The following is a 115,343-nucleotide window of genomic DNA, read 5'->3' on the forward strand; positions in this document are numbered from 1 at the left end:
CGCCGCGATGGGAGTAAAAGCCGTCATCCTCGGCAGCGAGAATGGCCTTGACGAACAGCTCAGGTGTCTGTTCGATACCGATCGGGTTACGGCGCTTTTCACCGAACTCGCCGATTAGCTTGAGATCCCGCGAATACACGCGCAGCGGCGTCTGCAGGCGAATATCGCGCAGGCTTTCGACAGAGGGCAGGCCGGGTTTCAGGTACAGGTAGATGCTGGCAAAGGCCATGGCTGTGGCGGCCGCCCCTGCCAGGGCAAGCCATAACAGCGATAGCAGGCGATTGCGGGCTTTTTCGGACATGTAACAATGCTTCTGGTTTACGTCTGAATCAGATCGGGTGAATAATTATACGAATATTGTGCGCTGATACCTATGCAATTGGCGGTTGCAGCTGTAATTTAAAGTGCTATAACATCAAATCTTCATAACCCACGGAAAAGATAAGAAAAATGGGGATGCTCCCTTTTCTCAATAAGGGCCCGAAGGCCATGTTGGGGCTAGATATTAGCTCCACTGCGGTCAAGTTACTGGAGCTAAGTCGCAACGGTGACAAATACCGGGTCGAATGTTACGCCGTCGAGCCCCTGCCTCCCAATGCGGTAGTCGACAAAAACATCAATGACGTGGGTGCGACCGCGGAAGCAATCCGCAAAGTGGTGCGCCGTTCGAAGACTCGCCTGCGCCAGGCCGCGGTAGCGGTGTCCGGCTCTGCCGTGATCACCAAGACCCTGGAAATGGCTGCGGATCTCAATGAGGACGCGCTCGAGGCGCAGATTGCCCTCGAGGCCGACCAGTACATCCCCTATCCGCTGGATGAGGTCAACCTCGACTTTGAGGTGCAGGGCCCATCGGACAAGGGTGAAGGTCAGGTGGAAGTCCTGCTGGCCGCCTGTCGCAGCGAGAACATCGAGCAGCGAGTTTCCGCTCTTGCAGAAGCCGAGCTTCAGGCCGCTGTGGTGGATGTGGAAGCGTACGCCATCGAGCGCTCTTACACGCTGATGGAGCGGCAGTTCCCGCCCCAGGAGCAGCTGGTGGTGGCCGTGATCGATATCGGCGCCACTATGACCGCGCTCTCCGTGATGGTGGATGGCAAGACCGTCTACACCCGCGAGCAGCTGTTCGGCGGTCGCCAGTTGACCGATGAAATCCAGCGTCGCTATGGCCTCTCCGCCGAGGAGGCGGGTCTGGCCAAGCGTCAGGGCGGCAGTGGCCTGCCAGACGACTATTACCCCGAGGTCCTGGAGCCGTTCCGTGACGCGGTGGTCCAGCAAGTGACCCGCTCCCTGCAGTTCTTCTACTCCTCTACTTCCTACAGTGATGTCGACTACATCCTGCTCGGTGGCGGCGTGGCTGCCATGGAGGGGCTGGCGGACCTGGTGGGGGAGAAACTGGGTAAGCCGACCATGGTGGCAAACCCCTTCCAGGACATGACCGTGGCTTCCCGGGTCAATCGCCAGGCGCTTGCCAATGAGGCCCCCTCGCTGATGATCGCGGCGGGGCTAGCGATGCGCGAGAAGGAGTACTGAGAATGGCCAAGATTAACTTATTGCCTTGGCGCCAGGAGTTCCGCGCACAGAAACAGAAAGAGTTTCAGCAGGTCGCAGCGCTGGTGGTGATTGCCACCGGCGTCGCCGTGTTTCTGTGGATGAAGACGGTCGACGGCCAGATTGCCAACCAGAACGAGCGCAATCGCATTTTGCAGACCGAGATCACCGCCCTGGAAAAGCAGGTGCGCGAGATCCAGGATCTGAAAAAGCGCCGTCAGCAGCTGATTGATCGGATGCGCGTGATTCAGGAGCTTCAGGGCAACCGTCCGCTCGCTGTGCGCTACTTCGACGAAATGGTGACTGCGGCCCCTGAAGGCTTGTGGCTGACCGGTCTCAAGCGTGCCGGCAAGACGGTCGAGATCACCGGTGTAGCCGAGTCCAACAACCGGGTCTCCTCTTTTATGCGCAATCTGGACCAGTCCGAATGGTATGAGTCCCCGAACCTCACCGGCGTCACCGCGAAGCCTGAGTTTGGCGAGCAGGCCAGTGCCTTCCAGATGACCGTCACGGTCAGTGGGCGCAAGAAGCAAGAAGACGAAGAACAACAAGAACTAGCGACAAGCGCTAATTAAAGGGTCCGTGCCATGGCGTTGGAGGATACGCTCAAAAAGCTGAATGAGCTCGATATCAACGATATCGACTTTTCACGCGTGGGTGTCTGGCCGCTGGCCGGACGCATTGCACTGCTGCTGATCATCTCGCTGGCGCTGGTCGGCGGTGGTTATTACTTCATGATCAGCGACCGCTACCAGCAGCTGGAGTTTGCAGCCAACAAAGAGAGGGAGCTCTTCACCAAGTTTGAGAAGAAATCCTTCGAGGCTGCCAACCTGGATGCTTACCGGGAGCAGCTGGCGGAAATGGAGGAGACTTTCGGTGCGTTGCTGAAGCAGCTGCCAAAGGATACCGAAGTGCCGGGCCTGCTCGAGGATATCGACGAGTTCGGGCGCGGTAGCGGCCTGACGATCCAGAAGATCGCCCTCGAAGAAGAGCAGGTTGGCGAGTTCTACGTCGAGCTGCCAATCCGGATCGAAGTACAGGGTGGCTATCACGAGTTCGGTGCCTTCGTCAGTGGGATCGCCGGTATGCCCCGAATCGTCACGTTGCACGACTTCAATATCGACACAAGCAAAGACGGCGGTGCGCTGCTGAACATGGTCATCAATGCCAAGACCTACCGCTACAAAGAGCAGGGGGAAGAGGGATGATCAGACTGTTTGCTCTTGCGCTCACCGCCGCAGCCGTAGCCGGCTGCAGCCTCGATACGAGCCATAGTGATCTGCGCCAGAAGATGGCGGCGGTCAAGGCCAAGCCGAAGGGACAGATCGAACCGATTCCCACGTTCACGCCCTACAGCCCTTACGTTTACAGTGCTGCTGCCGAACGCAGCCCGTTCACCCGTCCTGTTCTGGACGCCGAACAGCGCCTGGTCGGCCGGCGCCTGGACGTGGCCCCGGAGACGGATCGCCGCAAGGAGCTGCTGGAACGTTTCAATTTTGACGCGCTGTCCATGGTGGGCACGCTGTCGCGCAGCGGCCAGATCTGGGCGCTGGTTGACGATGGTGAGGGGGGGATTCACCGGATTACTGTCGGCAACTACCTTGGCAAGAACCACGGCCGCGTGGTGAGTGCCTCTGCTTCGCAGGTTGATGTACTGGAAATCGTACCGGATGGCACCGGTGGCTGGATTGAGCGGCCTCGGGCGCTGACTTTGGAAGAGAAGGACAACCAATAATGATGAACAAGCAACTCGCCAAAGTATTGGCCGCCGGGAAGGTGTTGTTGCTGGCTCTGGCATTGATGCCCACAGTATCACTGGCTCAGGTCAATCAGCTCAACGATATTCAGTTTTCTGAACTGCCCGGTAACCGCGTTCAGCTACGCCTGAGCTTCAGGGATGTGCCGCCGGAGCCCACCGGCTACACCATTGAGCAGCCCGCCCGCATCGTCATGGACTTTGCCGGGGTTGAGAGTTCGCTGCCACAGAAAAAATATTCACTGGGAATCGGCGGTGCCCGCAGCGCCGTGATTGTTTCCAGCGAGGATCGCACCCGCCTGATCGTTAACCTGGACCAGCTGCCGGTATACACCAGTGAGCGCCAGGGCAACCAGATTGTGATGGAGATCGGCGCCGACTCTGCGACCACGGCATCGGTCGCCGCCGCTCCGGTGCAGCAACAGCAGCCCGAAGCGATGAGCCTGGGTGGGCAGACCCGCTTCCAGGCAGCGGACAACGTCGCCATCAGCAATATCGATTTCCGCCGCGGTGAGGCCGGTGAAGGCAAGGTGATCGTCAGCCTGAGCGATCCGGCCGTGAACATCGATGTGGAGCGCACCAAGGGCCGTATTCTGCTTACCTTCCTGGGAGCTGACCTGCCGGAATCCCTGCGCCAGCGTCTGGATGTGACTGATTTCGCCACGCCGGTGAAGTCCATCACTGTCGACTACGACGGCCGCAATACTGTGATTGCAGTCGATCCGGCTACCGGTGATTACGACTACCTGGCCTATCAGGCTGACAACCAGTACGTGCTGAGTGTGAAGCCGCTGACCGTCGCTGAAGTGCGTGAGAAGCGCCAGGAGTTCCAGTTCAGCGGTGAGAAGCTGTCCCTGAACTTCCAGGACATTGAAGTACGTTCGGTTTTGCAGCTGATTGCTGACTTTACCGACCTGAACCTGGTCGCCAGTGACACAGTACAGGGCCGCATTACTCTGCGTCTCGACGGTGTGCCCTGGGATCAGGCGCTGGAACTGATCCTGAAAGCCAAGGGCCTGGATAAGCGTCAGGATGGCAATGTCATCATGGTTGCCCCGGCGGCTGAGATCGCCGAGCGCGAACGCCAGGAGCTGGAAGCACGCAAGCAGCTCGAGGAGCTGGCACCGCTGCGCACCGAGTACATCCAGGTGCGCTACGCGGATGCGCGTGAGCTATTTAGTCTGTTCGCGGGCCGCCAGGGTGGCGGTGGTGGCGGCATGGGCCAGGGTAACTTTGCTGGTGGCCGTGACGACGACAGCGAGCAGCGCAGTATCCTGTCCCGCCGCGGTAGTGCGATTGTCGACGAACGCACCAACACCATCATCCTCACCGACACTGAAGAGAAGATCGCCCAGTTCCGCTCCCTGATCGCGGCGATCGATATCCCCGTGCGCCAGGTGATGATCGAAGCGCGTATCGTCAATGCGAATACCGATTTCATGCGCGAACTTGGTGTGCGCTGGGAATACTCGGAAAATCACAACATCGATGACGACAAGATCGGTATCGGTGGCGGCCGTCAAGCGACCGACTTCCGCGATGGCGATGGTGCAATCCCCGATGTGAGCGCGCCGCAGTCCATCCACGATCCGTTGCTGGTGGATCTCGGCGTGGCAAACCCGGCCGGCAGTATCGCCTATGCGATCCTGAAAGATAACTTCTTCCTCGGTCTGGAGCTGTCCGCACTGGAAGATGTGGGTAAGGCCGAAATCGTGTCCCAGCCGAAGGTAGTGACCGGAGACAAGCAGGAAGCCAATATCGAGTCTGGTGTGGAAATCCCATACCTTGAGGCAACCTCTTCCGGTGCTGCCTCGGTGACCTTCCGCGAGGCGGTGCTGCAGCTGAATGTGACTCCCCAGATCACACCGGATAACAACATCATCATGGATCTGGATATCAACCAGGACAGCGTGGGCGAACTGTTCACCGACCTGGTAACCGGTTCCCAGATTCCATCGATCAATATCAACTCGCTGCAGACCAAGGTGCTGGTCGCCAACGGTGAAACCATCGTGTTGGGTGGCATCTTCGAGAGTCAGGCCATCGAGGGTGAAACCAAGGTGCCGCTGCTGGGTGATATCCCTTACCTGGGTAACCTTTTCAAGCAGACCGTACGCAGCGACGACCGCCGTGAACTGCTGATCTTCATCACTCCGCGGATCATGGAAGACGATTACATCTACTCCAAGTGATCAGTCGCTCCATCTTTCTGGTCGGCCCCATGGGGGCCGGCAAGTCCACTATCGGCAAACTCCTGGCAGCCCAATTGCGGCTGCCTTTTGCCGATTCAGACAAGGTGCTGGAAGAAAAGACCGGCGCTGATATCCCCTGGATTTTCGACGTCGAAGGCGAGGCCGGTTTTCGCCGCCGCGAAAGCGACGTGCTGAGCCAGCTCTGCGCGGGCCCAGTCCAGGTGATCGCGACCGGTGGCGGTATTGTGTTGAAGGAGGAAAACCGGCTGCTGCTGCGCAAGCACGGGCTGGTGGTCTACCTGCAGGCCAGTATCGACCAGCTGCTCGAGCGGACTTCCAAAAACAGTAATCGCCCGCTGCTACAGGTGCCGGACCCGAGGGCGCGTATTGTGGAATTGGTCAACGAGCGCGATCCTCTCTATCGGGAAGTGGCAGATCTCGTCTGTGAGACCGACCACTGTACCCCCAAGCAAGCGGCAACGCGAGTTGCCGAGCGCCTGACTGAGACTGACACCGCCGGTTGAACCGCTTTCCGGCATCGATCCCTGGGTCGCTGTGCAAAGCCTTGGTGTCCGGTACCCCGCCCAATTCTGTTAGTAATGGAGAATGTCATGCATCGCCTCACAGTGGAGCTGGGAGAGCGCAGCTACCCGATCCTGATTGGTCAGGGGCTCCTTTCAAACTCGAACAACCTGGCACCCTATATCCGGGGTCGACAGGTCATGGTGGTGAGCAACGAGACGGTAGCCCCGCTCTACCTGCAGAAACTCATGGAGGGGCTTGATGGTTGCGATCTGGATCAGGTCGATCACATCGAGCTACCGGACGGTGAAGCCTTCAAAAACCTCGATACGCTCAACCGGATTTTCGACGCCCTGTTGGAGTGTCGCCACAATCGGAGCACCACCCTCATCGCCCTGGGCGGCGGCGTCGTAGGGGATATGACGGGTTTCGCGGCAGCCAGTTACCAGCGCGGAGTGGACTTTATCCAGATTCCCACCACGTTGCTGTCGCAAGTGGACTCTTCGGTTGGCGGCAAGACCGGTGTGAATCATCCGCTGGGGAAAAACATGATCGGTGCTTTCTACCAGCCACGACTGGTTCTGGCCGATATGGACACGTTGTCGACGCTACCGGCACGGGAATTCAGTGCGGGCGTGGCCGAAGTCATCAAGTACGGCCTGATCTGTGATGAGGGGTTCTTCTCCTGGCTCGAGGCCAACATCGAGCGGTTGATGGCCCGGGATCGCGATGCGCTTGCCTACGCCGTCGAGCGTTCCTGTCAAGACAAGGCGGCGGTGGTGGCCGCCGATGAGCGAGAGGGCGGTCAGCGGGCAATCCTGAATTTCGGCCATACGTTCGGCCACGCAATTGAGTCGGTACAGGGTTACGGACAATGGCTCCACGGCGAGGCGGTGGCAGCGGGCATGGTGATGGCGGCCGAGCTGTCGCGCTTGCGCGGCGATATCACCGGTGAGCTGGTCGAGCGTGTCCGCACGCTGTTGGTTCGGGCCAACTTGCCGGTGCGGGCCCCAGAGGGAATGACTAGCGGACAGTTCCTGACGGCGATGGCGGTCGACAAGAAGGTGATCGATGGTCGCTTGCGCCTGGTTTTGCTGGCCGGCCTCGGTCGGGCCCTAATCGTCTCCGACTGCAGTCCCGAGGAGATTGAAAAATCCCTCAGGCTCTGCGGTGCAGCGTGATCGCCCAATCGCTATTTGATCGTTGCTGAGGACTATTTGACAGAGAGGGTCGCAAAAAGAAGATAAGTCGGTTTTTTGGGGTCAATCCAGAAGAATAGACTGCCGATTCTTGCAATTCCAGGTGGGCGCCAGTAATATTGCGCGCCCCCCGGGGAAAACCGGGTTGAGAAGCCAGAATAAAACCAGAATAAGAAAAGCCCCTTTGCGGGCTTTTTTTGTCAGTGAGGCAGGTTCGCGCGCAGCGCGACCGGCCCCGCGATGGGACAAGGGCCGCCGCAGAAAGCAAAAACAAACGGCGTGCGGCCAGGCGATAACACCTTCAATGTGGTGCGAACCCTTCTCCCTGTGCCCGGGGCCGACAAAACAACGATGAGGAATTTTATGGGTAGCGGTCTGTATCGGTTGGATGAGTTCAAGGACAACTGTGGTTTTGGCCTGATCGCACACTTGAAAGGGCAGGTGAGCCACAAGTTGGTCAAGACAGCGATTGAGTCGCTGACCTGTATGACTCACCGCGGTGGTATTGCAGCCGACGGCAAGACCGGCGATGGCTGCGGCCTGCTGCTGCAGAAGCCGGATACTTTCCTCCGCGCCGAGGCCCGCGAACAGCTGGGCGTCGAACTGACTGACCAATACGCCGTCGGCGCCATCATGCTGCCGCTCGACGAAAATGAGGCCCAGGCAGGCCGCGACATCCTCACCCGGGAGCTGGAGGCACAGGGGATGCGTGTGGCCGGCTGGCGGACTGTGCCGACCAACCCTGACTGCCTCGGCCCCATCGCCCGGGAATCTCTCCCGCGATTCGAACACCTGCTGATCAATGACGCCGAAGAAGCGCTGGGCGAAGCCAAGTTCAATGCCCGCCTATTCGTGGCCCGTCGCAAGGCCGAGCAACAGCTTGCAGAGGGCGTTTACATCGCCAGCCTGTCCGCTCAGGTCGTGTCTTACAAAGGCCTGATGATGCCGGCAGATCTGCCGAAATTTTTCCCGGAGCTGGCCGACCCGCGCCTGGAGACGGCGATCTGTGTCTTTCACCAGCGCTTCTCCACCAACACCATGCCGCGCTGGCCACTGGCGCAACCATTCCGCCTACTGGCCCACAACGGCGAGATCAATACCATCACCGGTAACCGCAACTGGTCGGTGGCGCGCACGCCGAAGTTCTCCAGCCCGCTGTTGCCAGAACTGGCCGAGCTGGCGCCACTGGTCAACCGCGAGGGCTCTGACTCCTCCAGTCTCGACAATATGCTGGAGATGCTGATTGCCGGTGGTATGGAGCTGCACCGCGCGGTACGGATGCTGGTCCCGCCGGCGTGGCAGAACGTCGAGAGCATGGATCCGGATCTGCGCGGCTTCTATGAATATATCTCCATGCATATGGAGCCCTGGGATGGCCCTGCCGGGCTGGTAATGACCGATGGCCGCTACGCCGTCTGTACCCTGGACCGCAACGGCCTGCGCCCGTCCCGCTGGGTCATCACCAAGGATGACATCATCACGGTCGCATCCGAGATCGGTGTCTATGACTACAAGCCCGAGGATGTCGTGGCAAAGGGCCGCCTTGGGCCCGGTCAGATGCTGTCGGTGGATACCCGCGAGGGCAAGCTCTACCACACCGCCGATATCGACAACATGCTCAAAGCGCGCCAGCCCTATAAGCGCTGGTTGAAAGACAAGGCCCGCCGCATTCGCTCCACACTGGTCACCGCACCGGTGGACAACAATTTTTCCTACGAGCAGTTCAAGGTCTACCAGAAGCTGTTCAGCTCCTCACTGGAGGAGCGGGACTCGGTAGTGCGTCCCATGGCCGAAGCCGGTCAGGAGGCCGTCGGCTCGATGGGCGACGATACCCCCATGGCGGTACTGTCGCGCCACAACCGTTCTATCTACGATTATTTCCGCCAGCAGTTTGCCCAGGTCACTAACCCGCCCATCGATCCGTTGCGGGAAACCGTGGTCATGTCCCTGGAAACGTGCCTGGGGCGTGAGAAGTCGGTCTTTGAGGAAACGCCGGAGCACGCCGACCGGGTGATCCTGTCCTCGCCGGTGCTTTCACATATGAAGTACACGGCGCTGCTGGAGCTCGATCGCCCCGGTTTCGAGTCCAGAATTTTCGACCTCAATTACGATCCGGCCCAGCTCGACCTGGAGTCGGCGATCCGCAAGCTGTGTGCCGATGTGGAGGCGGCGGTCCGGGCCGGAACCGTGCTCGTCGTGCTGTCTGACCGCGATATTCAGCCAGATCGGTTGCCCATCGATGCGCTGCTGGCGACCGGTGCCGTGCACCACCACCTGGTGCACGCCGGTCTGCGCTGCGACTCCAACGTGATCGTCGATACTGCCAGTGCCCGCGATGCGCACCAGCTTGCGTGTCTGGTCGGTGTGGGTGCTACCGCAGTGCACCCCTACTTTTCCTACAGCATCATCAACCACCTGATCGAGACCGGTGAGTTGCTGCTGGATGCGGCCGAGGCGCAGAAGAACTATCGCAACGGCATCATCAAGGGCCTGCTGAAGATCCTGTCCAAAATGGGCATTTCCACCGTGGCCTCGTACCGCGGCGCATTGCTGTTTGAGCTGGTGGGGCTCTCCCGCGGGGTGGTGGATCTCTGTTTCCCCGGTGCGCCGACCCGCATCGAGGGTGCCGGTTTCGCCGACCTGCAAGTGGATATGGAGAAGCGTGCACAGATCGCCTGGAAACCGCGCAAGGCGGTTTCCGCCGGCGGTTTGCACAAATATGTACACGGTCAGGAATACCACGCTTTCAACCCGGACGTGGTGATGACCCTGCAACAGGCAGTGCGCACCGGCGACTATGCCATCTGGCGTGATTACGCGGAGCTGGTCAACCAGCGTCCGGTAGCGACCCTGCGCGACCTGCTCGGCTTCCGCGACGAGCTGGAGCCGATCTCCGTAGACGAAGTCGAGCCGGCAGAACATATCCTGCGCCGCTTCGATTCTGCCGCTATGTCCCTTGGCGCCCTGTCTCCGGAGGCGCACGAGTCGCTGGCCCAGGCCATGAACCGCCTCGGCGGCCGCTCCAACAGCGGTGAAGGTGGCGAGGATCCGGCCCGCTTCGGCACTGACAAAGTCTCCAAGATCAAGCAGGTCGCCTCCGGCCGCTTCGGGGTTACGCCGCACTATCTGGTCAATGCGGAAGTGCTGCAGATCAAAGTGGCGCAGGGTGCCAAGCCCGGCGAGGGCGGTCAGTTGCCCGGCGGCAAGGTCAATGAACTGATCGCGCGTCTGCGCTACTCGGTACCCGGCGTGACCCTGATTTCACCGCCGCCGCACCACGATATCTATTCCATCGAGGACCTGGCCCAGCTGATCTTCGACTTGAAACAGGTCAACCCGGATGCGTTGGTTTCGGTGAAGCTGGTATCGCGCCCTGGTGTCGGCACCATCGCCGCCGGTGTGGCCAAGGCCTATGCAGACCTGATCACCATCTCCGGCTACGACGGCGGCACTGCTGCGAGCCCGATCACCTCGATCCGCTATGCGGGATCCCCCTGGGAGCTGGGACTGGCGGAGACCCACCAGACCCTGCGTGCCAACGACCTGCGCGACAAGGTGCGGGTGCAGACCGACGGCGGACTGAAGTCCGGCCTGGATGTGGTCAAGGCCGCGATCCTGGGTGCCGAGAGCTTCGGCTTTGGCACGGCTCCCATGGTGGCCCTCGGTTGCAAATACCTGCGCATCTGTCACCTGAACAACTGCGCCACCGGTGTCGCCACCCAGAACAAGGATCTGCGGGACGACCACTACATCGGCACCGCGGAAATGGCGATGAACTTCTTCCGCTTCGTCGCCGAGGAAACCCGAGAGTGGATGGCACGTCTTGGCGTGCGCACGCTGGAGGAGCTGGTCGGCCGTGTGGACCTGCTGCAGGTGCTTGAAGGACAGACCGACAAACAGAAAAAACTGGACCTGTCGCCACTGCTGCACACCGACGCACTGCTGGCAGAAAAGCCGCAGACCTGCCAGCAGCCGAAGAACACCCCCTGGGACAAGGGCGAGCTGGCGGAGCGCATGGTGGCGGATATGCTGCCGGCGATCGAAAGCCGCTCCGGTGGTGAGTACCAGTACTCGGTCACCAATTGCGATCGCTCGATTGGCGCCCGCCTGTCCGGTGAGATCGCCAAGCGCCATGGTAACCAGGGCATGGTGGATGCCCCGGTGAAAGTGCGCCTGACCGGCGTTGCCGGCCAGTCCTTCGGCGTGTGGAACGCCGGCGGTCTGGAGATGTACCTGGACGGTGATGCCAACGACTATGTGGGCAAGGGGATGGCCGGCGGCAAGCTGGTAATCCGTCCGCCTGCGGGCAGCAGTTTTGCCTCGCAGGATACCAGCATTGTCGGCAACACCTGCCTGTATGGCGCCACCGGCGGCAAGTTGTTCGCTGCTGGCCGCGCGGGTGAGCGTTTTGCAGTGCGCAACTCGGGAGCCTTCGCCGTGGTGGAGGGTGCTGGCGACCACTGCTGTGAATACATGACCGGCGGGATGGTCGCTGTGCTCGGCAAAACCGGCTTTAACTTCGGTGCCGGTATGACCGGTGGTTTTGCCTATGTGCTCGACCTGGAGCGGGACTTCTTCGACAAGTGCAACCATGAACTGATCGAGCTGCGCCGCATCAGCAGCGAGACCCTCGAACCCCACCAGAGCCATCTGCGCGAGGTGATCGAGGAGTATGTCGCTGAAACCGGAAGCGAGTGGGGGGCGGAGCTACTCGATAACTTCGACGATTACCTCAGCCGCTTCTGGCTGGTGAAACCGAAGGCGGCGAGTCTCGCCGGCCTGCTATCCGATGTGCGCAAGCGTGGCGAGTAAGGGGTAACGACAATGACTCAGCGACTGAACAATGACTTCCAGTTTGTCGATGTGGGCCGGATCGATCCCGCCAAGAAAGACATCATCACGCGCACCAATGAGTTCGTGGAGATCTACCACCCGTTCAGCGAGCGGCAGGTGGCGAGTCAGGCACACCGCTGCCTGGATTGCGGCAACCCCTATTGCGAGTGGAAGTGTCCGGTACACAACTATATTCCCAACTGGCTGCGCCTGATTGCCGACGGCAACATCATGGAGGCGGCGGAACTCTGCCACCAGACCAACACCCTGCCGGAAGTCTGTGGCCGAGTCTGTCCACAGGACCGCCTCTGCGAGGGCGCCTGTACCCTGAATGACGGCTTCGGTGCGGTAACCATCGGCAACGCGGAGAAATACATCACCGACACGGCCTTCGCGCTGGGTTGGCGCCCGGACCTGAGCCACGTCAAAAAGACCGACAAGCGCGTCGCCGTAATCGGCGCCGGCCCAGCCGGGCTCGGGTGTGCCGATGTACTGATCCGCAACGGGGTACAGCCGGTGGTATTCGACAAGTATCCGGAGATTGGCGGCCTGCTGACGTTCGGCATTCCCGAATTCAAGCTGGAAAAGCGCGTGCTGCAGCAGCGTCGTGAAATTTTCACCGACATGGGTATCGAGTTCTGCCTCAATACCGAGGTGGGCAAGGACATCAGTTTCGAAGAGTTGCTGCGGGACTACGACGCGGTGTTCATGGGGATGGGGACTTACAGTTACATGAAAGGCGGTTTCCCCGGCGAGGATCTGCCTGGCGTTCACGATGCCCTGCCGTTCCTCGTCGCCAATGTGAACCGCAATATGGGCTGGGAGAAAAACCCGGAAGAGTTTATCTCCGTGGATGGCAAGCGCGTGGTGGTACTGGGTGGTGGTGATACCGCCATGGACTGCAACCGTACCTCCATCCGCCAGGGCGCCCGCAGTGTCACCTGTGCCTACCGCCGCGACGAAGAAAACATGCCCGGTTCCCGCCGTGAAGTGGCCAATGCCAAGGAAGAGGGGGTGCGCTTCCTGTTCAACCGCCAGCCGGTCGAGATCGTGGGCGATGGCAAGGTTGAGGGTGTGAAAGTAGTGACCACCGAGCTGGGCGAAGCGGACGAGAATGGACGTCGGCGCCCGCAGGTAGTAGCCGGTTCCGAGGAAATCATCCCCGCCGATATCGTACTGGTGGCCTTCGGCTTCCGCCCGAATCCCGCTGACTGGTTTACCGATCATGATATCCAGGTGGCAGACTGGGGCGGCGTGGTGGCCGCAGAAGAGCAGCGCTACAAATTCCAGACCAGTAACGAAAAAGTCTTTGCCGGTGGCGACATGGTGCGAGGTTCCGACCTGGTGGTGACCGCCATCTGGGAAGGTCGTCAGGCCGCGGAAGGTATTCTCGACTACCTGGATGTCTGACCCGTTAGCTGGCGAATCAGAAAGGGGGCTATGCCCCCTTTTTTGATGTCCGTTCGCTAGCGGCGATGCTCGGGCCTTCCATGCGCGTGGGCGGACGCTACAGGGGCTTGGCGAAAAGAAGTCGGCAATTGGTGTGTGGCAAAGGGTCGGGGAGACACCTCAATCATGGCCGTTGGGGGCTCGGTCGAGTCGCTGGACATGAATTGCAGTGTGTCGGTTTCAGGTTTTTGTACTAGATATCAGGTGATAGTGGCTCGTTGTAGGCGGGCCAATCGACCAAATTTGCGACGTTGATGGTATCTCGTGTTCAGTCCTGTTTTCCCCCGCGGCTCCCCGCTACAATAGCCGCCTTTTTAACCAGCCCGTGGTAATCATGTCCGACGCCAAGCCCTCTGAACTGAAGAATGACCGTTTCCTGCGCGCCCTGATGCGCCAGCCTGTGGACCGCACCCCGGTGTGGATGATGCGTCAGGCGGGGCGCTATTTACCAGAGTACCGGGCCACCCGGGCTCAGGCCGGCAGCTTTATGGACCTGTGCCGCAACACCGAACTGGCTTGTGAGGTGACCCTGCAGCCGCTCGAGCGCTACCCGCTGGATGCTGCCATTCTGTTTTCGGATATTCTCACCATCCCCGATGCGATGGGCCTGGGCCTCTATTTCGAGGAGGGCGAGGGCCCCAAATTCCACAAGCCCGTGCGCACCGAAGCGGACATCCAACGGCTCGAGGTCGTTAACAGCGAATCCGATTTGGACTACGTGATGAACGCGGTGCGGACCATCCGCGGTGAATTGCACGGGCGCGTGCCGCTGATCGGGTTCTCCGGCAGTCCCTGGACGCTCGCGACCTACATGGTGGAAGGTGGCTCAAGTCGGGATTTCGCCCGCTGTAAGGAAATGCTCTACAGCCGGCCAGAGCTGATGCACCAACTGCTCTCGGTGCTGGCAGATTCCGTCACCGACTACCTGAATGCGCAGATCCGCGCTGGAGCCCAGGCGGTGCAGATCTTTGATACCTGGGGCGGCGCCCTGAGCCACGGTGCCTACCGGGAGTTCTCTCTCCAGTATATGGAGCGAATAGTCGCCGGCCTGATCAAAGAGGCAGACGGTAGACCGGTGCCCAGCATTCTCTTCACCAAAGGGGGCGGCCAGTGGCTCGAGTCCATGGCAGAAAGCGGCGCCTCGGCGCTGGGCCTGGACTGGACCACCGACATCGGCGCGGCCCGTGCCCGTGTGGGGGACCGTGTGGCGCTGCAGGGCAATCTGGATCCGGCCGTGCTCTACGCAACACCCGAGCGTATCCGGGAAGAGGTGGCTGCTATTCTCGCAGCCTTTGGCCAGGGAACCGGACACATATTCAATCTGGGCCACGGCATCACGCCGAAAGTCGATCCCGAGCATGCGCGGGCAATGATCGAAGCCGTGGTAGAGCTGTCACCGAAATACCACCTTTGAAGGCGTTACTGTGCGGTTTGGCCGGGGCGCATGAAGAAATTGTGATGCGCGTCACAAGATTGGTGTGCGCGGGGTATTAGACTTTATGTCCCCGGCTTCCCTGGTCGTGATATAAATGCCTGTTCCGCCCTGGCCCCCAGCCGGTGGCGCAGGCAGATTAATAAATAAGCAACAACAAAGCATTTCCCAGTCGTGGCGATAGAACAAGCGAAAGTCTATGTAGAAGACCTGCAGCGCGGCATGTTTGTGTCGCGCCTCGATCGTCCGTGGACGCGCACCCCGTTTGCGTTACAGGGCTTCTATATCCGCGACCTCGAAGAAATTCGCCAGCTGCAGAAATACTGCCGCTACGTTTATGTGGATGTGGTCAAGACCGTCGGCGATGCGGGCGTCAAGTTGCGCCGCATGACCCGTTCCACTGCGGCTGCGGAAAAACCCCGGGGCGTGCGCTCCGAGCGCGGCCCTGTGGCCCCGGCCCTGATTCCCTGTCGCCCCGTACAAGTACAGCGCGACGCATACCCCGAACCATTACCTGCGCGTAAAGAGGCCGCCAAAGCCGACAAGCTCTACCGGGAGATTAGCGAGGGCATGGCCAGTGTCATGTCCCAGGCTGGTAAGCGGGCAGAGTTACCGTTGAAGAAAATGCAGGGGGCAATGGAGCAGCTGGTGGACAGCATGCTCCGCAGCCCGGATGCATCTGCCTGGTTGGCCCGGCTTCAGGAAAAAGATGACCATACCTACCGCCACTCCATCCGTGCGAGTATCTGGTCGGTACTTTTTGGTCGCCATATCGGGTTGCGGCGCCAGGACCTGATCCGTCTGGGGCTCGCAACGCTGTTGAAGGATGTGGGTAAACTGCTGCTGGATGATGACATCCTGCAGACCGTTGATCGCAGTCCTCGCCAGGAGCTCGAGTACCGGAAGTTCGTTGGCTACAGTGTCGACCTGTTGTCCCGCGAGCCGCAGCTGGACCCTGAAGTGGTCAAGATTGTGCAGTGTCACCGCGAGCGGCACGACGGCAGTGGCTATCCGGCTGGCCTCCGGGGTGACAAAATTCCGGTGCTGGCGCGCATGTGCGGTGTCGTTACCTTTTACGACGAGGCTACCAATCCCCGCGGTGCCAGTTTCCCGGTAGCTCCATCCCGCGCCGTGGCGGAGCTGTATGACCTGCGTGGCGTCTGCTATCAGGAGCAGCTGGTGGTGGAGTTTATCCAGGCCATTGGTCTCTACCCGACCGGTACCCAGGTGGAGCTTTCCACCGGCGAGGTCGCGGTAGTGCTGGAGCAGACCTATCGCCGTCGACTGAAACCGAAGGTGATGGTGGTGCTCGATCGGGACAAGCAGCTGCTGCCGCAGCCGCGTGTGCTCGACCTGGCTGCAGACGATGACCGCAAGGAGCGGCTGGTGGAGCGGGGCAAGCTCACCCCCGGAGACAAGATTTCCATTGTGAAGGATCTGGAGCCGAGCCGTTTTCCCCAGGTCGATGTGGCCTCCGTACGCGATGCCTACCTGTTCAGTCGCAACCGCCTGCCGGCGTTCCTGTCGCGGGTGATTGGACGCTAGGCCGTCCAGCCTCTCACGTAAACCTTTCTCGGCTGGCGACTCCGTTATCGTGCGGAGCCGCCGTAACCCAGTCCTCAGTTGGTGTCCTTCTGCAGGTCTCCCAGATGTTCACCCATTTTCACCGGGCTCTCGGCACCCAGTGAGTCCAGCCATTTCATCCGGTCGGCGCCGAACAGCAGGATCACGGTGGAGCCCAGTTTGAAGCGGCCCATCTCCTCCCCCTTATTCAGTGCAATCGGCTTGCTGTCGCCGTAGTGGGTGGTGCGGATTCGCCGTTTGTGCGGGGTCACCAGACCAGCCCAGACCGTCTCGATACTGGCCACAATCATCGCGCCGACCAGCACCATGGCCATGGGACCGGCGGGAGTATCGAAGAGGCATACGACCCGCTCATTTCGGGCAAACAGGCGCGGAACCTCTTCGGTGGTGACCTGGTTGACGGAAAACAGCTGGCCGGGGACATGCACCATACTGCGCAAAACGCCGTCCACCGGCATATGGACGCGGTGGTAGTCCCTCGGTGAGAGATAAACCGTGGCAAAAGTTCCGCCGGTAAACTGGGCGGCCACCTGCGGGTCTCCCCCCACCAGTTCCAGCAAGCTGTAATCATGGCCCTTGGCCTGGAAAATACGGCCGTTGTGGATCTCACCCAGCTGGCTGACGTGGCCATCTGCCGGGCACGCCAGGGCCTGTTCTCCGTCGACGATCGGGCGTGCACCGTCTTTGAGTGCCCGGGTGAAGAAATCATTGAAGTTCGCGTAGGCGGTGTAATCCGGTTCCTGCGCCTCATCCATGTCCACGCCGTACTTGTCCACGAACCAGCCGGTGAAGCGATCCTTGATCCAGGTGTTGCGTGTCTCTGCCAGCCAGCCAGCCGCACGGGAGAGCGTGTGCTGCGGGGTGAGATATTGCAGTGCGGCAAATAACTTTGGATTCATAAAAAACTCAAAAAATTACTGTTCAGTGGGGGTGTCGGGCAGGTTGCCCCATTCGCTCCAGGAGCCCGGGTAGGCGCGGATATCAAATCCCAGGGACTTGCCCACCAGCCAGGTAAATCCTGAACGGTGATGGCTCTGGCAATGGGTCACGATGCGATGTTGGTCGTCGAGTCCCAGTCGGGCGAGAAAATCGCGGGCGTCTTCGCGGATGCGCAGATCACGCTGCGGGTCCATCAGCTGGGTCCACTCGCAATTCACGGCACCCGGAATATGGCCACCTTTCATCGCCAGCACTTTCTCGCCCCGGTACTCCTGCGGCGAACGTGCATCCCAGACCTGGAAGGTGGCATCGCCCAATTGCTGCTGGATGTCTTCCGCTTCCATGATGGGTTGGCGATGAATTTCGATCTCGATATCGCTGGGCTGAATGGCCGGCAATTCGGTAGTGAGCGGCAGGCCGGCGGCTCGCCAGGCATGCATACCGCCATTCAGGTAGCTGTAGTTATGGTAACCGATTACTTCGAGTGTCCACAGGAAGCGCCCTGCCCAGCCGCCGCCCTCGTCATCAAAGGCAACGACATGCTGTTCCGGGCGCAGGCCGATGCTGCGAAACAGTTCGGTCAGCCGCTCCAGGGAAGGCAGTTTCCCCGGGGCCGGTGGGGTGCCCGCCATCAGCGCCTGGAACGGCAGATGAATAGCGCCGGGAATATGCCCGCTTTGGTAGTTGGCGGGCGCGCTGAGATCCACCAGCAGCAGATCCTCGCGCTCCAGTTGGGCGGCCAGGGCTTCCGGTTCGATAATCAAGGGCAGTGATTTTGACAAGAGACTCTCCCTGTTCCGGTTAGTCGGTGGTCACTTACTCTTCCTGCAGGCTATTGCGCAGGTGAAGGAAGCTGTTCATGCGCCGCTCGCTGATGTCGCCACGTGCCAGCGCCTCATTGATGGCGCAGCCTGGCTCACCCTGGTGGCGGCAATCGCGGAAACGGCAGTGACCGATAAACGGGCGGAATTCCACGAAGCCTTCCAGCAGAGCCTGTTCGCTCATGTGCCAGAGGCCGAATTCGCGGATGCCGGGCGAGTCTATCAGATCGCCACCGCTGGGCAGGTGAAAGAGTTCCGCCGCGGTAGTGGTGTGTGTGCCTTTCTGGGTCGCTTCGGACAGGGCACCGGTGCGAGCACCCGCCTCCGGCAGCAGCGCATTGATGAGAGAGGATTTGCCCACACCGGACTGGCCAACAAAAACGCTGGTGCCCTTGGCCAGCGTCGCCAGCAGTGGCTCGAGCCCCTCGCCGGTTTTGGTCGAAAGTTTCAGCACCGGGTAGCCAAGCGCGGGGTAGGGTTCCAATAGATCTTGCAGTTGCTCACGATTGCTGTCGTCGATCAGGTCGATCTTGTTCAGCAGCAGCAGGGGCGCGATGCCGGTGCTCTCTGCGGCGACCAGATAGCGGTCGATCGCATTGGCGAAAGGCTCGGGCCTCGGTGCGATGACGATCACGATACGATCGATGTTGGCCGCGACGGTCTTCAGGTCGCCGTAGCGGTCTGGCCGCTGCAGCTCCGAAGTGCGCTCCAGGCGGGCACCGACGACACCGAGGCCACCGGTGCGCTCGCTGATGGCAGATCGCCAGGCAACCCGATCGCCGGTGACCAGCGTCTCGATATTGGCGCGCACGTGACAGCGCTGGCGCAGGGAGGGCTCCGCCAGGCTCTCCACCAGTACCTGGGTGCCATAGTTGGCAATCACCAGCCCGGTCTGCTCGGGGCCCAGGTCGGCTTCTTCCAGTGCCTGTTCAGCACCTTCGGCTTTCTTGCGCGCACGGGCCTCCCGCTCTTCCTGGATCTTGGCGATTCGCCACTGCTGGCGACGATTGAGTTTGCGCTTGCTCATCGGCGGGTATGTTGCACTGTGCCGGCTCCCGTAAAGTTCGCGCGGATTATAGCTTGAGGGGCGCCCAGGGGCGTCGTTTTTCACGCGGCGGCATCCCTGTCATGCCGAAAGGTCCAGTGCCCTTTGCTTCGCCGGACCTTTGCGCTACCGTTCTCCGCAGCAAACAGGAGGCCGCCCGTGGATCAAAACAATCTTATCTGGATCGATCTGGAAATGACCGGGCTGGACCCGGAGAGAGAGCGCATCATCGAGATCGCCACCATCATTACCGATTCCCGCCTCAATATCCTCGCTGAAGGGCCGGCCATGGCTATTCACCAGAGCGATGCGCTGCTGGCGGCGATGGATGACTGGAACACTGAGCAGCACGGCAGCTCCGGTCTGGTGAAGCGGGTCCGGGAATCGCACATTACCGAGAGGGAGGCTGAGCGGGAAACCCTCGAGTTTCTCGGTCAATGGGTGCAGGAAGGGGCTTCCCCCATGTGCGGCAATTCTATCGGCCAGGATCGCCGTTTTCTCGTGAAGTACATGCCGCAGTTGGAGAGCTACTTCCATTACCGTAACCTGGATGTGAGTTCGGTGAAGGAACTCGCCCGCCGGTGGCGCCCGGACGTGCTGGAAGGTGTGAAAAAGCACAGCAGCCACCTGGCCATGGATGATATCCGCGATAGCATCAATGAGCTCAAACACTATCGCGAGCACTTCTTTCGGCTGTAATACCAGCTGTAATAACAGGCTTTAGCGTTCCGTCTGTGTCCTGCGGATTTTGCGTCGGCGTCGGCGTCCACTACGCAGTCGCTCCAGGGCCCAGCGGACATGCTCGGCTACCAGCGGGGTCGAATCCTCCAGGGCAGATTCCAATGCCGCGATCGCTTCGGCGCTCGCCTCACCGTTGCCCAGGGCTACCGCCAGGTTGCGTCGCCAGCGCTCGTAACCGATGCGACGAATGGCGGAACCCGCCGTTCGCTCGAGGAACTCCTCTTCACTCCACTGGAACAGCGTCAGCAGATCGCCGTCGGCAAGGCCGTGCCGGGGGTGAAAGTCTGATTCTGCCGTGGGGTGGGCGAAACGGTTCCAGGGGCAGATGATCTGGCAGTCGTCGCAGCCGAACACCCGGTTGCCCATGGGCTCGCGGAATTCCTCGGGTATCGGCCCCTTGTTCTCGATGGTGAGGTAGGAAATACAGCGGCGGGCGTCCAGCTGGTAAGGGCCTGCGAATGCGTCAGTGGGGCAGATTTTCAGGCAGGCGCTGCAGTCACCGCACTGGTTGGGTTCATCGCTCTCGTCGATGGGGAGTGGCAGGGAAGTGAACAGTTCGCCGAGGAAGAACCATGAGCCCGCGCCACTGTTGATCACCATGCAGTTTTTGCCGATCCAGCCCAGTCCGGCTTTCTGTGCCAGGGCGCGCTCCATGACCGGCGCGCTGTCGGTGAACGCCCGCCCGGACGTCTCGATCTCGCGCTCCTCACAGAAGTGGCGAATCCGCTCGCCGAGCTGAGCGAGTCGCTTGCGGATCAACTTGTGGTAGTCGCGGCCCGTGGCATAGCGCGAGACATAGGCCTTGGAGGAGTCCTTGAGCACTCGCACGGGTTCCGTATCCGGCGGCAGATAGTCGAGGCGCGCGCTGATGACCCTGAGTGTTCCCGGCTCGAGGTGCTCGGGGCGCCAGCGCTTGTCGCCATGGGCTGCCATCCAGTCCATATCGCCGTGGTGCCCGGCGTCCAGCCAGGCGCGCAGGTGCTCGGCATCCTGCGTCAGCTGGCAGTCGGTAATGCCGATCTGTTGAAAGCCGAGCTCGCGCCCCCAGAGTTTGATGAGGTCAGCCAGCTCGGCGAGGACCGCCCGATTCATGGACTCTCTCGCTGTGGGGAACAATTCGCGCGCCCGTAACGGTATACTTTGCCGCGCATTCTGGCCCGGAATCGGGCCGGCGTCGGCTATTTTGCCACAGATTAAAAATTGACCACACCGCGGGAGCTGCATGGATACGCCTCAACCCCTGTACAGCGCTGAATCGGTCCGGGAACTGGATCGGCGCGTAATCGCTGCACTGGATATCCCCTCGATTGCCCTGATGAAGCGCGCCGGTCGCCGCGCATTTGCCCAGCTGATGCTTCGCTGGCCCGACCTGCGTCGACTGCAGGTGTACTGTGGCGGCGGCAACAACGGCGGCGATGGTTATGTGGTGGCGGCGCTGGCGGCGCAGAAGCAGATCCCTGTCGCGGCCTATGCCTGTGTGCCGCCCGAAAAGCTATCCGGCGATGCGCGGACGGCCTATGAGTATGCTGTGCGGGAAGGCGTACACGTTGTCCAGTCGCTGACAGAGCTGGATGCGGAGGACGGAGACACGGTGATCGTCGACGCGCTCCTCGGCACCGGGTTCAGCGGTGAGCTGCGCGAGCCGGTTGGCCATGCGGTAGAGCGCATCAATCGCAGTGTCGCGCCGGTGCTGGCGGTGGATGTCCCCTCAGGGCTGAACGCCGACACCGGCCACGGCGATCGGGCCGTGCAGGCGGATGTGACCGTCACCTTCATCGGCCGCAAGCTGGGGCTTTTCTGCGGGCGCGGGCCGGCGTTGTGCGGCGAGGTGATATTTGAGGATCTCGGCGCTCCTGCCGAGGTCTATCGGAGTCTCGACCCGCTGGCCTGGCGCTATACCGGCGAAAGTGTGCCGCGCCTGGCCCCGCGTCGTGCCGATGCCTACAAGAATCAGTTTGGCCATGTGCTCGTGGTCGGCGGGGACACCGGCTTTGGTGGTGCGGCGCTGATGGCTGCGGAATCCACCGCCCGTGCCGGCGCAGGCCTGGTTTCACTGGCGACCCGGCCGGAACACCTGGCGGCGGCGCTGACCCGCTGCCCCGAGGTCATGGCGCATCCGGTGATCTCCGGTCAGGAACTGGAGCCGTTGCTGGAGATCCCTGATGTGATTGCTGTCGGACCCGGACTCGGGCGAGCGCCCTGGGGTGAGCAGCTGCTTGCGCGCGCAGGCCGGGCTGAGGTGCCGCTGGTCGTGGACGCTGACGCACTGAATATCCTCGCCGGTGGCCGCGTACTGGCCGGTGTACGCCGTGATGACTGGGTGCTGACTCCCCATGTCGGTGAAGCCGCGCGTTTGCTGGGCTGGGATACGGCCGAGGTGCTTGCCGATCCGCTCGCAGCAGTGCGCGAGGTTCAGGCCAAGTTCAGTGGGGTAGTTGTACTTAAGGGGGCGGGAACCCTGATCGCTCACGACGGTGGCGTCGACCTGATCAATGGCGGTAATCCCGGTATGGCATCGGGGGGCATGGGAGACCTGCTGACGGGAATCATCGCGGCGTTGATCGGCCAGCGCATGCCCCTGGTTGATGCAGTGCGGCTGGCGGTTTGGTTGCACGGCGCAGCCGGCGATCACGCCGCAGCCGAAGGACAGCGTGGACTCCTGGCAACAGACCTGCTGCCATTCGTGCGGCGGTTAGTGGATTGAACGGCCACTATGGCAGTGGCCGGGTGGTTGTGTCGTGATGGTCCAGTGAAAGGGGGGGACAATGGAGCGAAGGCTGGAGCGGGATCTGCCGGACGAGGAAACAACCGTCGCTGCGGGTATCGGCCTGGGCCGGGCCTGTCTCGCCAACGGCTTGTCTGCCGGTATCACCGTGTACCTGTTCGGTGAGCTGGGCGCGGGTAAAACGACCTTTTCCCGTGGCGTATTACGGGCTTTCGGCCACGAGGGAGCGGTCAAGAGTCCTACCTATACCCTGGTGGAACCCTACGAAATGGGGGATTGGCGCGTTTACCATTTCGACCTCTACCGCCTCGGTGACCCCGAGGAACTCGAATTTATGGGAGTGAGGGATTACTTCGCCCCCGGCTGCCTGAGCCTGGTGGAGTGGCCTCAGCGCGGTGTCGGCATCCTGCCGGAGCCGGATCTCGAGGTTTCACTCGAGGTTTCGGGTGCCGGGCGGAAGATCAGGATTGGTGCACACTCACCCAATGGTGAAAGAGTGCTCGCGGCCGCGGAAAAATTGCTGTAAATACAGTAAAAAGACCGCTGTGTATTGATGGATTGACCCGATAAAGGCAATAACCGACGGGACAGGAAGGATGAAGCGAATCCCGCTGCGACTGTTCGCCCTCGTGGTGGCGCTGGTACTGACGGCGCCGGTGCTGGCGACCGAAATCGAAGGTGTGCGGCTCTGGCGAGCCCCCGACCACACCCGTCTGGTGTTCGACCTCAGTGAACCGGCCGAACACAAGCTGTTCACTCTGGCCGAACCCCATCGCGTCGTAATCGATATCAGCGATGCGCAGCTGGCGGCAGCACTTGCAGGGCTGGAGCTCGAGAACACACCCATCGCAGCGGTGCGGCACGCGCGGCAGAATCAGCGCGACCTGCGTGTTGTGCTCGACCTGAAACAGCAGACCAACCCGCGCAGCTTTGCCCTGCGCCGTCACGGTGATCTGCCCGACCGCCTGGTAATCGACCTGCATGACAAAGTGGTGCAGGAGGAAAAGACCCTGCTGCAGGTCAGCCGGGAGCGCGACGTGGTGATCGCCATCGACGCCGGCCACGGCGGTGAGGATCCCGGTGCGCTCGGCCCCGGCGGGTTGCGAGAGAAAGATGTGGTGCTGGCCATCAGCCGTCAGCTGCACAAAGCGATCGATGCCCGGCCGGGCTTCAAGGCGAAACTGGTACGCACCGGTGACTACTACATTCCGCTGCGCGATCGGGTCAACAAGGGGCGCCAGTTGCGGGCTGATCTGTTCGTCTCGATTCACGCCGATGCCTTTACCCGGAAGGACGCCCGCGGTGCCGGTGTCTATGCCGTTTCTTCCCGGGGTGCCACCAGTGAAACGGCGCGTTTCCTGGCCCAGCGGGAAAACGAGTCGGACCTGATTGGCGGTGCCGGTAGCCTGAACCTGGGGGACAAGGATGACACTCTGGCCGGTGTGCTGCTGGATCTCTCGATGACCGCCACTATGAATGCCAGCCTCGATATTGGAGCCAGCGTCCTGCAGCAACTGGGTGGCGTCACGCACTTGCACAAGAAGCGGGTTGAACAGGCCAACTTTGCCGTATTGCGCTCACCGGACGTGCCTTCGATCCTTGTGGAGACCGGCTTTATCACCAACCCGCAGGAAGCACGGCGCCTGCGTGACCCCTCGTTCCAGCGCCGGCTGGCACAAAAACTCAGCGACGGTATAGTGGCCCATTTTACGACGCGCCCGCCGGCGGGCAGCTGGCTGGCGGCCAACCAGGATCGACTGGACCGCCGCCATACCATCGCCCGTGGTGACACCCTTTCCGGGATTGCCGCGCGATACAATGTGTCGGTTGCCTCTCTGAAGAAGCTGAATGGCATCGATTCGGCGGTGATCCGGGTTGGGCAGACCCTCAGCATTCCGTCGAGCTGAGTGCGACCCGCCACAGAAATTTTCCTGCAGGGGCCCGCGTAGCGGGCCGATGTTGTTTTATGCACGACAAGATTGCGCAGCTCTCACCGCGCCTCGCCAACCAGATCGCCGCCGGTGAGGTGGTGGAGCGACCGGCCTCCGTCATTAAGGAGTTGCTGGAAAACAGTCTCGATGCCGGCGCCAGCCGCCTCGATGTCGAGATCGAAAACGGCGGTATCAAGCGCATCAAGGTGCGCGACAACGGTCGCGGTATCGGTCAGGAGGATCTGCCGATGGCGTTGGCCCGCCACGCCACTTCCAAGATCCATGCCCTGGAGGATCTGGAGGCGGTGGCCACCCTCGGCTTCCGCGGCGAGGCCCTGGCCAGTATCTCCTCGGTTGCGCGCCTCGCCATGACCAGCAGTCGTGACGATTCCGGCAAGGGCTGGCAGGTGAGTGCCGAGGGGCGCGACATGCAGGCCCAGCTGGTGCCGGCGGCCCATCCCCGCGGGACCACGGTGGATGTGCGGGATCTGTTCTTCAATACCCCGGCCCGGCGCAAGTTCCTGCGCACTGAGAAAACCGAATTCAACCGCGTCGATGACACCATCAAGCGCCTGGCGCTGTCCCGTTTCGATGTCTCCATTACCCTGCGCCACAATGGCAAGGGTATCCACAACCTGCGTGCCGGCAGCGGGCGGGTGGAAATGGAACGGCGCGTATCCCAGGTGTGCGGGCCCGCGTTTATGCAGAACGCCTTGCATATCGATGTGGAGCGCAGCGGCCTGCGGCTGTGGGGGTGGGTCGCGGAGCCCGCTTTCTCCCGTTCCCAGGCAGACCTGCAGTTCTTCTATGTGAATGGCCGCGCGATTCGCGACAAAGTGGTAAGCCATGCGGTGCGTCGCGCCTTTGCCGATGTGCTCTATCACGGTCGCCATCCCGCGTTTGTTCTGTATCTGGAACTGGATCCGGCGTCGGTGGACGTCAACGTTCACCCGACCAAGCACGAGGTTCGCTTCCGTGACAGCCGCCTGGTGCACGACTTCCTTTTCGGCAGCCTGCACCGGGCACTGGCGTCCGTTCGCCCTGGCGACCGCGGGGCGGAGGAGGGGGCCGCCGAGCCGGCACAGAACCGTCTGGAACCGGTGGCGGGAGTGGCGGCAGGAGAATTTGGTGGCCAGCAGCGGATGCCCCTGTCCTCGGGCCCGTCGGTTGGCGACCTTCAGCAGCAGATGCAGGGCTATTCCACCCTGCATCAGCCCTATCAGGGTGATTCTGGTGTGGCCGAGCCTGCGCCGTCCCCGGGTGCATCGGGTCTGACGGCATCACCCGGTGCCCGGCCGTGGAGCGGCCCGACGCCGGCAGCTGCTGGTGCTCTGGCACCGGAGAGCGACGAGGAAGCGCCGCCACTGGGTTACGCACTGGCGCAGTTGCATGGGATCTATATCCTCGCCCAGAACCAGCACGGTCTGATCGTCGTGGATATGCACGCGGCCCATGAGCGGATCGTTTATGAGCGGATGAAGGCCGCCCACGCCAGCGGCGGTATCCAGGCGCAGCCACTGCTGGTGCCGGTCAGCCTGGCGGTGAGCCAGCGCGAAGCCGACTGCTTCGAGGAGCGCGCAGAAGTGTTTACCTCTCTGGGCTTCGTGTTGCAGCGGGCGGGTCCGGAGACCCTGCTGGTGCGGCAGGTGCCCACCATGCTGCATGGAGCCGAAGTGGAGCAGCTGGTACGGGACGTATTGTCTGACCTGTTGGCTGAGGGCGGCAGCGATCGTATCGGCGGGCGCATCAACGAGATCCTCTCCACCATGGCCTGCCACGGTTCCGTGCGTGCCAACCGCAAGCTGACCGTGCCGGAAATGAATGCCCTGCTGCGGGACATGGAGCGCACCGAGCGCAGCGGGCAGTGCAACCACGGTCGCCCGACCTGGACGCAGGTTAAACTGGCAGACATGGACAAGTGGTTTTTGCGCGGCCAGTGACGTGCCGCTCCGGGACACTCCATTTTGACCGGTAAATTGGAGAGTAAGTTGGAGGCTGAGTTGGCGAACAAGCCGCGCGCAATATTTCTCATGGGCCCCACCGCCTCCGGTAAGACGGACCTGGCCATGGCGTTGGCGAACCGGCTGCCGGTAGAGCTGATCAGTGTCGACTCAGCGCTGGTCTACCGGGGCCTGGATATCGGTTCTGCCAAGCCGAGCCCTGAGGAGTTGACGCGCTACCCCCATCACTTGATCGATATCTGCGACCCCTCTGAATCCTACTCCGCCGGCCGCTTCCGCCGGGACGCGCTGCAGGCGATGGCCGATATTGTCGCTGCCGGACGCATTCCGCTTCTGGTGGGTGGCACCATGCTCTATTTCCGCGCCCTGCTCGAGGGTATGGCGAGCCTTCCTGAAGCCAATGCGGAGATCCGCGCAGAGATCGAGGCGCGGGCCGAGCGGGAGGGCTGGCCGGCCCTGCACCGCGAGCTAGCAGCGGTGGATCCGGAGCTCGCGGCAGAGCTGCACCCCAACCACTCCGTACGCATCGAGCGGGGCCTGGAAGTCTATCGTCTGACAGGTAAGCCGCTTTCGGCACTCCGCCGGGAACAAGCGCGGGATTCTGTGGCCGAACATTACGAGTTGAGACAACTGGCGCTGTTGCCGCGGGACAGGGCGTTACTCCATGAGCGGATTGCCCTGCGCTTTCGCCTCATGCTGGAGCGGGGCTTTGTCGACGAAGTGAAAAAGCTGCGTGACAGGGGGGACCTGCACGAGGACCTGCCCGCAATCCGTGCGGTGGGTTACCGCCAGGTCTGGCAGTATCTGGATGGCCGCATCAGCTATGACGAAATGGTGGAGGCGGGGATCGCCGCCACTCGCCAGCTGGCCAAGCGCCAGCTGACCTGGTTGCGGCGCTGGCCGGACCTGGCGCAAATCTATACTCAGGATGCTGAGGGGCGGGTGCGCAAAAATGACGAAATGTTAACGGAAGCCTTGAAATTTCTCACATGAGCAGCCATAACGTGGATGGGTCATCCTATTGGCGGCCCGTTCAGTCAGTTTGTTTCACAGAGCCTGCCTATTTTGGGCTCTATTACCGATACGCGTATTCAACCGTAACCGTTCTTTAGCTCGCGGGTTTCGCGGGTGCGATTATGGGATGCATACTGCTTCCAGCTTTTGACAAGGAGAAAAAAGATGTCAAAAGGGCACAGCTTACAAGACCCTTACCTCAATGTTCTGCGCAAAGAGCGCATCCCGGTTTCCATCTATCTGGTGAACGGTATCAAGCTTCAGGGGCAAATCGAATCCTTCGACCAGTTTGTCGTTCTGTTGAAAAACACCGTCAGCCAGATGGTTTACAAGCATGCTATTTCCACTGTGGTCCCATCCCGCGCGGTACGGGTACCGTTGCTGAATCCCGCCGCCCAGCCGGGTGGTGAAGGCCAAAGCGAGGGTGGTGAACGGGATACCTTCGGTTGAATCGACCCCGTATCTGGACAGTACGCGGCGCCGGTAGCGTCGCGTTGCCATCCGCAGCGCCCCGGCTTGCCGGGGCGCCTGCCGTTTGGACGCGGGCAAACCGCGGCCTGCAAGCCCGGTGAGTCGCCGTGAGCGGCGCAGTGCGCCTGATAACATTTCCCTGCCCTGTGCGAAAAATTTGCTCCCTTAAGAGAGTTACCCTTGTTTTTTGAAAGACCGAAATCCGGTGAACTGGCCGTGCTGGTGCATCTGGAGCTGTCCGCGATCGACAGTCCGGAGGACCCGCGCGAGTTCGAGGAGCTGGCGCTCTCCGCCGGCGCCGATCCGGTGTCATTTATCTTCGGCCAGCGCGCCACACCGGATCCCAAGACCTTTGTGGGGCGCGGCAAACTGGAAGAGATCCACTCCGCAGTGAAGGAGCACGGGGCGCAGCTGGTCATCTTCGATCACATTCTGTCGCCCAGCCAGGAGCGCAATATTGAGCGGGAGCTGCACTGCCGTGTGCTGGATCGGACGGGGCTCATTCTGGATATCTTTGCCCAGCGGGCACGCACCCACGAGGGCAAGCTGCAGGTAGAGCTGGCACAGCTCCGGCATATGTCCACGCGATTGGTGCGTGGCTGGACCCACCTGGAGCGCCAGAAGGGCGGCATCGGCCTGCGCGGTCCAGGTGAGACTCAGCTGGAGACCGACCGTCGGCTGCTGCGGGCGCGGATTGATTCGATCGAGAAGCGGCTGGAAAAGGTCCGCCGCCAGCGTGAGCAGGGGCGTCGGGCCCGCTCCCGGGCGGAAGTCGCCACAGTCTCTCTCGTGGGTTATACCAACGCCGGCAAGTCTACCCTGTTCAACCGGCTGACCGATGCCGGCGTCTACGTGAAGGACCAGCTCTTTGCCACGCTCGATCCAACCATGCGGCGGGTGGAGCTGCCCAATGTTGGGGCGATGATCCTCGCCGACACCGTGGGTTTCGTTTCCCACCTGCCGCACCGATTGGTTGAGGCGTTTCGCGCCACTCTGGAGGAGGCCAGCAACGCTTCACTGTTGCTGCATGTGGTCGATGCGGCGGCAGAGGATCGTCTGCACCTGATGGAAGAGGTGCAGGAGGTTCTCCAGGAAATCGGCGCTGGGGACCTGCCCCAGCTGCTGGTTTACAACAAAATTGACCTGCTGAAGGATCGGGGCCCTGGAATCGATCGCGACGAACAGGGTGTGCCGCGGGCAGTGTGGCTGTCGGCGGTCTCCGGTGAGGGTTGTGATCTGCTCGTGGAAGCCATTGCCGAACGCCTCGGCGAGGAGATGGTGACCGGCTACCTGGTAGTGGCACCGCAGCAGGGGCGCCTGCGTGCACAATTGCATGAAATCAATGCGGTGCGCGCCGAGCGCTACCTCGATAATGGTGACTGCGAACTGGACCTGACGTTGCCCCGTGGCGATCTAGAGCGGCTGCTTGCACCGTACAAAGACAGCCCGACAGCGCCACGCTGGCAGGTCGATAAGGCGGCAGATGTCCGCTGAGCGCGGCGGGCGGCGGCATTTCGGTGCCGAAGGGTGCTAGAATCTGGCCCGTATAAAAGCTTAATGAACTGAGTTGGAGTATTTCGATGGCCTGGAACGAGCCGGGTGGTAATAACAAGGATCCCTGGGGCGGGGGTGGCGGTAATCGCAACGACGGCCCGCCGGATCTCGATGAGCTGCTGAGAAAGCTGCAGCAGAAACTAAACGGCCTTTTCGGCGGTGGATCATCATCCTCCGCGCCCGAATCCGGTGGCAAATTTCCCTGGGTGCCGGCGCTGATTGTTGTCGCCGTGCTCTACGGTCTGTGGGGCTTCTACCAGGTGGACGCGAACGAATCCGCCGTGGTGCTGCGTCTCGGTAAATATCATTCCACCGAGGGTGCCGGTCTGCACTGGAACCCGCCGATCGTCGATCACGTCGAAAAGGTCAACGTGACGGAAGTGCGGACCGAACGCACCACCGGACAGATGCTGACCGAAGACGCCAATATCGTTGAAGTGGTCCTTACGGTGCAGTGGCATATCGACGATGCAGAGTCTTACGTGCTGCGTGTACGCGACCCGCTCAAGAGCCTGCAGGAAGCAACCGACAGCGCCCTGCGCCATGTGGTGGGCTCCGCTTCACTCAATGGTGTTATCTCCCAGAGTCGTACCCAGGTCTCCGCAGATACCCAGGAGCGTCTGCAGGAGTATCTCGACCTGTATCAGACCGGCATCCGCATCGATGTGGTCAACCTGACCGACGCCAAGGCGCCGCGTGAGGTTCAGGACGCCTTTGACGATGTCACCAAGGCCCGCGAGGACGAGGTGCGTTTCAGGAACGAGGCCCAGGCCTATGCCAACCAGGTGATCCCGGTGGCACGCGGTCGCGCTCAGCGGATTCTCGAAGAGGCGGAAGCCTACAAGACCCAGGTGGTCGAGCTGGCCCGCGGTGAAACCGTGCGCTTCGAAAAACTGCTGCAGGAATACCAGCAGGCGCCGGCCGTGACGCGGGAGCGTCTCTACCTGGATACCGTGCAGGAAGTGATGAGCAATACCTCCAAGGTGATGGTGGATGTCGAGGGCGGCAGCAACATGATGTACCTGCCCCTGGACAAGCTGGCTGAACGCAGTGCCGACAGCTCCAGCAAGCGCGGTGAAAAAGTGTCCCCGGCAGTGATCGAGGAAGTCTCTCAGCGCGTGATCGAGCGTCTGCGCAGCGAGGTCAACAACAATCGCCGCGGCGGCAATATTCGCTAGGAGGTAGGACGTGAACAACAGAACGCTAGTCATCATTGCCGCTCTGCTGGTCGCCCTGCTGGCGATTTCGAGCAGTGCTTTCGTAATCAAGGAAACCGAGAAGGCAGTCCTGCTGCGTTTCGGTGAAGTGGTCCGCAGCGATTACACGCCGGGTCTCTACTTCAAGCTTCCGCTGGTGCACCAGCTGCGTCGCTTCGATGCCCGTATCCAGACTGTGGATTCCAGTCCGGTGCGGATGCTGAACTCGGAAAACAAGTTCATGATGGTGGACTCCTACGCCAAGTACCGCATCCTCGACGTCGAGCGTCACTACGTGGCCACCCGCGGCGACGAGCGGAACGCCGTGCGCCTGCTGTCGGAGCAGATCAACGACCGGCTGCGGAACCAGTTCGGTGTCCGCGACCTGCATGAGGTTGTCTCCGGTCAGCGGGACGAGCTGATGGCGGAAATCACCAAGAACCTGAACGAGGTGGCGAAAACCAACCTCGGGGTCGAGGTGATCGATGTGCGCGTGAAGCGCATCGACCTGCCGCCCGAGGTTTCGGAGTCCGTGTTCCAGCGTATGCGCGCTGGCCGGGAGCTGGAGGCGCGGGACCACCGGGCCAAGGGTGAGGAAGCCGCAGAGCGCATTCGCGCCAACGCAGACCGCCAGGTCGTGGAGATCGAATCCGAAGCTTATCGCGAGGCGGAGGAGTTGCGCGGTGCTGGCGATGCGCAGGCAGCTGCCATTTACGCAGGTGCCTTCAGCAAGGATCCGGAGTTCTACCGCTTTACCCGCAGCCTCAAGGCGTATAAGGAGTCGTTCAACGACCGCGCCGATATGCTGCTGATCGAGCCGGACAGCGAGTTCTTCCGCTACCTGAAGGACGCGCAGGGCCAGCAATAGGGTTGATCAGGGTAGGGACCGTGACACGCGCCCCTACCGTCCCGTAGGGACTTGATGATAAACTCACGCAAACCGGGCGTTGCCCGGTTTTTTCGTGTGTGGGATCCGGCTTTTCGCCGACCTGCCGGCTCCGAATTCCCCGGGTGGGGACGGTGTTGGCCCTCCCAACATGTACCGTTGCGACAGTCCTGAGCTACCAATCGCCATGAGTCAAGCCGATCGCTGGATGTTGCCGGAAGGCATCGCCGAGATCCTCCCCGCCGATGCCAAGAGCATCGAGACCCTACGTCGCCGACTGCTGGACCTTTACCACAGCTGGGGCTACGAGCTGATCATTCCGCCGATGGTGGAGTTCACCGATTCACTGCTGATTGGAATGGGGCGCGATGTCGACCTGAGCACGTTCAAGGTGACCGATCAGCTGTCCGGCCGCTCGCTCGGTATTCGCGCCGATATCACGCCGCAGGCCGCGCGGATCGACGCCCACAGTTTTCCCCGGGCCGGTGCCAACCGGCTCTGTTACGCGGGGCAGGTCCTGTATACCCGCCCACGCAGTGTGCATGGCTCCCGTGCGCCGATTCAGATCGGCGCGGAGCTCTACGGGGTCGAAAGCCTGAATGCTGACATCGAGGTGATCTCCCTGATGCTGGAGACCCTGGTGGCAGGGGGCATCGAGAAAATTCACCTGGATCTCGGTCACGTGGCCATCTACCGCAGCCTCGCTGAGGCCGCCGGACTCGATGCCGAGCAGCAAGAGTCACTGTTTGCGCTCCTGCAGAGCAAGGCCGCTGCCGATATCCACCGTTGGGTAACGGAGAATGTGGACGACCCGCGCTGTGCCCAGTGGCTGCGCGCGCTCCCGGATCTCGCTGGTGGCAGTGATTGCCTGGCCAGGGCTCGTGATGCTTTCGTTGAGGCACCGGCTGCGCTTGAGGCTGCGCTCGCTGACCTGCAGCGCTGTGCGGATGCCCTTGCGCGGCGCTATCCGTCAGTGGAACTGTTTTTCGACCTGAGTGAAGTCCGCGGCTACGACTACGAAACCGGCCTGGTGTTTGCCGCCTATACGCCGGGCCACGGCCAGGCGCTGGCCAATGGCGGACGTTACAACGGCATCGGGTCCGTCTTCGGGCGCGAGCGACCGGCCACCGGATTCAGTACTGACCTGGTGGCGTTGAATCAGCTGGGTCAGGATGCCTGGGAAGAGGGCGGCGCCATCCTCGCGCCCGAGAGCGATGACGATACCCTGTGGCAGGCGGTGGAAGCATTGCGGCACGGCGGTGAGGTGGTCATTGCGGCATTGCCTGACGGTGCCGAGAGCGAAGTGCGCTCGCGCTGCGACCGCGAGCTGGTGAAACGCGATGGTGGCTGGTTAGTCCAGCCTCGCGGCTGACGCTTCGGTCTATGATTTTGGAATTCGCGGAGCGTATTTAGGTCGCTCCAGGCCACTCGATGGGCGTGGCCGTCGCGCTTTCCCGGCCCATCTTTTTGACGCGCGAACGCGGATACTCCGCGGACGCAACCTGGGCCCGCCGCCATCCGGTCCGGCATGGCGAAGGGCTGTCCTTCGGGAATTTACGATTCAGAGATTTACGCAATGGGCAAGAATGTAGTGGTGCTCGGAACCCAGTGGGGTGACGAGGGCAAGGGCAAGATCGTCGACCTGCTGACGGAGAAAGTTTCACTGGTCGTGCGCTTCCAGGGTGGCCATAACGCCGGCCACACCCTGGTCATCGACGGTGAAAAGACCGTACTGCACCTGATCCCCTCCGGTATCCTGCGCCCCAGCGTCACCTGCCTGATCGGTAATGGTGTGGTGCTTTCGCCGGAAGCGCTGATGAAGGAGATGGCAGAGCTCGAGGCGAAGAGCGTACCGGTGCGCGAGCGCCTGCGTCTGTCCCCGGCCTGCCCGCTGATCCTGCCGGTCCACGTGGCCCTGGATCAGGCGCGCGAGAAAGCCCGCGGTGACAAGGCCATCGGCACCACCGGCCGCGGTATCGGCCCGGCCTACGAGGACAAGGTGGCCCGTCGCGGTCTGCGCCTCGGTGACCTGTGCAACTGGGACAGCTTCTGCGCCCAGCTGAAGGAATTGCTCGAGTATCACAACTTCGCCCTGACCCACTATTACAAGGTGGATCCGGTCAGCTACGAGGATACGCTGGCCGAGGCAAAGGTGTGGCGCGACCAGCTGGTGCCGATGATCACCGATGTTGCCGACTGGCTGCACCAGGCGCGTGAGCGTGGCGACCACATCCTGTTCGAGGGTGCGCAGGGCTCCCTGCTGGACATCGACCACGGTACCTATCCGTTCGTGACTTCCTCGAATACCACTGCGGGCGGCACCGCCACCGGTTCCGGCTTCGGCCCCCTCTATTTGGACTATGTCCTGGGAATCACCAAGGCCTACACCACTCGCGTCGGCGGTGGTCCCTTCCCGACCGAGCTGGGCTGTGACGTGGGCCGTCACCTCGGTGAAAAAGGCCACGAGTTCGGTGCCACCACCGGCCGTCAACGCCGCACCGGCTGGTTTGATGCAGTGGCCGTGCGCCATGCCATCCGCATCAACAGTATTTCCGGCCTGTGCCTGACCAAGCTGGATGTACTGGACGGACTCAAGGAAGTGAAAATCTGCGTCGGTTACCGCAACCGCGATGGCGAAGAAGTGCCAGTGCCTTTCGACGCCGCCGGCTGGGAAGGCGTCGAACCGGTCTACGAGAGTATGCCGGGGTGGAGCGACACCACCTTTGGCGTGCGCCGTGAGGCCGACCTGCCGCAGGCGGCGCGGGACTACATTGCCCGTATCGAGGAGCTGGTCGGCGCGCCTATCGATATCATCTCTACCGGCCCCGACCGCAACGAAACTATCGTGCGGGAGTCCTCGGCCCTATGTGAGATGGGCATTCACAACCCCAGCGTCTGAGTCCCTTCCTTTCCACGGCCGGGCACCCGCCCGGCCGTCTTCGTGAACCCCAAGTCGGTCACGCGCCTTGCGCCGGACGCCCCGGCAGACGATCATTGGACTGAATTTAAGCTATTGGTCACAAATTTGTGGCAGGCTACCAATCGTATTCCGCGAGGGGCTTATGTCGACTAGCACCAACCCAACTCACCACCCGCGCTACAGTGTCGCGGAAGAGATCGCCAATAGTGTTACCCATGGTGTGGGTGCCGTCCTGGCAATCGCCGGGCTTGGGGTTCTCTGCGCCTTTGCTGCGCTGAGGGGCGATGCCTGGCATATCGTCAGCTGTGCCATTTACGCCGCTACGCTGATCCTTTGTTTCGGCGCCTCGGCGCTATACCACAGCGCCATTGACCCCCGTGCGAAACAGATCCTGCGCACGGTGGATCACTCCTCCATCTTTCTGCTGATTGCCGGCAGCTATACGCCGTTCACCCTGGTCACCCTGCGCGGTGCGGCGTTTTCACTCGGGTCCTGGGGCTGGTGGCTGTTCGGCATCATCTGGGGATTGGCGGTGATGGGGCTGGTGATTCAGTTCACCCCGCTGAAAAAATACCGCGCGCTGTCGATTACCATGAGTGCCCTGATGGGCTGGGTGGTGGTGGCCGCCACCAAGCCGCTGCTCGACAGTCTCGCCCCAGGTGGGCTGTTACTGCTGCTGCTCGGTGGTATCTGCTACACGGGCGGCATCGTTTTCTATCTCTGGCGCAGCCTCCCATACCACCACGCTATCTGGCACGTGTGTGTGCTTGCCGGAGCCATCCTGCATTACTTTGCTGTGCTGCTTTACGTGATCCCCTAATCTCCATACGATGATATTTGCGTCCCGTCACAGCGCAGCCGATTGGACTTTCGCTTTCGCCACGCTCGCTCTACCCTTGAGCGAGCGTGTTTTCCTTAAGGAGTCCTCATGTACAGGCTGCCCGGCTTACGTTCCCTGTTTCTGCTTTTCTTGCTCGTCGTCAGTATTCCTGTCGCTGCCGCTGACAAGGGTTTTGAACAATGGGTGCAGGATTTTCGAAAAACGGCGCTGAAACAGGGCATCTCGCCTGAGGTTTTCGACCGCGCCTTTGCAGGTATCGACTCGCCGGATCAGTGGGTGCTGGACAAGGCGAGCTATCAGCCGGAATTCAAGGCGCCGGTGTGGCAGTACTTTGACAACCGGGTGCAGCAGCGCGCGATCCGCATGGGCCGGGCCAAGAAAGAGGAACTGCAGCCCTGGCTCGATAAAATCGAGAAGCAATATGGGGTCAATCCCAATGTTCTGCTGGCGATCTGGTCCATCGAGTCGAGCTTCGGCGCCATTCTCGATAATGAGAAAGTGATCCGCAATGTCGTGCGCTCACTGGCGACGCTCGCTTATGCCGACCCCAAACGCAGCAAGTTCGGTCGTCAGCAGTTGCTGGCGGCGCTGAAAATCCTCCAGAGCGGCGATGTCGATGAAAAGCACCTGGTGGGGTCCTGGGCTGGCGCCATGGGACATACGCAGTTTATTCCCACCAGTTACCAGGCCTATGCAGTGGATATCGATGGCGATGGCAAGCGTGACATCTGGAACTCCGTGCCGGATGCCCTGGCCACCGCAGCGAGTCTGTTATCCAAGAATGGCTGGCGCCGTGGCGAGACCTGGGGCTACGAGGTAACCATTCCCTCGCGCAAACTGCCCGCAGGAAAGCTCACCCTGAGGGAGTGGGAAAAGCTCGGCGTCAAGCGGGTCAATGGCAAGCCCTTCCCGCGCCCGGATGATATCGCCGAGTTGAAGCTGCCCGCCGGTCGCGAGGGACCGGCATTCCTGATGCTGAAAAATTTCTTTGTCATCAAGCGTTACAACAACTCTGATCGCTACGCCACGGCGGTTGGCTTGCTGGCCGACCAGATCGGTGGCGGCAAGGGACTGGTAAAAGACTGGCCGCGCCCTTTTACGCCAATTGACACGGCTCAGGTTGAAGAGCTGCAAAAGCTGCTGAAAGAGAAGGGACTATACGAAGGCGAAATTGACGGTAAGGCGGGCTCTGGAACCCGCAAGGCCATTCAGGCCTTCGAGAAGAGTATCGGTGTCGAGGTCCAGGGTTATCCCAGCAAGGAAGTGCTGGAGCAGCTGCGTAAAAACCGCTGATGCGATGACAGTCGTCGACTCGTAAAAGGGCCCCCGGGGGGGCCTTTTACGTTCCAGGCTAGAAATTTTCGTCCGGCAACAGGCTGTCCTGCAAGAGTTCGAGGTTGTCAGCCACCTCATGGGGTTCGTGAAAATAGGCGATGTGGTACATGGCTTCGCCCTCCTGCACCAGCGGGATATTCTGCCGGCCTATAACGATCCCATCCGCATTGCATTCCACCTTGCCCAGCTCCTCACCGTACAGATCGGAAATGGTCGCGAGAAGCTCCCCTTTGACCACGTGATCGCCAAGCGCCTTGTGATGATTGACGATGCCACTGTCACTGGCGCGCAACCAGCCACTGCGCCTGGCAACGAACGGCTCGATAGTGGATTTCCTGCGCACCTGCGGCAGCATTTTCAGGTGTCGCATCACATTAATCACACCTTTCTCGCCGGCGCGGATACAGAACTCATCGAAGCGCAGTGCCTCTCCCGCCTCGTACAACAGAATGCGGGTGCCCTGGTCTGCCGCTGCCTGTCGCAGAGACCCATCGCGGAGTGTGCTGTTGAGCAGTACCGGGACCCCGAAAGCCCGTGCCATCGCCAGCGTCTCCGGCTCATCCAGGTTGGCGCGAATCTGTGGCAGGTTACTGCGATGGATCGCTCCGGTGTGCAGGTCTATACCGTAGTCGCACTTGGAGACAATCTCCTCGAGAAAGACATGAGCCATGCGTGCGGCCAGGGAACCTTTGGATGAACCGGGAAAGGACCGATTGAGGTCGCGCCGGTCAGGCAAGTAGCGGGACTGCTCCAGCACCCCATAGACATTCACTACCGGCACCGCGATCAGCGTTCCACGAAGTGACTTGAGCGACTTATTGCGGATCAGTCGGCTTATGATCTCGATGCCATTGAGTTCATCACCGTGTAGTGCCGCGCAAACAAACATGGTTGGTCCAGGTTTGGTTCCCCGCTGTACATAGACGGGAATGGCCATCTCTGTGCCGGTATAGAGATGGACAACAGGGAGATCAATGTGGCGAATCTCGCCGGGGGCGACGGATACGCCACCGATCACTAATTCTTCTTTCATGCTCGGGAACTCAATCTGTTGCAGCAGTGTAGCCTGCTGTTCGATGTTATTAATGTTGTCAGTAGATCGGGTATCGATGGCCTGATCTGCGGCACGGGGTTATTTCTGTTAGGGTGTCGGAAAAGAGCCAGTGCGCCAATTGTAAACGGGAAAGTGCATGCCATACGAAAGTCAGGTCTTTCACTCGCCACCGATAACAGTGACGGAATCAGGCAGAGAGCGTTGTGTGGGTTTTGAACTCGAGTTTTCCGGTGTGGACCTGGATAGAACTGCACAGGTCCTCCAGCAGGTTCTGAACGGCGACATTACCGAAGTTTCACCCGCGCAACGAGAGGTACACGTTGAGAATGCCGGCGATTTCCGTGTCGAGCTGGACTGGGACTTCCTGCTTCGCACCGCCGGCAAGAGCCCGGACGAGGACTGGGTGGAACTCCTCAGCAGGACAGCGGCGATTCTCGTCCCCACGGAAGTGGTTTGCCCGCCGCTGCGGCTGTCGCGTCTTGACGACCTGCTGCCGCTAGTGGATGGCTTGCGCAATGCGGGTGCTGTCGGCACCGAAGAGACACTGCTGGCGGCCTACGGGGTACACATCAATGCGGAGCTGCCACGGCAGAATGCGGCGACCCTGGATGCCTACCTGCGGGCGTTTTCTCTGCTCCAGTGGTGGCTGATGGAAGCCCACCAAGTCAATCCGGCGCGTCGGGTGAGCCCCTATATCGACCTGTATCCGGAAGTATATGTGCGCCAGTTGATCGAGCGCGGCGGCGCGACGCTGGATGAAATTTTCAGTGACTACCTGCAGCACAATGGGACGCGCAACCGTGCGCTCGACATGCTGCCGATTCTCTCGGAGATCGACAGTGACCGCGTGCGTCGCGCCATCGATGATCCGAAGATCAAGGCGCGGCCTGCCTTTCACTACCGTCTGCCGAACTGTCAGATCGAAAAGGCAAGCTGGTCGCTGGCCGGCGAGTGGAATCTCTGGTGCGTGGTCGAGGAGCTGGCCAATCGCCCGGAGGACCTTGATGATCTTTGCCAGCGATTTATGGATGCCAGCGCAGGACTTCTGGGCCTCAACCGCTCCCAATGGTTGCAAACCGTAGACACATGGCTGAAAGACCACGAATTGGTGTGACCGGCAATGGCCGCCGCTGGTCACCAAGCTGGTGGTGTACGTCACTGGCGCTACGTCTGGCGGGTGCGATACCGGAGCGTATCAGCGTGCGCCATCTCCCCAGTGGTGCACCTCTGGACGGGCTGATCATTGGCGGTGGAGATGATATCGGCACTGAGCACTATGAAAGCGATGTACGGGCGAAAGTGAAATCGGACCCCGCGCGCGACCAGCTGGAGATTGCCTGGATCGAGCATGCCCTACGCCAGAAGTTGCCGCTGCTTGGCATCTGTCGCGGCGCGCAACTGATCAATGTGGTCAGCGGCGGTACCTTGCATATCGATATCCGCAAGATGCGCCGTCGCACCTACAACCGCCCCGGGCTGCTACCTACCAAGCAGGTTTTTCTTGTGGATGGCTCAACCCTCGCCGGGATATGCAAGCGGAAGAAACTGAGGGTCAACAGTCTCCATCACCAGGCGATCGCTCGGCTTGGCGACGGGCTTCGCTTGGTGGGCCGTGACTTAGATGACTTCACCCAGGCGGTGGAAAGCGATAGCGGCCGCAATATCATCGGTGTGCAGTGGCATCCGGAATATCTTTTTTACCTGCCGGCGCAGTTTGCACTGTTTCGCTGGTTGGTAGGGGTGAGCCGGTGATTATCGAACTGCTGATCCTTTTTTTTGCCGCCTTCCTGGCCGCAACCATATTGCCGTTCTATTCCGAGGTGATTCTGTTTGCCCTGCTGCGGGAAGGGGGAGATCCCCTATTGCTCGTCGTGGTGGCGACTATTGGCAATACATTGGGCGCAGTCGTTAACTGGTATCTCGGACGCTATTTGCTTCACTTCCAGGATCGTCGCTGGTTCTATTTCTCGAAAAAACAGATCGGTCGGGCCCAGGAATGGTTTCAGCGCTATGGTTTCTGGAGTCTTCTGCTGGCATGGATGCCGGTCGGCGGTGATGCCCTCACCCTGATTGCCGGCATCATGCGCGTCAATTTATGGTTGTTCATCCTGCTGGTCGGGATCGGCAAGGGCCTGCGATATCTCTCCGTGGTTTTTCTGCAGGACTGGTCGGCGATTTAGGTGCTTCTCGTAATCCTCAGGATACGCCTAATATAGAGCATCGCGAGCTTGATCCCTCAGCAGCCGATCCACTGCTTTTCCAGACGCCTTGTAGCGTCACCTGCCTGGCGCCGTTATCCGCCGCCGTCACCTTTTTCACTACTCACACGAGAAGTGAACGCAGCCTGCGTCACTTTGCCCGTAACTGCTCGCAAAATAACCAGTCCCTAATACACTCAACTGTGTCCGGCCACTCTCTTTTTTGTTAGAGCCGGTCAACCGCCTCAGTCAGATGATCGAAACATAGATGTGCATTAGGTAGGTATTCTTCCTGCCTCGTTTATAGGATCAGCTTTTCTGTAAAGCGCTTCGAGTACAGACATGAGAGTGAACGTACCTGGAGCAGGAGGCCTGCCGCGCAATACTCCGAGAGGTTTGTTTGTAAAGGAGAAACTGACCCATGAAGAATCTTTTAGCCATAGGCGCTGCTACAGCGATGCTTGCCGCAGGAGGTGCATACGCTGGCAACAGTGTCGATATCCCACTTTACGGAAAGCTTTGCAAGACCTGTGATGTCACTGCTTTCGTCAATGGTCCCTTCGATGACCTTGATATGACCACTACGGATGTCCAGGGCGCTGAATCATTGAGCCCGATCTGCAACTACGGAGGCACCTTGACGGTGACGTTCACCTCCGCCAACGCAGGCTTCCTTGTAAGTGGTCCAAACCAGGTCGGGTACACGCTGCAGGTGAGTGGTGGCTTACTTGGGCCGACTCAGTTAACGATGCCCGCAGTCGTCAATAACTGGCCTGCGGTGGCAAACGCGGTACAGACTCGGGGGCTCAGTGTGGCTCTGCTAAATCCGGCAACGGTTGCCGGTATTTACACCGACACGATCACGGCGTCGGTGACACCCAACTAGCCAGCTGCCGTTATAGAAAGGAGTGGGTGCCCGGCATACGCCGGGTACCCTAGGACACGGACAAGGATAAATACCCATGATGCGGAACATGAGTGGCCTGTTCACGGGGCTCCTCCTATTCACGCTGTTTGTACAAAGCGCCCAGGCCTTCACCCTCGACCCCACCGTGACCGTGCTGCGGTTGCCGGCGGATATCACTGGCCAAACTCTGGTTTTGAGGAACCCCCGTAACGTCGATCTGCCCGTCGTATTTGAAATCTTTGAGCGCCAGATCAATGAGGATGGCAGTGAAGTCACCACGCCAGCGGACGACAATTTTGTGATTTTTCCGCCGCAAGCTGTGGTCCCTGCAGGCAAGACGCAGGCGCTGCGGATCCAATGGGTAGGAGGCGCATTGGCAGAGTCACGCTCATTTACTCTCTATGCCAAAGAGTTGCCCCTGAGCCTGAGCGGCGTACCAGAATCCGGGGTGCAAACCATCCTGCGTATTGGCGCCTCGATTCATGTGACCAGTGAAGGGTTCGTGTCAAAACCCGAGCTGGCCAGTTACAGGCCAGTCCGAGATGGAGTCATCGTCTCAATTCGGAATTCTGGCAATGAATTCATTTATATCGACATGCTGCGGTTGAAGTTCGGGCGTGACGAGGTTGGTCAGTTGGATTTGGCCAATGCCGCGGGAAGAACGCTGATCACACCGGGCGCAACCAGAACCTTCAAAGTAGGTGGAGTACAGGGAGCCCCACAACTAATTTCAGAAAACTAATGATCGTTCCAGTGCGTGTGTTCCTGATTTCGCTCCTCATTTTCGGCTTGGGAATCTCCACGGCTGTCGCGCAGTCGGTGACACCAACGCGGCTGGAAATTGATATCGAGAAATCCCCCCGCGCGGTGCTGACTCTCTCTTCAACTAAGGCGGTTGACGTGGCGCTCGAGCTGAGTGTCTCGCAATACACTCATGTGCCAGAACAGGGGCAGGTGGAAAAAGAGATTCCGTTATCAGTATCGCCACCGCAGGTGCTATTGCAGCCCGGAGAGACTCGACAAGTCGTGGTGAGCTGGCAAGGGCAACAAAAACCGCCGCAGAGCGTATCCTATTACCTACGGGTGGATGAACTACCACTGGCGGTGGGGCGGCCAGAGAATGAAGCCGAAATACGGCTGCTGACATCACTGCGCTTACCGGTACACGTCGGGACCGGGGGCGATACAGCCATGGATTTTCAGCCGCCAAACATCGATGGCAGTGCCTCCCTGGAGCTGATCAATACGGGCGGCAAGTACGCCTTGCTCTCTAACTATTTCATCGCCACTGGCAGTGAGAGTGGCTCCGTGATCTTTGATGGCCTGGACATAGCGCGACTGTTGAATCGCGACGCGATTTTACCGGGGCAGACTGTGTCGATCCCGCTAAGGCTGATCGGGCTCGACGCCACCGGAATACAGGGCGCCCGTTTGGTCAGGAAGGAGTGACGGTAGTGGACACGAGTCGCTTGTGGGGCCTGGGACTACTGTTGGCTGGGTTGATGCTGCCCTGGCAGGCTTACCCTTCAGGAGCACATCTACAGGGCGTATCGCAGCCGCAGGGCTCGCAGCAGTCACAGCCCAATGTCATCTATATCAACCTGCCCGCATCCATTGATGGAAATATTGTCGGTAGTCTCAATGCGGGCGTCACAGGGACGTCGCTGTGCAGCATCGATAAGCAAAGCTGGACTGACTTTGCCACAGGACATTTCAATGCGGACGTAATCGAGCGAATCGCTGCTGCCGCCGATGAACAGGCAATTCCAGTCGGCGCTTTCATTGAAGAGTTTATTGATATTTTCTTCGACCCAGCAACGCTCGAAATAAAAATTGAGCTCGCCGACTCCCGCCGGGAGAGCCAGGAACTGTCGCTCAGGCCGAACATCGTCGATTACGACAACCTATCAGCCTATGACCTGCCGGGTCGCTCCGCTTACGTGAATATCAATGTTCAGGAGGAGTATCGCTGGGACGATGCGCTGGCGGATGATCAGCGGCGGGCCACGCTGCTGAATGTGGACGGAGCGGTGCAGCTCTTTGGCAATCCTCGCCTGGTGCTGGAATGGGGCGCCTACCAGGATACTTCCTTCGGCACTAGCGGTAATTGGCAGCGCACGGAGATGCGTCTGCTCCACGACGATGTCCAGCGAGCAGTGCGCTATTCAGTGGGGGATGTTTTCTATCGTGGCACGGAGTTTCAGGTAGCCCCTCCACTGTTGGGTTTCTCTGTCGAGAGGGCTTATTCCGATATCCAGCCACTGAAGAACATTACACCTACCGGGTCACGCAGTTTTACCGTCAATCAGCGTTCCATTGTTGAGGTCTATATCAATGGCCTTTTTCAGAATGTACTGCGCCTGCCGCCGGGGCGCTACGACCTGAATGACTTCGCCGTGAATGCAGGCGTCAACGAAGTGGCGTTGCTGATCACTGATCCCTCCGGCAAGCAGAGACGCATCGAGTTTTCCCTGTTCTCAGATCCAACCCTGCTGAAAAAGGGGGTGTCCGAATTTTCGGTCAATGCCGGATACCAGCGCGGCATTGGTGATGGCATCGGTATCGACTATGACTACGACGCTCCGGCTTTTTCTGGCTTTTACCGCTATGGGCTGACCGACTACCTCACACTGGGAGCCAGTTATCAGGCCTCGGAAATCCAGCAGATCAGCGGTGCGGAAATTTCTGTCATTACACCGGCAGGGATACTTGCGGGCAATGTCAGTGCCAGCAATCTCGATGGTATCGGCCGCGGGACCGCGTCCTCGCTACGGTGGTCATATGATTTCCTGATTGGCGACAGCCGACCACATGAACTCGACCTGGTTGCTGTTGCACGGGATGAGTTTTACACCTATCTCGGGCAAGTGGCACCCAGTACGCAGTACAAATCGGAACTGCGTGCCCGCTACTCTGCTCCTGGACCGTTTGGAACCTATCTGACAGCCAGTGCCCGTCACGCTGAAACAGTCTTCGAAGAAGAGCCTCGCGAAGAGGTGTATAGCTTTGACATAACCCGTCGTTTTGGCCCATTCAATCTGTCACTGCGGGTTGAACAGGAAGTGGCAGAGTCCGATGAGATCCGGGGACTCATTCGAATTTCCGCACCACTGGGTCTACGCCAGCTGGCGACTGCGCAGTGGGACAGCTTTGATGAGGTCGGTGAGCTTACCTTTGGGCGGTTTTCTGATGGGACAGTTGGTGACCTTTCCGGTGGAGTTGCGCTGCGCTCCGATATCGATGGCTATCAGGGAGACCTGGGTGCTCTATACCTGGGCAACCGCTTTCAGCTCGGCGTCGATCATCGCTATACGGAATTTACTGATGTGGAGCAAGCACCTGCTCAGTTCAGCACGGTAAGGCTGGGCACCAGTGTGGCTTATGCCGATGGCACCGTCGGTGTGGGACGCCCCATCAATGATTCCTTCATCATGGTCCGCAGGCACGAAACGCTGGATAGCAGTCGTATTCTCGTAGATGAGCGGCAAGATGGGCATGTGGCCATCGCTGATAATTTTGGTCCCGCGGTCGTCCCCACCGTTAACAGTTATGTATTGCGCCGGATCCGCTGGGAGCCGGAAAACCCACCGTATGGTTATGACATGGGCAATATCGAAGGCAATACCTTTCCCTACTATCGTTCTGGAGTGGTTTACACCGCAGGTTCTGAGGCTTCCATTACCGTGATTGGCGAGGTGCTGGACAGTCGTGGCTATGCGATAGGCATGAAAGTCGGCAGGATTACTGCTGCCGACGAGCGGGAATTTGATCCGGTGACCACATTTACCAACGGCCGTGGCCGGTTTGTCGCGCAGGGACTGTCCCCCGGTAAGTACCGGATCGTGTTCCCTGATAGGAATGGGCTGAGTGTATTGTTCACCATCGAGGACGGCGCGACCGGGATTGTCGAATTGGGTGTGATCAAGGAGCGGATTTCCCTATGACCAGGATCTGGTTTCTTCTGTGTTGCTTCGTTCTACTGCAGGTCAGTACTCCGGTATCGGGGGAGTCTGACAACGATGAAAATTGCTCTGTAATTTCTCTGTCATTGGAGGGAGCCGCGGGGCTGATCTATTACCCGTTTGCTGACAGGGATGGGATTAACCCCCTGCGCCTGTCCATCGATGCCCGGGGTCGCTGTCTCTTCGGCGTGGCGCTGCTGCCTGCCTCAGGCGCCCATCTGCGCGGACCGGGTCAGCCACTCAACCTGAGTTTCAGGGACCGGGGGGATCGGGTGATACCCATGAATGGCAGTGAGCAGCGCTGGCTGCAATTTGAACCGGCTGCGAGAGGTTACACACTAGATCTCGTAGTAAAACTGCCAGTTGGCCAGGCACGCAGGATAGGGGATTACGACAATACATTTGTCCTGCGGGTTTTTGCCAATGGCCAGTGGGTGCGGGATATCGACTTCCGCCTTTCCGCCCGGGTGGCGCCACAAGCTGATCTGCAATTGGCTGGCAATGCGCAAAGCCAGCTGGGAAGATCCGCGGGCATGAATTTTGGTGAACTTGAGGAGGGCGAGACGCTATCGGCAATGTTGGCCGTGCGCGCAAATGGGGCCTATAACCTGGCAGTAGCGTCTGAGAATAATGGCCAACTGCAGCACGTGTCCCTCAAAGGGGAAAACACCGCTGTACCCTACAGGGCCTGGCTCGACGGGCAGCAGTTGTCTCTCCAGGGCGGCAAAGACAGTCGTAGTTTTTCCGCGCCGGAAAATGGGCGGCGCTTGCGAAATATCAGCGTTCAGATTGGTGACACGAAAGGGCGCATGGCGGGGCAGTATCGTGACACCCTGCGGGTGACGGTAACACTGCTGGAGTAGCCGCCTAAGCTGTGAAACTTTGCCAGTCTTTTCTTTTTATTTTCTGATTGGAAAAGCCGGTTTGTAGAAACCGGTTTTTTTGTTTCCTGTGATTTTCCGTATAAGTTTATTCATCACATCTTGGTGTTGCGTGTATACGGTGCTCCGATGGGAGAAGTTGCACGGGCTCACTGGAAAATTGTTTCACTTGAAACGCTCGCTGGGTATCTGGCTTGAAAAATGGGATGATGTGCGCTTCAGATCTCAAGGGGGAGAAGGGTAGTGAGTGCGGATCAAAATGCACCATTGAGGGACGATGTGCGTCTGCTCGGTGAAGAGCTTGGCTCGGTATTAAAGGCGCAGGCTGGTGAGCAGTTATTCGATACAGTTGAAACGATTCGGCAGGCGGCAGTAGAAAGTAGCGATTCGAAAGAGGTGCTGGTCGGTCGCCTGCGGGATCTGCTGGATCCGCTCGATGACGAGACGCTGCTGGAAGTGGCCCGGGCATTCAGCCAGTTTCTCAATCTCGCCAATATCGCCGAGCAACGCCATCGCGAGCGCTTGCGCCGGCATCACCAGCGCTACCCGGGAGATCCCGACACGGACCAGAGCCTGCGTCAGGTGCTGGCGGAACTGAAAAAATCCGGCGTTAGTCAGGAAAGAGTACTCTCAACCCTGAGTGATTTGTCCGTAGAGCTCGTTCTCACTGCGCATCCCACCGAAGTCACTCGACGGACATTGATCCGCAAGTACGATCAGATTGCCGACTTACTAGCGGACATGGATCGGCCAGACCTCACTCAGGAAGAAGCCAGTGAATTGCGCCGGCACCTGAGTGAGCAGATTCTTTCCGCCTGGAGTACCGACGAAATTCGGCGCGAGCGGCCCACGCCGGTGGATGAAGCCAAGTGGGGTTTCGCCACCATCGAGCAATCGTTATGGCATGCCGTCCCGCAGGGCATGCGCGAGATCGAAGCTGAACTGGATTTGGCGGGCCTGGAGTCCATGCCCGCTGACTGGGTGCCGATCCGCTTTGCTTCCTGGATGGGCGGCGATCGCGACGGTAACCCGAATGTCACCGCCGCCGTCACCCGGGAAGTGCTCACGCTGGCCCGCTGGATGGCTGCCGACCTGTATCTGCGCGATGTGGAGAACCTGCTGGCGGACCTCTCCATGCACCGCGCCAGCGACGAATTGCTGGCGCGCACCGGCCCCACGCACGAGCCCTATCGTCTGTTATTGCGGCAGGTGCGTGATCGGCTGCGCACCACCCGCGCGCAGATGGAGGCGCGGGTACACAGCCAGCCGGAGCCGGAAGGGGAAAGCTATACCAGCAGCGCTCAGCTCGCCGAGGAATTACGTCTGATCGATCGCTCGCTGCGTGCGGTCGGCCTTTCGGCTATTGCCGATGGGCAGCTCAAGGACACCCTGCGCCGGCTCAACTGTTTCGGTATTACGCTGCTGCGCCTGGACATCCGCCAGGAGTCCACCCGCCACATGGCTGCGCTGGATGCCGTCACCCGATACCTGGGCTTGGGCAGCTACGCGGACTGGGACGAGTCGCAAAAGCAGCAGTTCCTGCTGGCGGAGCTCGAAGGTCGCAGGCCACTGGTGGACGAAGCGTTTTACCGCAGTGAATTCTGTGACGAGGAAGTGAGGGAAGTACTGGCGACCTGCCGGGTGATCGCAGAGCAGGGCTCAGAGGGGCTGGGAGCCTATGTCATTTCCATGGCGAAGACTTCCTCGGATGTGCTCGCTGTCATGTTGTTGCAGAAGATCGCCGGTGTTCTCGAGCCGATGCGTGTCGTGCCGCTCTTCGAGACCCTGGATGACCTCAACAATGCCGCCGATACCATGGGCGCGCTGCTGCAGATTCCCCTGTACAAAGAGCGTGTCTCCAGCGGGCAGGAAGTGATGATCGGCTATTCCGACTCCGCCAAGGACGCCGGCTTCCTGGGGGCAGCCTGGGCGCAGTTCCGTGCCCAGGAGCGGCTCACCGCCAGCTTCCGTGAACACGGTATCCCCCTGACTCTGTTCCATGGCCGCGGCGGCTCCATCTCCCGCGGCGGTTCACCGACTCGCATGGCGCTGCTGTCGCAACCGCCGGGATCGGTGGCCGGGCGTATCCGGGTGACGGAGCAGGGGGAGATGATCCGCTTTAAATACGGGCGCCCTTCGGTAGCGGCATACAACCTGGAGCAGTACGTCGCCGCCACCCTGGAGGCCACCCTGATGCCGCCGGCAGAGCCCCGCCCCGAGTGGCGCCAGGAGATGGAACAGCTGACGCAGGTGTCGGTAGCCGGATACCGCGACGTAGTGCGTGACGATCCCGCGCTGGTGGCCTACCTGCGTACGGTGACGCCGGAAACCGAGCTCAGTCGCCTGGCTCTCGGCAGCCGGCCTGCGCGTCGCAAGCCCGGCGGCGGGGTGGAAACACTGCGTGCTATTCCCTGGGTGTTTGCCTGGACACAGATCCGCCTGATGTTGCCGGCCTGGCTGGGAACCGGCGCGGCGCTTGAGAGCGCCCTGGCCAGCCCTTCAGAAACAGACACGCTTCGAGCGATGAGCGAGCAGTGGCCCTTTTTCCAGGGTGTGGTGGATATGCTGGAGATGGTATTGGCCAAGGCCGATACCCGGGTCGCTTCGTGGTATGAGGAGCGATTGACCGATGATGTCGAGTTGATGCGTCTTGGTAAGGCGCTGCGCGAACGTCTGGCCCACACCGTCGATGCGCTGCAGCAACTGACGGGGCGGGAGAGCCTGCTGGACAACAATCCGGTGATGCGCTGGTCGATCCGGGTGCGCGATCCCTACACGGATCCGCTACACCTGTTGCAGGCGGAGCTGATGGCGCGCCTGCGCGAGCGGGATTCCGATCCGGTGCTGGAGAGTGCGCTGATGGTGACTATCGCCGGTATTGCTGCCGGTATGCGCAACACCGGTTGATCGCGTCAGGGGCGCAAACGAAAAAGGGCCGACTCTTGCGAGTCGGCCCTTTTTAATTTGGTGCCCAGGAGAAGACTTGAACTTCCACGACCTTGCGGTCACTAGCACCTGAAGCTAGCGCGTCTACCAATTCCGCCACCTGGGCAAATCAACGGTGTGCTCCGTTGAGGACGCGCACTATAGAGGTTTTGGAAAATGTGTCAATTGTCTATTTGTGACTGGTCAGGGCTAGTCCCTCATTTTTTTCTGGGGGGAATACGTCGGGATGCGGGATAGGGGCTGTCGGCCGAAGTTGGCGCCGCTGAATTTGATCGTGGCCGAAACGAAAAAAGGCCGACTCTTGCGAGTCGGCCTTTTTGGGATTGGTGCCCAGGAGAAGACTTGAACTTCCACGACCTTGCGGTCACTAGCACCTGAAGCTAGCGCGTCTACCAATTCCGCCACCTGGGCAAATCAACGGTGTGCTCCGTTGAGGTCGCGAACTATAGAGATTTGCCCGGGGGGTGTCAACGGTTCTGTTGCGTGAAATTCAACATCAACAGTGATGGTCGGGATCCGGCCCCAAATCGCTTATAATCCCTGCAATTGCGCGAGCTGTACGCCGGGCGTTCTGCACCGGCCAATGACAACCTTCGTAGCGCTGTCCAAATTCCCCGGATCCCTCCGGGAGTCGCCAGAGAGGGGCGACTGCCCCCAGACAATGGAAGCTGTTTTGACTCAGAAAAAGATCCAGATTGACGATGATCCCCACGCCAAGCGCGAGGCGGAGAAATACGATAAACCCGTACCCAGTCGAGAGTTCCTGCTGCAGCTGTTGGAGCAGCAGCCCGGTCCTGTTGCCTGGGAGGCGGTCGCAGATGCGCTCGGTCTCGAGGACGAGGACCGCCGTGAGGGTGTGCGCCGGCGGCTGATCGCCATGTCCCGGGATGGCGAGATCGCCAGTAACCGCGCCGGGGACTTCGGCGTGCTCGATAAAATGAACATCGTTCGCGGCCGGGTGATCGGTCACCGGGATGGTTTCGGTTTTGTCTCCCCGCGGGACGGTGGTGATGATCTGTTTCTGTCCCATCGCCAGATGCGCAAAGTGTTCGACGGCGATGAGGTGCTGGTGCGGGAGACCCCCGGGGGCTTCCGCGGCAAGCGCGAGGGTGCGGTGATCCGCGTCATCAAGCACAACACCCAGGAGCTGGCCGGCCGGCTGTACCGTGAAAATGGTATCTGCTTCGTGCGCCCGGAGAATCCGCGTATCAACCTGGATGTGCTGGTGACGGAAGAGAAGTCTGCCGGAGCCGGCCATGGGCAGTATGTGGTGGTCAATATCACCCAGCAGCCGGGCCGCGACGTGCTGCCCCAGGGCGAGGTTTCTGAGGTGCTGGGGGATCACCTGGCCCCAGGGATGGAGATCGATGTCGCCATCCGCAATTACGGTATTCCCCACGAGTGGCCGGCGGCAGTGCTGGCGGAGACGGACCCGATTCCCGCCGAGGTGGTTGAGGAAGACAAGAAGGGCCGGGTGGACCTGCGCCAGTTACCGCTGGTCACCATCGATGGGGAGGATGCCCGGGATTTCGACGATGCGGTGTTCTGTGAGTCACTCGGCGACGGCAGCTGGAAGCTACTGGTGGCCATCGCCGATGTTTCCCACTACGTGCGTCCCGGCAGCGCGCTGGATGAAGAGGCCCACAGTCGCGGTAACTCGGTCTATTTCCCGGATTTTGTAGTGCCCATGCTGCCCGAGAAACTCTCCAACGGGCTCTGTTCCCTGAATCCGGAGGTGGATCGGCTGTGCATGGTGTGCGAGATGCACATCGATGACGCCGGCAGTATTCGCGATTACCGCTTTTTCGAGGGCGTGATGCGCAGCCACGCGCGGCTCACCTACAACAAGGTGGGACAGATGATCGCCGAGCGCGGCGACCGCAGCAGTGGCATTCGCAAGCAGTACTCGGCGGTGGTGCCGCACCTGGACAATCTGCACGACCTCTACCGCGCTCTGCGCGGCGCCCGCGATCGTCGCGGTGCGATTGATTTCGAGACCACGGAAACCCGAATCATCTTCGACGACCAGCGCAAGATCGAGCGTATCGTGCCGGTGCAGCGCAATGATGCGCACAAATTGATTGAGGAGTGCATGCTGGCCGCCAACGTCTGCGCGGCCAAGCTGATGGAGCTTTCCGAGGTGCCCGCCCTCTATCGTGTGCACGATGTCCCCAAAGAGGAAAAGCTCAGCAACCTGCGCGAGTACCTGGGTGAACTGGGTCTGCGCCTGCCCGGCGGTGCCGAGCCGCAACCGATGGACTTCCAGCTGCTCCTCAACCAGGTGGAGGGCCGCCCGGACGCGCACATCATTCAGATGATGCTGTTGCGCTCCATGAATCAGGCGGTCTACCAGCCGGAAAACCGGGGCCACTTCGGTCTCGATTACGAGGCCTATGCCCACTTCACCTCGCCGATCCGCCGCTATCCGGACTTGCTGCTACACCGTGCGCTGCGCTGGCTGATCCGCAACGGCAGCGCCAATGCGCGCCCGGTGGCGAAAAAAGTGCATGTGGTTCCCGGTGCAGAGGCGATTCCCCGCGAGCGGATTCTGCCTTACGACATGGCTGCCATGGTCCAGCTCGGTGAGCACTGCTCGATGACCGAGCGTCGCGCCGACGATGCCACCCGCGATGTGGTCAGTTGGCTCAAGTGCGAGTACCTGCAGGAGCATGTGGGTGAGACCTATCCCGGGGTCGTCAGTGCTGTCACCGGTTTCGGGCTATTCGTGGAACTCAGCGACTTCTACGTGGAGGGCCTGATCCATGTCAGCTCTCTGCCCAAGGATTACTACCGCTTCGACCAGGCCCATCAGCGCCTCGTCGGTGAGCGCAGTGGTGCCCGCTACCACCTCGGCGATCCGGTGATGGTGCAGGTGGCCCGTGTGGATCTGGATGAGCGCAAGGTCGATTTCCTGCTGGAGTCGGTGCTGCCCCGTCCCAAGCGTGAGCGTACCGATGTCAGCCCCCGCGCCATGGAGATGGCGGTAGAACACCAGGAGGAGCGGGAGCGTCGCGGCAAGGGCAGGAAAAACGGTGGCGCCGAGGCGAAGCCGGCCGGCAAAGGCGCGGCGGCTTCGCCCTGGAAAAAACGCCCGCAAACCGCACCCGGCGAGGCTCCGTTTCGCAAGCGCAAAGTGGGCTCAGAAGAGGCCGTGCCGGTGGCTTCGGAGCCGCAGCGCCCGCTGGACCCAGGGACCGTAGCCGAAGGGCACGAGGGCGATGGCGAGGCGCCCCGGCGTCGTCGCGGGCCCAAGCGTACGCCGCCGAGGAAGGGCGGCAAGCGCCCGGCGGTCGCCGCGCGCAAGGCGGCCCACAAAGCCGAAAAGGCTGCCAAAGCGAAGAAGAAATCTTTCAAAGGCAAGAAGAAGCCGGGCCGTAAGGGGCCGGCCAAGAGTAAGAAGAAATAGACCGTGTCATCAGAAGAGTTAGTGTACGGCCTGCACGCGGTGCAGGCCCTGTTGAAGAGCTCCCCCCAGCAGGTGCAGCAGCTACTGCTGCTGCGCGGCCGCCGTGACCAGCGCTTACAGAAAATCCTTGCCCAGGCTGAGAAGAACAACATTGCCGTCAGTGTCGTGGACCGCCGCACACTGGATGAGAAAGTGGGTGATGATGGCAACCACCAGGGTGTGGTGGCGGTCTGTGCCGGCCAAACCCGGGTGTACGACGAGCGCTTTCTACAGGAGTTGCTGCAAGAGCTGGAGCAGCGAGGCGAAGCGCCGTTTCTACTGATCCTCGACGGCGTGACCGATCCCCATAACCTCGGGGCCTGCCTGCGCTCGGCGGAAGCAGCCGGTGTTCATGCGGTCATTGCTCCCAAAGACAAGTCGGCCGGTCTCACGCCCACGGCCCGCAAGGTTGCCTGTGGTGCGGCGGAAGTGCTGCCGTTTGTCACCGTCACCAACCTGGCGCGGGCTATGCAGAAGTTGCAGCAGGCGGGGGTGTGGATATTCGGGGCGGCCGGCGAGGCTGAGCAGGATGTCTACCACAGCCAGCTCACCGGCCCCCTGGCGCTGGTGATGGGGGCCGAGGGCAGCGGCCTGCGCCGGCTGACCCGGGAGCATTGCGATCACCTGATCAAGATCCCCATGGCCGGGGAGGTGAGCAGTCTCAATGTCTCCGTGGCTACCGGCGTGTGCCTGTTTGAGGCAGTCCGCCAGCGGGCAACGGCGGGCTGACGCCAGCGGCTACTGCTCCGGCTGCTGCCCATACAGCTCCGTCGCGGGGCGGTAGAGCACCCAGGAAGTGAGTACGTACTTGTCCCCGGAGCGAGGGACATTGCCACGGTGGGTGTGGGTGAAGCCGCACGGGGCCAGCACCAGGCTGCCCCGTTTCGGCTTCAGTTTGGCGCCCTGGTAAAAGAACTCCGTCTCCCCGCCTTTTTCCACATCGTTCAGGTACAGCAGCCACAGCAGCACCCGGTGCAGTGAGTGCTGTCCCGGGTCGGTAGGGTGTGGAAAGTGTTCCGAATGCCAGTGGTGGTAGCCACCCTGGGACTGCCGGTAGTGCTGCAGGTTGATGCCATCGAGCCGGTAGATTCCACGCAGGAGCTGGTGCAGCTGCCCTTCGTCCAGGCCGGCGATATCATCACTGTGCAATGTCCGCGACTGGCCGCTGGCCGGGTCGAGCAGGCTGGGGGAAAGCGCTCCAGTGACCATGTGGGGGTAGCGGCGGCTGTAGGCCGCCAGCGCACGCCAGAGCACGTTCTGGATGGTGTCACACTCCTCGCGCCAGCTCTCGAGGTCAGAGAGATACAGGTCAGAGCTGTTTTTCTTGCTCAGATCCACCCCTGAGCCGGTGCGCCCTGGCTGCTTCTCCGGTGTTTCGTGAAAGCGGCGAAGCAGGTGCTCGCAGTAGTCCCCCGGCAGGGCATCATCAAATTGGATGATCATTGGATCCATCGTCGACTCCTCGGAAATTCTCGGGTGGGAAATCGCCGCCCGTGAACTTGTGACGAGCAAGTCAGGGATGGCCGCAATGCGTTCGGCGGCGGGGGTGCCGGCCGGGTGGTCGCTATAGTTTGGGGGTGGCCAGTGGTTCCGCTCGTGCGTGTGGATCGGTCAACTTGCAACCAGTAGGGCGTGCGCATAGAATACGCCGCCCGCAATGGGGTCCGCTTGTCACGGGGCCCGTTGTACTCCTTGCCTCACCGGATTGACCGGGAGGCTGTTTAACCCGTAAGGAGCGAAAATGCGTCATTACGAAATTGTATTCCTGGTCCACCCGGATCAGAGCGAGCAGGTTCCTGGCATGGTGGATCGCTACACCGCGACCATCAAAGACAGCGGTGGCCAGGTTCACCGTCTGGAAGACTGGGGCCGTCGCCGTCTGGCCTACCCGATCAACAAGATCCACAAAGCCCACTACGTTCTGATGAACGTCGAGTGCACGGAAGAGGCTCTGGAAGAGCTGACCACCAACTTCCGCTACAACGACGCCGTTCTGCGTAACCTGGTAATCCGTGAAGACGAGGCGATCTCTGAAGAGAGCCCGATCATGAAAGCGGAAAAAGAGAGCCGCGAGCGCAAGGCTGCGCGTGCTGAGCGCTCCGAGCGTCGCGAGCGTTCCGAACAGGACAGCAAGTCCTCCGAGGAAGAGAAGTCTTCCGATAACGCCGAAAGCGAAGAGTAAGGGGATATCCAGATGGCACGTTTTTTCCGTCGTCGTAAGTTCTGCCGTTTCACCGCCGAAGGCGTTAAGCGTATCGACTACAAAGATCTCGATACCCTGAAAGCCTACGTTTCTGAAACTGGCAAAATCGTTCCGAGCCGTATCACTGGCACCAAAGCCAAGTATCAGCGCCAGCTGGCCACTGCGGTCAAGCGCGCTCGTTACCTGGCCCTGCTGCCGTACACGGACAGCCACGAAGCCTAAGCAGCCCGCGTTGCTTAGACGAGTTATTAGAGAAGCTATCTAGTCGTGCGTGCCCTGGCAGAATTCATCATGCGCGGGCGCGTACGCGCGGTGCTCATCACGATGGTGGGTATCCCGCTGATCAGCCCAGCTGCGCTGGCGCTGGTTGGCCTGCGCCGCGGCAGCAGCGATGGCCTGATGGTACTGGCCTGGGCTCTGCTGCCGGTGGTTGCTGCCGGCATGAGCGGATATATGTCGCCGCTGATGACCGGACTGGCGGTCAGCCATCTTGCCGCAGTGTTCTGCGGGGCGATGGCGCTGAGAAACAGCCGCTCATGGACACGGGCACTGGTCGTCACCACTGCGGTGGCCGCTGTCGGCATTCTGCTCACCGCACACTTTAGTGGCGGGCTACTGCAGAGCCTGTTGGTGGCCGCGGAGGAGTCCGGAGGCGCTCAGGCGGAGCAGCTGCAGCAGGTGTTTGCCAGTGAGCCAATGGCCACGGGTTACCTGAGCTGGGTGTCAGCAATTACTGCGACTCTGGCACTGGTAGTCGGCCGCTGGTGGCAGGCGATGCTGTACAACCCCGGTGGTTTCCGCGAGGAGTTCCACCAGCTGCGCATGCCACTGCCGCTTGCCGCGGCAGGGATGCTGGTGTGGGTGTACTGCCTGCTGACCCAGGACTACGCTTTCTGGGGCGCGGTGATCGCCTTCCCCATGGTGGTGGCGGGCATCGCCCTGATCCACTGGATGGTGGCGAGTCGGGGCTGGGGCAGAGGCCCGCTGGTGGCCTTATACATCGCCCTGGTGATCGCGGCCCTGCCGCTGGCCGGCTTCCTTTGTGGCCTGGCGTTGATAGATAGCTGGATAGATATTCGCGGACGCGCTGCCAACAAGTAGCTGCGGACCGCATACAACTTAAATTGAGGACACCGAGATGGAAGTCATTCTGCTCGACAAAGTAGGTAAACTGGGCAACGTGGGCGACCGCGTTGAGGTGAAAGCCGGTTTTGGCCGCAACTTCCTGCTGCCGACTGGCAAGGCCATCGCAGCGACCGCAGCCAACGTCGCCGAGTTCGAAGCCAAGCGCGCTGAACTGGAAGCCGCTGCTGCCGCCAAGGTAAGTGCTGCCGAGAGCCGTGCTGAGAAGCTGGCCGACGTAGTTGTTACCATCGCCGCCAATGCCGGTGATGAGGGCAAGCTGTTCGGTTCTATCGGCGCCCGCGACATCGCCGAAGCGATCTCCGCTTCCGGTGTTGAAGTGGCCAAGGCTGAAGTCAACCTGCCGGAGGGCACCCTGCGCGAGACTGGCGAGTACGACATCGACCTGCAGCTGCACGCCGACGTCGTCGCTACCGTTAAGGTAGTTGTCGAAGCCGAATAAGCGTCTACCGGCAGGCTTGACGCCGTTGCGGGTCGGATAACCTCGGCCTGAAGGGCGCCAATTTCCCGCCAGTCGCGCTACAATCGGGCGCTGGATTCCCTGCGGATCCAGCGCCCGATCTGTTTTGGTAGCCGGAACAACGATGAACGACGAGTACGCCGTAGCAGAAGAAGACCTGCAAGCCGACGACACCTCGCCACTGCCGCACTCGGTAGAGGCGGAGCAGTCTGTCCTCGGTGGCCTGATGCTGGATTCCAGCCGCATCGATAGTGTGGCCGAGCAGCTCAGCGAACAGGACTTTTTCGTCGCCAGCCACCGCACGATCTTCACGGTCATGACACAGCTGGCGGATGGTGAGCAGCCGCTGGATATCGTCACCCTGGCCGAAGCACTGGCCAGCCGGGACCTGCTTGCCGAAGTGGGCGGCCCCGCGTACCTGGCCGAACTGGCCGAAAACACCCCCTCCGCGGCGAATATCGTCGCCTACGCGAAGATCGTGCGCGAGCGCTCCATGCTGCGTCAGCTGATTGCTGCCGCCGGTGAGATCAGTCGCACCAGTTTCAATCCCGGAGGTCTGGCGTCCACCGATCTGCTGCAGATGGCCGAGCGCCGGGTGGCAGAGATTGCCGAAGGTCGGGCCAAAGAGGGCGGCTTTGTCGGCGTCGATGCGCTGCTCAAGAAGACCGTCGAGCGTATCGACGAGTTGTTCAAGACCGAGGGCGATATCACCGGCCTCGGCACCGGCCTGACGGAGCTGGACCAGCGCACCTCAGGCTGGCAGCCGGGTGAGCTGATTATCCTCGCCGCCCGTCCATCCATGGGCAAGACCGCCCTGGCGCTGAACTTTATCGAAACTGCCATGCTGACCCAGGACAATCCCACCCTGGTGTTCAGCATGGAGATGCCGTCCGACGCGCTGGTCATGCGGATGCTTTCCTCCATCGGACGTATCGACCAGGGGCGTATCCGCAATGGCAAGTTGCAGGAAGACGACTGGCCGAAGCTCTCCAGTGCCGTGCAGAAGATGAAGGGCCGGGCGCTCTATATCGACGATACGCCGGCCCTGTCCCCGAGCGAGGTGCGCGCCCGCACCAAGCGCACGGTGCGCGACCACACCAACAAGCTGATGCGGGACAACCCGAAGCTGAGCCGCGAAGAGGCCGAGGCCAAGAGCATGCCGGCGCTGATCATGCTCGACTACCTGCAGCTGATGCAGGTAAAAGGGGCGACCGAAGGGCGTACCCAGGAGATTTCCGAGATTTCCCGCTCCCTGAAGGGGTTGGCCAAGGAGTACAACTGTCCGGTCATCGCCCTGTCGCAGCTAAACCGGGGTGTGGAGCAGCGCCCCAACAAGCGCCCGATGAACTCGGACCTGCGGGAATCTGGTGCCATCGAGCAGGATGCGGACGTGATCCTGTTCATCTACCGGGATGAGTACTACAACGAGGACAGCCCGGACAAGGGCATGGCGGAGTTGATCATCGGCAAGCAGCGTAACGGCGAAATTGGTACCTGCCGAGCGGCATTCGTAGGCAAGTACACGCGCTTCGATAACCTGGCCCCGGAGTTTTATCAGGGCGACTGATCAGCTGGCACGAGTCAGCATCCCGATCAAAAAGGGCGAACCGATTGGTTCGCCCTTTTTCGTTGGTCGTATGCTGCGGCACCCACAATGGTGCAATGCGGGATGATCCCTAGATCTGTACCACGACGTAGACTTCCCGCCCATCCCGCTGGGTGGGCATGAAATAGTCTCCACCGAAGCGATAGTACTGCACGCCGTTGATCACTTCGGCGGTATAACCGGGTGGCAGCGTCTCGATCACCTGGCCCGGACTGTAAGCACCGGCTCCCGGGGAGGCTACTGCGGCGGCAGGTACGGCGACGGCTCCGGCAGGGGGCGGCACCACGACATAGGACCGGCGGGCCGGGTGCCACTGGTAATAGGCATCCGCGTACTGGTAGTAGATCACGCCGCCGATATTGACCTGAACTGCGCTCGCGGGCAGGGAGACGACCGCTGCGCCCAGCGGGGCTGAAACGACGACGTAGCCAGCGTGGCCTGGGCGGTAGTAGTGACCGCCATGAAAGTAATAGGGGCGCCCACCCACTGCCAAGCTCAGGAAGCCGTTGGGCAGTACCGGCACGGTCAGGCCAACGGAGATGCGTGGACCGTGGCTGCGGTAGCCGTGACGGTGGTGGTGCTTCCAGTGCTTGTGGTGGCCGTAGCCGTGCCGCTCGATGGCGGCGGTCCGGGCGTCGGCCGGCGGCGCAAAAGCGAAGGCGCCGAGGGCCACGAGCCCGGCGGCACCGATCAGGAATTTCAGCGTCTTCACATCTTCTCCAGCGAGGCGATTGCCTGTATTGGTTAAATTTTAACCCGTCAGGGGTCGGGCGCGCCACGCCCTCCGGTAAAGAAGTGTGAACCGCCCGTCTAACCCTGTTTGACCGCCCGGTTGCGTTGAATGATCCCCATCAGCTTGTAAAGGAGCTGCGCAGCCGCGAAATCATAGGCGTGGAAGCCTTCTATCGGCGCAAACTCCAGCAGGTCGACACCGATAATCTGACGCTGCCGGGCCACGGATTCGAACAGATTGAGGGTCTGGTACCAGCCCAGCCCCCCGGGTACCGGGGTACCTGTGGAAGGGAAGACCGAGGGGTCGATACCGTCCACATCCAGGGTAAAGAACACTTTGCTGGGGAAGTCCTCCGGCAGTTCGATGCTCTGTACGTTGTTGGGTACCAGCTCGTGGGCGTCCAGGTGCCGCACGCCGTATTGCTTGCGGGCCTGCATCTCCTCTTCGCAGTAGGCACGAATGCCCAGCTGATACAGGGGCACGCCGGCCTCAACTACCAGCCGCATCACGCTGGCATGACTGTGTTTTTCACCTTCGTAGCGGTCGCGCAGATCGGCATGGGCATCGATCTGCACCACGCCGAAGTCTTGGATGCCGGCATCCAGGTAGCCCTTGATCACGCCCCAGGTCACAGAGTGTTCACCGCCGATGCCCACAGGCATCTTGCCCGCCTCGAGGATCTCGCGGGTGGCGTTGGCGATATTCTCCATCACCTGCTCGGGCGGTCCTGATACATTCACCGGTGAGCGGGTATAGATGCCCAGTTCGCTGGGGGAGGAGAAGTTGTCGAACGTCTCCAGCTGCCAGGAGGCTTCCAGAATTGCCGCGGGGCCCTTGCCAGTGCCGCCGCCATAGGAGACGGTCTCTTCATACGGGATCGGCAGCACGTGGAAAAATGCATCCTCGGGCTTGGGCTGCTCGATTTCGGAGCCCAGGAAAATCGGGTAATCGTTTTCTGAAAGCATGAATTAGACCTTGTAGGGTGGGGCTATCCCAATCTCGCCGACGAAAACGTCAGGCGCATCCGACATCTTCACCGCCAACCGTGCTGCCCGACGCCACAAGCTTTGGGTTTGTGCCCGAGAGGCGGCCTTTGAAGTCCTCGTAGCCGAACTCTTTGACAATTTTCAGCTCGTCGGTGGCAGAGTTCCACAGGGCGATGGCTGGCAGTGGAATTCCATTGAATGTATTGGTCTTGACCATGGTGTAGTAGGCCATCTCCTCGAACACCAAGCGGTCACCCACTTTCAGCGGGTCGCTGAAACTGTAATCGCCGATACTGTCTCCGGCGAGGCAACTCTGGCCGCCGAGGCGGTAGTCATGTGGCAGTTCACCGGGTCGGGCGGCGCCGGTGATTTCCGGTCGGTACGGCATCTCCAGCACATCGGGCATATGGCAGGTGGCCGAGACATCGATAATGGCCTGATTCTGTCCATTCCAGGCGATATCGATCACCTCGCTGACGAGAATGCCGGCAAACAGAGCTACCGCTTCGCCCGGCTCGAGATACACCTGTACCTTGTGGCGCGCGGAGAAGGCACGTACCGCATCCACAAGCTCATCGACCTGATAATCGCAGCGGGTGATGTGGTGGCCGCCGCCGAAATTGATCCACTCCATCTGCGGCAGCAGGTGGCCGAACTTTTCTTCCACGGCAGCGATGGTGCGCTCCAGCGGTTTGAAATCCTGTTCACACAGGGTGTGGAAATGCAGGCCGCTGATGCCATCCAGGTCCTCACCATCGAACAGTGAACGCACGATGCCGAGACGCGAGCAGGGCGCGCAGGGGTCATAGAGCTCTGTGTGCCCCTCAGAGTGCTCCGGGTTGATTCGCAAACCGAACCGCAGCTCGGGACGTTGTTGCCGGGCTTCGAGACAGAGATCCCTGTAACGCTTCCACTGGGAGAACGAATTGAAAATAACATGGTGGGCAAACTGCAGTATTTCCCGCAATTCGTCTTCTTTGTAGCCGGCACTGAATACGTGCACTTCCTTGTTCAGGTCCCGGCCGCCGTACTCCTCAAAGCCGAGCTTCGCCTCATGTAACCCGCTGGCACAGGTGCCGGATAGATATTCGGCCACGATAGGGCCTGTGCTCCACATGGAAAACGCTTTCAGAGCGGCCAGTACCTTGGCGCCGCTGCGCTTTTGGACGTCGGCGAGGACGGCGAGGTTGTCCCGGAGCGCCCGTTCGTCGACGACGAAACAGGGAGACGGTACACGGCTCGGGTCAAAATTACCGAAATAATCCAGTCGGGGCGTCAGGTCCATAGTGAGTTCCGTCTTGGTGACAGGGGCCCGGGAGAGCCCCTACGGCAGGTGGCGAGTTATTATTGGAAGGGTTCGTCCAGCCAGGCCTCTTGCCACGGCAGGCCGTAGCGATTCAGGTCGGCCATAAAGGGATCCGGATCCAGCTGCTCCAGATTCCATACGCCCGGCTTCATCCACTTGCCCTCCATCATCATCTTGGCACCAATCATCGCCGGCACACCGGTGGTATAGGAGATGGCCTGGGATTTGACCTCCTTGTAACACTCCTGATGATCACAGATGTTATAGACGTAGTAGATCTTGTCTTTACCATCCTTGATGCCGCGAATGATATTGCCGATACAGGTCTTGCCCTTGGTCAGCGGGCCCAGGCTCGCCGGGTCGGGCAGCAGCGTCTTGAGGAACTGGATGGGTACAATTTCCTGCCCCTGAAATTCGACCGGCTCGATGCCGGTCATGCCGACATTCTGGAGCACCTCCAGATGCTTGAGGTAGTTGGCGGAAAAAGTCATCCAGAAGCGGGCGCGTTCCAGTTCTGGAAAATGCTTGGACAGCGACTCGAGCTCCTCGTGGTAAAGGAGGTAGATATCTTTCTCGCCGATGCCTTCAGGGAAATCGAAGACCCGCTTGTACTCCAGCGGCTTGGTAGTAACCCATTCGCCATCTTCCCAATAGCGGCCATTGGCGGTGATTTCGCGGATATTGATCTCGGGGTTGAAGTTGGTGGCAAACGGCAGTCCGTGGTCACCAGCATTACAGTCGAGAATATCGAGGGTCTTCATACGATCAAAATGGTGTTTGTTCGCATGGGCGGTAAAAACGCTGGTTACGCCCGGATCAAAACCACTGCCGAGCAGCGCCATCAGGCCGGCCTTCTCGAATTTCTCCTGGTAGGCCCATTGCCATTTGTATTCGAACTTGGCTTCTTCGGGCGGTTCGTAGTTGGCAGTATCCAGGTAGTGAACCCCGGTCTCCAGGCAGGCATCCATGATGTGCAGATCCTGGTAAGGCAGGGCCACGTTGATCACCATGTCCGGCTTCACTTTCTCGATCAGCTTGACGAGTTCCGGCACATTGTCGGCGTCCACCTCGGCAGTATCGATCATGCGCGGCAACATCTCGGCGATCTTGTCACACTTGCTCTTGGTGCGGCTCGCCAGAGTGATATGTTCAAAAACGTCCTCTACCTGAGCGCACTTGTGCGCAACCACCTGGCCGACGCCGCCGGCGCCAATAATCAGTACTCTGGCCATGAAAATCCTCCACTAATTTTCGCAGTCGCCTTCTGACTGAAACTCCGGGGCAGTTAGTTGCTGCCCCAGTCTGCTCTATTTCTCAAAATAGGTGTAACCGCTCATGCTGGCGGTGTAGGTGTGTAAAATCTGCTTGCGTTGCTGCGCAGTAATTTTTCCGTCTTTTACCGCCTTCTCGGCCAGCTTGCGGAACCGCTCGAACATATCCTGCGGGCGGTATTCCACATAGCTGAGGACGTCAGCAATGCTGTCGCCGTGAATTTCCCTGCTGTAGTCAAAACTGCCGTCCTCGTGAATCCGTACACTGACCACGTTGGTGTCACCAAACAGGTTGTGCAGGTCACCCAGTGTTTCCTGATAAGCGCCAATCAGGAATGAACCGAGGATGTAATCCTCGCCTTCTTTGAGCTCATGCAAGGGCAGTGTGCGCTGTTCCTCCTGTCGCCCGATAAAACGGTCAATCTTGCCATCACAGTCACAGGTGATGTCGGCAATGATGGCCGAGCGGGTCGGCGCCTCGTGATGCCGGTGTATCGGCACCAGCGGGAACAGCTGGTCGATGGCCCAGATATCCGGCAGAGACTGGAACAGACTGAAGTTCCCATAATAGATATCGGAGAGGGCTACCGGCAGTGACTGCAGGTCGACAGGGACTTCCTCCGCTTCGTCCAGCAGCACGCGGATTTTCTGCGCGCCGTGCAGGAACAGGTTTTCGGCATTGGCGCGCTCACGCAGGCTTACCTGGCCATGCAGGTAAAGGGAGCGGATTTCATCCCGGTAGTAGAGGGCATCGTTATAGCTCTCCTGCAGGTTGCTGCTGTTTACACTGTCGACCGCTTCCTTCAGGTTGCGCAGCATCGGGTGGTCATCTTCGCCGATCTTGTTGGTGTCGATGGCAACCGGCTCGTAACGGGTGGTGTCGAGGATGTCGAACAGCAGCACCGAAGAGTAGGCCACGGTGGCGCGACCGGATTCGGTGATGATGACCGGGTGCTCCACGCCCTCGCTATCCAGGGTGCCCATGATTGCCTCGACCACATCAACGCAATATTCGTCCAGCGAATAGTTGCGGCTGTGTGTGTCATTGGTCTTCGAGCCGTCGTAATCAACCGCCAGGCCTCCGCCGAGATCGAGATAGCCCATGGCGGCGCCTTCCTCGACCAGGTCGGCATAGTAACGACACGCTTCGAGCACACCGGTACGGATATCGCGAATATTCGGTACCTGGGAGCCGAGGTGGTAGTGCAACAGTTTCAGGCAGTCGAGCATGTCGTGGCGGCGAAGCTCGTCCACCATCGCGATCAGGTCATTACTGCCGAGACCGAAGATGCTGCGGTCACCGCTGGTGGCATTCCAGTAACCGCCGACTTTCGAGGCCAGCTTTATACGCACGCCAATGTTCGGCCGCACCTGCTCTCGTTCGGCACAGCTGATAATGGTGGCGACCTCTGATGGGGTCTCCACAACGAAAAATACCTGTACCCCCAGCCGCATGGCCTGCAGGCCGAGGTTGATGAATTCCTCGTCTTTGTAGCCATTGCAGACGATCAGGGAGTCGGTGCTCTCGAGGGTGGAGAGGGCGGTAATCAGTTCCGCCTTGCTGCCGGCCTCCAGGCCGTGATTGAACGGCTTGCCGGCCTTGGCTATTTCCTCGATGACCTGGCACTGCTGATTAACCTTGATAGGGAAAACACCGCGGAATACATTGCGGTAGCCGCACTGATCGATTGCTTTGGCAAAGGACTGGTTGAGCAACGCGACCTGCGCATCGAGCAGATTCTCGATGCGTAGCAACAAGGGCATACCGAGGCCGCGCTCCACCGCGCCACTGGCAATATCCATCAGCGATACGGTGTTGGTGGCGCCGGTGCTGTTTGTCACCTTGACGCTGATTTCGCCGCTTTCATTCAGATCAAAATAACCGGCGCCCCAGTTACGGATGCCATAAAGCTCCGCCGAGTCCTCGCAGGTCCAGTCTTTTACTTGTTGCTTTTTCATGACGCCTCAATGATCCGGGGGTCTGAAGGGGCGCGAATCTTGCGCCGAGTGTGTCCGGAAAGCAATAACTATAGATAACAAAGTGTAAAAAAAAGTTATCGAAAAACTAAAGGCTTATTCGGTTTTTCCTGTTTTTTTATTGGCGAGGTTTTTGATGCCAGTACGGCAACGTAACAGGGAGTAATTACGTCTTCAAACCGAAGGTGAGAGTTAAATAATTATTCGGTTTTTATATTCCGGAAGTGCTGACGATAAAATTAAAAAAGGCAGCCCGGGTGGCTGCCTTTTAATGGGGTGTTTTGCTGTTCAGTAATAGATGCCCGGGTTGTCCACGATCCGATAACCGCGGCGGTGGCCGTCCCATAGGTAGTAGGTGTCATAGGCAACGTAGTAGTTACGTCCGCCAAATACGACACTCACCGCCGAGCCCGGAAGGCTGGTGACGATGGCGCCAATGGGCGGCTGCGCCACGACATAGGCACCCTGGTGCGGACGGTAGAAAATGCCATCACTGTAGAAGAAACCGATGCCGCCAAAACTGACGCGGATAAAGTTTTGCGGCAGGTGGCGCCAGCGATAACCGTAGTGATAGTGGGAAGGGCGCCAGTGGTGACGGTGCTTCCGGTAGTGCTTGCGCTTCTTGTAGTGGCCTCTGTCGCCATGCTTGGCATAGTAAGGCTTACCATAATGGGGGCGTTTATGGTGGTCGCGATCTTTGCCTTTGCCGTGACCCCAGGCGTGTCCGCTCCCCGGGTGATCGCGGCGGTCATCACGTTTCCAGTGTTTGCCACCCCGGTTCCGGTCCCAATCCCGATCCTGGCGGTTTTTCGGACGGTGATCGCCCTGGTAGTTTTCGCCCTGGTGGTTTTCGCCGCGGCCGCGATGCTGTTGACGCTGGCGGTGCTTCTCTTTCTGGTAAGCGCGCTCGAAGGCGGAACCGGCCGGCGAGTTGTCGGCGAGGGCAAGCCCGGGTCCGACGAGCAGCAGGCCGGCGGTGGCGAGGGTGGTGATTAATGTTTTCATGTCGCTCTCCAAGGTGCCGCTGCTGCGGCCTCTGATACGATGGAGAGCAGTTTGCCGTCCGGCGACTGAATCTTTCCTGAACCGCATTGGCAGCGCGACAAATCACATCGTGAGGGCGGCCGGTGAAAGTTGAAGGCTTGTTCTAATTTCGCGACGTTCTATGGATTTGAGCAGCTTTTTACCGAAATTCGGCAAATTTTGGTTGTTTTTTGCCCTGTGGCTATATTGTGGGCGTCGAATCCTCCGAGTATGATGCCGCGCACATTTGATCCGGGTTACCCAGGCGGAGATGAACGGAATGCAAGTCTTTCATCATGTAGCGAGCTTGCGCGAAGCGCTTGCCGAGGCGCGCAGCAATGGCAAGACCATTGGCTTCGTGCCCACGATGGGCAATCTCCACGATGCCCATATTGAGCTGGTCAAGCTGGCCCAGCAACACTGCGACCTGGTGGTGGTCTCCATCTTCGTCAACCGCCTGCAGTTCGGCCTCAATGAGGACTGGGACAAGTACCCGCGCACCATGGAGCAGGACATGGCGCGGCTGCGGGCCGTTGAATGTGATTTTCTCTTTCACCCGGAAGAGAGTGAAATCTATCCCAATGGCATGGACCAGCAGACCCGTGTGGTATGCCCGGCCATGACCGATGTGCTCTGTGGCGCCAGCCGTCCCGGCCATTTCGAGGGCGTTACCACGGTGGTGGCCAAGCTGTTCAATATTGTGCAGCCGCACAGGGCCGTGTTTGGTATCAAGGACTTCCAGCAGCTGGCGGTGATCCGGCGGATGACCGAGGACCTGTGTATCCCGGTGGAGATCATTGCGGCACCGGTGCACCGCGAGTCCGATGGGCTGGCGATGAGCTCTCGCAACAGTTACATCACCGCCGAAGAGCGTCCGAAGGTGGCCGTGCTGAACCGCTCGCTGAACTGGGTGCGGGAGTCGATTGAGCAGGGCCGGCGGGATTTTGCCGAGCTCGAAGCGGAGGCGAAAAAAAGGATCGAGGACAGTGGCTTCCAGCTCGATTACTTCTCTATCCGCAACAGTCGCAACCTGGAACCGGCGGCCCACGACGATCGCGAGATCACCGTACTGGGCGCAATGTATACCAGCGCCGCGCGACTGATCGACAACGTCTCGCTAGAGCTATAACAGGTACCGATCAGACGGTTGAAAGATGGGCGGTCAGCAACCGCCCGTTCTTTACTCTTCGTAGATGGCGTAAAACTTCTTTACGCTGCCCACAGTTTCCCAGCTGCCCTCAAAGCCCGCCGGAATACAGAAGGCGTCGCCCATGACGACGCGCTCACTGTGACCGTCCGCATCGGTGATGATCGCCTCTCCGTCGATGATGTAGCAGAACTCATCTTCGCTATAGCTGAGCTTCCACTTGCCCGCGTCTGAAGACCAGACCCCGCAGAAGAAATTTTCCTTGGCGTTGGTAAAAAAGTGCTCGGTGAGTTGCTGGGGCTTGCCGGCCAGCAGCTTCTCTTCGGCTACCGGACCTGCTTCCCGCTCACCCTGGCCCTCTACGATGCGCAGTAATTTCTTGTTCATGTTTCACCTCAAAATGTGATCACTTTTTTGTGGCGTTATTGTGCCCGGCTTTCTCTAAAAATGGCACCGCAATTGCTGTCGGGCCGTGAAAGCCGCCGGGGAGCGGCGTACCATGAAATAGAGACCAAGGTGACAGCGTTGTCATTTTGCCGCCTTGAATGCTATAACTGGCCGACAAGATTGATCGCTCCGGAGCAGGCTGATGCGCACGGGGCGGTGCGATGAAACCCGATAATTCTAATAAGGGAGAGAACGATGTCCGAAGTCCACATCCGCCGGGTGCCGGCGGAGTTCGCCGCAGAAGCACATATCCGTGCCGAAGACTACGAGAAGCTCTACCACCAGTCCGTCGAGGATCCGGATGCGTTCTGGGCCCAGCAGGCCAAGGACTTCCTTCAGTGGCAGAAACCGTTTACCAAAGTTTGCGAAGAGGACCTGAAGCGCGGACACGCGGCCTGGTTTGCCGACGGTGCGCTGAATGTCACCGTCAACTGTATCGACCGTCACCTGCCCGCCCGCGCCCAACAGACGGCAATCATCTGGGAGGGCGATGATCCCGCTGACAGTAAGACCATCACCTACGGTGAGCTGCACGAGCAGGTCTGCCGCCTGGCCAATCTTCTGCGAGCCAGGGGTGTGAAGAAGGGCGATCGGGTCTGTATTTACATGCCAATGATCCCTGAAGCCGCCTACGCCATGCTGGCCTGTGCCCGCATCGGCGCCGTGCACTCGGTTGTGTTCGGCGGCTTCTCCCCGGATTCCCTCAAAGATCGCATCCTGGACAGCGACTGTCGGGTGGTCATCACGGCCGATGAAGGCGTGCGCGGTGGCAAGAAAGTACCGCTCAAAGCCAATGTGGATCAGGCCCTCTCCAGCTGCCCGGATGTCCACACCGCGATCGTGGTCAAGCGCACCGGTGCCAATGTGGACTGGCACAGCAAACGCGATATCTGGTATGCCGAGTCCGTGGCCGAGCAGAATGCGGAGTGCGAGCCGGAAGTGATGAATGCGGAGGATCCGCTTTTCATCCTGTATACCTCCGGATCTACCGGCAAGCCGAAGGGCGTACTGCACACCACTGCAGGTTATCTATTGATGGCCTCGATGACTTTCAAGTACACCTTCGATTACAAAGAGGGGGATGTCTTCTGGTGTACCGCCGATGTGGGCTGGATCACCGGACACAGCTATATCGTCTACGGCCCCCTTTCCGCCGGCGCCATCAGCCTGATGTTCGAGGGGGTTCCCACCTATCCGGACGCATCGCGCTGCTGGGAGGTTGTCGACAAGCACCAGGTCAATATTTTCTACACCGCCCCCACCGCCATCCGTGCCCTGATGGGGGCCGGCGACGAGTACGTGACGAAAACCGATCGCAGCTCCCTGAAGCTGCTCGGTACGGTGGGCGAACCCATCAACCCGGAAGCCTGGGAGTGGTACTACCAGGTGGTGGGCGATGAGCGCTGCCCGATCGTTGACACCTGGTGGCAGACAGAAACCGGTGCCCACCTGATCACACCATTGCCCGGTGCCATCGATATGAAACCGGGTTCAGCCACCAAGCCATTCTTTGGGGTGCAACCAGCGTTGCTGGATGAGAAAGGCCGTGAAATTGACGGCGAGGGTGAGGGCGCCCTGGTGATGAAGGCCAGCTGGCCGAGCATGATCCGCTCGGTGTTCGGCGATCACCAGCGCATGATCGATACCTATTTCTCCTCCTTCCCCGGCTATTACTTTACCGGTGACGGCGCGCGTCGTGATGCAGACGGTTACTACTGGATCACCGGCCGTATCGATGACGTGCTCAATGTCTCAGGCCACCGCCTGGGCACGGCGGAGATTGAGAGTGCTATTGTCCTGCATGACGATACCGCCGAGGCCGCGGTGGTGGGATACCCGCACGATATCAAGGGGCAGGGCATCTACGCCTATGTCACACTCAAGTCCGGCCACGAGCCTTCCGATGCGTTGCGCCAGGAACTGATCGACCTGTGCGTGAAGGAGATCGGTCCCATCGCCAAGCCGGATATCATCCAGTGGGCGCCAGGGCTGCCGAAGACCCGCTCCGGTAAGATCATGCGCCGCATCCTGCGCAAGATTGCCTGCAATGAGCTGGAGAACCTGGGCGACACCTCGACGCTCGCCGACCCCTCGGTGGTGGACGAGCTCATCGAGCACCGTGCCAATTGCTAGTGCAGTGAGTCTGCTGTAATCGAAAGCCGGGCATTGCCCGGCTTTTTAATTTATCGTGCTGCACGAGTCGGATTTACGGATTTCAGCATGGACGTCACCATTGAAGAACGTATCGCGGTACCGGGCAGCCTGGTGCAGCATGAGTATCTCTGCCAGCACTACCGCTTCAATGCCGAGCAGCGTCTCAAGGCATTCAATTTTTTTGTGGTGCTGACCATGTTTGCCGAGGGCGGGATCTTTACTGCGGTGGAAAAAGACTTTCATCCACTGATCCTCGCGCTGTTGGGCGGTTTTGTGCTGATCCTCTGTGTGGTGTTCTGGCTTGTGGACGCGCGTAGCCGGCAACTGTTGCAGCTGGCGGTGCCGGGGCTTCGTCGCCTCGAGCAGGACCTGCCGCCGGAAGCGCGACTTTTCTCTCGCGATGCGGAAAAGCGAGGCTCACTGGCACGCTATACGTTTGCCATTCGTGCGCTGTTGCTTGCACAGTTTCTGTTTGGGTTCGGTGTGGCGCTGTTCGGTCTCTGGCAGTGGGGTCAGGGGTTATGAACCCGGACGGCTTTGAAGGCAGGCTGCCGGAGATCCCCGGCGATTCACTGCATTTGCGCTGGCTCGAGCCGGCAGATCTGCCCGCCCTGCGGGCCATTTTTGGCGACCCGGAAATAGTGCGCTTTATGGCAGTCTCCTGTCTGCACACCGATGCGAACGCTGAAGCTTTCCTGCTCTCGATCCTCGAGGGTTTTATCTCCGGCAATCTCTACCAATGGGGCGTCGAGTTTCAGGGCGAGATTGTCGGCACCTGCACGCTGGCGCAGATTGATCGCGACAATCGCCGTGCCGAGCTCGGCTTTGCCCTGGCGCGTAGTTTTCACGGGCGCGGCCTGATGGGGCGGGCAGTGCCGCTGTTGCTGGATTTCGCCTTCGGGCGCCTTGGGTTGCACCGGATTGAGGCCGACGTGGACCCTCGCAACCTGGCCTCCCTGAAGCTGCTGGAAAAGCTCGGTTTTCGCCATGAGGGCGTGCTGCGGGACCGCTGGCTCGAGGCTGATGGTTTCCAGGACTCGGTGATGCTGGGACTGTTGAGGCGGGAGTGGCGCGGGCACGACTAACACTGCAGGGCGGGAGGCTGCTATTCGCCACACCCACCGGGACGCGGTGAAAACCGTCGCCCAAACCGTCCGGCGCCCGGGGCAGGGGGGTGGCTCGGTCGCCAGGTTACTCAGTTCAGTATTGCGGGCGCACCACGGGGCTAAGGCGAACTGCTTCTGCGAGGCCCTCAGCAATGAATACCGCAAGCGACTAATGCCGCAAGCCAGCGCGTCTCCCTCTTCCATTGCTAGCCGAAACAGGCAGCTTCCGAGCAGCTGCACTATAAGTTGTATCTTCTCTACGAATCGACCGGGCGTCTTTACCGACGCACGGGCCATGGCATTCGCGACGTTGCGAGAGGGTACCAACACTATGCTCGATCACATCGGTCTCCATGTTCACAGCTATGAGCGCAGCAAGGAATTCTATCGGCTGGCCCTGGCACCGCTGGGTTATGAGCTGATCGTGGAATTCAATGAGTGGGCGGGTTTTGGTTGGGCCGACAAGCCCGATCTGTGGATAAAAGGTGGCAATACCACTACGCCGGGCGTGCATATTGCCTATCGCGCAGAGGACCGTGAGACCGTGGACAACTTTTACCGTGCAGCCATCGACGCTGGCGGCAAAGACAATGGGGCGCCGGGTCTGCGCCCGGAATATCACGAGCACTATTACGCGGCCTATGTGCTCGACCCAGACGGGAATAATCTGGAGGTTGTCTGTCACCTGCCGGATGTCCAGTGACCGGGTATAGAACCACGGGCAGAGGAGCCCGAATGCCATGACACCGAACACTGCCAATCGACTGCTCAAGCTGTTCCTCATCCTATTCGGGCTGTTTTTTATTTTTGGCCTCTACCCGATGATGATGTGGATCTGGCCCGAGGGCTGGGGGTGGGAGCCGCGCCAGCATGAATACGAACAGATGATTATGGGGATTTATGCGACGCTGGGTGTTTTTCTGATCCTCGCCGCCAAAGATCCCGGAGCCAACGCCAGTCTGATCTGGTTTACGGTCTGGTCCAGCGTGGTTCATGGCGCCATCATGCTGGTGCAGGCCATCGTCGATTCCTCTGAACGGATGAACATGTTGGGTGACGTGCCGGCTCTGTTTCTGGTGGCGTTGCTGCTCGGTTATCTGATGAAGAAACGGCAAGCATAGAGGGCGGCAATGGCATTCATTACCAGGTTCAATTTCCCCCGTCATTGGCTATCCCCTAGTGTGCAAAGCAACGTGGTACACCAGCCGGGTGTGCCGCCAGTTGTCAGGAGAAGTGCCATGAGAGCAGCGGTAATATCCATGGTCATGCGATCGCTCTGCGATTTCGCAGGAGAAGTGAACGAACGGACTGAGAAGCCGGATTGAAGTGACGCGGTGGTCTCTGCAGCCGGCGCCAGTTGGCCCGGCCGCCCCGTCGCGTTAGCATTGGCGGCCATTAGCCAGCCGGTAGCTTCCATGCCCCAGAGCCACCATCCCTACGACGCCCTGACGCCCGATGTGGTGATCGACTCCGTCGAGTCAGTCGGACTCTGGTCCGACGCGAGGATCTTTCCCCTCAACAGCTACGAAAACCGCGTCTACCAGGTGGGCATTGAGGGCGCGGAGCCCCTGATCGCAAAATTTTACCGTCCGGGGCGCTGGACGGATGCGCAAATCCTTGAAGAGCACGCCTTTGCCCACGAGCTGGTCGCCGCCGAGATTCCGGTAGTGGCACCGCTCGCGTTTGACGGGCAGACCCTGATGGAGCACCAGGGATTTCGCTTCGCCCTGTTCCCGCGCAGAGGGGGGCGGCAGGTGGAGCTGGATAATTTCGATCACCTGGAGCAGGTGGGAACCATGCTCGGCCGTATTCACGCGGTGGGTGCTGCACGCGCCTTCGAACACCGCCCGGCTCTGACCCTGCAGCACTTCGCGATCGATAGTCGCGATTTCATCCTTGAGGGAGACTTCCTGCCGCCGGAGAACCGCTCGGCGTACGAGAGCGTGACCGCCCATATCATCGAGCAGATAGCGCCGCTCTTCGACCAGCCCTGGCGGCAGTTGCGGTTACATGGTGATTGCCATGCGGGCAACTTCCTGTGGCGCGACGATACCCCCTGGTTTGTGGACCTGGACGATTGCCTCACCGGGCCTGCCATTCAGGATATCTGGATGCTTATATCAGGCAGCCGCGATGAGCAGACGGCCTATCTGGATACGGTAATCGAGGGGTACGAGACTTTCACTCCCTTCGATCCACGGGAGCTGCAGCTGGTTGAGCCACTGCGCTGCCTGCGGCAGATGCACCACGCGGCCTGGCTCGCCCGGCGCTGGCAGGACCCTGCGTTTCCAATGGCTTTCCCCTGGTTCAATACCCCGCGGTTTTGGGCGGAGCATATACTGGCACTGCGCGAGCAGCAGGCGGCGTTGCGCGAGCCGCCGCTGACGCTGGGCGCGGTCTGAGCAGAAGGAAGACGAGAGACGATGACAGCTCATGAAGGCGATGCCCTGTGGCGGGAGATCCGCACTGGCGTAGCGACACAGGCGGAACTGGAGCCGATATTGGCGAGTTTCCTCCACGCCACGATTCTCAATCACGCAACCCTGGAGCAGGCGCTGAGCTTCCACCTGGCCAACAAGCTGGACAGCCCGGTGGCGCCGGCATTGCTGATCCGGGAAGTGATTGACGAGGCGCTGACCGCCGATCCAGCAATCGGTAAAGCGGCCCGTGCCGACCTCAGTGCGGTCTTCCAGCGGGACTCGGCCTGCAAGTCACTCTACGAGCCATTTCTCTACTTCAAGGGTTACCATGCCCTGCAGGCCTATCGTGTCGCCCACTGGCTGTGGCTGGAGGGACGCCGCTCGCTGGCCCTGTTTCTGCAGCATCGCATTTCGGTGGTGTTCAGCGTCGATATCCACCCGGCTGCCGCACTGGGGCAGGGCATTCTGCTGGACCATGCCACCGGCATCGTGATCGGTGAAACCGCGGTGGTGGAGGATAACGTTTCCATCATGCAGTCGGTCACGCTCGGCGGCACCGGCAAGGAGACGGGTGACCGCCACCCGAAAGTGCGCGAGGGTGTGCTGATCGGCGCGGGCAGTAAAGTGCTCGGCAATATCGAAATCGGTCGCTGCACACAGGTGGCCTCTGGCAGTGTGGTATTGAAGTCGGTGCCGGAAAAGAAACTGGTGGCAGGGGTGCCGGCCAGAGTCATCTGCGATGCCAGCTGCGAGCAGCCGGCACTCTCCATGGATCAGTGTGCGCTGACTCAGGTGGAACGACAGCTCCCCTGAGGCGGTCAAAGGCACCGTTTACCGCCGTGCAATCCCGCGTGGCGGCGAAGCAAAGGAAGCTATTCTTACAGGCATGAAATACAGTCTCAGCGCCAAGAATCTCGTCAGTCGCAACCTGGAGGCCCGTGCCAGCTATTGTGCGGGCCTGATGAACGTGGATGCCACCAAGGAGATCACCGGCGTTCTGCGTACCGACAGCGGCCTGTTGTCGCACACTTTCAATCAGGCGGTTACCACCGCGGTGATGCCTTCGCGGATTCTGCAGCGCTTTGTAGTGGACTACTTCCGCGAGCGCCACAGCCCCTTCACCCTCTGGCACTGCGCCAACAAGCCCCTCGATGAGGGCGAGATGCTCGAGCTGGGTATGAAGCGCCAACCTTCCATGGTGGCGATGGCCAGCGAGGTGGTGCGGCTGGCGGCGGATTCGGACTTGCCAGAGGGATTGCGGGGCAAGCTCGAGCTGGAGCCCGTGAACGCCGAGTCCCTGGAAGAGTACGGAAAACTGCAGGCCCTGGCTTACAGTGGCGAACGGGAGGGGCCGCAGATCCGCAAGTTTTACCAGACCCTCGCCCAGGTGCCCGAACAGAAACGGAGTCGCCTGCGTTATTACGCGGGCCGACTCGATGGTGAGCTGGTGGCTGGCGCATCGCTTTACGCTTCAGCGGATGCGCTCGGCTTCTACGACCTGTATGTGGACGAAAAGCATCGCGGCCAGGGCATCGGCAGGGCCCTGTTCCACTACCTGGTAGGGCAGCTGCAGAACAGTCACCACAAACATGTAGTGGCGCTGACTCCGGCTGACCGACAGGAGTTGCTGCTTGAGGCGGGGTTCTTTGCCGTGGGTGAGGTGGCTTGCTACCGGTTTGAGCCCTGACGCATGCAGTCTGGCTCGGTCAGGCCCGCTCGATCGGGAAGGCGATCACTTCTTCGATCCTTTGATACCCTCCCGCCAGCATCAGCAACCGGTCGACGCCCAGGGCGACTCCGGCGCAGTCCGGCATTCCCACCTCCAGAGCGGCCACCAGCCGCTCCTCGTACGGGTACACATGCAGTTTTTGCATGGCCCGGTAGCGGTGGTCCGCCTCGAAGCGGCGCTGCTGCTCCTCCGCATCGGTGAGCTCCCAGTATCCGTTGGCCAGTTCCAGTCCCGCCACGTAGGCCTCGAAGCGCCGGGCGACCTGGGTGCCATTCTCGTCCACTTCCACCCGTGCCAGCGCAGCCTGGCTGGCAGGGAAGTCGTAGAGCAATGTAATGCCCTCTCCCATAGTGGGCTCCAGCCGATGGCTCATCAGCAGGTCGAGGCATTCGTCGCGGCTGGCGGGCACGAACGACAGTTCCACCTCCCGGCGGACGCAGTCCCGCAACGCCTCGTCGCTGGCGGTGTGCGGGTCCAGCTGCAGGTGGTGCAGGAACAGTGCACGGTAGCTCAGTGACCGGATATCCTCGATTCCCAGCGCCAGCGAGAGCAGTTCCCCCACTTCTTCCATCAGTCGACGGTCATCCCAGCCGATTCGATACCACTCCAGCATGGTGAACTCGGGGTTGTGGCGCCCGCCGGCCTCCCCTTCACGAAATGCCTTGCCCAGGTAATAGCAGTCACCAAAGCCCGCGGCCAGCAGGCGCTTGAGGCCGAACTCGGGACTGGTGGCCAGATAGGCGGGCTCGCCGTTACAGAGCGCGGTGATGGAGTCGATGTGGGGGTCACTGGTGGCCCTATGGGACAGCACCGGGACCTCGGCTTCCAGGACCGCGCGGCCGGCAAAGAACTGGCGTATCTGAGCCAGCAGGGCGGCGCGCTCGCGCAGTGCCTTGAGGCTGGCGCTGGGCTGCCACGAAGTTGTTGCTGAAGTCATAACAGAAGAGTGTTGGGTTACCGCCGCCGGATGGCGGCGGTAGGAATGGTTGGATCAGGCTGACTGGATCAGTCTTCCTTGGCACGACCCAGGTATTCACCGGTGCGGGTATCTACCTTGACGGTCTCGCCGATCTCGAGGAACAGCGGTACCTTCACCACGGCGCCGGTGATCAGGGTCGCCGGCTTGGTGCCGCCCTGGGCGGTGTCGCCGCGTACACCGGGATCGGTATCGGTGATTTCCAGAATCACGTGGTTGGGTGGAGTCACCGCCAGCGGTGAGCCGTTGTAGAGGGTTACGGTGCAGACATCCTGCTCCTTCAGCCACTTGGCGGCATCGCCGACGGCATCGGCGCTGGCCTGGTGCTGCTCGAAAGTCTCGGGCTCCATGAAGTGGTAGAACTCGCCGTCGTTGTAGAGGTACTCCATGTCGCGGTCCATCACATCGGCGGCCTCCAGGCTCTCACCGGAACGGAAGGTGCGCTCCCAGACCCGGCCGGTCTTCAGGTTGCGCAGCTTGACGCGGTTAAACGCCTGGCCCTTACCGGGTTTGACGAATTCGTTTTCCACGATGGAGCAGGGGTCGCCGTCCAGCATTACCTTGAGACCGCCCTTGAATTCGTTGGTGGAGTAACTAGCCATGGATTCCTCTGAATAAACCTGTCGGGACGCCGGTGAAACAGTGTCGGCATCCCATTAAATTTTCGCCCTTCCAATTTTGGTCTGGGTGCTTAAAATTTGCGCGCCCGCGCAAGTCGAATAGCCCGATATGATACAGCACCCCCGAGCCCCCCGTGAAATCGTTGCGACCGATTATCCCGCCCCGCCCAGCGAGCGGCGCTGGCAGGATGAAATGGCCGACCTGGTCACCGACCCGCGGGAGCTGATTGAATTGCTGCAGCTGGACCCGGCACAGCTGCCCTCAGCGCTGCGCGCCAGCGACGACTTTGCGCTGCGGATACCGCGGCCCTTCCTTGAGCGCATGCGCAAGGGCGATCCGGCCGATCCACTGCTGTTGCAGGTCTTGCCCGGTGCGCCGGAACTCGAGGCCGCGCCAGGCTTTACCCCGGACCCACTCGGTGAGAGAGACGCCAACCCCGTGCCAGGCGTGGTGCACAAGTACCGCGGGCGCCTGCTACTGATTGCCGCCGGACAGTGCGCGGTGAACTGTCGCTACTGCTTTCGCCGCTTGTTTCCCTATGGCGAGAACCACCTCAGCCGGGCCCAGTGGCAGGATGCGCTGGACTATATCCGCGGTCAGGACGCGCTGCGGGAAGTGATCCTGAGCGGCGGCGACCCGCTGGTACTGGGCGATCGCCAGCTGCAATGGTTTGCCGATGAGCTGGCGACTATCCCGCAACTCACGACACTGCGGGTGCACACCCGCCTGCCGATCGTGGCACCCAGTCGGGTAACTGATGAACTGCTGCGCTGGCTAACGGGCAGCCGCCTGAGACCGGTGCTGGTGCTGCATTGCAATCACGCCAATGAGATCGATGACCGCGTAAGCGCAGCGCTGCAGCGGCTGCGGGCAGCCGGGGTGACACTGCTCAATCAGGCCGTCCTGTTGCGCGGCGTCAATGATTCAGAGACCGCTCTGGCGGAGCTGAGCGAGCGGCTGTTTGCAAGCGGTGTGCTGCCCTACTACCTGCACCAGCTGGATCGGGTGCAGGGCGCGGCGCATTTCGAGGTCGCCGACGATCGTGCCCGTGCCCTGGTGGCGGCAATTCGCCGGCGGCTTCCGGGCTACCTGGTTCCTCGTCTGGTCAGGGAAATCGCCGGAGAGGCCTCCAAGACGCCGATCTGACAGCAGGGGCAGTTCCGGGGCGACGAATTTCACAATTTTGGCGGATAATTCATTTTTGCCCGCTTGTTTGGGGAATTCGCCGCTCCCTATACTGGCGTCTAACCAATGGATGGTTAGACAAAATGCCGGAAGCTCCCACTCAAGCGGTGACCCGCAAAACGGTCTCCGCACCCGATCTCTTTGCGCGCCTGCAGCTGCCTGCGCTGTCGCTGGACGCGTTGTCCTGCGGTTGCGACAGCGAGCGCCAGCTGTACGACTGGCTCGCAGAACAATACCTTCAGCCCTACCAGCCCAGTGACCAGCACAGGTTGTCTGCGCTGTTAAACACACTTGCCGATGAAATTGCCCGCTGGCGCAGCCCTCCCCAGCGTCGCCTGCCGATGCTCGAGCTGGTGCGGGAATACACGCTTGCCTGTGTGGATGCCATGGCCCTGCGCCAGGCCGGGCAGATCAATGCCAGCGGTTCGACGCTACAGGCCGGAGTGCGTGCTGCCATGCGGCTCCTGCAGCAGCTGGCGCTGGCATACAGTGCGCTGGCCCAGCAAATGCGGCTGGAGCCGGGGCTGCCGATTCTGGTGCGCCGTCGCAGTGCCCGCGCACTGCAGCGCGCGGTCGATGCCTACCGGCGCCTGATCCAGCTGGGGCCGTTGTTCTCCGTCGCCACGCCGGCGAACACCTGGCGTAACCTGCAGCTGCTGGTCCAGCTCGCCAGGGCACAGAAACTCGATGGCCAGCGAGTGCGCGACCGGCATCATCCCCAGCGACGCGATAGTGTCGCCGATGCCTATATCCAGGCTGCGCTGTTCGGCAGTGCCAATCCGGGACAGCTCTCCGTGCCAGATCAGGAGCGGCTCTGGTCTCTGACCCATCAATGGCTTTCCTGCGTTGTTATCGAGGACCGCTATACCGAGCGCGGCAGTGCACTGCTCGCCTCACTGGCACTGGACCAGCCTCCGATTCCCGCCAATCGCGTTGAAAACTGCCAGTTGGACCTGCGCCATTTCACAGCGCCGCTGGGCTGGAAGATCGACCTGAAGCGACTTCTCGATCAGCTCTCCCGCGCTGCGGAAAGAGAGGGGCAGGGGTTGATCCACCGTATCTATCATGGCTGGGCGGATGATTTTGGCCGCCAGCAGCGCCGCACCCCAACCGAGCAGCGCTGTGAAATCCTCATCGGTCTCGGTGCGATCTGTCATCACCTGGATAGCGGTGCTCTCCTCGGCAGTGATGTTATCGACCGCCTCTGTGGTGGCCCCAGTGAAGCAACTTCTGTCGACACCACCCGCACCGACTTGCGCCGCCAGGCCAGTGAATTCGGGGGTGTCCTCCCCAGTGCCCCGAGTCTGGGGGGGCGCTGGAAGGGCGGAGTAAGGGAGTCTCTCGCCGAGCGTTACCGGCCGCTGGAGGCTGGAGTAATCGATTTCAGCAGTGCGGGCATGGGTCTCAAGCTGAGTCATGAGCTGGCCGAAAAAGTGCGTACCGGTGAGCTGCTGGCGGTCCGGCTGGTGGATACCTGGCAGCTGGCTGTGGTGCGCTGGCAGTACACCCTGCCGGACCATTGCCGTGCCGGAGTGGAGTTTCTGGCGTCCGAGGCGCTGGCGGTGCGTGTGCAGCGTCACACCGATGCCGGACATTTGTCGGCACCGATTTCGGGCATACTGCTGCGGACTGCGGATGGGGCGGGAGCAACGCTGGCCCTGCCAAAGCCACTGTTCAAGAGGGGTGACAGTGTCGAGTTGCTCGCCCAGCCCGAGGGGCGATCCCTGCGGCTCCAGGGGCAGGTCGAGACCGGAGAGGGGTTCGCCTGCTTTGACTTTGTGTGACAAATCTCTCGACTGCTGGCGGCGCCCTTGTAAGTAACGGCTGACGCAACCTAAACTTGGGGACTTTGAGCGTCGGGCCCCTCCCGGCGCCTGCGGCCGCGCCAGCGGCCGCCGCAGTAGTCACAAAGAGCAATAAGATGAGCGCCAGCGACACCATCCGACTTCTCCTGATCCACGATGTGCCCTCCGAGGCCCAGAGACTTGTCAGCATGCTGCACAATGCGGGTCGACCCAACCGCGCACAGCACGTGGCCAGTGAGGCGGCCCTGGTAAAACTGCTGCAGGACAAGACCTGGGATCTTCTCATTGCGGCAGAAAGCAGCCAGAAGCTCGCTCCCGCCGTGGCGCTGCGCACCATTCAAAAAATGCAGAAAGATGTCCCCGTCCTGTTGCTCAGCGAGCGCGATGGCGCCCAGCCGGTGGTCGAAGGGCTGAAGTTGGGTGCCCGTGATGTCATCACCGTGGATGAGGATCAGCATTTGCTACTGGTGATCCAGCGGGAATTGCAGGCGCTGGAGAACCGCCGCAAGGCGCGCCTGCATGACCGCCGCTATCACGCCACCCTGCAGCGGGCCAAGGAGCTGCTCGACAGTTCCAAGGATGCTATCGCCTACGTCTCCGACGGGCTGATCGTCTACGCCAATGAGTCTTTTGCCGAGCGGTTTGGCTACAAGAGCGGTGAGGATGTGGAGTACCAGCCCCTCATCGACATGCTGAGTGAGAGTGAGCGTGAGGACGGCAGGGAGTTCCTCAAACAGTGCGCCATCGACAACAACGAAGTCGAGGCCCGACAGTGGAAGTTCACCGCCAAGACCGCCTCCGGTTCCCAGCTGCCAACGCGGGCGGAAGTCCTCGCCACGGTTTATGACGAGGAGCGCTGCCTGCAGGTGCGCATCGCCACCCGCGCCGGGGATACCGAACAGCTGGAGGCGCAGCTCAGCGACATCAAAAACCGGGACCCGCTCACTGGTCTCTACAACCGCCAGCATTTCCTCCGCTTGCTGGACTCGACCATTAATGCCATTGCCGGCTCCCAGCGTACCGGCGGCCTCCTGTATCTGGAGATCGACCGGTTCGAGCAGACGGTGCTCGGTACGGTGGGCGTGGCAGGTGCCGATGCCCTGCAGAAGAAAGTGGCGGAGCTGCTGCAGTCCAGCCTGCGCCGTGGCGATGTGGTGGCCCGCTATGGCGACGAGAGCTTCTGCCTGTTGATGTCCGAGACGACGCCGGACAGCGCCGAGCGTCGCACCGGGGAACTGCTGAAGAAGATTTCTGACACCATTTTCGAGGCGGCGGGCAAGACATTGCATGTGACCGCCTCAGTGGGTATCTCGCTTCTCAGCGAGGCCTCCGGCAGCGGTGAGAAGGTGCTCAATCAGGCGCTCAAGGCCCACGATCAGGCCCTGCAGCACAATGACAAGGGCGATTGTTTCGCGCTCTACGAGCCGGATACGGAACAACAGGACGACGCCAACACCTACCGCCGCGCACGGGTGGCTCAGGCCCTGGAAGCGGGCAAACTGAAGCTGCTCTATCAGCCGGTGCTGAGCCTGCAGGGCAGCGGCGAGCATCTCTACGAGGTGCTGGTGCGGCTGGTAGACGGCAAGGAAGAGCTGGCGCCGGTGGCATTCCTCGAGGGTATCGGCGACTCGTCGCTGTCGTCGAAGATGGACCGCTGGGTGATCCTTACCGCGATCAAGGCCGCCGCAGCGCAGCGCGCGACCGGCAAGCAGGTCACGCTGTTATTGCACCTCACTTCCGCCTCGCTGCTGGACAGCAGCCTCCCGGCCTGGCTGGGGGTGGCATTCAAGGCCGCCAAAGTGCCGCCGGGCGCGGTGGTTTTCCAGCTGCGGCAGGAAGACATCAACAGCAACCTGCATGCGGCGCGGGACTTCACCAAGCAGGTGCAGGACCTGGGCTGTCGGGTGGCGGTCTGCCACTTTGGCACCGGTCTCAACCCGTTCAAGTCGCTCGAACACGTCAAGGTTGATGTGGCCAAGGTGGACCCCTCCTTTGTGCGTGAAGTGCAGGATGAGGGCGAGAGCAGTGAGACGCTGGCCAACCTGATCAAGGAGCTCTCCACGACTGGCACCAAGGTCATCGTGCCGCACATCGAGCAGGCCAGCATGCTGCCGACTCTGTGGCAGACGGGTACCGACTATATCCAGGGCTACTATGTCCAGGCACCCGCTGAGGAGATGGCATTCGATTTCAGTCTGGATTGATCCTGCGGCCGGCGACCGGCCGCCGGCAAATCAATCTCCTTCCCCCTGGTGAGAGCGCGCAAAAAATCCCCTCTGCATCCACTTTCCGCGCAGCGCGCTTTCACCTTCTGCCGCCCTTTGGTTATGCTTTAGCGCAATTTCAATGAGCCAAAACCAACTGGAGCCTTTCCATGCCTTCCAGATTCATTCGTACCAGCCTGTTGATCGGCGCCACGGCGCTGGTAGTGGCGTGTTCCCCTTCCGAGGAGCCGCAAAAGCCCGACAGTGAAGCCGCCGTTCCGGCAGTGAGTGACGCCCCCGCCGCTACCGAGGACAAGGCCTCAGAGGCAATGTCAGACCAGCCGGAATCCGGAGTGGACTACCACTCCTTTGCCAACACCGGTGATTTCCGTGTGAAACACGTGGACCTGGACCTGACCGTCGACTTCGATCGCAAGGTGCTGGAGGGCGAGGCCAAGCTGCAGATCAAGCGCCTCACCGACAAGAAAAAGCCGCTGGTGCTGGATACCCGTGGCCTGGAAATCGAGTCTGTCGAGGCCGGCCACGGTGGGCAGATGCAGCCGGTGAAGTTCACCATGGGGGAAACCGATCCCAATCTGGGGACGCCGCTGAAGATCCAGTTGCCAAAGAGTGCCACGGCGGTGTCCATCCGCTATCGCACCTCACCGGACGCCTCTGGCGTGCAGTGGCTTGAGCCCCAGCAGACCGCCGGTGGCGAGCATCCTTTCCTGTTCACCCAGGCGCAGGCGATCCACGCCCGCAGTTTCGTACCGCTGCAGGATACGCCGCAGGTGCGGATTACCTACAACGCCACCATTCGCACGCCGAAAGAATTGCGTGCAGTCATGAGTGCGGACAACGACCCCGAAGCGGAAATGGACGGCGTGTTCGACTTCTCCATGCCGCAGCCGGTGCCTTCCTATCTGCTGGCACTGGCGGTCGGCGACCTGGAATTCAAGCCGATGGGCGAGCGCACCGGGGTTTACGCCGAGCCGGAGCTGCTCGATGCCGCCGCTGCGGAGTTCGAGGACACCGAATCCATGCTTGAGGCCACCGAGGAGGTGTACGGTCCCTATCGCTGGGATCGCTACGACCTGCTGATCCTGCCGCCGAGTTTCCCCTTCGGCGGTATGGAAAACCCGCGTCTGAGCTTTATCACCCCGACCGTCATTGCCGGTGACAAGAGCCTGGTGGCGCTGATCGCCCACGAGCTGGCGCATTCCTGGTCCGGCAACCTGGTCACCAATGCCAGCTGGCGCGATCTGTGGCTGAACGAGGGTTTCACCACCTACCTGACCAACCGCATCATGCAGAACATCTATGGCGACGAGCGCTATCGTATGGAAATGGCGCTTGGCTACGATGACCTGCAGGCGGATCTGGCGGACCGGCCTGACGGCGACGAGATCATGGCTATCGACCTGCGCGGCCGTGATCCGGACGAAGTCTTCTCGAATATCCCCTATGAAAAGGGTTCGCTATTCCTCTACGAGCTGGAGCAGAAAGTGGGCCGCGAGAATTTCGACAAATTCCTGCTGGACTACTTCAACAACTTTGCCTTCCAGAGCATTACGACCGAGGACTTCGAGAATTATCTGGAGAAAACACTGCTGGCAGAGTATCCGGACGAGCTGGATGCGGAGCGCATCCGCCAGTGGATCCACGAACCGGGTATCCCGGAGGGGGCACCGGTCCCGACCTCCGATGCGTTTACCAAGATCGACCCGGTACGCGAGCAGTGGCTGAAAGGTGAAATCGCGGCTGCGGATATCGACACCAGTGACTGGACTTTCCACCAGTGGAAGTACTTCCTCGACGGTATGCCGGAAAAGCTCAGTGAGGAACAGCTGCAGGAGCTGGACAGTGCCTTCAACCTGACCGAGTCCAAGAACAACGAAATCGCTTTCAGCTGGCTCATGATTGCCGTGCGCAATGACTACCAGCCGGCGTTTGAGCGCCTGGAGAACTTCCTTACCGAGATCGGCCGTAACAAGTTCCTGCGCCCCCTGTACCGCAATCTGGTAGAGAGTGGTAAGCAGGAAATGGCGGCACAGATCTTCGAGCAGGCCAAGGCCGGCTACCACCCGCTGACCGTAAAAGTGAATAGCCGTATCATCTACGGCGAAAACGCTCAGTAACCTGCCCCGGGAGGACGGTGGTCGCAGTCGCCGTCCTGCCCTCCGGGTGAACCGGAAACGGATTTTCCCCGTAATTCGAATACCCCCGGCTTGCAGTACGCCTGCGGGCCGGGATCCCGAGTCCGCCCCCCTCTGCGCCCGACTACGACAGCTGTGCCGGGTGTCTGCTGCGGTGTGATGCGGTTAGATTTCACCGTGACCCGAAACAGAACATGAAACTACAACCAATCGGCATATTTTTGTGCGCCCTGCTGACACAGTCGGTAGCGGCTCAAAGTGATAAGGCTGTTCCAGTGCGAACGGCCGAAGTGGTGCAGGAGTCAGTGGCCACCCCGATCGAGGCTCTGGGGACGGCGAGGGCCTGGGAACATGTCGCTGTGCGTGCCAGTGAGACAGAGCGGATCACCCGTATCCACTTCGAGAGTGGCCAGCGCGTTAAGACCGGCGAGATCCTGGTGGAGCTGAGCCACGGAGAGGAAAAAGCGGAGCTGGCGGGCGCACGCGCCAGCCTCGAGCGCCATCGCCGTGACCTTGAGCGCCTGCAGCGTCTCGTACGCGACAAATTGGCCACCCGCGAACAGCTCGATGCCGCAGAAACACTGGTGGCGGAAACCCGGGCGCGAGTGCAGGCGCTGGAGGCGCAGATCGAGGACCGCATTATCCGCGCGCCGTTCAGTGGGCAATTGGGCCTGCGTAATGTCAGTGTCGGCAGTCTCGTGTCTCCTTCGGAGGAGATCACGACGTTGCAGGATATTCGCCAGCTGAAGCTGGATTTCACTGTGCCGGAGCGGCAGATGCCGGCAGTCGAGGGCGGGATGCCGATCCGCGCCGTGAGCCGCGCCTACCCGGAGCGGGTGTTTCAGGGTGAGGTGATGATCGCGGAAGCGCGGGTGGATACCCAGACCCGGGCTTTCACCGTGCGCGCCCGGCTGGACAACGCCGATGAACTGCTGAAGCCGGGCATGATGCTCGCAGTGACCATCGTCAGTGATCAGCGCGAGGCGCTGACGATTCCCGAGGCGGCCCTGATTCCCCTGGCTGACAATCAGTGGGTGTATGTGCTGGAGCCGGCGGGTGAGGGCCTGGTGGCGCGCAAGCGCCAGGTGAAGCTGGGCCAGCGTTACCCCGGTAAGGTCGAGGTTTTGGAGGGGCTCAGCCGCGGTGAGCGCGTGGTGACCCGTGGCACCCTGCACCTGCAGGACGGCAAGCCGGTGGTTGAGCAGTCTGCCGAGGAGCTGACCCAGCGATGATCATCAGTGATACCGCCGTCAAACGTCCGGTCTTTGCGCTGGTGCTGTCCCTGTTGCTGGTGGTGTTCGGCCTTATCAGCTTCGATCGCCTGTCACTGCGGGAATACCCGGATATCGACCCGCCGATTGTCTCGGTGCGCACCGATTATCCCGGCGCCTCGGCCGATATTGTCGAGACACGTATCACCCGGCTGATCGAGGACCGGATCGCCGGTGTCGAGGGCATCGAGAGTATCTCTTCCTCGAGCCAGGACGGGCGTTCCGCCATTACCATCGAGTTCGGCATCAACCGGGATATCGATGCTGCCACCAATGACATCCGCGACCGCGTAGCGGGGGTGATGGACAACCTGCCGGTCGAAGCGGACCCGCCGGAAATCGAGAAGGTCGACAGCAGTGACGATGTGGTGCTGTGGCTGAACCTGACCTCCGAACGCATGACAGTGCCTGAGCTTACCGACTATGCGAATCGCTACCTGGTGGATCGCTTCTCAGTGCTGGATGGGGTGGCCCGTGTCCGTGTCGGCGGAGGCAAGGACTATGCGATGCGGATCTGGCTGGACCGCAATGCCATGGCTGCGCACGGTATCACCACCGCCGATATCGAGCAGGCCCTGCGGGCGGAAAACCGCGAGTTGCCCGCCGGATACCTGGAGTCCACCGATCGCCAGTTTACCCTGCGGCTGCAGCGCCAGTTCCGCAGTGAAGCGGCCTTCGCGCGCCTTGCCGTCGCTACCGGCGCCAACGGCCACGTGGTGCGGCTCGCTGACGTTGCGCGGGTAGAATTGGGCTCCGTCGAAGAGCGCTCCACCTTCCGTGGCAACGGTGAGTCCATGGTGGGTATCGGTATTACCAAGCAGTCCACCGGCAATATCATTGCCGTCGCCGAGGCAGCCAAGCGGGAACTGGAACGGGTCAACCAGACGTTGCCGGAAGGCATGACCCTGGCCCAGAGTTACGACTCCTCGGTGTTCGTGAGCGAGGCCATTGATGAGGTCTACACCACACTCGGGATCGCGGTGATCCTGGTGGTGCTGGTGATTTACCTGTTTCTGGGCAACTGGCGCGCAACCCTGGTACCGGCAATCACCGTGCCGGTGTCCCTGATCGCTACCTCCATTCTGCTGTATGCCTTCGGTTTCAGTATCAACCTGCTGACCCTGCTGGCGCTGGTGCTGGCCATCGGCCTGGTGGTGGATGACGCCATCGTGGTGCTGGAGAATATTTTCCGTCGCATGGACGAGTACGGTGAGCCGCCGTTACTCGCCGCCTATCGTGGCGCCCGCGAGGTAGGGTTCGCTGTGGTGGCCACCACCCTGGTGCTGGTGGCGGTTTTTGTGCCGATCACATTTGTGGACGGGGATATCGGCCGGCTGTTTTCCGAGTTCGCCCTCACCATGTCCGCGGCGGTGATCTTCTCGTCACTGACCGCCCTGACCCTGTCGCCGATGCTTGCCTCCAAGCTGGTGAAGCCCTCCGATGAGCACAATGCCATTACCCGGGCCATGGATCGCCAGCTGGAACGCGTACAAGGTGGATATCGGCGCGCGCTGGACGGCCTGTTGCGCCGCCGCTGGATCGCGCTGGCGAGCTTCGCCGCGGTGATGGTGTTTGCCGCGCTGGCGTTGAAGCTGATCCCCAGCGAGTATGCCCCGCGGGAGGACCGCGGTTCCTTCTTCCTGCTGGTCAACGGGCCCGAGGGGGCCAGTTACGAGTACATGCAGGAATACATGGACATCATCGAGCAGCGGTTGATGCCGCTGGTGGATGCGGGTTACGTGCGTCGCCTACTGGTGCGCTCGCCACGCTCCTTCGGCAGTTCGTCCACGTTCAACACGGGCATGGTGATCTTTACCCTGGCACCGTTTGGTGAGCGCCCGTCCGGCTTTGAACTGATGAATATGGTGCGGGGTAAGGTGGCCGACCTCAGTGGCGTGCGTGCTTTCCCGGTAATGCGTCAGGGGTTCGGTGGCGGGCTCGGCAAACCGGTGCAGTATGTCCTCGGTGGGCCCAGTTATGAGCAGCTGACGCAGTGGCGGGACCAGATTGACGCGGAGATTGCCCGCACCAATCCCGGCCTGCTGGGAGTCGACTGGGATTACAAGGAAACCCAGCCGCAGATGCGGATCGCCGTCGACTACGAGCGGGCCGCGGATCTTGGCGTGCGGGTGAGTGATATCGGCTCCACCCTGCAGACCATGTTCGGCTCGCTGCGGGCCACCACCTTTATCGACGATGGCGAGGAGTACGATGTGATCCTCGAGGGCGAGCGGGAGATGCAGCGCAGTCCTTCGAGCCTCGACAATATCTACACGCGCTCTTCCACCAGCGGCGAGCTGGTGCCCCTGCAGAGCTTTGTCGAGGTGCGCGAGTATGCGGACAGCCCGAATCTGCAGCGCTACAACCGCATCCGATCCATCACGCTGGAGGCAAATCTGGCCGATGACCTGGCCCTTGGGGATGCCATCGAGTACCTCAACGACGTGGTGGCGCGTACCATCGTCGGTTCACCGGTAATCGACTACAAAGGCCAGTCGAAAAACTTCCAGGATTCCGGCAGCACCATTGTGTTTGCGATTGTTCTGGGGGCGCTGGTGGTGTTCCTGGTGCTGGCGGCACAGTTCGAGAGCTTCGTACACCCGCTGGTGATCATGATCACCGTGCCGCTGGCCATGGCCGGCGCGTTGGTGGGGCTGTTGGCTACCGGGCAGTCCCTGAACCTCTATAGCCAGGTGGGGCTGATCATGTTGATCGGCCTGGCAGCCAAGAACGGCATCCTGATCGTGGAGTTCGCCAATCAGCTTCGCGACCGGGGGCTGGCGTTTGGTGAGGCCCTGCGTCGCGCGTCGGCCACGAGACTGCGGCCGATCCTGATGACCGGTATCACCACTGCGGCGGGCTCACTGCCATTGTTGCTCTCCACTGGCGCCGGTTCCGAAACCCGCTCGGTGATCGGGGTGGTGGTGCTGTTCGGGGTGCTGGCGGCGACGGTGTTTACGGTCTTTGTGGTACCGGCGGCCTATGACCTGCTGGCGCGCCGGACGGGTTCACCGGGGGAAGTGGGACGCGCCGTGGAACGGCTGCAGGGGGAACATCCCACGCCACGATAGTCTTGCCACTTGGACAGAATGAAAGTCTGGCGCGGAAAGCCTCCCGGCCGCGCCAGAGGCCGGCACATTTTCGGCTGTTCGACTGTCAAATCCGCCGGTAAAAGCGGTAAAGTAGGCGCCGCTTGGCGCGAAATGATAATTCATCAGGGAGGCGTCCCCAGGGGGAGCGGGTCGGAATTATGCGCAGAGGAATTATTCTGGTCGTTTTGTTGCTAGTGGTTGCAGGATGCAGCCGCCAGGTCTGTGATGATCGGCGGCCACCAGGTTACTCACCGGGGCCGATGTTCCCCCATGCCGGAATCCTTCACTAGAGATTCAGTCGCTGCCGAGCAGGCCGGCGATCTGGCTGTCGTTGAGTCCGAACAGGTAGAGCGCCGCGTCCAGGCCAAAACGGTCGATGGACTGTGGCGCAACCTGACGCACCTTGGGTTTGGGGTGGATGGCAATCCCCAGCGCACCGAGCGAGAGCATCGGGATGTCGTTGGCGCCGTCACCGACGGCAACCACTCTTGAAAGTGGCAGTCCGGATTCCTCCGCCATTTCCTCCAGCAGGCTCCGCTTGCGGGCGCCGTCCACGATCGGTTCGATCACCTCGCCGGTGAGAACCCCGGCGGCAAATTCCAGCTCGTTGGCGTGCACCACGTCGATCGGCAGCCGCTCTGACTTCAGATAGTTGGCGAAGTAGGTGAAACCGCCGGACAGGATGGCGGTTTTGCAGCCCATTGCGCGCAGTGCGCGCAGCAGACGCTCGGCGCCGGGCTTCAGCGGTAGCTGTGGTGCGATGCGGGCCAATTCTGTTTCCGGAAACCCCTTCAGTAGTCGCATGCGCTTTTTGAAGCTCTGACGGAAGTCCAGCTCGCCGCGCATGGCAGCTTCGGTGATCGCCGCAACCTGATCGCCGATGCCTGTGATCTTCGCCAGCTCGTCGATGACCTCGGCGTCGATCAGAGTGGAATCCATGTCGAAGCCCGCCAGCGAGGGCGGCCGCTGGCTGTCCCCGGCCTGAAGAACCAGATCGGCACCGATTTCCTCTGCAAGTGCCAGGCAGGCGCAGCGGGTCTCATCGAAATTCAGTTCGCCACGCACCTGAAAGCGCAGCACGGTGCAGTCGCGCTGGCGGGACAGGGTATCTACCGCCTCGATCGAAGCCCCCTGTGCGGCGATAAATTCCGCGACCGAACGCACCTGCATCAAGTTGGCGGCAGGAGAGAGGAGTGTCAGACACCAGGGGGCCGTCACCTTGCTCGCGGCAGGGGGAGCGGGGATTGGATGATCGAGTTCGAGGGCGCCCGCAAATGCATCATTGCCGCCACTGTCGATGCCGAGCAGCGCCAATGGCGCCAGCTGGGGCTGATACTCCAGATAGTGCAGGGCCGCCTCGCCGGAGGATGCGGTGATCTGGTCGAAAGACAGCTGCAGGGAGGTGATGGCGGTGGAGGCGTCCATGTTGGGTATCCGTGGCATCGCAAAGTTGGCCGCGCATTATAGCCCTGCCGGCAATATCCGCTAAAATCCCCGCCACTGCCGTCCAAAAATGACAATAAAGTGTGCCGCCCATGCCAGCCAGCCGCCCGGACCTGTCCCGCCTCCTGAAAAAGCTTTCCCCCAATGCCCGTCAGCAACTGGTCGGCGTTGCCGTCTGGGCGGTGATTGCCGCTTTCTGCGCCACCGGTCTGAGCCATGATTACGGTCGCCAAAAAAGCGCGGCCGAGGCGCGGGATCAGTCAGTGGCGGAAACTGCCGCGGCTGTGCTTGCCCGCCAGAGTCTGGAGCGGATCGTGGCCGGTGATCGTATCAGCTTGCAGCTGCTGGCCCAGGAACTGCTGGCACTGCCCGCCATAACCGGGGTCACGGTCCAGGACGTGGAGTCTTATCCCCTGACCCAGGTGGGTGATATCGACCGCGGTGTCACCGTGACCGCGCCCGTCGTGCTCCATGACAGCCTGGCCGGCAGCGTGGCGATCAATTATGTGCCCGGCGCGGCGGTGCATTTCCCGTGGGCAAGCCTGCTGTTGTGTCTCGTCTTCGCGCTGCCGGTGAGCGCGGTTGCGGCTCTGGCCGTTGCACAGCTGCCTGCGCGTCGGGGAACGCCCGTGCTCGCGCCCGCGCCGGTGAAGCCGGCGCCAGAAACGGAACCGCCGCTGGGTGCTGGGCTGTACTTGCGCCCGCTCAACTGGGCCCAGTTACGCAACCAGCTGAGCCGGGGGGCATTGGAAAAACTCGAGCAGCAGCTCCGCGAGCGGCTGACTCTGCTGTGCCGCATCTACGATGCGCGCCCGCTTAAAGACGCCGGACCCCAGCAGGGGCTGGGTTTTGCCGGTGCTGATGCGGGCTTTCGTGCCGTCTGCTGTGGTTTGCTGTTGCGGGAATTGCAGGGCAGCAGCGCTGTGACTGGCCTGCAGCTGGCTCTGGCCGTGACGCCCGGGCAGTTGGACGACTTTTCCGCCGATCGCTTGCTGGCCCAGCCGCGCAGCCTTTACTTGCATCGGGACCTGCTGGAGGAGCCGGAGCTGGCGGATCGAATCCACTGTCACGAGAGTGATGCCGGGCTGGAAGTCACGGCGCTGGCGCCGGTATATCAGAGCCTGCTCGACAACCAGCTGCAGCAGCTCGCCCAGGCCTGAAGCCCACAATTCCGGGTTCAATTTTCCCATCTCCACGGTGACTCCGGTCGGCGGGGAACTGACTATCTTTGCCGGCAGGGTTTCGCCTCTGGCTTTACGTTTACGTTAACGTAAACCTTTGCTAGGCTTGCCAGCATTCCCAGGAGGCAGCCATGAAGTCCGCATCTCAACAGGCCGATAGTCACAGCTTCAGTATCTCGGATCTGTCGCGGGAGTTCGGCATTACCACGCGCACCATCCGCTTTTATGAGGACAAGGGACTGCTGAGCCCGGAGCGTCGCGGCCAGACTCGCATCTATTCCCCGGAGGACCGGGTCCGGCTCAAGCTCATCCTGCGGGGCAAGCGACTGGGATTTTCCCTCGATGAGAGCCGCGAAATCATCGAGATGTATGACCCGGCCCACGGCAACGTGGAACAGCTACAACGCCTGCTGGAAGGCATCGAACAGAAACGCGCGCAGCTGCAGCAGCAGTTGCGCGATATCCAGAGCCTGATGGGCGAGCTGGACGAGGCGGAGGAGCGCGCCCGCGCTTCCCTCGCGAAGAATATTTCCCCGTGAACTGCTAACCGTTTTCCGGAGTTGCTATGAATACCGCTTACCGCACCCTGAATTTCAATCTCGGCGAAGAGATCGATATGTTGCGCGACATGGTCTACAAATTCTGTCAGGCCGAGCTCGCCCCGCGCGCTGCACAGATCGATGAGGACAACCAGTTTCCCGCCGATATGTGGAAAAAGTTCGGCGACATGGGCCTGCTGGGCATTACTGTGGAAGAGGAGTTTGGCGGTTCCAATATGGGTTACCTGGCCCACGCAGTCGCCATGGAAGAGATCTCACGCGTATCCGCCTCCGTGGGACTTTCTTACGGTGCCCACTCCAATCTGTGCGTAAACCAGATCCGTAAGAACGGTACCCAGGCGCAGAAAGAAAAATACCTGCCCAAGCTGTGTTCCGGTGAGCATGTCGGCGCACTGGCCATGAGCGAACCCAATTCCGGTTCCGATGTGGTCAGCCTGCAATTGCGCGCAGAGAAAAAGGGGGATCGCTTTGTTCTCAACGGTAACAAGATGTGGATCACCAACGGCCCCGACGCGGATACCTATGTGATCTATGCGCGCACTGAGCCGGGTATCAGCTCCGGTGGTATCACTGCGTTTATCGTCGAGCGTGGCTTCAAGGGATTCTCCCAGGCGCAGAAGCTCGACAAGCTCGGCATGCGTGGCTCCAACACCTGCGAGCTGGTGTTCGAAGACTGCGAGGTGCCGGAGGAAAACATCCTCGGCGAGCTGAGCGGTGGTGTGCGGGTACTGATGAGTGGTCTCGACTACGAGCGCACCATCCTCTCCGCCGGTCCGGTCGGCATCATGCAAGCGTGTATGGATGTGGTTGTTCCTTACGTGCACGAGCGCAAGCAGTTCGGCAAGGCCATCGGTGAGTTCCAGTTGATGCAGGGCAAGCTGGCGGACATGTACGCGGATCTGAGTGCGAGTCGCGCTTTCCTCTACTCGGTGGCGCAGGCCTGTGACCGCGGTGAGGACTCACGCAAAGATGCTGCGGCAGTGATTTTGTTCACTGCCGAGCGCGCCACGCAGATGGCTCTGCAGGCGATCCAGACCCTGGGCGGTAACGGTTACATTAACGAATACCCGACAGGTCGCCTTCTGCGGGATGCCAAACTGTACGAAATCGGTGCCGGCACTTCCGAGGTGCGGCGCATGCTGATCGGTCGTGAGCTGTTCAGCGAAACGCGTTAATAAACGGGCTGGCGATCATCACCGGAGAGTGGGGTGATGGCCCAGCCGCGAAGACGCCACAAAACGGAAAAGAACTTTGCCAGCAGCAAGCCAACACCTATGAACCAGCTACAGAGCAAGATCAATACCCGCGACGAAGCCTTCGCAACGAATCGCGAAAAAATGCAGGCAGTGGTTGCGGATCTCAAACAAAAACTGGAGACCATCGCCCAGGGCGGTGGGGAGCGAGCGCGGGAGAAGCATCTGTCCCGCGGCAAGCTACTACCCAGAGATCGCATCGATGCGTTGCTCGACCCGGGCAGCCCCTTCCTGGAATTGTCCCAGCTCGCCGCCTATGACGTTTATGGGGAAGATGTGCCGGCCGCCGGCATCATTACCGGCATTGGCACCGTTTCCGGCCAGCCTTGCGTGATCGTCGCCAATGATGCAACGGTGAAAGGCGGTACCTATTACCCCCTGACCGTGAAGAAGCACCTGCGGGCGCAGACCATTGCCGACCAGAATAACCTGCCCTGTATTTATCTGGTGGACTCCGGTGGCGCCAACCTGCCGCGACAGGATGAGGTATTCCCGGATCGCGAGCACTTCGGCCGTATCTTCTACAACCAGGCCAATCTCTCCGCGAAAAATATCCCGCAGATCGCGGTGGTGATGGGCAGCTGTACCGCCGGTGGTGCTTATGTGCCCGCTATGGCAGACGAGTCCATCATGGTGAAAGAGCAGGCCACCATCTTTCTTGCCGGCCCGCCGCTTGTGAAAGCTGCCACCGGTGAGGAAGTATCGGCGGAGGAGCTGGGGGGCGCGGAAGTGCACTGCCGCACTTCCGGTGTTTCCGACCACTATGCCAACAATGATGTACACGCGCTGCAACTGGCCCGTCGCTCGGTGGCACGCCTCAACCGGGTGAAAAATCCCGGCCTGGATATTTGTGAGCCGGTAGAGCCCATCTACCCACCGGAAGAAATTTATGGCGTCGTACCGGCTGACTCGCGTCAGCCCTATGATGTGCGCGAAATTATCGCCAGGGTGGTGGACGGCTCAGAGTTTGACGAATTCAAAGCTCTCTATGGCACGACACTGGTCACGGGATTTGCCCGCATCCAAGGCTACCCGGTGGGTATCGTTGCCAACAACGGCATCCTGTTTGCCGAAAGTGCACAGAAGGGGGCGCACTTCATCGAGCTGTGTGCACAGCGCAACATCCCGCTGGTATTCCTGCAAAACATCACCGGCTTTATGGTGGGCAAGCAGTACGAGGCCGGTGGTATTGCCAAGCACGGCGCCAAGATGGTGACCGCGGTAGCGACGGCCAAAGTGCCGAAAATCACCATCCTGATTGGCGGTTCCTTCGGCGCCGGTAACTACGGCATGTGTGGCCGCGCCTACGATCCAAACTTCCTCTTCATGTGGCCCAATGCGCGTATTTCCGTGATGGGGGGTGAACAGGCCGCGGGCGTACTCGCCCAGGTCAAGCGGGACCAGAAAAGTGCCCGTGGTGAGAGCTGGAGCGAGGAGGACGAACAGGCATTCCGCAAGCCGATCGTCGATACCTACGAACACCAGGGTCACCCTTACTATGCCTCGGCGCGGCTCTGGGACGACGGCGTTATCGATCCGGCAGATACACGCCGGGTGCTGGGCCTGTGTCTGGCTGCAGCAACCCACAAGGAGCCCGAGGAAACCCGCTTCGGCGTTTTCCGCATGTAATGCCCGAGCCTGGAAGTTCTGTCCGGAAATCACCGAACAAGGAAAATTCATGACTGAAAAACTGCTGACCGAAATCGATAGCGAAGGCGTGGCCACGGTCACCCTGAATCGCCCGGACGTGCACAACGCGTTCGATGATGATCTTATCCGGCAGCTGGGCGAAACCTTCGATCGCCTGTCCCAGCAGCCCGAGGTCCGAGCGCTGGTGCTGGCTTCCAACGGCAAGAATTTTTCCGCCGGCGCCGACCTCAACTGGATGAAACGCATGGCGGAATACTCCGAGGAGGACAACCGCCGGGATGCCGCCGCACTGGCGGCCATGCTGCACAAGCTGGACACTTTCCCCGCGCCGACCATCGCCCGGGTACAGGGTGCGGCGTTTGGCGGCGCGGTGGGCCTGGTGAGCTGTTGCGATATGGCGGTGGCTGCGGAGCGTGCCAGCTTCTGCCTTTCAGAGGTGAAGATTGGCCTGCTGCCCGCCACCATCAGCCCCTATGTCATCAATGCCATCGGCGCCCGCCACGCGCGCCGCTACTTCGTCACCGCCGAGCGTTTCAGCGCGCAGCGCGCCCGTGAAATCGGCCTGGTCTCCGAGGTCTGCCAGGAGGGTGAGCTGGACCTGGAAGTGCAGAAACTGGTGAACACGATTCTCGATAATGGCCCGCGGGCCGTCGCCATGGCCAAGCAGTTGGCGATGTCCATGTCCAACCGGGTGATCAATGAAGAGTTGCAGGGCCAGACCAGTGCGCTGATTGCAGCGGTGCGGGTCTCCCCGGAAGGGCAGGAGGGGCTCAGCGCCTTCCTGGAGAAACGGGCGCCCAGCTGGATGGGTAGTGGCGAGGAATAATTTTTCGGAAGCACCATGATTCGCAAACTGTTAATAGCCAATCGCGGCGAAATTGCCTGCCGCATCATCAAGACTGCCCGCCGACTCGGCGTAGCCACCGTTGCCGTCTATTCCGATGCCGATGCCGATGCCCTGCATGTGCAGCTGGCGGATGAGGCGGTACGCCTGGGCCCGGCACCGGCGAAAGATTCCTACCTGGATGTTGCCAAGGTACTCGAGGCTGCAAAGCGCACCGGTGCGGATGCCATCCACCCCGGTTACGGTTTCCTGTCGGAAAACGCCGGCTTCTGCCGGGCCTGCCAGGAGGCCGACATTATTTTTGTCGGCCCGCCGGCGTCCGCGATCGAGGCCATGGGCTCCAAGTCCGCGGCCAAGCGGATCATGGAGGAGGCCAAGGTGCCGCTGGTGCCCGGGTATCACGGTGAGGAACAGGACCCCGCAGTACTCGAGGAGCATGCACAGCGCATCGGTTATCCGATTCTGCTGAAGGCGGCCGCCGGTGGCGGCGGCAAGGGGATGCGCCGGGTCGACAGTGCTGCAGAGTTCCGCAGTGCCTTGGACGCGGCCAAGCGGGAGGCGATGAACGCCTTCAGTGATGACCTGATGCTGCTCGAGCGCTACGTGGTCAGTCCGCGGCACGTGGAAATCCAGGTGTTCTGTGACCAGCAGGGTGGTGGCGTCTACCTGTTCGAGCGGGACTGCTCGGTCCAGCGTCGCCACCAGAAGGTGGTGGAAGAGGCGCCCGCGCCCGGCTTGTCCGAGGAGCTCCGTGCCGAGATGGGGGAGGCGGCCCTGCGCGCTGCCCACGCCATCGGCTACGAGGGTGCCGGTACGGTCGAATTCCTGCTGGATGCCGACGGCCGCTTCTACTTCATGGAAATGAATACCCGCCTGCAGGTGGAGCACCCGGTGACCGAGATGATCTCTGGTCAGGATCTGGTGGCCTGGCAATTGGCGGTTGCAGCCGGGGAGCCGCTGCCGAAGCGGCAGGAAGAGCTGGCCATCGACGGCCATGCCTTCGAAGTCCGCATCTATGCGGAAGACCCGGACAACAATTTCCTGCCTGCAACCGGCACGCTGGTGCGCCACCGGCCGCCGGAGGCGAGCGAGTCGGTGCGGGTGGATACCGGCGTCCAGAGCGGTGACGAGATCAGCGTGCACTACGACCCGATGATCGCCAAGCTGATCTGCCACGGTCGCAATCGCCGCGAGGCCCTTGCGAGGCTCGACCGCGCGCTGGGCCAGTATCAGATCGCCGGGCTGCGCCACAACATCGACTTCCTGCGTCGTGTCATCAATCAGGAAGACTTTGTTGCCGGCCGGGTCAGTACCCACTTTATCGAGGACCACGAGGCGGAACTCCTGCAGGCGGAGCGGGTGCTTACTCCGCTCGAGTGTGCCGGCATTGCCGCTTATCTGCACGAGCGCGAAATGCGCGACCTGAAGGCCTCTGCGCCGCATGCAGACCGGTATTCACCGTGGCACTGCGGCGACAACTGGCGCAGTGGCCTGTCGGCCCGACGCCATCACAACATCGATATCCACGGTCGCCATTTCGATCTGGTTACCGAGATGAATGACGGTGTGGTGTCCTGGGAGTGTCCTAGCCTCGGCGAAGCCGGGCGGGGTGAAATCCGCCTGTTACCGGGCCGCGAACTGGCACTTGTGGACGGGCGCCGGATGAGCTTTGCCTCCGTCGACACCGCAGAGGGCGGGGCCGTATTCGTCGGTGACCGGCAGGTGGAGTTCCGGGTACTGCCACCGGACCTGGGTGAGGGCGGCCAGCACGCCGAGGGCCTGGAAGCACCGATGAACGGCACCGTGATCGCGCTGCTGGTGGATCCCGGCAGCCGTGTCGAGGAAGACCAGCCTTTGCTGGTCATGGAGGCGATGAAAATGGAGCACACACTGCGCGCCCCCGCAGCCGGCGTGGTCCAGCAGTACCTGTGTGCGGCGGGAGATCTGGTGGACGGCGGCAGCCTGCTAATCGATTTCGATACCGAGGAGCAGTCATGAGCCCGATGAACTCCGGCCTGCCCACGCGAGTAAAGATGGTGGAAGTGGGGCCCCGGGATGGCCTGCAGAACGAGAAACAGCCCATCTCCGTCGACACCCGCATCGGCCTGGTAAACCGCCTGTCCCAGGCCGGGCTGCCGGTCATCGAGGCCGGTAGCTTTGTGAGCCCCAAGTGGGTGCCACAGATGGCCGCCAGTGAAGAAGTCCTCGCCGGCATCGAGCGCAGAGCGGGTGTGACCTACAGCGCCCTAACTCCCAATCTGAAGGGCTATGAGCGGGCAGTGGAGGCGCGGGCGGATGAGGTGGCCGTGTTCGGCGCTGCGTCCGAGGCCTTCACGCAGAAGAATATCAACTGCTCGATTGCCGAGAGCCTGGAGCGCTTCGCTCCCCTGCTGGAGCGCGCTGCTGCAGACGGCATCCCGGTGCGCGGCTACGTATCCTGTGTGCTGGGCTGCCCCTATGAGGGGGAAATCGCACCCGAGAAAGTGGCGGAAGTGAGCGCGGCGCTGCTGGACATGGGCTGTTACGAGATCTCCCTCGGCGACACCATCGGCGTCGGCACACCGGAGCGGGCCAAGCGCATGATCGAGAAGGTGGCCAGCCGGGTTCCGATGGAAAAGCTGGCAGTCCACTTCCACGATACCTACGGACAGGCACTGGCCAACCTCTACGCCGCCCTGCAGATGGGTGTGGCCGTGGTGGATTCCGCGGTGGCAGGCCTGGGGGGGTGTCCCTATGCACGGGGTGCCTCCGGCAATGTAGCCAGTGAGGATGTGCTCTACCTGTTGCAGGGGCTGGGCATCGAAACCGGTGTCGATCTCGACAAGCTGGTGGCGGCAGGCAACTTTATTTCCGCCGAACTGGGGCGCGAGAGCAATTCCCGCGTGGCGCGGGCGATCTCCCCCGCTTGATGGCTCCCCCTGATTCCTTTGTGGTGGCCGGGCGTTCGCCTTGCCGTCACGGGGAATCTGTTACCATCGGCGCAATCCATTGTTCAGTGCCGTTCTTCCTATGAAATTACTCCGCAATCTTCTTCTTTTACTGATCGGGCTTTTGCTGGTGGCCGCTCTGGTGGCGCCGGGCATGATCGGCCCCCGGGTGGAGGATGTCTGGAAACAGCAGCTGACCAACCTGCAGGGGGCAGAGGCTACCGATTACCAGCGTGGCTGGTTCGGTGCCGAGACGTATACGCGCATCACCGGCAGCGACGGCGCCACCGAACTGCGCAGTGAGATCCAGCACGGGCCCCTGCTCTTTACTGGCAGCGGACTGCGCCTTGGTGCTGTCTACAGTGTTACCACCGTGGTTCCCGAGCAGCTCCCGGTGGCTATTCGCACCCAGCTCGAAGCGCTTTATGGCCGCCTCGCCCACAGTCCGCTGCGCCTGGAGACGGTCGTGGGGGTGGATAACACGATCGAGAACATATTGCGCCTCGAGTCTTTCGTCCGCAGTGACGCTGGTGGGGAAGTACAGTTTGAAGGTGCCGAGCTGCATTTCCATTCCGGCTACAGCGGTGCGCTGCTGAACGGCACCATCGAGCTGGGCGGGATCCGCCACAGTGCCGGTGGGCAGGAGAAATTCTACAGTGCCCCCGCCAGTGGTGAGGTGAGCATTGTTCCCGGACGTTCCCTGGAGAGCAGTCTGCAGTGGCCACTGGTGAAGGCCGAGACGGAGTCCGGACCACTGGAGTTGCGCCAGGTGCAGTTGGACCTGGCACTGACAATGATCGAGCGTGGCCGCCTGAAACTGGAGAGCCAGTTCGAAGCACCACAGGTGCAGTCCGCGACGCCAGTGAGTGCGGTCAGCCAGCGCATCAGTATCCCCGAAGTTGCGCCCGCCGAGCTTGCCCACTACCTGTCACAACTATTACCTGCGTCCGGTGAGCGCGACTGGCCGGTAGTTTTTGGACCGCCCCTCGTTCTGCAGCAGCAGTTACTGGTGCAGTCAGCCAATGGCCCGATCATGATGGATGCCGATATCAACTGGCGCGGTTTGCGCACCGGCGCACGGCCGGTCAGCCAGGCTCCGTCCCAGTGGCTGGCACCAATGACTGGCACGATGACCTTTTCTGCTGCCGAGCAGGCTTTGCTGCAGTCGCCGTTGATCGGCCAGGCGCTGTTGCTGCGCAAATATGGGCTATTGGAAGAAAAAGATGGTGAGTTGCAGATGTTGATGGAGGTCGATCGTGGCGAGCTCAAGGTCAACGGCCAGCCGCTGCCGCCGGACCTCTTCCTGATGGCGATCACCGGTCAGTTCTGAACCCGGGCGTGCCCTGAACAATGACAAAAAAGGCCGGCATAGGTAGCCGGCCTTTTTTGTGGGTGTCAGTGGTGAATCAGTAGGCCGGGCGGTTATCCGCCAGTACTAGCCAGCCGCGAATTACCCGGTATACCACCCAGATCCAGCTGACAGCCAGAATCAGGAAGCCCAGGCCAAAGATCCACACGGTTGCCCAGCCCACCACGAACCAGAGAATACTGAACCAGAAGGTGCGGATCTGCCAGCGGAAATGGGATTCGGCCAGCGTGCCGCGCACGTCCCCGCGCTTCACATAGTTGATGATGACACCGATGAAAAACGGCACCGCAGTAAACAGGCTGATGGCCTGAATCAGATAGACCAGGGTGGCCAGATCGCGACCGGATTGTTCGCGGGCTTCTGGGGTTTTTACAGGGTACTGCTCGGACATGGGCTCTCTCGCAACAGACAAAAGGCTATTGTGCGATCACAGCGGCGCATTGCAAGCCGCATAAACTGGCTTTCACCGCAGGGCCCACTCGGTATGCAGATTTTTGCTTTTCCAATCCTGCAGCTGTTGTATCGAAACCCGCATCAGGTTGAGCAGTTCGGAGCGCTGCTGTCGGCAGCGTTCCCGCTCGCTATCGATGCCGAGCTGTGTGGACAGGTTGCGCAGGTGACCGGCGATTGCGTCCAGCCCGATTTCCCCCGCATTGGCTGCCACCACCAGTGCGAGTTTTTCGGCATCCAGCCAGTGCCGACCGGTCAGGGCGCTGGTGAGCTCGGTAATTTGTTTGGGCAGGCCGGCGGAGCGGCGGTTGATGAGTTCGGCGAAAGTCTGGTGGCCTAGGGTGTTGCGCTTGCGCTCGAGTGCTTCGAGATTGAGCACCTTCAAAGACTGAACCTCGACCGTGTCTGTCATGCCAAGTCGGGGAGCTTGGGTGACCGCCAGTGTCTGCACCTGCCCGAGTCGTTGAATCTGATCCAGTGAGCGGAGGATGGGTTGCAATTGGGAGCTTGCCCTCTCTGCCAGCATAGCGCTGTCACCCTCGGCGCTGATTGCCAGGCGCTGCAGGCTTTCTCGCAGGTTTTCCATCGGCCGGCGCAACTGATGGCCAATTACCGCCTGTAAATCCGCTTTGGACTGTTTCAGGTTGCTGATGCGCCTCGTCGCTTCCGACAGTTTCTTTTCACGTTCTTTTAGCTCGCGGCCATAGTGACGCAGCTGCCCGTCGAGCCGGTCACGTTCAGATTGAAGCTTATCGAAGCGCTCTTTGGAGGCTTGGCTCTGCTGGCGTAGCCATAGCCGTAGCCATAGCAGGGCACTGATAGCCAGTGTGACGATCAGAGTGAGCGAGACTCCGACCAGCCAGGTCATTGGCACCATCCCCGAATTGATATCGGGTGGTGTATGGCCGAGGGATAGGGATGGGACTGTGAGAAAAAAAAGTGCTGCGATGCGCACAGGTAGCGGGGACGTGAAGGCAGGCGCCCCCACGGAATAATGGCGTTTATTCATCCTTGTCACCATCTAAACGGGCCAAATCCTGCGGCCCAAAACCGATTTACCGGGTCGAACTTCTCTGTCAGACCAACGGGTGCTTGATACTGCAATTGAGCGCGCAACTCAAGGGAATTTTGCGCTCGCCCGGCTAGAAGATGCGTTTGTTCTTCTTTGCGGAACTACAGTCCGCCTGATCTGCCCGTGCATGTTGACCCGCCCTAAAGATAGCTGAACCTGCCGGGTTACCGTGTTGAGGTAACCCATGCAGCGGGACGGGCACGATTGGGTTGCTCTTGCGGGCGGTTTAGGCGAGGGCGCGCCCCTGAATCTGAGGTCGCCGCTTGATCCACTGACGGCGCAGCCAATCTAGATAGACACCGTAGGGCCGTCCCATGGCGCCGGCCAGAACCATGAAAGTCATGCTCGCCGTGGCGATTTCCATCCAGCTTGCGCCACCCAGCAACATGTTGGCCGTATACAGCGGCAACTGGAAGCTGAGGAACACGAAAGTGTCCACCAGGTAGGCGTGCAACCGGCCCCGCCCCGGAACCCGGCGGTAGATCCACAGGCGATAGAGACCGAATGGGCGTGCGATCAAAGTATTGAAGAATACCGCCAGGAGGCGCACCTGCAGGTGCTCCTGGAAACTCATGCCGGCCAGCAACAGCTCAATGGGAATGGCGATAGCCCAGGAAAAGCTGTTCATGGCGAAGATGTCGAGCAGCAGCTCCCGGCGACGGCACAGAGACGGCGCTGGGTACGGTGTTTGCTCGGTTTCTACGGGTGGTGCAATGATCGGCGGCGACATGGGAACAGCTATCTCGTCGGCGTGGTTTCACAATGGCTGGCGATTATATCTACAGTTTGAGCGAATGCTAGGCTGAGATTGTTATAAATTTATTAAAATTAGTATGTAAAGTTTGTGTAGATCTCTAAATTATGATGAATTCCCGCTCTTTTCGCCTTGCGGCGTAGCTCTTTGTTCTAATAAGCCGGCTTTTCTGCCCGCTGGATGGAACAGGAGGTTCAAAGCTGCGAATTAGCCTTGGAGTAGCGCGACATGCAGAAACAGGAGGAAGAATTTGTCGATTGGGAGCGGGCTGGAGGAATTGATGGTGCTCATAACGTCCCCGGGGGAGCCCGGGGACGTTATGAGGTCAGATGGCCACCTTCTCGACGACCAGGCTGCCGATGGAGTAACCGGCGCCGAAAGAGCAGATCACGCCGCGGTCACCGGCGGCCAGATCATCGCTGTAGAGGTTGAACGCAATCACTGAGCCAGCACAGCCCGTGTTCGCGTAGCGATCCAGCACGATCGGGGCCCGCTCGCTGGAGGCATCGTCGCCCATCAGCTTTTTGGCGATCAGGTTGTTCATATTGATATTGGCCTGGTGCAGCCAATAGCGGTTCACCTCGGCCGGCTCGGTGCCGACAGCCCGTACGTGCTCTTCGATATGGGCGGCCGCCATCGGGCAGACCTCCTTGAACACTTTGCGGCCGTTCTGGCGGAAAAGCTTGCCGGCGCCAAAGGGATCGACGTCCGCGGCGCGGGCGGTGTAACCGAAGTTGGAGCGAATATTGTTGGAGAATACAGTCTGGGCGCGCGTGCTCAGCACCTCCCAGGCGGTATCCACGCCACAGTTCTCACGTCGCTCGACCACGCTGGCTACCGCCACGTCGCCGAAGATGAAGTGGCTGTCCCGATCGGTGAAATCAATCTGTGGTGATGCCAGCTCAGGATTGATGACCAGTACGGCCCGTGCCGAGCCGGCAGCCAAGGCATCGACGGCACGCTGCAATGAAAAAGTGGCTGAGGAACAGGCCACTTCCATATCAAAGGCGAAGCCCTCGATTCCCAGGGCACCCTGGATCTCAATGGCGATGGCCGGATAGGCGCGCTGCATATAGGAGGCCCCGACGATCACCGCATCGATATCCTCCGGCTTCTTGCCGGCCTTCTCCAGCGCCAGCTTGGCAGCCTTGAGGCCCATCTCTGCCTGCAGGCTGATTTCGTCATCCGGTCGCTCGGGCAGATAGGGGCGCATCCGGCCCGGATCCAGAATCCCCTCGCGACTGATGACGTAGCGGTTCTTGATGCCGGATGCCTTTTCAATGAAGTCCGCCGATGAGAGCGGTTTGGCGGCCATGGTACCCGCCTCGATCTCCGCTGCATGGCGCTCGTTATAGCGCTCGGCGAAGGTGTTGTAGGCCTCCACCAGCTCTTCATTACTGATAGCCTCCGGCGGCGTCCACAGTCCGGTGCCGCTGATCACGATACCGCGCGGCAACTTGAAATCTGTCATCGCTGAATCCTCGGCTCGCCTGTCGACGGCTCGCGAGCCCATAGTCATTAATTAAAACCTTAGCAGCCCGGACGGGCGGACCACTGATTTGCCTGCGGCCCAGTGAGAGCGGGGGATGCGCACACTGGCGGGCACAAAAGGGCGCGTATTGTGACGGGATTGCCACATCCGGTCTACTTTGTGGCAACTGGCGCCAGCCAGTGTTCAGGGGGTTCTGGCCAGAGCGACGGCGATGACCTGAGAGGCGCCTGCCGCCAGCAGGGCGCTGGCAGCAGCTTCAACGGTGGCGCCGGTAGTAATGACATCGTCCACCAGCCCCACCCGGCACTCCCGCACGTCCCGAGACACCGCGAAGCTGTCTGTGAGATTGCGCAGTCGCTGCCGTCGATCCAGTGACTGCTGATGGTCGCTCGAACGGCACTTGCGCAGGCCGCGGGGCAGCACCGGCAGGTGCCAGGCCTTGCCGATGGTGTCAGCCACCAGCTGCGCCTGATTGAAACCCCGCTGCCAGTAGCGCCGCCAGTGCAGTGGAACCGGTATCAACAGGTCCAGTGATCCGGCCATATGCGCCAGCGTTTCGGCCGCAAGGCTCGCCAGACTGTGGCCCGCCGCCAGGTCGCCCTCGTACTTGAAGCGCTGGATTAACTGGTTAACCGGGAAGCCGTAATGCCAGGCGCAGTGGGCTGCTACTTGGGCAGGCGGACGGGACAGGCAGTTCGGGCACTGAGCGCCGGGGCTCGGTATTACGGGGGGCAGCGGCATGGCGCAGGTGTGGCAGGCGCCTTCCAGAAGGGGCAGATCCCGGGCGCAGCCGGCACAGAAGCCGAAGTGGGGCTCGGCGCCGCCTCCGCAGAGGACGCAGCGCAGTATTCTGCTGTGGCGCCAATCGCTGTAAACCATTCCCTGGCCGCTCGGTTGACAGTGGCCGGCCCACCGCTACACTGGCGAAATTCCCAACAATCGCCGCACCTGCGCCGGACCAAAACAATGAACCAGGGAGACTACCCCCAGTGACTGCCGCCCAGCAAATGCCCTTCTCCAAGATTCGTCACGACTGGACTCGCCAGCAGGTGCTGGAGCTCTTCGCGATGCCTTTCAATGATCTGCTGTTTACCGCCCAGCAGGTGCATCGCACCCACTTCGACGCCAACCGGGTACAGGTGAGCACGCTCTGCTCCATCAAGACCGGTGCCTGTCCGGAAGATTGCGCCTACTGCCCGCAAAGTGCCCGTTACGACACCGGTCTGGAACGGGAGAAGTTGATGAAGGTGGAGAAGGTGCTGGAGGAAGCCCGCGCGGCCAAGGCCAGCGGCGCGACCCGTTTCTGTATGGGCGCCGCCTGGCGCTCACCGAAGAAAAAGGACATGCCTTACGTCACCCAGATGGTGCGCGAAGTGAAAGCCCTGGGGCTTGAGACCTGCATGACCCTCGGTATGTTGAATGATGATCAGGCTGCGGAACTGGCGGATGCCGGCCTCGACTATTACAACCACAATCTCGACACCTCGGCCGAATATTACGGCGAGATCATCACCACCCGTACCTACCAGGATCGTCTGGAAACTCTCGATCGCGTGCGCCAGGCGGGGATGAAGGTCTGCGCCGGTGGCATTATTGGCATGGGTGAAGGTGAGAAGGACCGTGCTGGCCTGCTGATGCAGTTGGCCAATCTGCCCGAGCACCCGGAATCGGTGCCCATCAATATGCTGGTGAAAGTGGCCGGGACCCCGCTGGAACAGGAAGAGGATCTGGATCCGTTCGAATTTATCCGCTGTATCGCCGTGGCCCGCATCATGATGCCGAAGTCCCACGTGCGCCTGTCCGCGGGCCGCGAGGCCATGAGTGACGAGATGCAGTCCCTCGCTTTCCTGGCCGGAGCCAACTCCATTTTCTACGGGGAGAAGTTGCTGACTACCGGCAACCCGGAAGCGAATAAAGATATGCAGCTGTTCGGGCGCCTCGGTATCCAGCCGGAGGAGTACCAGCAGTACGCCGACGAGGCCGAGGTGGAGGCGGACCTGACCTCGCGTATCGCCGAGCAGGAAAACGCTCCCTATTTCTACGACGCGGCCAAATGACCCTTCGCGCCATCCTGCAGGCGCGGCTCACGGAACGCCGCGAGCGCGGGCTATACCGACGGCTGAAGACACTGGAAGCGGCGCCCTCGCCGGGCGCTGTGCTGGATGGTCGACCGATGGTTGCCTTCAGCAGCAATGACTATCTGGGCCTCGCCACTCATCCGGAGGTCATTGCCGCGCAGCAGGAAGGCGCGCGCCTCGGTGCCGGTGCCACGGCTTCCCACCTGGTTAACGGCCACTTTGGTATCCACGAGCAATTGCAGGATGCGCTTGCCGCCGCCACAGGACGCGAGGCAGCGCTGGTGTTCTCCAGTGGCTATGCCGCCAATATGGGGGCCATTTGCGCTCTTATCGGCCGCGGTGACAGCATTGTTTCCGACAAGTTGAATCACGCATCCCTGATCGACGGTGCACGTCTGTCGCGGGCGGAGAGCCTGCGCTTTGCGCACAGTGATACCGGCGCGCTCGCCCGCCAGTTGGCACGTGCTGCGACCGCGGGAGGCAATACCCTGGTCGCTGTCGATGGTGTCTACAGCATGGATGGCGACTGCGCACCGCTGGCGGAGATCGCGCAGCTGTGCCGGGAACACGATGCCTGGCTGATGGTGGACGAGGCACACGGTTTTGGTGTCATGGGCAGTGAGGCGCTGCCGGTCGCCGGCAGTGCGGCTGCAGCTGGCCTGGGTGAGGAGGAAGTACCGGTGTTGATGGGAACCCTGGGCAAGGCGGCGGGCAATGCCGGTGCTTTCGTGGCTGGTTCCCGCGAGCTGATCGATTACCTGGTCCAGTTTGCCCGCACCTATATCTACACCACCGGCATGCCCCCGGCTGTTGCGGCCGGCGCCCTGGCAGCTGTGCGGGTGATGCAGCGCAAGCCGGAATTGCGGCAGTGCCTGCAGGACAACATTGCCCACTTTCGCCGTGGTGCGGCCGAGCGCGGCTTGCCTCTCTGCGACAGCGCAAGCCCCATTCAGCCTCTGCTACTGGGCTGTGAGCAGACGGTGATGAGCGTCGCAGCGGAGCTCGCGTCGAGGGGCTTTCTGGTGGGGGCGATTCGCCCTCCCACTGTTCCCGCTGGCACAGCCCGCCTGCGCATCACGCTCAGTGCCGCCCATACCGCTGCACAGATCGATGCCTTACTGGACGCTCTCGGTACAGCACTTACCGGCACTCTTTGTGGGGAGGGCGCGGCCAGAGAGGTGTCTCCATGACTTTCGAACATGTAGTGCTGCTGCACGGCTGGGGCTGCGACGGACGCATCTGGGCGCCGTTGCAGGCTGAACTCGAAGCTCGGCTGGCTCTACCGGTCACGGTGCTTGAATTGCCGGGTTTCGGTGATAGAAATACATCGCCCTGGCCGGATACCGGGGTCCTGCTGAGTGAACTCGCGGAGCGCATCCCCGCCCGCAGTCTTCTCGTCGGCCATTCGCTGGGCGGCATGCTGGCCGTGCGTCTGGCTGAGCAGAATGATCGAGTCGCAGGCGTCATCACCCTGGCTGCCAATGCACGCTTTACCGCTGCGCCGCACTGGCCCGGTATGGAGCCGTCTGTCTTCGCGCAATTTAACCGCTCATTCAATGAGGCTGCGGAGAAAACCTGGCAGCGTTTCTGTGGCCTGCAGGTCCAGGGCGATCGACAGGCGCGCCCGCTGCTGAAAGAGCTGAAACGGCAGCGTCCCGGGGCAATCGGCGATGCCTGGGCGCTGGCGCTCCGGTGTCTGGGTCAGCTGGACAATCGGGAGTTGCTGCGTTCGTTGAAGAAACCGCAACGACACTTGCTGGGCGCAGAGGATGCTCTGGTACCTGCCGCTGCTGCGGATGCACTTCGAGAGATGGATCTCGCGGTAGAGGTAATCGATGGTGCCGGGCATGTGCTGCCACTGAGCCAGCCGGAGGTGATCGTTACCGCGATTGACACTTTCGTCCGTGAACACGCAAGTGAGGGAGAGGAGACAAAGGCGGCGGAGCCATTCGCCAAGGCGGCGGTAGCCCGCTCATTTGGCCGCGCCGCAGCCCATTACGATGCCGCTGCCCATCTGCAGCGCGCTGTCTGCCGGCACCTGCTCGCCAGTTTGCCGGCGAGCGTCGAACCGCGGCGTATTCTCGACCTGGGCAGTGGCACAGGCTTCGGCTGTGAGCTTTTGCGCCAGCGTTTTCCCTCCGCGGAGATCATCGCCCTGGATCTGGCCGAGGGCATGCTGGCCTATGCGCGCGAGCGCCGACCGGCCGCCGATGGATATATCGCCGCGGATGCGGAACAGCTGCCGCTGGCTGATGCCAGTTTTGATCTGGTCTTTTCCAGCATGGCGCTGCAGTGGTGCTACCGGCTGCCCCAACTCTTTGCCGAATTGCAGCGCATCACCGCACCCGCCGGGAGACTGCTGGTTTCCACTTTGGGGCCTGGCACCCTGCGGGAGCTGAAAGCAGCGTGGGCCAGTGTGGATGACGTCGTCCATGTGAATCGCTTTCTTCCTGCCTGTGAATGGTCCACGGCTGCAGTGGCGGCGGGGCTGCCCGGAAGTGTGCGCGTAGAGGAGCGGGTGCTGCACTACGCCACCGCCGTGGAGTTGATGCGCGACCTGAAACGGATTGGAGCCCACAACGTGAACCGGGAAGCGGGGCGTGGGCTCACTGGCCGCGATCGCCTGCGTCGATTGTCAGAGGCTTATGAACCCCATCGTACCAACGCCGGATTGCCGGCCAGCTACGAAGTCTTCTACCTGGAGCTGCAACGTTTCGATGGGGGGGAGAGAACGCATGACGCCGGCGCAGAGGCCGGCGTCATGGAGATGGGACGCCGATTCCGGGCGGACCCGGTCAGGATCACGGGTAGATAGAAATCGGAGTCGGGGTGTCGACCATTGCCCAGATTTCGTCCATTTCGCGGTTGGTTACCGCGATACAGCCGTCGGTCCAGTTCATCTTGGTGAGGTAGTTCTCCATCCCTTTCCACTGCGGTTTGATGCCGTGGATCATGATGTCACCACCGGGATTCACACCCAGGCGTCGTGCGCGGGCCTTGTCCTGCCGGTTCGGATAGGAAATGTGGATGGAGCGGTAAAAACGGCTCTTCGGGTTTTTCCAGTCCAGGGTGTAACGGCCTTCCGGCGTCCGCTCATCCCCCTGCATGACCTTGTGGCCGCGCGGGTTCTCGCCGAACACGACCTTATAGCTCTTCAGCACGCGGCCGTTACGTTTCAGTTGCATCAGTGATTTCGACTTGTATACAACCACTTCGTCTGCCTTCTGGATGGCGGCAGAGGAGAGGAGGGGCGCTAGCATCAGCAGTGCAAAAGCAAGGTATCGCATAGTATTGGCAAACCGTGTTTGTCAGTGATCCGTGGAACGGCAGCTTCCCTGCTCTCATCCTCCGGGTGGGGATGGCGCGATTTATGACAGCGTTGTCCTTCGCTGGCAATCAAATCCCGGCCGGGCATCGTGTTAGGGAGCTGTCCTAACCCCGGTGCATAACAGCGGCTGGGGTGATTAAAAAATACTCTAAGCGGTTAATTTATCAGCAAGCGGGCGGCGTTTCAAACGGCACCAACGAAAAAAAGCACTGAACGGAGGGTCATTTGTGACCAGGACCTATTTCGTGACCGGAACCGACACAGAAGTCGGAAAAACCTTCATCAGCGGGGCGCTTCTGGAGCGGGCGTCGCAGCGGGGGCTGCAGACGGCAGCGGTGAAACCGGTGGCTTCCGGCTGCGAGGTGACCCACGAGGGGCTCCGCAACGGCGATGCCCTGCTGCTGCAGGAGGCCATGACAATGACGCTGCCCTATCAGCAGGTCAACCCCATTGCTCTCGAGCCCGCCATCGCTCCCCATATAGCCGCCATGGAGGCGGGCAAGCGGCTGGATGTGGGACGAATGGCCGGTGTCTGCCGGGGAGTGATGGCTGCTGGGGCGGACCTGGTGCTGATCGAGGGTGCCGGAGGCTGGCGGACGCCTCTTGGACCAAGGTCCTATCTCTCTGACTTGCCAAAGCAGTTGGATATCCCGGTAATCCTGGTCGTGGGCATGCAGCTGGGATGTATCAACCACGCCGTGCTGACTGCCGAAGCTGTCCGTCGCGATGGACTGACGTTGGCGGGCTGGGTGGCCAACTTCGCTCGCGAGGGAATGGCCCGCCCCGATGAGAACCTGGCAACCCTGCGGACGCTGCTTCCGGCACCGCTGCTGGGGGTGGTTTCCTTTGATGAGAATGCCGACTTCCGGCGCGCCGCCGGAGCTCTGGACATCGCGCCCCTGCTGAGCTGAGCCGGTTTCCGAAGCCGGGTGAATGGCGCCTCGGACAGTTGACAAGCAGGCCGCTGCCACCTAGATTCAAACAATTGTTTGAAACAGTTGACTGAGGAGCCGATCATGGCGGAGTACAAGGCACCGCTGCGGGAGATGAACTTCCTGCTACACGAGGTTTTTGCCGCAGACGAACTATGGGCGCGTCTGCCGGCCCTGGAAGGCGTGGCGGATCGGGAAACCGCGGATGCCATCCTCGAGGAGATGGCCAAGCTCGCCGCCAACACCCTGGACCCCATCAACCGCAGTGGCGATGAAGAGGGCTGTCACTGGGAGGAAGGCGTGGTGACCACGCCGAAGGGCTTCCCGGAAGCCTACGCCACCTTCTGCGAAGGCGGCTGGGGTGCGCTGCTGGGCAATCCGGAATACGGCGGCATGGGTATGCCGAAAATGCTCGGCGCCCAGGTTGAAGAGATGATCAACTCTGCCAACATCTCTTTTGCTCTCTACCCGGTGCTGACCGCTGGCGCCTGCCTGGCGCTGGATGCCCACGGCAGCGAAGAGTTAAAACAGCGCTACCTGCCGAAGATGTATGAGGGCAGCTGGGCTGGAGCCATGGACCTGACCGAACCCCATGCGGGCACGGATCTCGGCATCATCCGCACCAAGGCGGAACCGCAGGAAGACGGCTCCTACAGGGTCACCGGCAGCAAGATTTTCATTACCGGTGGTGACCACGACCTCTCCGAGAACATCATCCACCTGGTGCTGGCCAAGCTGCCGGATGCGCCCAAGGGGCCGAAAGGCATCTCGCTGTTCCTGGTGCCGAAGTTCCTCGTCAATGAAGACGGCAGTATCGGCGAGCGCAACGCAGTGAATTGCGGTTCCATCGAGCACAAGATGGGAATCAAGGCCTCTGCTACCTGTGCCATGAACTTCGATGGCGCCAAGGGCTGGCTGGTGGGCGAGCTTAACAAGGGGCTCGCCGCCATGTTCACCATGATGAACTACGAGCGCCTGGGTGTGGGTATCCAGGGCCTCGGCGCCTCTGAGCGCTCCTACCAGAACGCAGTGGAGTACGCCCGTGAGCGTATCCAGAGCCGTTCCCCGGCGGGGCCCCAACAGGCTGACAAGGCCGCCGACCCGATCCTGGTGCACCCGGACGTGCGCCGCATGTTGCTGACCCAGAAAGCCCTGATCGGTGGTGGGCGCGCTCTGTCCACCTATGTTGCCCAGTGGCTCGATATCGCCAAGTTCGGCGAGGGTGAGGAGAAGAAGAAAGCGGAGGCGCTGGTTGCGCTGCTGACTCCGGTGGCCAAAGCATTCTTCACCGACAAGGGCCTGGACTGCACCGTGCTGGGCCAGCAGGTCTTCGGTGGTCACGGCTATATCCGCGAGTGGGGCCAGGAGCAGCTGGTGCGCGACGTGCGCATCACCCAGATTTACGAGGGCACCAATGGCATCCAGGCTCTGGACCTGATCGGCCGCAAGACGGTTGCCAACAACGGCGCTTTCTTCGAGCTGTTTGCTGGTGATGTGCAGCAATTTATCGACAGCCAGGTGGACAACGAGGCGCTGGCAGAATTCATCCAGCCGCTGGCTACAGAACTGCAGCGCCTGCGCGAGGTCACCGCCCGTGTGCTGGCGGCGGCGCAGGAAGACCCCCATGCGCCGGGTGCGGCCTCGGTGGAATACCTGCATCTGTTCGGCTATGTGGCCTATGCCTTCATGTGGGCGCGCATTGCTGCCGCTGCATTGCCGAAGACTGGCGAAGATAGCTTCTACAGTGGCCAGGTGAAGACCGCGCGCTTCTTTTTCGCCCGTCTGCTGCCCCAGACCAAGGCCCTTGCCGACAGCGTGGATGCCGGCAGCGCCACACTGATGGATCTGGAGGAGGAGCTTTTCTGAAGCCCTGCCCGAAACCTCTGAGGCCAGCGCCTGAACCAGAGCCCCGCACCGCGGGGCTTTTTTGTGGGCGGGCTTTCTCCTAAACTCGGCAAGGCGTAAATAAAACCGATAACAAAGCCATGCCCGAGAAAAAACTCTCCGATGAAGACCAGGCCAAGGTCGACAAGTACCTGCATACCGGCGTCAACCGCGTCGAAAGAAAACCTTTTCGCCCCCTTCTGCTGCTCGGCATTATCGTCGGTGTGCTGACGGTGCTCTCGCTGGTCAGTTTGCTGATTGCGCGGACCAAGGGAGTGGTGTGATGGCAGAGAGCGAAGGATTTGTACCGCTGGAGTTTGACCGGCTGAGCGAAGAGGAAATGGCACGTCGCAGCGGGGATTTTTTTGCACGCATGAAGCAGCGTCGCAGTGTCCGCGACTTTTCCGACAAGTCGGTGCCAAGAAGAGTGATCGAGGACGCGATCCGCACTGCCGGTAGCGCTCCCAGCGGCGCCAACATGCAGCCCTGGCATTTTTCTGTGGTCAGCAGCCCGGACTTGAAGCGCCAGATCCGGATCGCAGCGGAAGAGGAGGAGCGGGAGTTCTACCAGCGCCGCGCTTCCGCCGAGTGGCTCGATGCGCTGGCGCCTCTGGGCACCGATGCCCACAAGCCGTTCCTGGAGACCGCGCCCTGGCTCATCGTCGTCTTTCTCAAGAAATTTTCCAGTAGCGACAGCGGGGAGCGCCTCAAGAATTACTACACCGCGGAATCCGTGGGTATCGCGACAGGCATGCTGATCGCGGCCCTCCACAATGCCGGGGTGGCCACCCTGACCCACACACCGAGCCCGATGAAGTTCCTGAATGAAATCCTCGGCCGTCCATCCACGGAGAAGCCCTATATGATCCTGGTGGCCGGCCTGCCGGCGGAGGGGGTGGAAGTGCCGGCGATCGAGAAAAAGCCCCTGGAAGAAATCGCGGATTTCCTGTGATCGTTGTTGGCTAAATGTGCGCCAGAAAGGCTATTCTTACCGCAATTTTTAGAAGGCTGGTACAAATAACTGTGGTTTCATGGAAATGGATTCCGGTTTTCGCGGTGTTTTTTGCACTTTCAGGTTGCGACACTCTGGCCAGAATCGCCCTGGAAGGGGCGACCGATAGCCGCATACGGTACGGCTCCCATTGTCAGACCCTGCGCATGCAGTGCCGGGCAGAGAACTACCGCGAATGGGAAACCGCGGATGGGAAAATGGGTTGTTCCTGCGACGGGCCGAGTGGGCAACAACGCTATCCGGGCGGGAATAACGAGGCCATTTGAGCCAATAGCGTCTAGGGCTTTTGTCCCAGCTGGAGCAGGTGCTCCCACTCTTCTCGCTCCACCGGCTGAATCGACAGCCGTCCCTGCTTGACCAGTACCATCTCCTGCAGCAAAGGGTCCGCTTTGATTTCCGCCAGCGGCACCGGGCGCATGAATTTACTGCGCCAGCGCAGGTCCACGCAGAACCAGCGGGGCTTTTCCGCGCTGGCCTTGGGGTCGAAATAGGGACTGTCCGGGGCGAACTGGGCCGGGTCCGGGTAGGCGGCCCTCACGACTTCAGCAGTGCCTACCACCGCCGGTACCTTGCAGGCACTGTGGTAGAAAAGCACACCGTCTCCCCCTGCCACCCTGTCACGGAGAAAATTGCGTGCCTGGTAGTTGCGGATGCCGTCCCAGCGGCCCGTCTGGGCGGGTTCGGCGGCCAGGTCATCAATACTGTATTCGTCCGGTTCGGATTTGAAGAGCCAGTAATTCAAGCTTTGCTCCTTTTTATCACCTCGCGACCTTTATGTTGGCTGCGGCGGGTCGTCTGCGGCAGTCGGTGTTCTCGCTGCGCCGGGCTGTATTTCGCCGGCGCGCGGCGCCATTTAGTATGAACGTCTGTAGAAGTGTCAACTACGGCCCGCCAACCATGGCACCGGGCCGTTACGGGAGAGTATGGGCAACAAGGCTTTTCAATGGCTGTCGGAACGGCTGGCCTCTCAGCGCTGGAAATACTGGGCGCTGCAGGCTTCCGGGTGGGGTGGTTATACCCTGCTGACGTTCGTCGGCAGCTTCTTCTGGGTGAAGAACCACTGGCTGCACTCCGGCTATATCGCCGTGGCGACGGCTTCTGGTGTGGCACTTTCGGAGTTGATGCGTCGTGGCTTCCACCGCTTGTGGCACCGTCCAGCGGCTGTCCGCTTCTTTGGATCGCTGATGGTGGTGGTGCTGGCCGCTGCGGTCTGGGCGGCGATCAAGTTTGGCGGGTCGCTGTGGCTGTACGGAAAGGAGAGTGAAGAGCACCCGTTCGTGCTGGCGGTCTACTGGTTCTCCTACTCGTTCCTGCTGCTGATGACCTGGGCGGCGCTCTATTACGGTATCAAGTACTACCAGGCCTCCCAGGACCAGCAGGAAAAGATGTTGCTGGCGGAATCCGCGGCTCATCAGGCGCAATTGAAGATGCTGCGCTACCAGCTCAACCCCCATTTTCTTTTTAACACCCTGAACGCCATTTCCACGCTGATTCTCGACAATGAGGGCCGCACCGCCAACTCCATGGTCTCGCGTCTGTCACAGTTCCTGCGTCACTCGCTGGACAACGACCCGATGCAGAAGGTCACGCTGGCGCGAGAGGTGGAGGCGCTGATGTTGTACCTGGATATCGAGAAGGTACGTTTTGCCGACCGCCTGGGTGTGAATGTGGATCTTGAGGGGGACTCCTCCAAGGCGCTGGTGCCGAGCCTGCTGCTGCAGCCGCTGGTGGAAAACGCGATCAAGTACGGCATCTCCCAGCGGGAGTGGGGCGGTGAGATCACCATCCGCGCCCGGGTCTTCGCCGGCGAATTGCTGCTGGAGGTGAGTGACAACGGCCCTGGTATGAGCGAACGCGAGCTGAAGTCTCTGGGTACCGGCCGCGGGGTCGGTATCCGCAATACCTGCGAGCGTCTGCGTGCGCTCTACGGTGAGGAGCAGAAAGTACGTTTCCGCAATCAGCCCGGCGGTGGCCTGGCGGTGCATATCCGTATTCCTTTCGAGCAGGAGTAGCGGATTGGTCGGGCGGACAGGAACAGAGAGCAGGAATGGAACCATGACGGCTACGGCAGAAAAACTGACAGCAATCATCGTCGATGACGAACCCCTGGCCAGGCGTGGCCTGCGTCTGCGCCTGGAAAACCTCGGCGGCGTGGAAGTGCTCGCCGAGTGCAGCAACGGCCGCGAGGCCAAGGAGCGGATTCCGGAGTTAAAGCCGGATATCGCCTTTGTCGATATTCAGATGCCCGGAATCAACGGTCTGCAGCTGGTGCAGGAATTGTCCGCGGAGGAATTGCCGCAGATCGTGTTTGTCACCGCTTACGATGAGTACGCCGTGGATGCGTTCGAGGTGAACGCAGTGGACTATGTGCTCAAGCCTATCGAGGAAGATCGCCTGCAGCGCGCCATGGAGCGGGTGCGGGAGAAGCGGGCCACCGCAGACCTGGCGGCACAGCGGGAGCAGTTACTCGAGGCAGTCGCGGATCTTACCCAGGAATCGCCACAGGCGCTGGAAGAAAAACTGGCCAGTGGCGAACTGTCCGGACAGCGCTACCCGGAAAAAATCGCCATCAAGGATGCCGGCAAAATCACCCTGGTACTGGCCAAGGAGATCGACTGGATCGATGCCGCCGGCGATTACATGTGTGTGCATGCCAAGGGGGAAACCCACGTGATGCGCATCACCATGAAGGAGCTGGAGCAGCAGCTGGATCCCCGTGTGTTTCAGCGTATTCACCGCTCGACTATCGTCAACCTCGGACGCGTGAGCGAGATCTGCGCGCATATCAACGGTGAGTATTACCTGGTGCTGCACAACGGTGAGCGGTTGAAAATGAGCCGCAGCTATAAAAACAAAGTGCAGCATTTCCTCTAGCGCAGCCGGACGCAGGGTCCGTGCGATTGGGGATGGGCGTCGCCGCTCAGTAGACTACCGATACCCAGTAGTTTGCTAGAAAGGAGGCGCCGACATGCGCTACGCCATAGCACTCCTTCTCAGTTGTGCCGCTACGCTCACCTGGGCGCAGGACCTGATACGGTCCCTGCCGTCCGGAGCCTCGCAAATCCTGGTGCGCGGTGAAACTTACTATTATTCGGCCGGCTCCTTTTACCGCTTGGCGAGAGGGGGGTATGTGCGCGTGGAACCACCGCGGGGTGCGCGAGTGCCCTACGCTCCCGGTAGCAGTGGCACCTTTACCATGGGCGGCGACCGATACTTCGTCACACGCAGTGGGGCCTTTTTGCGATACGAGCCCAGTGGTGATGACTTCACGGTCGTAGCCCCCCCCTACGGTTGGCGTGACTATTACAGTGAGGCGCCGGGGCTTCAGTCTTTGCCTGCACCGCAGGCGGCACCCCGGGCGCCTCAGGTGGCGATAGCACCCCGTGCCTACCCACGCCCCAGTATCGGATACCGGCCCCGCGGTAGCTATTATGCCGAGTTTCGCGGTAATTACCCCAGTGGCCCTGGCGGTGGCTACTACGGCCGTTATGGCTTCCGTGACTATATTGGCGGCGAGACCTATCGAGAGCGCCGTTCGACCTGCCGACGCATCGCCACCGATCAATCGCGCCGCGGCGACGTTGGCCCCTATCGTCGCGAGCCGGGCAGTTACCGGGACGAGTTCGAGCGCTGTATGCGCTAGTGCGGCTGTCAGTGGGCGGTCCCGGCTGCACTGACAGACGGACCTCAACAAAAGTCGCGTTGTTATTTGCGCCGGCTGTCTTGCCAGAGATAGCTCAGAGGTCCGCCAGGGCGGCGGAGCCCGCTGGGCTACACTGAAAAGGCGGGTCTTTTAACCCGCCTTTTC

General features: G+C 60.9%; 98 protein-coding genes and 2 tRNA genes (1 of these 100 only partly in view). 74 read left to right on the forward strand and 26 right to left on the reverse strand.

Annotated features, from left to right (window positions below; translation table 11 throughout):
• On the reverse strand, positions 1-301 hold the start of the coding sequence (locus tag AUP74_RS05720; RefSeq protein WP_069946736.1) for a penicillin-binding protein 1A. It extends 2,357 nt beyond the left edge of the window; only the first 301 of its 2,658 coding nucleotides appear in the window; it begins with the start codon at positions 299-301; its stop codon lies beyond the left edge, outside the window.
• 149 nt (positions 302-450) lie between these two features.
• Between AUP74_RS05720 and AUP74_RS05725 the strand changes: the two genes are divergently transcribed.
• The 11 genes from AUP74_RS05725 to AUP74_RS05775 all read left to right on the forward strand — a co-directional run bounded on the left by AUP74_RS05725 (position 451) and on the right by AUP74_RS05775 (position 16,473).
• Positions 451-1,527 (forward strand): pilus assembly protein PilM, encoded by a 1,077-nt coding sequence (locus AUP74_RS05725; RefSeq protein ID WP_069946737.1) that lies wholly within the window; start codon positions 451-453, stop codon positions 1,525-1,527.
• A gap of 2 nt (positions 1,528-1,529) precedes the next feature.
• Positions 1,530-2,120: a PilN domain-containing protein gene (locus AUP74_RS05730; RefSeq protein WP_069946738.1), complete on the forward strand. Its 591-nt coding sequence runs from the start codon at positions 1,530-1,532 to the stop codon at positions 2,118-2,120.
• 12 nt (positions 2,121-2,132) lie between these two features.
• Positions 2,133-2,753, forward strand: a complete 621-nt coding sequence (locus AUP74_RS05735) for a type IV pilus inner membrane component PilO (protein ID WP_069946739.1) — start codon at positions 2,133-2,135, stop codon at positions 2,751-2,753.
• Positions 2,750-3,280: a pilus assembly protein PilP gene (locus AUP74_RS05740; protein WP_069946740.1), complete on the forward strand. Its 531-nt coding sequence runs from the start codon at positions 2,750-2,752 to the stop codon at positions 3,278-3,280. The genes AUP74_RS05735 and AUP74_RS05740 overlap by 4 nt, the downstream gene beginning before the upstream one ends.
• Entirely contained in the window at positions 3,280-5,493 is a 2,214-nt protein-coding gene (gene pilQ / locus AUP74_RS05745; RefSeq protein WP_193427352.1) for a type IV pilus secretin PilQ, read from the forward strand. The genes AUP74_RS05740 and pilQ overlap by 1 nt, the downstream gene beginning before the upstream one ends.
• On the forward strand, positions 5,493-6,017 hold the full coding sequence (gene aroK, locus AUP74_RS05750; protein ID WP_083261092.1) for a shikimate kinase AroK: 525 nt from the start codon (positions 5,493-5,495) through the stop codon (positions 6,015-6,017). The genes pilQ and aroK overlap by 1 nt, the downstream gene beginning before the upstream one ends.
• An 87-nt stretch (positions 6,018-6,104) precedes the next feature.
• A complete protein-coding gene (gene aroB / locus AUP74_RS05755) occupies positions 6,105-7,196 on the forward strand; it encodes a 3-dehydroquinate synthase (RefSeq protein ID WP_069946741.1) in 1,092 nt (363 codons plus the stop codon).
• 381 nt (positions 7,197-7,577) lie between these two features.
• A complete protein-coding gene (gltB, locus tag AUP74_RS05760) occupies positions 7,578-12,026 on the forward strand; it encodes a glutamate synthase large subunit (protein ID WP_069946742.1) in 4,449 nt (1,482 codons plus the stop codon).
• A 12-nt stretch (positions 12,027-12,038) separates the two neighbouring features.
• A complete protein-coding gene (locus AUP74_RS05765) occupies positions 12,039-13,457 on the forward strand; it encodes an FAD-dependent oxidoreductase (RefSeq protein ID WP_069946743.1) in 1,419 nt (472 codons plus the stop codon).
• Positions 13,458-13,830: 373 nt separating this feature from the next.
• On the forward strand, positions 13,831-14,910 hold the full coding sequence (gene hemE, locus AUP74_RS05770) for a uroporphyrinogen decarboxylase (RefSeq protein ID WP_069946744.1): 1,080 nt from the start codon (positions 13,831-13,833) through the stop codon (positions 14,908-14,910).
• 192 nt (positions 14,911-15,102) lie between these two features.
• A complete protein-coding gene (locus AUP74_RS05775; RefSeq protein WP_069946745.1) occupies positions 15,103-16,473 on the forward strand; it encodes an HD-GYP domain-containing protein in 1,371 nt (456 codons plus the stop codon).
• Between the two features lie 74 nt (positions 16,474-16,547).
• Here AUP74_RS05775 and asd read toward each other — a convergent pair whose 3' ends face one another.
• From asd to rsgA, 3 genes are read right to left on the reverse strand one after another with little or no spacing between them, the layout of a single operon-like run.
• Complete coding sequence (gene asd / locus AUP74_RS05780) at positions 16,548-17,411, reverse strand: archaetidylserine decarboxylase (RefSeq protein WP_069946746.1); 864 nt, start codon at positions 17,409-17,411, stop codon at positions 16,548-16,550.
• 15 nt (positions 17,412-17,426) lie between these two features.
• A complete protein-coding gene (locus AUP74_RS05785) occupies positions 17,427-18,233 on the reverse strand; it encodes a sulfurtransferase (protein ID WP_069946747.1) in 807 nt (268 codons plus the stop codon).
• Between the two features lie 34 nt (positions 18,234-18,267).
• Positions 18,268-19,299, reverse strand: a complete 1,032-nt coding sequence (gene rsgA, locus AUP74_RS05790) for a small ribosomal subunit biogenesis GTPase RsgA (RefSeq protein ID WP_069946748.1) — start codon at positions 19,297-19,299, stop codon at positions 18,268-18,270.
• A 177-nt stretch (positions 19,300-19,476) separates the two neighbouring features.
• Here rsgA and orn point away from each other — a divergent pair, with 177 nt between their 5' ends.
• Positions 19,477-20,016, forward strand: a complete 540-nt coding sequence (orn, locus tag AUP74_RS05795) for an oligoribonuclease (protein ID WP_083260846.1) — start codon at positions 19,477-19,479, stop codon at positions 20,014-20,016.
• Between the two features lie 21 nt (positions 20,017-20,037).
• Here the strand turns inward: orn and queG are convergent, their stop codons facing one another.
• A complete protein-coding gene (gene queG, locus AUP74_RS05800) occupies positions 20,038-21,150 on the reverse strand; it encodes a tRNA epoxyqueuosine(34) reductase QueG (RefSeq protein WP_069946749.1) in 1,113 nt (370 codons plus the stop codon).
• Positions 21,151-21,280: 130 nt separating this feature from the next.
• Between queG and AUP74_RS05805 the strand changes: the two genes are divergently transcribed.
• The 13 genes from AUP74_RS05805 (at position 21,281) to AUP74_RS05865 (ending at position 36,850) form a co-directional block, all read left to right on the forward strand.
• Entirely contained in the window at positions 21,281-22,762 is a 1,482-nt protein-coding gene (locus AUP74_RS05805) for an NAD(P)H-hydrate dehydratase (protein ID WP_069946750.1), read from the forward strand.
• Positions 22,763-22,823: 61 nt separating this feature from the next.
• The gene (gene tsaE, locus AUP74_RS05810; RefSeq protein WP_069946751.1) at positions 22,824-23,309 is read left to right on the forward strand and encodes a tRNA (adenosine(37)-N6)-threonylcarbamoyltransferase complex ATPase subunit type 1 TsaE; all 486 of its coding nucleotides are present in this window, start codon (positions 22,824-22,826) and stop codon (positions 23,307-23,309) included.
• 70 nt (positions 23,310-23,379) lie between these two features.
• Positions 23,380-24,690: an N-acetylmuramoyl-L-alanine amidase gene (locus AUP74_RS05815; RefSeq protein ID WP_069946752.1), complete on the forward strand. Its 1,311-nt coding sequence runs from the start codon at positions 23,380-23,382 to the stop codon at positions 24,688-24,690.
• Positions 24,691-24,749: 59 nt separating this feature from the next.
• Positions 24,750-26,654, forward strand: a complete 1,905-nt coding sequence (gene mutL / locus AUP74_RS05820; RefSeq protein WP_069946753.1) for a DNA mismatch repair endonuclease MutL — start codon at positions 24,750-24,752, stop codon at positions 26,652-26,654.
• 90 nt (positions 26,655-26,744) lie between these two features.
• Positions 26,745-27,668, forward strand: a complete 924-nt coding sequence (gene miaA / locus AUP74_RS05825; protein ID WP_069946754.1) for a tRNA (adenosine(37)-N6)-dimethylallyltransferase MiaA — start codon at positions 26,745-26,747, stop codon at positions 27,666-27,668.
• Between the two features lie 186 nt (positions 27,669-27,854).
• A complete protein-coding gene (hfq, locus tag AUP74_RS05830) occupies positions 27,855-28,139 on the forward strand; it encodes an RNA chaperone Hfq (RefSeq protein WP_069946755.1) in 285 nt (94 codons plus the stop codon).
• 201 nt (positions 28,140-28,340) lie between these two features.
• Positions 28,341-29,654: a ribosome rescue GTPase HflX gene (gene hflX / locus AUP74_RS05835; protein ID WP_069946756.1), complete on the forward strand. Its 1,314-nt coding sequence runs from the start codon at positions 28,341-28,343 to the stop codon at positions 29,652-29,654.
• 86 nt (positions 29,655-29,740) lie between these two features.
• Entirely contained in the window at positions 29,741-30,892 is a 1,152-nt protein-coding gene (gene hflK / locus AUP74_RS05840) for an FtsH protease activity modulator HflK (RefSeq protein WP_069946757.1), read from the forward strand.
• Between the two features lie 10 nt (positions 30,893-30,902).
• The gene (gene hflC, locus AUP74_RS05845; protein ID WP_069946758.1) at positions 30,903-31,778 is read left to right on the forward strand and encodes a protease modulator HflC; all 876 of its coding nucleotides are present in this window, start codon (positions 30,903-30,905) and stop codon (positions 31,776-31,778) included.
• Positions 31,779-31,983: 205 nt separating this feature from the next.
• On the forward strand, positions 31,984-33,168 hold the full coding sequence (locus tag AUP74_RS05850; protein ID WP_069946759.1) for an ATP phosphoribosyltransferase regulatory subunit: 1,185 nt from the start codon (positions 31,984-31,986) through the stop codon (positions 33,166-33,168).
• 204 nt (positions 33,169-33,372) lie between these two features.
• A complete protein-coding gene (locus AUP74_RS05855; RefSeq protein ID WP_069946760.1) occupies positions 33,373-34,695 on the forward strand; it encodes an adenylosuccinate synthase in 1,323 nt (440 codons plus the stop codon).
• Between the two features lie 163 nt (positions 34,696-34,858).
• Complete coding sequence (gene trhA, locus AUP74_RS05860; RefSeq protein ID WP_069946761.1) at positions 34,859-35,536, forward strand: PAQR family membrane homeostasis protein TrhA; 678 nt, start codon at positions 34,859-34,861, stop codon at positions 35,534-35,536.
• A 108-nt stretch (positions 35,537-35,644) separates the two neighbouring features.
• Positions 35,645-36,850 carry a lytic murein transglycosylase gene (locus tag AUP74_RS05865; RefSeq protein ID WP_069946762.1) on the forward strand — a complete coding sequence of 402 codons (1,206 nt, stop codon included), beginning with the start codon at positions 35,645-35,647 and terminating at the stop codon, positions 36,848-36,850.
• Positions 36,851-36,908: 58 nt separating this feature from the next.
• On the opposite strand, the gene AUP74_RS05870 is transcribed toward AUP74_RS05865, so the two are convergent.
• Positions 36,909-37,925, reverse strand: coding sequence for a succinylglutamate desuccinylase/aspartoacylase family protein (locus AUP74_RS05870; protein ID WP_069946763.1), 1,017 nt, complete (start codon positions 37,923-37,925; stop codon positions 36,909-36,911).
• 226 nt (positions 37,926-38,151) lie between these two features.
• Between AUP74_RS05870 and AUP74_RS05875 the strand changes: the two genes are divergently transcribed.
• The 9 genes from AUP74_RS05875 (at position 38,152) to ppc (ending at position 48,801) form a co-directional block, all read left to right on the forward strand.
• Positions 38,152-39,060 (forward strand): amidoligase family protein, encoded by a 909-nt coding sequence (locus AUP74_RS05875; protein ID WP_237475151.1) that lies wholly within the window; start codon positions 38,152-38,154, stop codon positions 39,058-39,060.
• Positions 39,033-39,698: a gamma-glutamyl-gamma-aminobutyrate hydrolase family protein gene (locus AUP74_RS05880; RefSeq protein WP_069946765.1), complete on the forward strand. Its 666-nt coding sequence runs from the start codon at positions 39,033-39,035 to the stop codon at positions 39,696-39,698. Before AUP74_RS05875 ends, AUP74_RS05880 begins: the two co-directional genes overlap by 28 nt.
• A complete protein-coding gene (locus tag AUP74_RS05885; RefSeq protein ID WP_226999905.1) occupies positions 39,695-40,126 on the forward strand; it encodes a YqaA family protein in 432 nt (143 codons plus the stop codon). The genes AUP74_RS05880 and AUP74_RS05885 overlap by 4 nt, the downstream gene beginning before the upstream one ends.
• A gap of 439 nt (positions 40,127-40,565) precedes the next feature.
• The gene (locus AUP74_RS05890; RefSeq protein WP_069946766.1) at positions 40,566-41,030 is read left to right on the forward strand and encodes a hypothetical protein; all 465 of its coding nucleotides are present in this window, start codon (positions 40,566-40,568) and stop codon (positions 41,028-41,030) included.
• Positions 41,031-41,106: 76 nt separating this feature from the next.
• On the forward strand, positions 41,107-41,793 hold the full coding sequence (locus AUP74_RS05895; protein ID WP_069946767.1) for a fimbria/pilus periplasmic chaperone: 687 nt from the start codon (positions 41,107-41,109) through the stop codon (positions 41,791-41,793).
• Positions 41,793-42,500: a fimbrial biogenesis chaperone gene (locus tag AUP74_RS05900; RefSeq protein ID WP_069946768.1), complete on the forward strand. Its 708-nt coding sequence runs from the start codon at positions 41,793-41,795 to the stop codon at positions 42,498-42,500. Before AUP74_RS05895 ends, AUP74_RS05900 begins: the two co-directional genes overlap by 1 nt.
• Positions 42,501-42,505: 5 nt before the next feature.
• Positions 42,506-44,995, forward strand: a complete 2,490-nt coding sequence (locus tag AUP74_RS05905; protein WP_145924330.1) for a fimbria/pilus outer membrane usher protein — start codon at positions 42,506-42,508, stop codon at positions 44,993-44,995.
• Positions 44,992-45,876 (forward strand): hypothetical protein, encoded by an 885-nt coding sequence (locus AUP74_RS05910; protein WP_069946770.1) that lies wholly within the window; start codon positions 44,992-44,994, stop codon positions 45,874-45,876. Before AUP74_RS05905 ends, AUP74_RS05910 begins: the two co-directional genes overlap by 4 nt.
• A 261-nt stretch (positions 45,877-46,137) precedes the next feature.
• Positions 46,138-48,801: a phosphoenolpyruvate carboxylase gene (gene ppc / locus AUP74_RS05915; protein ID WP_069946771.1), complete on the forward strand. Its 2,664-nt coding sequence runs from the start codon at positions 46,138-46,140 to the stop codon at positions 48,799-48,801.
• 58 nt (positions 48,802-48,859) lie between these two features.
• On the opposite strand, the gene AUP74_RS05920 is transcribed toward ppc, so the two are convergent.
• Positions 48,860-48,946, reverse strand: a tRNA-Leu gene (locus tag AUP74_RS05920).
• 218 nt (positions 48,947-49,164) lie between these two features.
• A tRNA-Leu gene (locus AUP74_RS05925) sits at positions 49,165-49,251 on the reverse strand.
• Between the two features lie 250 nt (positions 49,252-49,501).
• On the opposite strand from AUP74_RS05925, the gene rnr reads away from it, so the two are divergent.
• Together rnr and rlmB are read left to right on the forward strand one after the other, a co-directional pair.
• Positions 49,502-52,246 (forward strand): ribonuclease R, encoded by a 2,745-nt coding sequence (gene rnr, locus AUP74_RS05930; protein ID WP_069946772.1) that lies wholly within the window; start codon positions 49,502-49,504, stop codon positions 52,244-52,246.
• A 3-nt stretch (positions 52,247-52,249) separates the two neighbouring features.
• Positions 52,250-53,014, forward strand: a complete 765-nt coding sequence (rlmB, locus tag AUP74_RS05935; protein ID WP_069946773.1) for a 23S rRNA (guanosine(2251)-2'-O)-methyltransferase RlmB — start codon at positions 52,250-52,252, stop codon at positions 53,012-53,014.
• A gap of 9 nt (positions 53,015-53,023) precedes the next feature.
• On the opposite strand, the gene AUP74_RS05940 is transcribed toward rlmB, so the two are convergent.
• Complete coding sequence (locus tag AUP74_RS05940) at positions 53,024-53,737, reverse strand: 2OG-Fe(II) oxygenase (protein WP_069946774.1); 714 nt, start codon at positions 53,735-53,737, stop codon at positions 53,024-53,026.
• A 289-nt stretch (positions 53,738-54,026) separates the two neighbouring features.
• Between AUP74_RS05940 and rpsF the strand changes: the two genes are divergently transcribed.
• From rpsF to dnaB, 5 genes are all read left to right on the forward strand, one after another.
• The gene (gene rpsF / locus AUP74_RS05945) at positions 54,027-54,467 is read left to right on the forward strand and encodes a 30S ribosomal protein S6 (protein ID WP_069946775.1); all 441 of its coding nucleotides are present in this window, start codon (positions 54,027-54,029) and stop codon (positions 54,465-54,467) included.
• A 12-nt stretch (positions 54,468-54,479) separates the two neighbouring features.
• The gene (rpsR, locus tag AUP74_RS05950; RefSeq protein WP_067084304.1) at positions 54,480-54,710 is read left to right on the forward strand and encodes a 30S ribosomal protein S18; all 231 of its coding nucleotides are present in this window, start codon (positions 54,480-54,482) and stop codon (positions 54,708-54,710) included.
• A gap of 45 nt (positions 54,711-54,755) precedes the next feature.
• Complete coding sequence (locus AUP74_RS05955; protein WP_069946776.1) at positions 54,756-55,589, forward strand: hypothetical protein; 834 nt, start codon at positions 54,756-54,758, stop codon at positions 55,587-55,589.
• A 37-nt stretch (positions 55,590-55,626) separates the two neighbouring features.
• The gene (gene rplI / locus AUP74_RS05960; RefSeq protein WP_069946777.1) at positions 55,627-56,073 is read left to right on the forward strand and encodes a 50S ribosomal protein L9; all 447 of its coding nucleotides are present in this window, start codon (positions 55,627-55,629) and stop codon (positions 56,071-56,073) included.
• Positions 56,074-56,215: 142 nt separating this feature from the next.
• Positions 56,216-57,658, forward strand: a complete 1,443-nt coding sequence (dnaB, locus tag AUP74_RS05965) for a replicative DNA helicase (RefSeq protein ID WP_069946778.1) — start codon at positions 56,216-56,218, stop codon at positions 57,656-57,658.
• Between the two features lie 109 nt (positions 57,659-57,767).
• Here the strand turns inward: dnaB and AUP74_RS05970 are convergent, their stop codons facing one another.
• From AUP74_RS05970 to AUP74_RS05995, 6 genes are all read right to left on the reverse strand, one after another.
• Positions 57,768-58,409 (reverse strand): DUF6515 family protein, encoded by a 642-nt coding sequence (locus AUP74_RS05970; protein ID WP_069946779.1) that lies wholly within the window; start codon positions 58,407-58,409, stop codon positions 57,768-57,770.
• Positions 58,410-58,507: 98 nt separating this feature from the next.
• Positions 58,508-59,395 (reverse strand): agmatinase, encoded by an 888-nt coding sequence (gene speB / locus AUP74_RS05975; RefSeq protein ID WP_069946780.1) that lies wholly within the window; start codon positions 59,393-59,395, stop codon positions 58,508-58,510.
• Between the two features lie 49 nt (positions 59,396-59,444).
• On the reverse strand, positions 59,445-60,701 hold the full coding sequence (gene nspC, locus AUP74_RS05980; RefSeq protein ID WP_083260847.1) for a carboxynorspermidine decarboxylase: 1,257 nt from the start codon (positions 60,699-60,701) through the stop codon (positions 59,445-59,447).
• A 59-nt stretch (positions 60,702-60,760) separates the two neighbouring features.
• Complete coding sequence (locus AUP74_RS05985; protein ID WP_069946781.1) at positions 60,761-61,954, reverse strand: saccharopine dehydrogenase family protein; 1,194 nt, start codon at positions 61,952-61,954, stop codon at positions 60,761-60,763.
• A gap of 75 nt (positions 61,955-62,029) precedes the next feature.
• Entirely contained in the window at positions 62,030-63,952 is a 1,923-nt protein-coding gene (gene speA / locus AUP74_RS05990; RefSeq protein WP_069946782.1) for a biosynthetic arginine decarboxylase, read from the reverse strand.
• Positions 63,953-64,258: 306 nt separating this feature from the next.
• Complete coding sequence (locus AUP74_RS05995; protein ID WP_069946783.1) at positions 64,259-64,975, reverse strand: DUF6515 family protein; 717 nt, start codon at positions 64,973-64,975, stop codon at positions 64,259-64,261.
• Positions 64,976-65,273: 298 nt separating this feature from the next.
• Here AUP74_RS05995 and panC point away from each other — a divergent pair, with 298 nt between their 5' ends.
• On the forward strand, positions 65,274-66,122 hold the full coding sequence (panC, locus tag AUP74_RS06000) for a pantoate--beta-alanine ligase (RefSeq protein WP_069946784.1): 849 nt from the start codon (positions 65,274-65,276) through the stop codon (positions 66,120-66,122).
• A 51-nt stretch (positions 66,123-66,173) separates the two neighbouring features.
• Here panC and AUP74_RS06005 read toward each other — a convergent pair whose 3' ends face one another.
• Positions 66,174-66,527 carry a cupin domain-containing protein gene (locus tag AUP74_RS06005; RefSeq protein WP_069946785.1) on the reverse strand — a complete coding sequence of 118 codons (354 nt, stop codon included), beginning with the start codon at positions 66,525-66,527 and terminating at the stop codon, positions 66,174-66,176.
• A 255-nt stretch (positions 66,528-66,782) separates the two neighbouring features.
• Between AUP74_RS06005 and acs the strand changes: the two genes are divergently transcribed.
• From acs to AUP74_RS06045, 8 genes are all read left to right on the forward strand, one after another.
• Positions 66,783-68,720 (forward strand): acetate--CoA ligase, encoded by a 1,938-nt coding sequence (gene acs / locus AUP74_RS06010; protein ID WP_069946786.1) that lies wholly within the window; start codon positions 66,783-66,785, stop codon positions 68,718-68,720.
• A gap of 87 nt (positions 68,721-68,807) precedes the next feature.
• The gene (locus tag AUP74_RS06015) at positions 68,808-69,266 is read left to right on the forward strand and encodes a RipA family octameric membrane protein (RefSeq protein WP_069946787.1); all 459 of its coding nucleotides are present in this window, start codon (positions 68,808-68,810) and stop codon (positions 69,264-69,266) included.
• Positions 69,263-69,826: a GNAT family N-acetyltransferase gene (locus AUP74_RS06020; RefSeq protein WP_069946788.1), complete on the forward strand. Its 564-nt coding sequence runs from the start codon at positions 69,263-69,265 to the stop codon at positions 69,824-69,826. Before AUP74_RS06015 ends, AUP74_RS06020 begins: the two co-directional genes overlap by 4 nt.
• 352 nt (positions 69,827-70,178) lie before the next feature.
• A complete protein-coding gene (locus AUP74_RS06025; protein ID WP_069946789.1) occupies positions 70,179-70,550 on the forward strand; it encodes a VOC family protein in 372 nt (123 codons plus the stop codon).
• A 37-nt stretch (positions 70,551-70,587) separates the two neighbouring features.
• Complete coding sequence (locus AUP74_RS06030; RefSeq protein WP_069946790.1) at positions 70,588-70,968, forward strand: DUF6632 domain-containing protein; 381 nt, start codon at positions 70,588-70,590, stop codon at positions 70,966-70,968.
• 294 nt (positions 70,969-71,262) lie between these two features.
• Positions 71,263-72,249, forward strand: coding sequence for a serine/threonine protein kinase (locus AUP74_RS06035; protein ID WP_069946791.1), 987 nt, complete (start codon positions 71,263-71,265; stop codon positions 72,247-72,249).
• A gap of 21 nt (positions 72,250-72,270) precedes the next feature.
• On the forward strand, positions 72,271-73,080 hold the full coding sequence (gene cysE / locus AUP74_RS06040; RefSeq protein ID WP_069946792.1) for a serine O-acetyltransferase: 810 nt from the start codon (positions 72,271-72,273) through the stop codon (positions 73,078-73,080).
• Positions 73,081-73,153: 73 nt separating this feature from the next.
• The gene (locus tag AUP74_RS06045) at positions 73,154-73,954 is read left to right on the forward strand and encodes a GNAT family N-acetyltransferase (RefSeq protein WP_069946793.1); all 801 of its coding nucleotides are present in this window, start codon (positions 73,154-73,156) and stop codon (positions 73,952-73,954) included.
• Positions 73,955-73,973: 19 nt separating this feature from the next.
• On the opposite strand, the gene epmA is transcribed toward AUP74_RS06045, so the two are convergent.
• The gene (gene epmA / locus AUP74_RS06050; RefSeq protein WP_069946794.1) at positions 73,974-74,933 is read right to left on the reverse strand and encodes an EF-P lysine aminoacylase EpmA; all 960 of its coding nucleotides are present in this window, start codon (positions 74,931-74,933) and stop codon (positions 73,974-73,976) included.
• 68 nt (positions 74,934-75,001) lie between these two features.
• Entirely contained in the window at positions 75,002-75,574 is a 573-nt protein-coding gene (efp, locus tag AUP74_RS06055; protein ID WP_069946795.1) for an elongation factor P, read from the reverse strand.
• Between the two features lie 127 nt (positions 75,575-75,701).
• On the opposite strand from efp, the gene epmB reads away from it, so the two are divergent.
• The 6 genes from epmB to AUP74_RS06085 all read left to right on the forward strand — a co-directional run bounded on the left by epmB (position 75,702) and on the right by AUP74_RS06085 (position 87,285).
• A complete protein-coding gene (epmB, locus tag AUP74_RS06060; RefSeq protein ID WP_069946796.1) occupies positions 75,702-76,739 on the forward strand; it encodes an EF-P beta-lysylation protein EpmB in 1,038 nt (345 codons plus the stop codon).
• A 122-nt stretch (positions 76,740-76,861) separates the two neighbouring features.
• Complete coding sequence (locus AUP74_RS06065) at positions 76,862-78,562, forward strand: hypothetical protein (RefSeq protein ID WP_069946797.1); 1,701 nt, start codon at positions 76,862-76,864, stop codon at positions 78,560-78,562.
• A gap of 137 nt (positions 78,563-78,699) precedes the next feature.
• A complete protein-coding gene (locus tag AUP74_RS06070; RefSeq protein ID WP_069946798.1) occupies positions 78,700-80,787 on the forward strand; it encodes an EAL domain-containing response regulator in 2,088 nt (695 codons plus the stop codon).
• 170 nt (positions 80,788-80,957) lie between these two features.
• Complete coding sequence (locus AUP74_RS06075) at positions 80,958-82,925, forward strand: M1 family metallopeptidase (RefSeq protein WP_069946799.1); 1,968 nt, start codon at positions 80,958-80,960, stop codon at positions 82,923-82,925.
• A gap of 293 nt (positions 82,926-83,218) precedes the next feature.
• Complete coding sequence (locus AUP74_RS06080) at positions 83,219-84,175, forward strand: efflux RND transporter periplasmic adaptor subunit (protein ID WP_158514544.1); 957 nt, start codon at positions 83,219-83,221, stop codon at positions 84,173-84,175.
• A complete protein-coding gene (locus AUP74_RS06085) occupies positions 84,172-87,285 on the forward strand; it encodes an efflux RND transporter permease subunit (RefSeq protein WP_069946801.1) in 3,114 nt (1,037 codons plus the stop codon). Before AUP74_RS06080 ends, AUP74_RS06085 begins: the two co-directional genes overlap by 4 nt.
• A 315-nt stretch (positions 87,286-87,600) precedes the next feature.
• On the opposite strand, the gene serB is transcribed toward AUP74_RS06085, so the two are convergent.
• Positions 87,601-88,731 carry a phosphoserine phosphatase SerB gene (gene serB / locus AUP74_RS06090; protein WP_069946802.1) on the reverse strand — a complete coding sequence of 377 codons (1,131 nt, stop codon included), beginning with the start codon at positions 88,729-88,731 and terminating at the stop codon, positions 87,601-87,603.
• A 110-nt stretch (positions 88,732-88,841) separates the two neighbouring features.
• Between serB and AUP74_RS06095 the strand changes: the two genes are divergently transcribed.
• The 8 genes from AUP74_RS06095 (at position 88,842) to AUP74_RS06130 (ending at position 98,494) form a co-directional block, all read left to right on the forward strand.
• Complete coding sequence (locus AUP74_RS06095; protein ID WP_069946803.1) at positions 88,842-89,909, forward strand: hypothetical protein; 1,068 nt, start codon at positions 88,842-88,844, stop codon at positions 89,907-89,909.
• 152 nt (positions 89,910-90,061) lie between these two features.
• Positions 90,062-90,469 carry a MerR family transcriptional regulator gene (locus AUP74_RS06100; protein WP_069946804.1) on the forward strand — a complete coding sequence of 136 codons (408 nt, stop codon included), beginning with the start codon at positions 90,062-90,064 and terminating at the stop codon, positions 90,467-90,469.
• Positions 90,470-90,495: 26 nt separating this feature from the next.
• Entirely contained in the window at positions 90,496-91,665 is a 1,170-nt protein-coding gene (locus tag AUP74_RS06105; RefSeq protein WP_069946805.1) for an isovaleryl-CoA dehydrogenase, read from the forward strand.
• Between the two features lie 99 nt (positions 91,666-91,764).
• Complete coding sequence (locus tag AUP74_RS06110; RefSeq protein WP_069946806.1) at positions 91,765-93,372, forward strand: carboxyl transferase domain-containing protein; 1,608 nt, start codon at positions 91,765-91,767, stop codon at positions 93,370-93,372.
• A gap of 49 nt (positions 93,373-93,421) precedes the next feature.
• Complete coding sequence (locus AUP74_RS06115; protein WP_069946807.1) at positions 93,422-94,219, forward strand: enoyl-CoA hydratase/isomerase family protein; 798 nt, start codon at positions 93,422-93,424, stop codon at positions 94,217-94,219.
• 15 nt (positions 94,220-94,234) lie between these two features.
• Complete coding sequence (locus AUP74_RS06120) at positions 94,235-96,235, forward strand: acetyl-CoA carboxylase biotin carboxylase subunit (protein ID WP_069946808.1); 2,001 nt, start codon at positions 94,235-94,237, stop codon at positions 96,233-96,235.
• A 5-nt stretch (positions 96,236-96,240) separates the two neighbouring features.
• Positions 96,241-97,146, forward strand: a complete 906-nt coding sequence (locus AUP74_RS06125; protein WP_069946809.1) for a hydroxymethylglutaryl-CoA lyase — start codon at positions 96,241-96,243, stop codon at positions 97,144-97,146.
• 100 nt (positions 97,147-97,246) lie between these two features.
• The gene (locus AUP74_RS06130) at positions 97,247-98,494 is read left to right on the forward strand and encodes a DUF945 family protein (RefSeq protein ID WP_069946810.1); all 1,248 of its coding nucleotides are present in this window, start codon (positions 97,247-97,249) and stop codon (positions 98,492-98,494) included.
• Between the two features lie 76 nt (positions 98,495-98,570).
• Here the strand turns inward: AUP74_RS06130 and AUP74_RS06135 are convergent, their stop codons facing one another.
• The 5 genes from AUP74_RS06135 to AUP74_RS06155 all read right to left on the reverse strand — a co-directional run bounded on the left by AUP74_RS06135 (position 98,571) and on the right by AUP74_RS06155 (position 103,180).
• The gene (locus AUP74_RS06135) at positions 98,571-98,924 is read right to left on the reverse strand and encodes a DUF4870 family protein (protein ID WP_069946811.1); all 354 of its coding nucleotides are present in this window, start codon (positions 98,922-98,924) and stop codon (positions 98,571-98,573) included.
• Between the two features lie 72 nt (positions 98,925-98,996).
• The gene (locus AUP74_RS06140) at positions 98,997-99,851 is read right to left on the reverse strand and encodes a hypothetical protein (protein WP_069946812.1); all 855 of its coding nucleotides are present in this window, start codon (positions 99,849-99,851) and stop codon (positions 98,997-98,999) included.
• A gap of 430 nt (positions 99,852-100,281) precedes the next feature.
• Positions 100,282-100,785: an L-alanine exporter AlaE gene (gene alaE, locus AUP74_RS06145; RefSeq protein WP_083260848.1), complete on the reverse strand. Its 504-nt coding sequence runs from the start codon at positions 100,783-100,785 to the stop codon at positions 100,282-100,284.
• Between the two features lie 349 nt (positions 100,786-101,134).
• Entirely contained in the window at positions 101,135-102,280 is a 1,146-nt protein-coding gene (locus AUP74_RS06150) for a beta-ketoacyl-ACP synthase III (RefSeq protein ID WP_069946813.1), read from the reverse strand.
• 204 nt (positions 102,281-102,484) lie between these two features.
• Positions 102,485-103,180, reverse strand: a complete 696-nt coding sequence (locus AUP74_RS06155; protein WP_069946814.1) for a ComF family protein — start codon at positions 103,178-103,180, stop codon at positions 102,485-102,487.
• 128 nt (positions 103,181-103,308) lie between these two features.
• Between AUP74_RS06155 and bioB the strand changes: the two genes are divergently transcribed.
• The 3 genes from bioB to bioC are packed head-to-tail and all read left to right on the forward strand — an operon-like array spanning position 103,309 to position 107,194.
• Positions 103,309-104,358 carry a biotin synthase BioB gene (gene bioB / locus AUP74_RS06160; RefSeq protein ID WP_083261096.1) on the forward strand — a complete coding sequence of 350 codons (1,050 nt, stop codon included), beginning with the start codon at positions 103,309-103,311 and terminating at the stop codon, positions 104,356-104,358.
• Positions 104,355-105,569: an 8-amino-7-oxononanoate synthase gene (gene bioF, locus AUP74_RS06165; RefSeq protein ID WP_069946816.1), complete on the forward strand. Its 1,215-nt coding sequence runs from the start codon at positions 104,355-104,357 to the stop codon at positions 105,567-105,569. Before bioB ends, bioF begins: the two co-directional genes overlap by 4 nt.
• Positions 105,566-107,194, forward strand: coding sequence for a malonyl-ACP O-methyltransferase BioC (gene bioC, locus AUP74_RS06170; RefSeq protein WP_069946817.1), 1,629 nt, complete (start codon positions 105,566-105,568; stop codon positions 107,192-107,194). The genes bioF and bioC overlap by 4 nt, the downstream gene beginning before the upstream one ends.
• Here bioC and AUP74_RS06175 read toward each other — a convergent pair.
• Positions 107,181-107,666, reverse strand: coding sequence for a L,D-transpeptidase family protein (locus AUP74_RS06175; RefSeq protein ID WP_069946818.1), 486 nt, complete (start codon positions 107,664-107,666; stop codon positions 107,181-107,183). The two genes, bioC and AUP74_RS06175, sit on opposite strands and share 14 nt — an antisense overlap.
• A 268-nt stretch (positions 107,667-107,934) precedes the next feature.
• On the opposite strand from AUP74_RS06175, the gene bioD reads away from it, so the two are divergent.
• From bioD to AUP74_RS06195, 4 genes are all read left to right on the forward strand, one after another.
• The gene (gene bioD / locus AUP74_RS06180) at positions 107,935-108,618 is read left to right on the forward strand and encodes a dethiobiotin synthase (RefSeq protein WP_069946819.1); all 684 of its coding nucleotides are present in this window, start codon (positions 107,935-107,937) and stop codon (positions 108,616-108,618) included.
• 105 nt (positions 108,619-108,723) lie between these two features.
• Positions 108,724-110,505, forward strand: a complete 1,782-nt coding sequence (locus AUP74_RS06185; protein WP_069948737.1) for an acyl-CoA dehydrogenase C-terminal domain-containing protein — start codon at positions 108,724-108,726, stop codon at positions 110,503-110,505.
• A 119-nt stretch (positions 110,506-110,624) separates the two neighbouring features.
• The gene (locus tag AUP74_RS06190; RefSeq protein WP_069946820.1) at positions 110,625-110,807 is read left to right on the forward strand and encodes a DUF3094 family protein; all 183 of its coding nucleotides are present in this window, start codon (positions 110,625-110,627) and stop codon (positions 110,805-110,807) included.
• Positions 110,807-111,475, forward strand: coding sequence for a nitroreductase family protein (locus AUP74_RS06195; protein ID WP_069946821.1), 669 nt, complete (start codon positions 110,807-110,809; stop codon positions 111,473-111,475). Before AUP74_RS06190 ends, AUP74_RS06195 begins: the two co-directional genes overlap by 1 nt.
• Positions 111,476-111,812: 337 nt before the next feature.
• On the opposite strand, the gene AUP74_RS06205 is transcribed toward AUP74_RS06195, so the two are convergent.
• Entirely contained in the window at positions 111,813-112,277 is a 465-nt protein-coding gene (locus tag AUP74_RS06205; protein WP_069946823.1) for an EVE domain-containing protein, read from the reverse strand.
• 181 nt (positions 112,278-112,458) lie between these two features.
• On the opposite strand from AUP74_RS06205, the gene AUP74_RS06210 reads away from it, so the two are divergent.
• The 3 genes from AUP74_RS06210 (at position 112,459) to AUP74_RS06220 (ending at position 115,178) form a co-directional block, all read left to right on the forward strand.
• On the forward strand, positions 112,459-113,547 hold the full coding sequence (locus AUP74_RS06210; RefSeq protein WP_069946824.1) for a sensor histidine kinase: 1,089 nt from the start codon (positions 112,459-112,461) through the stop codon (positions 113,545-113,547).
• Between the two features lie 43 nt (positions 113,548-113,590).
• Positions 113,591-114,409: a LytR/AlgR family response regulator transcription factor gene (locus AUP74_RS06215; RefSeq protein WP_069946825.1), complete on the forward strand. Its 819-nt coding sequence runs from the start codon at positions 113,591-113,593 to the stop codon at positions 114,407-114,409.
• Between the two features lie 94 nt (positions 114,410-114,503).
• Positions 114,504-115,178: a DUF6515 family protein gene (locus tag AUP74_RS06220; protein ID WP_069946826.1), complete on the forward strand. Its 675-nt coding sequence runs from the start codon at positions 114,504-114,506 to the stop codon at positions 115,176-115,178.
• Positions 115,179-115,343: the final 165 nt, after the last annotated feature.

The organism is Microbulbifer aggregans, assembly GCF_001750105.1.
In the GTDB taxonomy this organism is placed as follows: Bacteria; Pseudomonadota; Gammaproteobacteria; order Pseudomonadales; family Cellvibrionaceae; genus Microbulbifer; species Microbulbifer aggregans.

Bases quoted from the DNA above. Each gene is read 5' to 3' on its own strand.
- AUP74_RS05725 (WP_069946737.1), top strand. From the start codon at position 451: ATGGGGATGCTCCCTTTTCTCAATAAGGGCCCGAAGGCCATGTTGGGG.
- AUP74_RS05730 (WP_069946738.1), top strand. From the start codon at position 1,530: ATGGCCAAGATTAACTTATTGCCTTGGCGCCAGGAGTTCCGCGCACAG.
- AUP74_RS05735 (WP_069946739.1), top strand. From the start codon at position 2,133: ATGGCGTTGGAGGATACGCTCAAAAAGCTGAATGAGCTCGATATCAAC.
- AUP74_RS05740 (WP_069946740.1), top strand. From the start codon at position 2,750: ATGATCAGACTGTTTGCTCTTGCGCTCACCGCCGCAGCCGTAGCCGGC.
- pilQ (WP_193427352.1), top strand. From the start codon at position 3,280: ATGATGAACAAGCAACTCGCCAAAGTATTGGCCGCCGGGAAGGTGTTG.
- aroB (WP_069946741.1), top strand. From the start codon at position 6,105: ATGCATCGCCTCACAGTGGAGCTGGGAGAGCGCAGCTACCCGATCCTG.
- gltB (WP_069946742.1), top strand. From the start codon at position 7,578: ATGGGTAGCGGTCTGTATCGGTTGGATGAGTTCAAGGACAACTGTGGT.
- AUP74_RS05765 (WP_069946743.1), top strand. From the start codon at position 12,039: ATGACTCAGCGACTGAACAATGACTTCCAGTTTGTCGATGTGGGCCGG.
- hemE (WP_069946744.1), top strand. From the start codon at position 13,831: ATGTCCGACGCCAAGCCCTCTGAACTGAAGAATGACCGTTTCCTGCGC.
- asd (WP_069946746.1), bottom strand. From the start codon at position 17,411: ATGAATCCAAAGTTATTTGCCGCACTGCAATATCTCACCCCGCAGCAC.
- rsgA (WP_069946748.1), bottom strand. From the start codon at position 19,299: ATGAGCAAGCGCAAACTCAATCGTCGCCAGCAGTGGCGAATCGCCAAG.
- queG (WP_069946749.1), bottom strand. From the start codon at position 21,150: ATGAATCGGGCGGTCCTCGCCGAGCTGGCTGACCTCATCAAACTCTGG.
- AUP74_RS05805 (WP_069946750.1), top strand. From the start codon at position 21,281: ATGGATACGCCTCAACCCCTGTACAGCGCTGAATCGGTCCGGGAACTG.
- tsaE (WP_069946751.1), top strand. From the start codon at position 22,824: ATGGAGCGAAGGCTGGAGCGGGATCTGCCGGACGAGGAAACAACCGTC.
- AUP74_RS05815 (WP_069946752.1), top strand. From the start codon at position 23,380: ATGAAGCGAATCCCGCTGCGACTGTTCGCCCTCGTGGTGGCGCTGGTA.
- mutL (WP_069946753.1), top strand. From the start codon at position 24,750: ATGCACGACAAGATTGCGCAGCTCTCACCGCGCCTCGCCAACCAGATC.
- miaA (WP_069946754.1), top strand. From the start codon at position 26,745: ATGGGCCCCACCGCCTCCGGTAAGACGGACCTGGCCATGGCGTTGGCG.
- hfq (WP_069946755.1), top strand. From the start codon at position 27,855: ATGTCAAAAGGGCACAGCTTACAAGACCCTTACCTCAATGTTCTGCGC.
- hflK (WP_069946757.1), top strand. From the start codon at position 29,741: ATGGCCTGGAACGAGCCGGGTGGTAATAACAAGGATCCCTGGGGCGGG.
- AUP74_RS05850 (WP_069946759.1), top strand. From the start codon at position 31,984: ATGAGTCAAGCCGATCGCTGGATGTTGCCGGAAGGCATCGCCGAGATC.
- AUP74_RS05855 (WP_069946760.1), top strand. From the start codon at position 33,373: ATGGGCAAGAATGTAGTGGTGCTCGGAACCCAGTGGGGTGACGAGGGC.
- trhA (WP_069946761.1), top strand. From the start codon at position 34,859: ATGTCGACTAGCACCAACCCAACTCACCACCCGCGCTACAGTGTCGCG.
- AUP74_RS05865 (WP_069946762.1), top strand. From the start codon at position 35,645: ATGTACAGGCTGCCCGGCTTACGTTCCCTGTTTCTGCTTTTCTTGCTC.
- AUP74_RS05870 (WP_069946763.1), bottom strand. From the start codon at position 37,925: ATGAAAGAAGAATTAGTGATCGGTGGCGTATCCGTCGCCCCCGGCGAG.
- AUP74_RS05880 (WP_069946765.1), top strand. From the start codon at position 39,033: ATGGCTGAAAGACCACGAATTGGTGTGACCGGCAATGGCCGCCGCTGG.
- AUP74_RS05890 (WP_069946766.1), top strand. From the start codon at position 40,566: ATGAAGAATCTTTTAGCCATAGGCGCTGCTACAGCGATGCTTGCCGCA.
- AUP74_RS05895 (WP_069946767.1), top strand. From the start codon at position 41,107: ATGATGCGGAACATGAGTGGCCTGTTCACGGGGCTCCTCCTATTCACG.
- AUP74_RS05900 (WP_069946768.1), top strand. From the start codon at position 41,793: ATGATCGTTCCAGTGCGTGTGTTCCTGATTTCGCTCCTCATTTTCGGC.
- AUP74_RS05910 (WP_069946770.1), top strand. From the start codon at position 44,992: ATGACCAGGATCTGGTTTCTTCTGTGTTGCTTCGTTCTACTGCAGGTC.
- rnr (WP_069946772.1), top strand. From the start codon at position 49,502: ATGGAAGCTGTTTTGACTCAGAAAAAGATCCAGATTGACGATGATCCC.
- AUP74_RS05940 (WP_069946774.1), bottom strand. From the start codon at position 53,737: ATGGATCCAATGATCATCCAATTTGATGATGCCCTGCCGGGGGACTAC.
- rpsF (WP_069946775.1), top strand. From the start codon at position 54,027: ATGCGTCATTACGAAATTGTATTCCTGGTCCACCCGGATCAGAGCGAG.
- rpsR (WP_067084304.1), top strand. From the start codon at position 54,480: ATGGCACGTTTTTTCCGTCGTCGTAAGTTCTGCCGTTTCACCGCCGAA.
- rplI (WP_069946777.1), top strand. From the start codon at position 55,627: ATGGAAGTCATTCTGCTCGACAAAGTAGGTAAACTGGGCAACGTGGGC.
- dnaB (WP_069946778.1), top strand. From the start codon at position 56,216: ATGAACGACGAGTACGCCGTAGCAGAAGAAGACCTGCAAGCCGACGAC.
- speB (WP_069946780.1), bottom strand. From the start codon at position 59,395: ATGCTTTCAGAAAACGATTACCCGATTTTCCTGGGCTCCGAAATCGAG.
- nspC (WP_083260847.1), bottom strand. From the start codon at position 60,701: ATGGACCTGACGCCCCGACTGGATTATTTCGGTAATTTTGACCCGAGC.
- AUP74_RS05985 (WP_069946781.1), bottom strand. From the start codon at position 61,954: ATGGCCAGAGTACTGATTATTGGCGCCGGCGGCGTCGGCCAGGTGGTT.
- speA (WP_069946782.1), bottom strand. From the start codon at position 63,952: ATGAAAAAGCAACAAGTAAAAGACTGGACCTGCGAGGACTCGGCGGAG.
- AUP74_RS05995 (WP_069946783.1), bottom strand. From the start codon at position 64,975: ATGAAAACATTAATCACCACCCTCGCCACCGCCGGCCTGCTGCTCGTC.
- panC (WP_069946784.1), top strand. From the start codon at position 65,274: ATGCAAGTCTTTCATCATGTAGCGAGCTTGCGCGAAGCGCTTGCCGAG.
- AUP74_RS06005 (WP_069946785.1), bottom strand. From the start codon at position 66,527: ATGAACAAGAAATTACTGCGCATCGTAGAGGGCCAGGGTGAGCGGGAA.
- acs (WP_069946786.1), top strand. From the start codon at position 66,783: ATGTCCGAAGTCCACATCCGCCGGGTGCCGGCGGAGTTCGCCGCAGAA.
- AUP74_RS06015 (WP_069946787.1), top strand. From the start codon at position 68,808: ATGGACGTCACCATTGAAGAACGTATCGCGGTACCGGGCAGCCTGGTG.
- AUP74_RS06020 (WP_069946788.1), top strand. From the start codon at position 69,263: ATGAACCCGGACGGCTTTGAAGGCAGGCTGCCGGAGATCCCCGGCGAT.
- AUP74_RS06025 (WP_069946789.1), top strand. From the start codon at position 70,179: ATGCTCGATCACATCGGTCTCCATGTTCACAGCTATGAGCGCAGCAAG.
- AUP74_RS06030 (WP_069946790.1), top strand. From the start codon at position 70,588: ATGACACCGAACACTGCCAATCGACTGCTCAAGCTGTTCCTCATCCTA.
- AUP74_RS06035 (WP_069946791.1), top strand. From the start codon at position 71,263: ATGCCCCAGAGCCACCATCCCTACGACGCCCTGACGCCCGATGTGGTG.
- cysE (WP_069946792.1), top strand. From the start codon at position 72,271: ATGACAGCTCATGAAGGCGATGCCCTGTGGCGGGAGATCCGCACTGGC.
- AUP74_RS06045 (WP_069946793.1), top strand. From the start codon at position 73,154: ATGAAATACAGTCTCAGCGCCAAGAATCTCGTCAGTCGCAACCTGGAG.
- epmA (WP_069946794.1), bottom strand. From the start codon at position 74,933: ATGACTTCAGCAACAACTTCGTGGCAGCCCAGCGCCAGCCTCAAGGCA.
- efp (WP_069946795.1), bottom strand. From the start codon at position 75,574: ATGGCTAGTTACTCCACCAACGAATTCAAGGGCGGTCTCAAGGTAATG.
- epmB (WP_069946796.1), top strand. From the start codon at position 75,702: ATGATACAGCACCCCCGAGCCCCCCGTGAAATCGTTGCGACCGATTAT.
- AUP74_RS06065 (WP_069946797.1), top strand. From the start codon at position 76,862: ATGCCGGAAGCTCCCACTCAAGCGGTGACCCGCAAAACGGTCTCCGCA.
- AUP74_RS06070 (WP_069946798.1), top strand. From the start codon at position 78,700: ATGAGCGCCAGCGACACCATCCGACTTCTCCTGATCCACGATGTGCCC.
- AUP74_RS06075 (WP_069946799.1), top strand. From the start codon at position 80,958: ATGCCTTCCAGATTCATTCGTACCAGCCTGTTGATCGGCGCCACGGCG.
- AUP74_RS06085 (WP_069946801.1), top strand. From the start codon at position 84,172: ATGATCATCAGTGATACCGCCGTCAAACGTCCGGTCTTTGCGCTGGTG.
- serB (WP_069946802.1), bottom strand. From the start codon at position 88,731: ATGGACGCCTCCACCGCCATCACCTCCCTGCAGCTGTCTTTCGACCAG.
- AUP74_RS06095 (WP_069946803.1), top strand. From the start codon at position 88,842: ATGCCAGCCAGCCGCCCGGACCTGTCCCGCCTCCTGAAAAAGCTTTCC.
- AUP74_RS06100 (WP_069946804.1), top strand. From the start codon at position 90,062: ATGAAGTCCGCATCTCAACAGGCCGATAGTCACAGCTTCAGTATCTCG.
- AUP74_RS06105 (WP_069946805.1), top strand. From the start codon at position 90,496: ATGAATACCGCTTACCGCACCCTGAATTTCAATCTCGGCGAAGAGATC.
- AUP74_RS06110 (WP_069946806.1), top strand. From the start codon at position 91,765: ATGAACCAGCTACAGAGCAAGATCAATACCCGCGACGAAGCCTTCGCA.
- AUP74_RS06115 (WP_069946807.1), top strand. From the start codon at position 93,422: ATGACTGAAAAACTGCTGACCGAAATCGATAGCGAAGGCGTGGCCACG.
- AUP74_RS06120 (WP_069946808.1), top strand. From the start codon at position 94,235: ATGATTCGCAAACTGTTAATAGCCAATCGCGGCGAAATTGCCTGCCGC.
- AUP74_RS06125 (WP_069946809.1), top strand. From the start codon at position 96,241: ATGAACTCCGGCCTGCCCACGCGAGTAAAGATGGTGGAAGTGGGGCCC.
- AUP74_RS06130 (WP_069946810.1), top strand. From the start codon at position 97,247: ATGAAATTACTCCGCAATCTTCTTCTTTTACTGATCGGGCTTTTGCTG.
- AUP74_RS06135 (WP_069946811.1), bottom strand. From the start codon at position 98,924: ATGTCCGAGCAGTACCCTGTAAAAACCCCAGAAGCCCGCGAACAATCC.
- AUP74_RS06140 (WP_069946812.1), bottom strand. From the start codon at position 99,851: ATGACCTGGCTGGTCGGAGTCTCGCTCACTCTGATCGTCACACTGGCT.
- alaE (WP_083260848.1), bottom strand. From the start codon at position 100,785: ATGTCGCCGCCGATCATTGCACCACCCGTAGAAACCGAGCAAACACCG.
- AUP74_RS06150 (WP_069946813.1), bottom strand. From the start codon at position 102,280: ATGACAGATTTCAAGTTGCCGCGCGGTATCGTGATCAGCGGCACCGGA.
- AUP74_RS06155 (WP_069946814.1), bottom strand. From the start codon at position 103,180: ATGGTTTACAGCGATTGGCGCCACAGCAGAATACTGCGCTGCGTCCTC.
- bioB (WP_083261096.1), top strand. From the start codon at position 103,309: ATGCCCTTCTCCAAGATTCGTCACGACTGGACTCGCCAGCAGGTGCTG.
- bioF (WP_069946816.1), top strand. From the start codon at position 104,355: ATGACCCTTCGCGCCATCCTGCAGGCGCGGCTCACGGAACGCCGCGAG.
- bioC (WP_069946817.1), top strand. From the start codon at position 105,566: ATGACTTTCGAACATGTAGTGCTGCTGCACGGCTGGGGCTGCGACGGA.
- AUP74_RS06175 (WP_069946818.1), bottom strand. From the start codon at position 107,666: ATGCGATACCTTGCTTTTGCACTGCTGATGCTAGCGCCCCTCCTCTCC.
- AUP74_RS06185 (WP_069948737.1), top strand. From the start codon at position 108,724: ATGGCGGAGTACAAGGCACCGCTGCGGGAGATGAACTTCCTGCTACAC.
- AUP74_RS06190 (WP_069946820.1), top strand. From the start codon at position 110,625: ATGCCCGAGAAAAAACTCTCCGATGAAGACCAGGCCAAGGTCGACAAG.
- AUP74_RS06195 (WP_069946821.1), top strand. From the start codon at position 110,807: ATGGCAGAGAGCGAAGGATTTGTACCGCTGGAGTTTGACCGGCTGAGC.
- AUP74_RS06210 (WP_069946824.1), top strand. From the start codon at position 112,459: ATGGGCAACAAGGCTTTTCAATGGCTGTCGGAACGGCTGGCCTCTCAG.
- AUP74_RS06215 (WP_069946825.1), top strand. From the start codon at position 113,591: ATGACGGCTACGGCAGAAAAACTGACAGCAATCATCGTCGATGACGAA.
- AUP74_RS06220 (WP_069946826.1), top strand. From the start codon at position 114,504: ATGCGCTACGCCATAGCACTCCTTCTCAGTTGTGCCGCTACGCTCACC.